At 41.7% G+C, this 115,343-nt stretch carries 101 protein-coding genes, 3 tRNA genes and 3 pseudogenes (1 of these 107 only partly in view); 56 read left to right on the top strand and 51 right to left on the bottom strand.

Annotated features, from left to right (window positions below):
• Positions 1 to 296: 296 nt before the first annotated feature.
• From rpoD to IEV36_RS05425, 6 genes are all read left to right on the top strand, one after another.
• Positions 297 to 2,183 (top strand): RNA polymerase sigma factor RpoD, encoded by a 1,887-nt coding sequence (gene rpoD / locus IEV36_RS05450; protein WP_004775191.1) that lies wholly within the window; start codon positions 297 to 299, stop codon positions 2,181 to 2,183.
• A 129-nt stretch (positions 2,184 to 2,312) separates the two neighbouring features.
• Positions 2,313 to 2,600, top strand: a complete 288-nt coding sequence (locus IEV36_RS05445; RefSeq protein WP_004775193.1) for a YbeD family protein — start codon at positions 2,313 to 2,315, stop codon at positions 2,598 to 2,600.
• 148 nt (positions 2,601 to 2,748) lie between these two features.
• Positions 2,749 to 3,402 carry a lipoyl(octanoyl) transferase LipB gene (gene lipB, locus IEV36_RS05440; RefSeq protein WP_005259213.1) on the top strand — a complete coding sequence of 218 codons (654 nt, stop codon included), beginning with the start codon at positions 2,749 to 2,751 and terminating at the stop codon, positions 3,400 to 3,402.
• A gap of 81 nt (positions 3,403 to 3,483) precedes the next feature.
• Positions 3,484 to 4,017, top strand: a complete 534-nt coding sequence (locus IEV36_RS05435) for a hypothetical protein (RefSeq protein ID WP_004775197.1) — start codon at positions 3,484 to 3,486, stop codon at positions 4,015 to 4,017.
• 1 nt (position 4,018) lies between these two features.
• Complete coding sequence (locus tag IEV36_RS05430; RefSeq protein ID WP_005259214.1) at positions 4,019 to 5,203, top strand: iron-containing alcohol dehydrogenase; 1,185 nt, start codon at positions 4,019 to 4,021, stop codon at positions 5,201 to 5,203.
• 256 nt (positions 5,204 to 5,459) lie between these two features.
• On the top strand, positions 5,460 to 6,857 hold the full coding sequence (locus IEV36_RS05425; RefSeq protein WP_004775199.1) for an APC family permease: 1,398 nt from the start codon (positions 5,460 to 5,462) through the stop codon (positions 6,855 to 6,857).
• 59 nt (positions 6,858 to 6,916) lie between these two features.
• On the opposite strand, the gene IEV36_RS05420 is transcribed toward IEV36_RS05425, so the two are convergent.
• Positions 6,917 to 7,471 carry a flavodoxin family protein gene (locus IEV36_RS05420; protein ID WP_005259215.1) on the bottom strand — a complete coding sequence of 185 codons (555 nt, stop codon included), beginning with the start codon at positions 7,469 to 7,471 and terminating at the stop codon, positions 6,917 to 6,919.
• 117 nt (positions 7,472 to 7,588) lie between these two features.
• Between IEV36_RS05420 and IEV36_RS05415 the strand changes: the two genes are divergently transcribed.
• Positions 7,589 to 7,972, top strand: a complete 384-nt coding sequence (locus IEV36_RS05415) for a winged helix-turn-helix transcriptional regulator (RefSeq protein ID WP_005259219.1) — start codon at positions 7,589 to 7,591, stop codon at positions 7,970 to 7,972.
• A 17-nt stretch (positions 7,973 to 7,989) separates the two neighbouring features.
• Positions 7,990 to 8,370, top strand: a complete 381-nt coding sequence (locus IEV36_RS05410) for a VOC family protein (RefSeq protein ID WP_005259221.1) — start codon at positions 7,990 to 7,992, stop codon at positions 8,368 to 8,370.
• Between the two features lie 9 nt (positions 8,371 to 8,379).
• Here the strand turns inward: IEV36_RS05410 and IEV36_RS05405 are convergent, their stop codons facing one another.
• From IEV36_RS05405 to rplU, 7 genes are all read right to left on the bottom strand, one after another.
• Complete coding sequence (locus IEV36_RS05405) at positions 8,380 to 8,850, bottom strand: tRNA (cytidine(34)-2'-O)-methyltransferase (protein ID WP_004669235.1); 471 nt, start codon at positions 8,848 to 8,850, stop codon at positions 8,380 to 8,382.
• Positions 8,851 to 8,915: 65 nt separating this feature from the next.
• Positions 8,916 to 10,307 (bottom strand): siroheme synthase CysG, encoded by a 1,392-nt coding sequence (cysG, locus tag IEV36_RS05400; RefSeq protein ID WP_005259223.1) that lies wholly within the window; start codon positions 10,305 to 10,307, stop codon positions 8,916 to 8,918.
• A 67-nt stretch (positions 10,308 to 10,374) separates the two neighbouring features.
• A complete protein-coding gene (gene serS / locus IEV36_RS05395; protein ID WP_005259226.1) occupies positions 10,375 to 11,646 on the bottom strand; it encodes a serine--tRNA ligase in 1,272 nt (423 codons plus the stop codon).
• A gap of 108 nt (positions 11,647 to 11,754) precedes the next feature.
• Positions 11,755 to 12,519, bottom strand: a complete 765-nt coding sequence (locus IEV36_RS05390; protein ID WP_032863965.1) for an RsiV family protein — start codon at positions 12,517 to 12,519, stop codon at positions 11,755 to 11,757.
• Between the two features lie 124 nt (positions 12,520 to 12,643).
• Positions 12,644 to 13,348, bottom strand: coding sequence for an outer membrane lipoprotein periplasmic chaperone LolA (lolA, locus tag IEV36_RS05385; protein WP_005259230.1), 705 nt, complete (start codon positions 13,346 to 13,348; stop codon positions 12,644 to 12,646).
• 277 nt (positions 13,349 to 13,625) lie between these two features.
• Entirely contained in the window at positions 13,626 to 13,880 is a 255-nt protein-coding gene (rpmA, locus tag IEV36_RS05375) for a 50S ribosomal protein L27 (RefSeq protein ID WP_004640422.1), read from the bottom strand.
• A gap of 18 nt (positions 13,881 to 13,898) precedes the next feature.
• Positions 13,899 to 14,210, bottom strand: a complete 312-nt coding sequence (gene rplU, locus IEV36_RS05370; RefSeq protein ID WP_004652230.1) for a 50S ribosomal protein L21 — start codon at positions 14,208 to 14,210, stop codon at positions 13,899 to 13,901.
• A gap of 448 nt (positions 14,211 to 14,658) precedes the next feature.
• Here rplU and sdsA point away from each other — a divergent pair, with 448 nt between their 5' ends.
• From sdsA to IEV36_RS05330, 8 genes are all read left to right on the top strand, one after another.
• Complete coding sequence (gene sdsA, locus IEV36_RS05365) at positions 14,659 to 15,636, top strand: All-trans-nonaprenyl-diphosphate synthase (RefSeq protein ID WP_004775209.1); 978 nt, start codon at positions 14,659 to 14,661, stop codon at positions 15,634 to 15,636.
• A 14-nt stretch (positions 15,637 to 15,650) separates the two neighbouring features.
• Positions 15,651 to 17,699: a site-specific recombinase gene (locus tag IEV36_RS05360; protein WP_005259232.1), complete on the top strand. Its 2,049-nt coding sequence runs from the start codon at positions 15,651 to 15,653 to the stop codon at positions 17,697 to 17,699.
• A 496-nt stretch (positions 17,700 to 18,195) separates the two neighbouring features.
• The gene (locus tag IEV36_RS05355; RefSeq protein ID WP_005259234.1) at positions 18,196 to 18,846 is read left to right on the top strand and encodes a phosphatase PAP2 family protein; all 651 of its coding nucleotides are present in this window, start codon (positions 18,196 to 18,198) and stop codon (positions 18,844 to 18,846) included.
• Positions 18,833 to 20,086, top strand: coding sequence for an efflux RND transporter periplasmic adaptor subunit (locus IEV36_RS05350; protein WP_005259236.1), 1,254 nt, complete (start codon positions 18,833 to 18,835; stop codon positions 20,084 to 20,086). The genes IEV36_RS05355 and IEV36_RS05350 overlap by 14 nt, the downstream gene beginning before the upstream one ends.
• Positions 20,087 to 20,098: 12 nt before the next feature.
• A complete protein-coding gene (locus IEV36_RS05345) occupies positions 20,099 to 23,272 on the top strand; it encodes an efflux RND transporter permease subunit (protein WP_005259238.1) in 3,174 nt (1,057 codons plus the stop codon).
• Between the two features lie 5 nt (positions 23,273 to 23,277).
• Entirely contained in the window at positions 23,278 to 24,738 is a 1,461-nt protein-coding gene (gene adeK, locus IEV36_RS05340; protein ID WP_004775217.1) for a multidrug efflux RND transporter AdeIJK outer membrane channel subunit AdeK, read from the top strand.
• 108 nt (positions 24,739 to 24,846) lie between these two features.
• On the top strand, positions 24,847 to 25,197 hold the full coding sequence (locus tag IEV36_RS05335) for a YbjQ family protein (RefSeq protein ID WP_004775220.1): 351 nt from the start codon (positions 24,847 to 24,849) through the stop codon (positions 25,195 to 25,197).
• Positions 25,198 to 25,205: 8 nt separating this feature from the next.
• Positions 25,206 to 25,640: a YbjQ family protein gene (locus tag IEV36_RS05330; RefSeq protein WP_005259241.1), complete on the top strand. Its 435-nt coding sequence runs from the start codon at positions 25,206 to 25,208 to the stop codon at positions 25,638 to 25,640.
• A gap of 111 nt (positions 25,641 to 25,751) precedes the next feature.
• On the opposite strand, the gene IEV36_RS05325 is transcribed toward IEV36_RS05330, so the two are convergent.
• The 6 genes from IEV36_RS05325 to IEV36_RS05300 all read right to left on the bottom strand — a co-directional run bounded on the left by IEV36_RS05325 (position 25,752) and on the right by IEV36_RS05300 (position 31,020).
• Positions 25,752 to 27,380 carry an OFA family MFS transporter gene (locus tag IEV36_RS05325; RefSeq protein WP_005259242.1) on the bottom strand — a complete coding sequence of 543 codons (1,629 nt, stop codon included), beginning with the start codon at positions 27,378 to 27,380 and terminating at the stop codon, positions 25,752 to 25,754.
• Between the two features lie 234 nt (positions 27,381 to 27,614).
• Positions 27,615 to 28,322 (bottom strand): Dph6-related ATP pyrophosphatase, encoded by a 708-nt coding sequence (locus tag IEV36_RS05320; RefSeq protein WP_005259243.1) that lies wholly within the window; start codon positions 28,320 to 28,322, stop codon positions 27,615 to 27,617.
• 56 nt (positions 28,323 to 28,378) lie between these two features.
• A complete protein-coding gene (locus IEV36_RS05315) occupies positions 28,379 to 28,711 on the bottom strand; it encodes a hypothetical protein (RefSeq protein ID WP_005259248.1) in 333 nt (110 codons plus the stop codon).
• A gap of 33 nt (positions 28,712 to 28,744) precedes the next feature.
• On the bottom strand, positions 28,745 to 29,551 hold the full coding sequence (locus tag IEV36_RS05310) for an SDR family NAD(P)-dependent oxidoreductase (RefSeq protein WP_005259249.1): 807 nt from the start codon (positions 29,549 to 29,551) through the stop codon (positions 28,745 to 28,747).
• Positions 29,552 to 29,564: 13 nt separating this feature from the next.
• Positions 29,565 to 30,227, bottom strand: a complete 663-nt coding sequence (locus tag IEV36_RS05305) for a hypothetical protein (protein ID WP_004775229.1) — start codon at positions 30,225 to 30,227, stop codon at positions 29,565 to 29,567.
• A gap of 112 nt (positions 30,228 to 30,339) precedes the next feature.
• Positions 30,340 to 31,020, bottom strand: coding sequence for a hypothetical protein (locus IEV36_RS05300; RefSeq protein ID WP_005259250.1), 681 nt, complete (start codon positions 31,018 to 31,020; stop codon positions 30,340 to 30,342).
• A 371-nt stretch (positions 31,021 to 31,391) separates the two neighbouring features.
• Here IEV36_RS05300 and IEV36_RS05295 point away from each other — a divergent pair, with 371 nt between their 5' ends.
• The 3 genes from IEV36_RS05295 to IEV36_RS05285 all read left to right on the top strand — a co-directional run bounded on the left by IEV36_RS05295 (position 31,392) and on the right by IEV36_RS05285 (position 36,246).
• Entirely contained in the window at positions 31,392 to 34,292 is a 2,901-nt protein-coding gene (locus IEV36_RS05295) for a valine--tRNA ligase (protein ID WP_005259251.1), read from the top strand.
• Positions 34,293 to 34,360: 68 nt separating this feature from the next.
• Positions 34,361 to 35,326: a RipA family octameric membrane protein gene (locus IEV36_RS05290; RefSeq protein WP_005259252.1), complete on the top strand. Its 966-nt coding sequence runs from the start codon at positions 34,361 to 34,363 to the stop codon at positions 35,324 to 35,326.
• Positions 35,323 to 36,246, top strand: coding sequence for a 5'-nucleotidase (locus IEV36_RS05285; RefSeq protein WP_005259253.1), 924 nt, complete (start codon positions 35,323 to 35,325; stop codon positions 36,244 to 36,246). Before IEV36_RS05290 ends, IEV36_RS05285 begins: the two co-directional genes overlap by 4 nt.
• A gap of 110 nt (positions 36,247 to 36,356) precedes the next feature.
• Here IEV36_RS05285 and IEV36_RS05280 read toward each other — a convergent pair whose 3' ends face one another.
• The 3 genes from IEV36_RS05280 to IEV36_RS05270 all read right to left on the bottom strand — a co-directional run bounded on the left by IEV36_RS05280 (position 36,357) and on the right by IEV36_RS05270 (position 39,787).
• The gene (locus IEV36_RS05280) at positions 36,357 to 37,376 is read right to left on the bottom strand and encodes a coiled-coil domain-containing protein (protein ID WP_005259254.1); all 1,020 of its coding nucleotides are present in this window, start codon (positions 37,374 to 37,376) and stop codon (positions 36,357 to 36,359) included.
• Positions 37,377 to 37,504: 128 nt separating this feature from the next.
• Positions 37,505 to 38,290 carry a 3-hydroxybutyrate dehydrogenase gene (locus tag IEV36_RS05275; RefSeq protein WP_005259255.1) on the bottom strand — a complete coding sequence of 262 codons (786 nt, stop codon included), beginning with the start codon at positions 38,288 to 38,290 and terminating at the stop codon, positions 37,505 to 37,507.
• 72 nt (positions 38,291 to 38,362) lie between these two features.
• On the bottom strand, positions 38,363 to 39,787 hold the full coding sequence (locus IEV36_RS05270) for a GntP family permease (protein WP_005259257.1): 1,425 nt from the start codon (positions 39,785 to 39,787) through the stop codon (positions 38,363 to 38,365).
• 499 nt (positions 39,788 to 40,286) lie between these two features.
• On the opposite strand from IEV36_RS05270, the gene IEV36_RS05265 reads away from it, so the two are divergent.
• From IEV36_RS05265 to IEV36_RS05215, 11 genes are all read left to right on the top strand, one after another.
• Complete coding sequence (locus IEV36_RS05265; RefSeq protein WP_004775239.1) at positions 40,287 to 41,171, top strand: LysR family transcriptional regulator; 885 nt, start codon at positions 40,287 to 40,289, stop codon at positions 41,169 to 41,171.
• A 179-nt stretch (positions 41,172 to 41,350) separates the two neighbouring features.
• Complete coding sequence (locus IEV36_RS05260; RefSeq protein WP_005259259.1) at positions 41,351 to 42,055, top strand: CoA transferase subunit A; 705 nt, start codon at positions 41,351 to 41,353, stop codon at positions 42,053 to 42,055.
• Positions 42,056 to 42,057: 2 nt separating this feature from the next.
• A complete protein-coding gene (locus IEV36_RS05255; protein WP_004775243.1) occupies positions 42,058 to 42,699 on the top strand; it encodes a CoA transferase subunit B in 642 nt (213 codons plus the stop codon).
• Between the two features lie 131 nt (positions 42,700 to 42,830).
• Positions 42,831 to 44,240 (top strand): short-chain fatty acid transporter, encoded by a 1,410-nt coding sequence (locus tag IEV36_RS05250; RefSeq protein ID WP_005259261.1) that lies wholly within the window; start codon positions 42,831 to 42,833, stop codon positions 44,238 to 44,240.
• A 356-nt stretch (positions 44,241 to 44,596) separates the two neighbouring features.
• A complete protein-coding gene (locus IEV36_RS05245) occupies positions 44,597 to 45,784 on the top strand; it encodes an ammonium transporter (RefSeq protein ID WP_005259262.1) in 1,188 nt (395 codons plus the stop codon).
• 447 nt (positions 45,785 to 46,231) lie between these two features.
• Positions 46,232 to 47,176 (top strand): transporter substrate-binding domain-containing protein, encoded by a 945-nt coding sequence (locus IEV36_RS05240; protein WP_005259265.1) that lies wholly within the window; start codon positions 46,232 to 46,234, stop codon positions 47,174 to 47,176.
• Between the two features lie 76 nt (positions 47,177 to 47,252).
• The gene (locus IEV36_RS05235; RefSeq protein WP_005259266.1) at positions 47,253 to 47,996 is read left to right on the top strand and encodes an amino acid ABC transporter permease; all 744 of its coding nucleotides are present in this window, start codon (positions 47,253 to 47,255) and stop codon (positions 47,994 to 47,996) included.
• A 1-nt stretch (position 47,997) separates the two neighbouring features.
• Positions 47,998 to 48,681 (top strand): ABC transporter permease subunit, encoded by a 684-nt coding sequence (locus tag IEV36_RS05230; RefSeq protein ID WP_005259268.1) that lies wholly within the window; start codon positions 47,998 to 48,000, stop codon positions 48,679 to 48,681.
• A 14-nt stretch (positions 48,682 to 48,695) separates the two neighbouring features.
• A complete protein-coding gene (locus tag IEV36_RS05225) occupies positions 48,696 to 49,421 on the top strand; it encodes an amino acid ABC transporter ATP-binding protein (RefSeq protein WP_171067072.1) in 726 nt (241 codons plus the stop codon).
• A gap of 226 nt (positions 49,422 to 49,647) precedes the next feature.
• Entirely contained in the window at positions 49,648 to 50,343 is a 696-nt protein-coding gene (locus IEV36_RS05220) for a phosphatase PAP2 family protein (protein ID WP_005259270.1), read from the top strand.
• Between the two features lie 82 nt (positions 50,344 to 50,425).
• Positions 50,426 to 51,241, top strand: coding sequence for a BUD32 family EKC/KEOPS complex subunit (locus IEV36_RS05215; RefSeq protein WP_005259272.1), 816 nt, complete (start codon positions 50,426 to 50,428; stop codon positions 51,239 to 51,241).
• Positions 51,242 to 51,259: 18 nt separating this feature from the next.
• Here the strand turns inward: IEV36_RS05215 and IEV36_RS05210 are convergent, their stop codons facing one another.
• The 6 genes from IEV36_RS05210 to IEV36_RS05185 all read right to left on the bottom strand — a co-directional run bounded on the left by IEV36_RS05210 (position 51,260) and on the right by IEV36_RS05185 (position 58,216).
• Positions 51,260 to 52,612, bottom strand: coding sequence for an ATP-binding protein (locus IEV36_RS05210; RefSeq protein WP_005259273.1), 1,353 nt, complete (start codon positions 52,610 to 52,612; stop codon positions 51,260 to 51,262).
• A gap of 4 nt (positions 52,613 to 52,616) precedes the next feature.
• Positions 52,617 to 53,294 (bottom strand): DNA-binding response regulator PmrA, encoded by a 678-nt coding sequence (locus IEV36_RS05205; protein WP_005259275.1) that lies wholly within the window; start codon positions 53,292 to 53,294, stop codon positions 52,617 to 52,619.
• Between the two features lie 14 nt (positions 53,295 to 53,308).
• Positions 53,309 to 54,946 carry a phosphoethanolamine transferase gene (locus IEV36_RS05200; RefSeq protein WP_005259278.1) on the bottom strand — a complete coding sequence of 546 codons (1,638 nt, stop codon included), beginning with the start codon at positions 54,944 to 54,946 and terminating at the stop codon, positions 53,309 to 53,311.
• A gap of 188 nt (positions 54,947 to 55,134) precedes the next feature.
• Complete coding sequence (locus tag IEV36_RS05195; RefSeq protein WP_005259279.1) at positions 55,135 to 56,421, bottom strand: DcaP family trimeric outer membrane transporter; 1,287 nt, start codon at positions 56,419 to 56,421, stop codon at positions 55,135 to 55,137.
• Positions 56,422 to 56,694: 273 nt separating this feature from the next.
• On the bottom strand, positions 56,695 to 56,886 hold the full coding sequence (locus IEV36_RS05190; RefSeq protein WP_032811053.1) for a hypothetical protein: 192 nt from the start codon (positions 56,884 to 56,886) through the stop codon (positions 56,695 to 56,697).
• 73 nt (positions 56,887 to 56,959) lie between these two features.
• Positions 56,960 to 58,216, bottom strand: a complete 1,257-nt coding sequence (locus IEV36_RS05185) for an MFS transporter (protein ID WP_005259281.1) — start codon at positions 58,214 to 58,216, stop codon at positions 56,960 to 56,962.
• Positions 58,217 to 58,359: 143 nt separating this feature from the next.
• Here IEV36_RS05185 and IEV36_RS05180 point away from each other — a divergent pair, with 143 nt between their 5' ends.
• The 4 genes from IEV36_RS05180 (at position 58,360) to IEV36_RS05165 (ending at position 61,476) form a co-directional block, all read left to right on the top strand.
• The gene (locus IEV36_RS05180; protein WP_005259283.1) at positions 58,360 to 58,986 is read left to right on the top strand and encodes a lysophospholipid acyltransferase family protein; all 627 of its coding nucleotides are present in this window, start codon (positions 58,360 to 58,362) and stop codon (positions 58,984 to 58,986) included.
• 63 nt (positions 58,987 to 59,049) lie between these two features.
• Positions 59,050 to 59,967 carry a patatin-like phospholipase family protein gene (locus IEV36_RS05175; protein ID WP_032863967.1) on the top strand — a complete coding sequence of 306 codons (918 nt, stop codon included), beginning with the start codon at positions 59,050 to 59,052 and terminating at the stop codon, positions 59,965 to 59,967.
• A 180-nt stretch (positions 59,968 to 60,147) separates the two neighbouring features.
• Positions 60,148 to 60,606 carry an NfeD family protein gene (locus IEV36_RS05170; RefSeq protein ID WP_005259288.1) on the top strand — a complete coding sequence of 153 codons (459 nt, stop codon included), beginning with the start codon at positions 60,148 to 60,150 and terminating at the stop codon, positions 60,604 to 60,606.
• An 18-nt stretch (positions 60,607 to 60,624) separates the two neighbouring features.
• Positions 60,625 to 61,476: an SPFH domain-containing protein gene (locus IEV36_RS05165; protein WP_005259289.1), complete on the top strand. Its 852-nt coding sequence runs from the start codon at positions 60,625 to 60,627 to the stop codon at positions 61,474 to 61,476.
• Between the two features lie 50 nt (positions 61,477 to 61,526).
• Here IEV36_RS05165 and IEV36_RS05160 read toward each other — a convergent pair whose 3' ends face one another.
• The 3 genes from IEV36_RS05160 to prpF all read right to left on the bottom strand — a co-directional run bounded on the left by IEV36_RS05160 (position 61,527) and on the right by prpF (position 64,309).
• Positions 61,527 to 61,895 (bottom strand): MmcQ/YjbR family DNA-binding protein, encoded by a 369-nt coding sequence (locus IEV36_RS05160; RefSeq protein ID WP_005259291.1) that lies wholly within the window; start codon positions 61,893 to 61,895, stop codon positions 61,527 to 61,529.
• 148 nt (positions 61,896 to 62,043) lie between these two features.
• On the bottom strand, positions 62,044 to 62,961 hold the full coding sequence (locus tag IEV36_RS05155; protein ID WP_005259293.1) for a polyprenyl synthetase family protein: 918 nt from the start codon (positions 62,959 to 62,961) through the stop codon (positions 62,044 to 62,046).
• Positions 62,962 to 63,121: 160 nt separating this feature from the next.
• Positions 63,122 to 64,309 carry a 2-methylaconitate cis-trans isomerase PrpF gene (gene prpF, locus IEV36_RS05150; RefSeq protein WP_005259295.1) on the bottom strand — a complete coding sequence of 396 codons (1,188 nt, stop codon included), beginning with the start codon at positions 64,307 to 64,309 and terminating at the stop codon, positions 63,122 to 63,124.
• A 370-nt stretch (positions 64,310 to 64,679) separates the two neighbouring features.
• Here prpF and IEV36_RS05145 point away from each other — a divergent pair, with 370 nt between their 5' ends.
• Together IEV36_RS05145 and IEV36_RS05140 are read left to right on the top strand one after the other, a co-directional pair.
• Positions 64,680 to 66,038: an amino acid permease gene (locus IEV36_RS05145; protein WP_004775279.1), complete on the top strand. Its 1,359-nt coding sequence runs from the start codon at positions 64,680 to 64,682 to the stop codon at positions 66,036 to 66,038.
• 69 nt (positions 66,039 to 66,107) lie between these two features.
• Positions 66,108 to 66,180, top strand: a tRNA-Arg gene (locus tag IEV36_RS05140).
• An 8-nt stretch (positions 66,181 to 66,188) separates the two neighbouring features.
• Here IEV36_RS05140 and IEV36_RS05135 read toward each other — a convergent pair.
• A complete protein-coding gene (locus IEV36_RS05135; RefSeq protein WP_004775281.1) occupies positions 66,189 to 67,175 on the bottom strand; it encodes a DUF6607 family protein in 987 nt (328 codons plus the stop codon).
• A 152-nt stretch (positions 67,176 to 67,327) separates the two neighbouring features.
• Here IEV36_RS05135 and IEV36_RS05130 point away from each other — a divergent pair, with 152 nt between their 5' ends.
• Both IEV36_RS05130 and IEV36_RS05125 read left to right on the top strand, forming a co-directional pair.
• Positions 67,328 to 69,385: a TonB-dependent receptor plug domain-containing protein gene (locus tag IEV36_RS05130; RefSeq protein ID WP_005259296.1), complete on the top strand. Its 2,058-nt coding sequence runs from the start codon at positions 67,328 to 67,330 to the stop codon at positions 69,383 to 69,385.
• A 20-nt stretch (positions 69,386 to 69,405) separates the two neighbouring features.
• Entirely contained in the window at positions 69,406 to 70,632 is a 1,227-nt protein-coding gene (locus tag IEV36_RS05125; protein WP_004775285.1) for an HmuY family protein, read from the top strand.
• A 51-nt stretch (positions 70,633 to 70,683) separates the two neighbouring features.
• Here the strand turns inward: IEV36_RS05125 and IEV36_RS05120 are convergent, their stop codons facing one another.
• From IEV36_RS05120 to IEV36_RS05110, 3 genes and pseudogenes are all read right to left on the bottom strand, one after another.
• On the bottom strand, positions 70,684 to 71,244 hold the full coding sequence (locus IEV36_RS05120; RefSeq protein ID WP_004775287.1) for a phosphatase PAP2 family protein: 561 nt from the start codon (positions 71,242 to 71,244) through the stop codon (positions 70,684 to 70,686).
• A gap of 109 nt (positions 71,245 to 71,353) precedes the next feature.
• Positions 71,354 to 71,948: pseudogene (locus IEV36_RS05115) on the bottom strand (porin); the annotation flags it as partial.
• Between the two features lie 200 nt (positions 71,949 to 72,148).
• Entirely contained in the window at positions 72,149 to 73,486 is a 1,338-nt protein-coding gene (locus IEV36_RS05110; protein ID WP_004775289.1) for a CitMHS family transporter, read from the bottom strand.
• Between the two features lie 807 nt (positions 73,487 to 74,293).
• On the opposite strand from IEV36_RS05110, the gene IEV36_RS05105 reads away from it, so the two are divergent.
• The 3 genes from IEV36_RS05105 to IEV36_RS05095 all read left to right on the top strand — a co-directional run bounded on the left by IEV36_RS05105 (position 74,294) and on the right by IEV36_RS05095 (position 79,094).
• Positions 74,294 to 75,754, top strand: a complete 1,461-nt coding sequence (locus IEV36_RS05105) for a coniferyl aldehyde dehydrogenase (RefSeq protein WP_005259299.1) — start codon at positions 74,294 to 74,296, stop codon at positions 75,752 to 75,754.
• A gap of 525 nt (positions 75,755 to 76,279) precedes the next feature.
• The gene (locus tag IEV36_RS05100; RefSeq protein WP_005259301.1) at positions 76,280 to 77,611 is read left to right on the top strand and encodes an outer membrane protein transport protein; all 1,332 of its coding nucleotides are present in this window, start codon (positions 76,280 to 76,282) and stop codon (positions 77,609 to 77,611) included.
• A gap of 253 nt (positions 77,612 to 77,864) precedes the next feature.
• The gene (locus tag IEV36_RS05095) at positions 77,865 to 79,094 is read left to right on the top strand and encodes an OmpP1/FadL family transporter (protein WP_005259303.1); all 1,230 of its coding nucleotides are present in this window, start codon (positions 77,865 to 77,867) and stop codon (positions 79,092 to 79,094) included.
• Between the two features lie 75 nt (positions 79,095 to 79,169).
• Here the strand turns inward: IEV36_RS05095 and thrH are convergent, their stop codons facing one another.
• Positions 79,170 to 79,787: a bifunctional phosphoserine phosphatase/homoserine phosphotransferase ThrH gene (thrH, locus tag IEV36_RS05090; RefSeq protein ID WP_004652299.1), complete on the bottom strand. Its 618-nt coding sequence runs from the start codon at positions 79,785 to 79,787 to the stop codon at positions 79,170 to 79,172.
• A 208-nt stretch (positions 79,788 to 79,995) separates the two neighbouring features.
• On the opposite strand from thrH, the gene IEV36_RS05085 reads away from it, so the two are divergent.
• Positions 79,996 to 80,616: a phosphoadenosine phosphosulfate reductase domain-containing protein gene (locus IEV36_RS05085; RefSeq protein ID WP_005259304.1), complete on the top strand. Its 621-nt coding sequence runs from the start codon at positions 79,996 to 79,998 to the stop codon at positions 80,614 to 80,616.
• Positions 80,617 to 80,797: 181 nt separating this feature from the next.
• On the top strand, positions 80,798 to 82,186 hold the full coding sequence (locus IEV36_RS05080; RefSeq protein ID WP_004775297.1) for a WS/DGAT/MGAT family O-acyltransferase: 1,389 nt from the start codon (positions 80,798 to 80,800) through the stop codon (positions 82,184 to 82,186).
• 35 nt (positions 82,187 to 82,221) lie between these two features.
• Here IEV36_RS05080 and IEV36_RS18775 read toward each other — a convergent pair whose 3' ends face one another.
• The 6 genes from IEV36_RS18775 to IEV36_RS05055 all read right to left on the bottom strand — a co-directional run bounded on the left by IEV36_RS18775 (position 82,222) and on the right by IEV36_RS05055 (position 86,990).
• Positions 82,222 to 82,395 (bottom strand): PA1571 family protein, encoded by a 174-nt coding sequence (locus tag IEV36_RS18775; RefSeq protein ID WP_004775299.1) that lies wholly within the window; start codon positions 82,393 to 82,395, stop codon positions 82,222 to 82,224.
• Positions 82,396 to 82,530: 135 nt separating this feature from the next.
• Positions 82,531 to 83,985, bottom strand: a complete 1,455-nt coding sequence (gene rng / locus IEV36_RS05075) for a ribonuclease G (protein WP_004775302.1) — start codon at positions 83,983 to 83,985, stop codon at positions 82,531 to 82,533.
• Positions 83,986 to 84,048: 63 nt separating this feature from the next.
• Positions 84,049 to 84,609 (bottom strand): Maf-like protein, encoded by a 561-nt coding sequence (locus tag IEV36_RS05070; protein WP_005259307.1) that lies wholly within the window; start codon positions 84,607 to 84,609, stop codon positions 84,049 to 84,051.
• Positions 84,597 to 85,088, bottom strand: a complete 492-nt coding sequence (gene mreD / locus IEV36_RS05065) for a rod shape-determining protein MreD (RefSeq protein WP_005259310.1) — start codon at positions 85,086 to 85,088, stop codon at positions 84,597 to 84,599. The genes IEV36_RS05070 and mreD overlap by 13 nt, the downstream gene beginning before the upstream one ends.
• A complete protein-coding gene (mreC, locus tag IEV36_RS05060; protein WP_004775307.1) occupies positions 85,075 to 85,932 on the bottom strand; it encodes a rod shape-determining protein MreC in 858 nt (285 codons plus the stop codon). Before mreC ends, mreD begins: the two co-directional genes overlap by 14 nt.
• Positions 85,933 to 85,949: 17 nt before the next feature.
• Positions 85,950 to 86,990 (bottom strand): rod shape-determining protein, encoded by a 1,041-nt coding sequence (locus IEV36_RS05055; RefSeq protein WP_004775309.1) that lies wholly within the window; start codon positions 86,988 to 86,990, stop codon positions 85,950 to 85,952.
• A 133-nt stretch (positions 86,991 to 87,123) separates the two neighbouring features.
• Here IEV36_RS05055 and gatC point away from each other — a divergent pair, with 133 nt between their 5' ends.
• From gatC to gatB, 3 genes are read left to right on the top strand one after another with little or no spacing between them, the layout of a single operon-like run.
• Positions 87,124 to 87,441 (top strand): Asp-tRNA(Asn)/Glu-tRNA(Gln) amidotransferase subunit GatC, encoded by a 318-nt coding sequence (gatC, locus tag IEV36_RS05050; protein ID WP_004652310.1) that lies wholly within the window; start codon positions 87,124 to 87,126, stop codon positions 87,439 to 87,441.
• Between the two features lie 53 nt (positions 87,442 to 87,494).
• Positions 87,495 to 88,973: an Asp-tRNA(Asn)/Glu-tRNA(Gln) amidotransferase subunit GatA gene (gene gatA, locus IEV36_RS05045; protein WP_005259311.1), complete on the top strand. Its 1,479-nt coding sequence runs from the start codon at positions 87,495 to 87,497 to the stop codon at positions 88,971 to 88,973.
• The gene (gene gatB, locus IEV36_RS05040) at positions 88,973 to 90,442 is read left to right on the top strand and encodes an Asp-tRNA(Asn)/Glu-tRNA(Gln) amidotransferase subunit GatB (RefSeq protein WP_005259312.1); all 1,470 of its coding nucleotides are present in this window, start codon (positions 88,973 to 88,975) and stop codon (positions 90,440 to 90,442) included. The genes gatA and gatB overlap by 1 nt, the downstream gene beginning before the upstream one ends.
• Positions 90,443 to 90,486: 44 nt before the next feature.
• Here the strand turns inward: gatB and IEV36_RS05035 are convergent, their stop codons facing one another.
• The gene (locus IEV36_RS05035; protein WP_005259313.1) at positions 90,487 to 91,107 is read right to left on the bottom strand and encodes a TetR/AcrR family transcriptional regulator; all 621 of its coding nucleotides are present in this window, start codon (positions 91,105 to 91,107) and stop codon (positions 90,487 to 90,489) included.
• A gap of 111 nt (positions 91,108 to 91,218) precedes the next feature.
• Between IEV36_RS05035 and IEV36_RS05030 the strand changes: the two genes are divergently transcribed.
• Together IEV36_RS05030 and IEV36_RS05025 are read left to right on the top strand one after the other, a co-directional pair.
• Positions 91,219 to 92,085, top strand: coding sequence for a metal-dependent hydrolase (locus IEV36_RS05030; RefSeq protein ID WP_005259314.1), 867 nt, complete (start codon positions 91,219 to 91,221; stop codon positions 92,083 to 92,085).
• A 143-nt stretch (positions 92,086 to 92,228) separates the two neighbouring features.
• Positions 92,229 to 92,711, top strand: a pseudogene (locus IEV36_RS05025) (hypothetical protein).
• A gap of 51 nt (positions 92,712 to 92,762) precedes the next feature.
• Here IEV36_RS05025 and IEV36_RS05020 read toward each other — a convergent pair.
• Positions 92,763 to 93,278, bottom strand: coding sequence for a hypothetical protein (locus IEV36_RS05020; RefSeq protein ID WP_005259318.1), 516 nt, complete (start codon positions 93,276 to 93,278; stop codon positions 92,763 to 92,765).
• Positions 93,279 to 93,431: 153 nt separating this feature from the next.
• Positions 93,432 to 94,202, bottom strand: coding sequence for a hypothetical protein (locus IEV36_RS05015; RefSeq protein WP_005259319.1), 771 nt, complete (start codon positions 94,200 to 94,202; stop codon positions 93,432 to 93,434).
• A gap of 129 nt (positions 94,203 to 94,331) precedes the next feature.
• On the opposite strand from IEV36_RS05015, the gene IEV36_RS05010 reads away from it, so the two are divergent.
• Positions 94,332 to 95,081 (top strand): DUF4850 domain-containing protein, encoded by a 750-nt coding sequence (locus IEV36_RS05010; RefSeq protein ID WP_005259320.1) that lies wholly within the window; start codon positions 94,332 to 94,334, stop codon positions 95,079 to 95,081.
• A gap of 13 nt (positions 95,082 to 95,094) precedes the next feature.
• Here the strand turns inward: IEV36_RS05010 and IEV36_RS05005 are convergent, their stop codons facing one another.
• On the bottom strand, positions 95,095 to 95,994 hold the full coding sequence (locus tag IEV36_RS05005) for a LysR family transcriptional regulator (protein WP_005259321.1): 900 nt from the start codon (positions 95,992 to 95,994) through the stop codon (positions 95,095 to 95,097).
• Positions 95,995 to 96,094: 100 nt separating this feature from the next.
• On the opposite strand from IEV36_RS05005, the gene IEV36_RS05000 reads away from it, so the two are divergent.
• Together IEV36_RS05000 and IEV36_RS04995 are read left to right on the top strand one after the other, a co-directional pair.
• Positions 96,095 to 96,667, top strand: a complete 573-nt coding sequence (locus IEV36_RS05000; RefSeq protein WP_005259322.1) for a chromate transporter — start codon at positions 96,095 to 96,097, stop codon at positions 96,665 to 96,667.
• Complete coding sequence (locus tag IEV36_RS04995) at positions 96,664 to 97,179, top strand: chromate transporter (RefSeq protein WP_004775328.1); 516 nt, start codon at positions 96,664 to 96,666, stop codon at positions 97,177 to 97,179. The genes IEV36_RS05000 and IEV36_RS04995 overlap by 4 nt, the downstream gene beginning before the upstream one ends.
• A gap of 48 nt (positions 97,180 to 97,227) precedes the next feature.
• Here the strand turns inward: IEV36_RS04995 and IEV36_RS04990 are convergent, their stop codons facing one another.
• From IEV36_RS04990 to IEV36_RS04965, 6 genes and pseudogenes are all read right to left on the bottom strand, one after another.
• On the bottom strand, positions 97,228 to 99,279 hold the full coding sequence (locus IEV36_RS04990) for a M13 family metallopeptidase (RefSeq protein WP_005259323.1): 2,052 nt from the start codon (positions 99,277 to 99,279) through the stop codon (positions 97,228 to 97,230).
• A 215-nt stretch (positions 99,280 to 99,494) separates the two neighbouring features.
• Complete coding sequence (gene sbmA / locus IEV36_RS04985) at positions 99,495 to 100,688, bottom strand: peptide antibiotic transporter SbmA (RefSeq protein WP_005259325.1); 1,194 nt, start codon at positions 100,686 to 100,688, stop codon at positions 99,495 to 99,497.
• Between the two features lie 228 nt (positions 100,689 to 100,916).
• Complete coding sequence (locus IEV36_RS04980) at positions 100,917 to 101,897, bottom strand: patatin-like phospholipase family protein (protein WP_032864104.1); 981 nt, start codon at positions 101,895 to 101,897, stop codon at positions 100,917 to 100,919.
• 159 nt (positions 101,898 to 102,056) lie between these two features.
• Positions 102,057 to 103,538 carry an alanine/glycine:cation symporter family protein gene (locus IEV36_RS04975; protein ID WP_004775334.1) on the bottom strand — a complete coding sequence of 494 codons (1,482 nt, stop codon included), beginning with the start codon at positions 103,536 to 103,538 and terminating at the stop codon, positions 102,057 to 102,059.
• 94 nt (positions 103,539 to 103,632) lie between these two features.
• Positions 103,633 to 104,868: a sodium/glutamate symporter gene (gltS, locus tag IEV36_RS04970; RefSeq protein ID WP_004775335.1), complete on the bottom strand. Its 1,236-nt coding sequence runs from the start codon at positions 104,866 to 104,868 to the stop codon at positions 103,633 to 103,635.
• 236 nt (positions 104,869 to 105,104) lie between these two features.
• Positions 105,105 to 105,536: pseudogene (locus IEV36_RS04965) on the bottom strand (hypothetical protein); the annotation flags it as partial.
• 425 nt (positions 105,537 to 105,961) lie between these two features.
• Here IEV36_RS04965 and IEV36_RS04960 point away from each other — a divergent pair.
• Positions 105,962 to 106,666 carry a nitroreductase gene (locus tag IEV36_RS04960; RefSeq protein ID WP_005259341.1) on the top strand — a complete coding sequence of 235 codons (705 nt, stop codon included), beginning with the start codon at positions 105,962 to 105,964 and terminating at the stop codon, positions 106,664 to 106,666.
• A gap of 26 nt (positions 106,667 to 106,692) precedes the next feature.
• Here IEV36_RS04960 and IEV36_RS04955 read toward each other — a convergent pair whose 3' ends face one another.
• Positions 106,693 to 107,907, bottom strand: coding sequence for a multidrug effflux MFS transporter (locus IEV36_RS04955; protein ID WP_032811056.1), 1,215 nt, complete (start codon positions 107,905 to 107,907; stop codon positions 106,693 to 106,695).
• A gap of 143 nt (positions 107,908 to 108,050) precedes the next feature.
• Here IEV36_RS04955 and yccS point away from each other — a divergent pair, with 143 nt between their 5' ends.
• The 4 genes from yccS (at position 108,051) to IEV36_RS04935 (ending at position 114,504) form a co-directional block, all read left to right on the top strand.
• Entirely contained in the window at positions 108,051 to 110,225 is a 2,175-nt protein-coding gene (gene yccS, locus IEV36_RS04950) for a YccS family putative transporter (protein WP_004775341.1), read from the top strand.
• A 78-nt stretch (positions 110,226 to 110,303) separates the two neighbouring features.
• Complete coding sequence (locus IEV36_RS04945) at positions 110,304 to 110,888, top strand: YcxB family protein (RefSeq protein WP_005259343.1); 585 nt, start codon at positions 110,304 to 110,306, stop codon at positions 110,886 to 110,888.
• Positions 110,889 to 111,047: 159 nt separating this feature from the next.
• Complete coding sequence (locus IEV36_RS04940) at positions 111,048 to 113,591, top strand: PepSY domain-containing protein (protein WP_005259345.1); 2,544 nt, start codon at positions 111,048 to 111,050, stop codon at positions 113,589 to 113,591.
• Between the two features lie 127 nt (positions 113,592 to 113,718).
• The gene (locus tag IEV36_RS04935; protein ID WP_005259347.1) at positions 113,719 to 114,504 is read left to right on the top strand and encodes a YdcF family protein; all 786 of its coding nucleotides are present in this window, start codon (positions 113,719 to 113,721) and stop codon (positions 114,502 to 114,504) included.
• A 20-nt stretch (positions 114,505 to 114,524) separates the two neighbouring features.
• Here IEV36_RS04935 and IEV36_RS04930 read toward each other — a convergent pair whose 3' ends face one another.
• The 3 genes from IEV36_RS04930 to IEV36_RS04920 all read right to left on the bottom strand — a co-directional run.
• On the bottom strand, positions 114,525 to 115,007 hold the full coding sequence (locus tag IEV36_RS04930; RefSeq protein ID WP_004775348.1) for a DUF2750 domain-containing protein: 483 nt from the start codon (positions 115,005 to 115,007) through the stop codon (positions 114,525 to 114,527).
• 89 nt (positions 115,008 to 115,096) lie between these two features.
• Positions 115,097 to 115,172: transfer RNA gene (locus IEV36_RS04925), tRNA-Val, on the bottom strand.
• 140 nt (positions 115,173 to 115,312) lie between these two features.
• Positions 115,313 to 115,343 (bottom strand) — tRNA-Asp (locus IEV36_RS04920) (it continues 46 nt past the right edge of the window).

Below are 115,343 nucleotides of genomic sequence, written 5' to 3'. Positions count from 1 at the left end.
CTTGGCCCACCTTGTCAAGTTTTATTTGTTTTTTTTACCATAAAACCGTGTTTTGTACTTTTTTTCGGCAGTTTTTTTGTGTATTTATAATTCAGGGACATCAACAATGAAAAAAGTTCTTTAAACAGGAATTACGCTTGAAAAATTATGACTTAACCCCATATTCAATGAACAAACGTGAAATCAAATCTATTTTTTATTTAGAGCAAACGGATCAAATCCAAAACATTCATCGTGAATTGTGCTATCATGCACGGTTTTTCACCGCCACAGATTCAACAAAAGAGTAAGCAAAGATGAGCGATATGAATTCCCCTACTTCGCAAGTAGCGGCTCTGATTAGCCGAGGCAAAGAGCAAGGTTATTTAACTTACGCTGAGGTTAACGATCATCTACCAGACTCAATTACGGAAAGTGAGCAGATTGAAGACATCATCCAGATGCTTCAAGACGTTGGTATTCCAGTGCATGAACGTGCGCCAGAAACTGATGACACCATGTTTGGTGAATCAACCGAAGCTGCTGACGAAGTTGCCGAAGAAGAAGCTGCTGCCGTATTAGCATCGGTTGAAAGTGAGCCTGGTCGTACCACTGACCCTGTACGTATGTATATGCGTGAAATGGGTACAGTTGAACTTCTTACACGTGAAGGCGAAATTAGCATTGCAAAACGCATCGAAGAAGGTATTCGTGACGTTTTACATTCGATTGCTTACTGGCCAAATGCTGTTGAAGTTGTTTTACAAGAATATAATGATTTTTTAACTGGCGAACGTCGTCTTGCCGATATTCTTTCTGGCTATTTAGATCCGGAAACTGACGAAGAAATTCCAGAAGTTCTAGAAGAAGCTGAGATTGAAGAAGAAGATGAAGAGAAAGATTCTTCTAAAGCCAAAGACGTCAAACTTGATGATGATGACGAAGAAGAAGAATCTGAAGGTGATGATGACTCTGAAGGTGATTCAGGTCCAGACCCAGAAGTTGCTAAAGTTCGTTTCTCAGAATTAGAAGCGGCTTGGAACGAAACAAAAACAGTTGTGGCAAAACACGGTCGTAACAGTGAAGAAGCGAAAGCGGCACTCGAAGCGCTTGCTGCTGTGTTCATGATGTTCAAATTTACGCCACGTCTGTTTGAAATCATTTCAGAAATGATTCGTGGTACACATGAACAAATCCGTTCAAATGAACGTGAAATCATGCGTTATGCAGTACGTCGTGGCCGTATGGACCGTAACCAGTTCCGTACCACCTTCCCTGAGCAAGAATCGAATCCTGCATGGTTAGACGAACAAATTGCAAAAGCACCTGCTGAAACCAAAGCACATTTGGAAAAAGTACGTCCAGACGTATTGGCATTCCAGCAAAAGATTGCCGATATCGAGAAAGACCTTGGCTTAAACGTTAAAGACATCAAAGAGATTTCTAAACGTATGGCTGTGGGCGAAGCGAAAGCACGCCGTGCCAAAAAAGAAATGGTTGAGGCCAACTTGCGTTTGGTAATTTCGATTGCGAAAAAATACACCAACCGTGGTTTACAATTCCTCGATCTTATTCAGGAAGGTAACATCGGTTTGATGAAAGCCGTAGACAAGTTTGAATATCGTCGTGGTTATAAATTCTCGACTTATGCAACTTGGTGGATTCGTCAGGCGATTACCCGTTCGATTGCGGATCAGGCACGTACCATTCGTATTCCAGTACACATGATTGAAACGATCAACAAAATCAACCGTGTGTCTCGTCAGCTACTTCAAGAAATGGGCCGTGAGCCTACACCTGAAGAATTAGGTGAACGTCTGGAAATGGACGAAGTTAAGGTTCGTAAAGTACTTAAAATCGCAAAAGAACCGATTTCGATGGAAACACCGATCGGTGATGATGAAGATTCGCATCTTGGTGACTTCATTGAGGACTCAAACATCACTTCTCCAGTAGATGCTGCGACCTCGGAAGGCTTGAAAGAAGCGACGCGTGAAGTGCTTGAAAACTTGACTGAACGTGAAGCGAAAGTATTGAAAATGCGTTTTGGTATCGATATGCCAACCGATCATACTTTAGAAGAAGTAGGTAAACAGTTTGACGTTACACGTGAACGTATTCGTCAGATTGAAGCGAAAGCATTACGTAAGCTTCGCCACCCTTCTCGTTCTGAACACTTACGTTCATTCTTGGAAAACGACTAATCTTTGGGACATCTTGAGTGAGGGCTAAAGCCCTTATTCAAGACTTGAAGTTCAATACTTCATCCCCATCTATGTATTAGATCAAAAGCGCCTGCACTGATGCAGGCGTTTCAAATTAAGAGGTTGCTCATGTTAGACCGCACTCCTTCTCGTGAATTACAAGAACATCTTTGGGTCTTCCCAATGGACTATCCAATCAAATTGATTGGTAATGCAGGGGATGAACTTCGAGTCGCTGTTGTTGATATTTTGCAGAAGCACTTCCCTGAATTTGATGGCAACTCAGTAAAAGTTCAGCCTTCACGTACAGGTAAATACCACTCTTTAACAGCCCAATTACGCTTTGAAGAGCTGGAACAAGTTCATGCGTTATATGCTGATCTTGCAGCCTGTCCTTTAATCAAGACAGCGCTTTAATAGAGAAATCCAAAATGCGAAAGTGTTTTGGATTTTTTTTGCGTAAAAATAATATCCTTCCTGTTGATAAATCGCTATTTATCTTCTCAAAATCATTACATAATTACGCCACTAACCCATTAAAATTTGCAAAGGAAATTCTGTTGTAATGAGTGCTGTAAAACCAAGTTTAATCATTCGTTGTTTCAATGATCTACAAGATTACACGACTCGTTTTGAAGCCATGAAGGACTTCACAACCCATCGTGATGAAAACACCCCTGATGAAGTCTGGTTATTACAACATCAGGATGTTTTGACCCAAGGTCAAGCAGGTAAAGCCGAACACATCCTCATGCACAGTAATCTGCCAATTGTTCATACAGATCGTGGTGGTCAAGTCACTTGGCATGGCAAAGGCCAACTGGTGGCCTATTTCCTTCTGGATCTAAATCGCTTGAAATGGCATGTCCGTACTTTGGTGAGTTTTGCTGAACAAGCCATGATTGACCTGCTCAAACAGTACAATATCGATGCCTACGCCAAACCCGATGCACCTGGAGTGTATGTAGATGGACGAAAAATCGGTTCATTAGGCTTTAAGATTCGTCGTGGTCGTAGCTATCATGGTCTTGCGCTCAATATTGACTGTGACTTAACAGGCTTTCAAACCATTAACCCATGTGGCTATGCAGGTTTAGAAATGGTGCGCCTGCAAGACTTACTTGAAGATTATCCAAGCTTTGAACAGCTCTGTGATACTTTCATTGCTTATTTAAAAAATACCGACTTCTTTAATGACCTTGTAGTCAAATCTGAATAATTTACTTTTCAATCCTGATAAAATAAATTAGAGTAAAAGCTCTAAATTAGCTTTTGCATAATTTTAATAAGGGATGAGCAAGTGATTTCAACCAAAGCAGTGAAGCCCACTTTGCAATTTGCCTATGTCAAACTCATGATGGATGTCGTGGGTCGTGGCCTCGTAATGGCAAGCCAAGTGGATCGTGAAGTACAAGAGGAAGTGTCCAAGTTTCCTGTTGGTTTTATCCTTTCAATGAATGTTTTTCCAAATGGGCCTGCATTCATTGCTCGAGTGACCGAAGAAAAACAATTAGAGCTTCTGCCAAACTACAAAGGCAAGCCAGATTTAACCATTACTTTCAAGCATCTGACCCATGCCTTTCTGGTATTTTCATTCCAGGAAAGTACAGCTCAAGCCTTTGCCAATGACCGTATGATCGCTGATGGTGATGTCTCCAGCGCCATTCGTCTGGTGCGTTGCCTGAATAAAATGGAAGCCTTGATCCTACCAAAATTGATCGCTTCACTTGCTGTGAAACGCTACCCTGCTGAATTGACATTAAAAGAAAAATTCGCAGGTGCAAAAAATATTTATCTTAAAGTCGCAAAATCATATCTGAAACGGAGCGCATAACATGGCTAAGCCTTATTACGAGTTTTTCTGTCCTGTAAAAGTCATTGCTGGTAACGCTGCGTTAGAGCACATCCCTTTTGAATTAGCGACTTTAGGCGCAAAACGCCCAATGATCATTACCGATAAAGGCGTGCGTGCCAATGGTTTACTCAGCCCAATCGAAGCTGCTTTCAGCACAACTGATGCAGTCATTGGTGCGATTTTTGATGATGTGCCACCCGATTCAAGTCTGGAAGTGGTTCGCCTAGCTGCTGAACTATATCGCAAGCAAAAATGTGATGCGATCATTGCGATTGGTGGAGGTTCCGTCATTGATACCTCTAAAGCAACCAACATCTTGGTGTCTGAAGGCGGCGATGACCTATTGCAATATTCAGGTGCGCACAACCTACCAAAACCACTCAAACCATTCTTCGTGATTCCAACCACTTCTGGTACCGGTTCAGAAGTAACCATGGTCGCTGTTGTTTCTGATACGCAACGCAATGTAAAACTGGCTTTTGCCTCTTACTATTTGATGCCACATGCTGCGATTCTGGATCCACGCATGACCCAGACCTTGCCACCGCATTTGACAGCTATGACAGGTATGGATGCACTGACACACTGTGTTGAAGCTTATACCTGTTTGGCAGCCAATCCGCTTAGTGATGCCTATGCAAGCGCAGGGATTAAAAAGATCAGCGAAAACCTGTTTAAAGTTTTAGACAATCCAAGCGATGCACAAGGTCGTCTAGAACTTGCTCAAGCATCAACAATGGCTGGGATCGCCTTCTCAAATTCAATGGTCGGTTTAGTCCATTCACTGGGTCATGCACTTGGTGCCGTTGCTCATCTGCCGCATGGATTGTGCATGAACTTATTCTTGCCATACGTGCTCGAATATAACAAAGAGATCAATGGCGACAAGATTGGCGAATTACTGCTTCCACTTGCAGGTGCGGATATTTATGCACAAACACCAGCTAATCTCCGTGCAGATAAAGCCATTGCGACGGTTCTTGCAATGCGTGACCGCTTATTTAGTCTAACCAAGTTACCACGTACCTTACGTGAAACAGGTAAAGTTACCGAAGCACAACTAGATGAAGTGGCTGAAAAAGCATTGAATGATGGCTCAATCATTTACAATCCCAAAGAAGCAAACCTGCAAGATATTCGTGCAATCCTGCAAAAAGCATGGTAATACATTGAATTAAATAATTTTAATTGAAATAAAGCCTCAATTTTGAGGCTTTATTTTATTTCAGTGAATCTTTATTCATCTTTTTGTTTACCTTTTTGGCAAAAAAGTTGCTAAAAAAAGTGTAAAAGTACTGCCAATTTATAGCGTTTTACGATAGATTGGCGCACTTCGTTTTTTCTGTAGGGGGGATCATTTCGTCTCAAATGATCCTTAAACCATAGCTGATCCTTGATCAACGATTATGAGGATAACGCCGTTGACAAATATCTCTGGGACTCCATCGGTAGCTAAGCTGCAAAAGACACTCGGTCTTTGGCACATTATCATTATTGGTTTAGCTTACATCCAACCCATGACTTTGTTTGACACTTTCGGATTGGTTTCGGAAGAAAGTCATCACCATGTTCCGACCTCCTATATTGTTGCCCTGATTGCAATCTTATTTACTTCAATCAGTTATGGTCACATGATTCGTCGATACCCATCATCAGGATCGGCTTATACCTATGCACAAAAATCAATTCATCCCAATGTAGGTTTCATGGTGGGTTGGTCATCTTGGCTGGATTATTTACTTTCGCCGATGGTCAATATTATCTTGGCGGTGATTTATCTAGAAGCCTTGTTCCCAACGGTGAATCATTGGGTCTGGGTGGTTGTGCTCACCGCATTTATGACAGGGATCAACTTACGTGGTGCCCGTTTTGTCGCCAACTTTAATAGCTGGATTGTACTGGTACAGTTGATTGTGATTGCGACATTTACCTATCTGGTTTATGACAAATTGCAAATGGGGATCAATGCGGATGGCGCGATTACGGCTGAAACCCGCTATCAGTTATGGAGTATGGAACCCTTCTGGAATGAACTAACCTCGGTTGGTGCATTAATTACAGGTGCAACCCTACTCTGCTTCTCATTTACAGGTTTTGACTCTCTCAGCTCTTTGGCAGAAGAAACCAAAGATACAGAAAAAACCTTACCGAAAGCGATTTTCCTGACTGCATTATTTGCTGGTGTTATTTTCATTATTAGCACTTACTTCATGCAGATTTACTTCCCGAATGATCCTAAGTCGTATTTCACCAATATTGCTGAAACTCAACCTGAGATTCTGCTTTTGGTCGGCGGTTCATTATTCCAGTCTTACGTACTTGCTTTTGCAATTGTAACGGTCATGGCATCAGGGATTTCTGCACATGCAGGCGTTTCTCGCTTAATGTACGTGATGGGTCGAGACGGCGTGATTAACAAGAAGATTTTCGGTCATATTAGCCCGAAGACTTTTACACCGTCGTATAACATTATCATTGTCGGTTTAGTCGCATTGACTGCGGGCTTTATGGATCTGGATATTGTTATTTCAATGATTAGTTTTGGTGCACTGACAGCATTTACCTTTGTAAACCTGTCTGTTATTTCTCGATATGCATTACGAGATGGCCGAACTAAAAACCTGAAAGACATTATCAGCTTTGTGATTATTCCTTTGCTCGGCTTTATCAGCATCTTTGCAATGTGGCTTGAAATTGAAGAGTCGGCACTGAAATTCGGTTTATGGTGGGCAATGTTTGGTATTTTATACTTGGGTTATAAAACCAAAGGCTTTAAATACAACGCACCACAACATAATGAATTTGATGACAAGCACTAATCTTCATCTGATTTAAAATAAAAAAGGCGCTCAATGCGCCTTTTTTATTATCTTTCATTTTAACCATGCAACTTTTCAACAATTGCTTTCACACGTTGAGCGTAAAGCTTCGCAGTCTCTAAATCACCTATTGGAATCTCATCGACACTGGCATCTGACGGTGACTGAACCAACAAACCAACTGAACCACCCAAATTATTAATATCCTCGCGTTTAGCCGCTTTGGTATTGGCTGGTAATAAACCCAAGCTCACCCAAATGCCACCGTGCTGTGACGCCAAGGTTTGCAACTGGATTAAGGTGACTTGCTTATCACCATTCAAACTCGCACTGTTGGTAAAGCCCGCAAAAACCTTATCTTGCCAGCCGCGGGTAAACCAGATTTTAGAAGAAGCATCAGCAAATTTCTTAAACTGCCACGGCGTTGCTGCCATATAAGTTGGTGCACCAAAAACAATACCTTGTGCGTCATTAAGCGTTTGCCAGTCTTGTTCAGTAATCTCACCATTCTGATCAATTTCAATCAGAGAGGCATCAATTGCACCAGCAAAGGTTTCAGCAATCACTTTGGTATGACCATAGCCAGAGAAATATACAACCGCAATTTTTGTCATGGATTTATCCAGAATTTTTAAAAAGTTCGATTTAATGATATATTTTAGAAACTAGGTGTCAATTAGTTACCATTTGGTAACTAGGGATATTCAGTTGAAAAAATTGAGGGTTTTAAAATGAATCAAGCATTAAAATATGATATTTATCAACAACATTGTCCTGCACGTTTATTTTTCGAAAAAATTGCAGATAAATGGGTTTTAATGATTATCAATGTGCTTGCCCGAGAGACTCAGCACTTCAATTTACTGAAAAAAAGTATTCAAGGCATTTCACCGAAAGTATTGTCTCAGAAGCTGAAAATGCTGGAACGTGATGGCTTTATTCAACGGCAAGTCCAGAATACCGCACCGATTCGGGTTGATTACTCACTCACGCCACTCGGCTTAGAAGTTGCAGAAATGGCGTATCAATTAAAAGATTGGGCTGAAAGTAATATCGAACAGGTCATCTACGCTCAACAACATTTTGATTCGATACAAGAACAAGAAATCGAATAACACAATGAGGTACGAATATGTATCCACAACCTTTAATTGCAGTTGCAGATGTTGAGAAAACCAGTCAGTGGTACCAAACAGTACTTGGCTTAGAAAGTGGTCATGGCGGCAAAGAATATGAACAGTTACTGTTTGAACAATGTATGGTGTTGCAGTTGCATCAATGGCAAGCACATGAGCATCCACATATTGGTGATCCCAAGCGACTGATTGGCAACGGCGTTTTATTATGGTTTGAAAGCAATCGATTTGATGAGATTGTACAAAAACTACAAACCCATCAAGTCGAAATTTTAGAAGGCCCTAAATACAATCCCAATGCACATCATCGGGAGATCTGGTTTAGAGATCTCAATGGTTACACGCTGGTAGTTGCAAGCCCTTATGGTGATCTCTAAGCTGCGAAATTAGAGCTGTTTAAAACCTTGTTGTCTCCATGCCTCATAGACAATCACGGCTGTCGCATTGGAAAGATTCAAGCTTCTTGAGTTTTCCGCCATTGGCAAACGAATCCACTGCTCTTGCGGAAACATCAGGCGTACCTGTTCAGGTAAACCACGGGTTTCAGGCCCCATCAATAAGGCAACTGGACGATTCAGATCGACGGTATGCGGTGTCGCACTGCCTTTAGTCGTCAATGGGAAGACATGCTCCACCCCCTTCGCTTTTAAGTCAGCCAGACAAAGCTCGATATTGTCCCAAATTTGCATTCTTGCCCATTCGTGGTAGTCCAAACCTGCACGTTTCAACTTTTTATCATCCAGCTCAAAACCTAAAGGTTTGACCAAATGTAGTTGCGCACCAGTATTGGCACATAGACGAATGATATTACCTGTATTCGCTGGAATCTCAGGCTCGTATAGGACGACATGAATCACAAATTTTCTCTACTTTAAAATCTCCCCTAGCCCCTCTTTTTTAAAGAGGGGGACTCATCCCTTTTTTAAAGGGAGGTTGGGAGGGATTGCCATTTTAACTGTTCACGTAGACTGACCACTTCACCAATAATGGTTAAAGTTGGCGCTACGATCTGATGTTCAGATACCTTAGTCGCAATATCCGCCAATGTACCCACCACTACTTTTTGCTCAGGTGTGGTGCCTTTTGAAATTAAAGCCACTGGCATAGTTGGACGCTGACCATGTGCAATTAATTGCTCACAAATGCGCTCCAAACCGACCAACCCCATATATAGAACTAGGGTTTGGTTTTCATAGACCAGTTCATTCCACGGCAGCTCAGGCGAGCCTTCTTTTAAATGCCCGGTCAAGAACCGTACACTTTGCGCATAATCACGATGGGTGAGTGGAATGCCTGCATACGCAGAACAGCCAGAAGCTGCGGTAATACCGGGAACGACCTGAAAAGTCACATTGGCTTCAACCAGTTCCTGAATCTCTTCACCACCACGACCAAAAATAAACGGATCACCGCCTTTTAAACGACAAACACGTTTACCTTGCTGTGCATATTCCACCAATAAAGCATTGATGCCATCTTGTGGAACCGAATGATTAGAGCGAGCTTTACCGACATAAATTTTTTCAGCATCGCGGCGGCATAAGTCCAAAATGGGCGCAGATACGAGACGGTCGTAAATCACCACATCCGCTTGCTGCATTAAACGCAATGCTTTTAAAGTCAAAAGCTCAGGATCGCCCGGTCCCGCGCCGACCAAATATACCTCACCTTTTGGTGCCGTCCATTCAGTCAAAGCTTGCTGAATCAGATCATTGGCAACATCAAGATTGTCATTAAAGACCTGCTCTTTCAGTGGGCTGGCGTACAGGTTTTCCCAAAAAATACGACGTTCATCTGGATTGGCAATTTTGGCTTTGACTTGCTTACGCCATTGACCAGAGAACTCAGCCAGTTTGCCCATGCCATGCGGCACAATGGTTTCAATCTGGGTGCGTAACTGTCTCGATAAAACAGGCGATGCGCCGTTGGAAGCGACCGAAATCACCAAAGGAGAACGATCAATAATCGCTGGCACCATGAATCGACAATGTGGAATATCATCGACACTATTCACCAGCAGATTACGCTGTTCACACTGTTCAAATACGCTTTTATTAACGTCAGGCTGATCTGTTGCCGCAATCACTAAGCGATAAGCTGTTGTCAGAACATTTTCAGAGAAAGGCAATTGAATATATTGCCCTGTCGATTGCTCAACAAGCTGATGTAATTCAGGAATGATGTCAGGTGCAATCACATCAACAATTGCACCTGCTTTGACCAACAAGTTTGCTTTGCGGTAGGCAATATGCCCACCACCCACAATCAGACAACGTTGCTGTTGCAACTTTAAAGAGATTGGGAAAATTTCCACGTGACGCCTCTATATTTTCAATCTGATTGAGCTAAAGCAAAAACTATGCACAAAATCGATGCAAAGTTTAGTCGATGTAGCTAACACCGCCCATATATGGACGTAAAACTTCTGGAATCTCGATTGAACCATCAGCACGCTGATAGTTTTCCATCACTGCAAGCAAGGTACGACCAACTGCCAAGCCAGAACCATTTAAAGTATGCACCAATTCGATCTTCTTCTGATCAACACGGTAGCGCGCTTTCATACGACGTGCTTGGAAATCACCCATATTTGAGCAGCTTGAGATTTCACGATAGGTATCTTGGCTCGGTACCCATACTTCTAAGTCATAAGTTTTAACCGCGCCGAAGCCCATGTCACCACCACAAAGCAAAATCTTGCGATATGGTAAACCTAGTGCCTGCAAAATGCCCTCTGCATGTGCAGTTAAGTCTTCAAGTGCCTGCATAGAGTGCTCTGGTTTTACGATTTGCACCATTTCAACTTTGTCGAATTGGTGTTGACGAATTAAACCACGCGTATCACGGCCATAAGAACCCGCTTCACTACGGAAACATGGCGTATGTGCAGAATATTTCAGCGGCAAACGATCCGCATCGATAATTTCATCACGTACAAAGTTGGTGATTGGTACTTCCGCAGTCGGAATCAGGTAATACTCTTTTTCACCCTGAAGCTTAAATAAGTCTTCTTCAAACTTTGGTAATTGACCTGTGCCACGTAGCGTATCAGCGTTAACTAAATACGGTACATAGGCTTCGGTATAACCATTTTTAAGGGTATGGGTATCGAGCATGAATTGAGTCAAAGCACGTTGTAAACGCGCCAAAGGCCCTTTCAATACGCTAAAACGTGAACCTGTCAATTTGGTCGCTGTTTCAAACTCAAGACCACCCATCATTTCACCAAGATCGGTATGGTCTTTGATCTCAAAATCAAATTGACGTGGTGTGCCCCACTTCAAGATTTCAAGGTTATCGCTCTCGTCTTTACCAAATGGAACAGACTCATCTGGCAAGTTTGGAATTGCGAGAGATTTTTGCTCAAGTTCAGCTTGTAACTCAGCCAAAGCAACTTCAGCAGCTTTGATTTCATCACCAATGGCAGCCATACGCGCCATAATTTCAGAAGCATCCCCACCCGATTTTTTGATTTGACCAACCTGTTTAGCACCAGCATTACGCTCTGCTTGTAAGTTTTCAGCTTTGGATTGCAAATCTTTACGGCGAGCTTCTAAATCAGCCCATTCTTGCACATTTAACTGAATACCACGTTTTGCCAAAGCAGCATTGACTGCTTCGATATTATTTCTAAGTAATTTTGGGTCGATCATAATCAATCATGAATAGAGGAAAAAACTGGCTATAGTGTAAGGCTTAAACCTAAAAAAATACAGCGCTTGTGCAGCCTCTAGACACGATATGTAGAGGCTGCACTCAAACTAGCCCGCATCTTTTGGCAAGCTCGGCAAGTATTCTGCTTTCACAAACTCTTTGGCAGCATAATATGGCAAGGTCAATTCACTCATTCCCTCAGCATAAGAAGCTAGCTCATACAGTGGGTAAACAAAGACAATTCCGTTCACGCCATAGTAATAGTTATCACTAACCTGCAATTGTTCTTTCTTGATGTTATGTTCTTCTAGCCAGTTCTGATTTGCGGCATACAGTTCATCACGCAGCTTGGTATTCATATCAGGTTTAAGCAGCTCATTCACCGTGATATGTTTTTTATTGGTCAAATCAAAGTTCACAAACTCCTGATGTGACATGCCATGTGCTGCTCCTGCTGAATAAGAGTAGCTTTGAATCGCAAATGTCGCCAGATTATAGTTCTGACTTACAAAACGCACATAAGTACTGCTCTCATTCTGTGCCGCCTCATCCGCAGGCGCCTTAACAGGTTGATCCGTCAGGTTTGCAAATGCATTCGGTTCAGCTTTTTTCATGCGATTTACAAAATATTCATCAATCCATTTCTGATTGGTTTCAACTGTTTGCAAGTCATAACTGGTACAGCCGTCTTCCAGACAGACTTTTTGCTTTGGAAGTTTGACCGGTACTACTTTTGCATGAATCAATGGAATATCCACTTTTTCTGTCGTCGCTTTCTGCTCTTGTTTAGGTTGACAGCCAGCCAATGCAACAACGGTCAGAATAGGGAGAATTGGAACAAGTTTTGATAATTGTGAAGTATTCATCGTTATGCAAGTCTCAGATGTTTTCCTTCACTATACAAAGCCTTGCTGTCAGAAGAAATTAAGAAATGTATCTAGCTTTCCTTTACATAAAAAAAGCCGCAACATGTGCGGCTTTTCTCGGTATCAGTGATTACTGATCAATAATATCTGTACCCTTAGGCGGTGTGAAATTAAACACCGAGGCTGGAATTGGCTGATTCACTTTAATATTGCTGAAACGCACATAAGTCGTTTGACCTAAAGAATCTTGCAATACCATCAAGTTCGGCGCTTTATTGGCACCAAAACTAATGGTTAAGCTCTGGAATGCACCATCTTCCTGTTTTGGATATAAGGTGTAATACAGTTTGCTACGATCAGGCTGAGTCACACGATAAGACTGCATAATCTGGTTGGTATTGCCCGATAACAACAATGCAGGTGTGTTTGCAATTTGGTCATCCAGACTTTGACGTACAGCTTGCTGTAAATCAGGATCGTAAATCCATACCACTTTACCTGTGGTCACAATGGTTTGTTTTGCAGGGCTGGTGGTTTCCCAATAAAACTTTCCTGGACGTTCAACTTTCATCGTTCCTTTAAAGGTCTGATTCATATGTTGAGCGGTTAAGCCTTTTTTTTGTGTGGCTTTATTACCGTTGCTGTTTGCAACTTTTGTATTTTGTTCAAAATCTGCGGTGAAACGTTGCAAGCCAGATAACTGTTGAACCAGACTGTTTGTTGCTTGCTGAGCCGATGCCGCGACAGGTGCAGCAAATACCTGACTACTCACAACAGGAGCAAGTGTGATTGCACTTAACGTTGCAGCATAAGCCATTTTTTTTACGAAATTCATAAAAAGAACCTTCTATCAGATTTCTACTGTTATGCCGACATCTTACTGTTTTTGATCATTAAAAAAATGAAGAAAAGCACGGGTTTTGTGTAGTTCGTGTCGCAAAGTTCTGCATTATGTATGAAGTTGCGACCTTTATGTAGAGATTGTAAGGATCAAAAAGCAACTTTTTTACTTATTTTCTTGTTTCAGCCCCCAGCCTAACTGAACTTTAATATTTCCCATAAATCGCCCATAAAAAACCCGCTAAAAGCGGGTTCTTCTGAACTATTAAAACTTAAGCTTCAACAGTTACATAGCGACGGCCAAATTGACCTTTCACTTCAAATTTTACTACGCCGTCAGCAGTAGCAAATAAAGTATGGTCACGGCCCATACCAACATTTGCACCAGCGTGGAACTCAGTACCACGTTGACGAACGATGATGTTACCAGCAGTTACAGTTTGACCACCGTAAACTTTAACACCCAACATCTTAGGATTCGAATCACGACCGTTCTTCGTCGATCCACCGGCTTTTTTAGTTGCCATGTCTATTTACTCCTCGTGTTAGCCTGCGATACCAGTAATTTTCAACTCGGTAAACCATTGACGGTGACCTTGTTGCTTACGGTAGTGTTTACGACGACGCATTTTGATGATGCGGATTTTGTCGTGACGACCATGGCCAACTACTTCTGCAGTTACTTTTGCGCCAGCTACAACTGGAGCACCGATTTGAATGTTGTCACCGTTAACAACCATTAATACGTCATCAAACGTAATAGTCGCGCCAGTTTCAGCTTTCAATAATTCTACTTTAAGGGTTTCACCCTCAACAACACGGTGCTGTTTACCACCGCTTTGGATTACTGCGTACATAATGTACTCCAACTTGCCCGTGTCGTCGTGCCGATAAAGGGACATATCGATCTTAAGACGAACGCCACTGGGGTTATACAAGGGGACAAATTTTAAGTGAAAATTGCTCAAACAACAAGTTATTTTGCATAAATGCCCACATATTGATAACTTGCTTGGATTTTTAAGTAAAATCAATTAGATTGATGGCGGACTTTTTTGATTGATTCCCATCAAAATTTGAAATACATTTTTTAAAACAAATTATGACAATAACAAACTGTGTTTTGTACCGTCGTGAGTAAAGTAATGGCACTTGGTGGGAACAGCCCTATTTCTGTCTAATTTAAGATCAAAGAGTTCATGATCGTGTTTTAAATAGCGGATTACACAGTCTATATAACAGTTTAGTCATAGATTAATTGCTACACTTGGCAGCATTACCCATCTATACGAGGTTTTTCTTCATATGGTTATCGATTTTAAGCAAGACATTCTCTCCCCTGTTGCGACAGATTTTGCTGCGATGGATCACCTGATCAATGAAGGAATTAGCTCTAAAGTCGGATTGGTCATGTCAGTCAGTAAACATGTTGTTGAAGCTGGCGGCAAACGCATGCGTCCAATTATGTGTTTACTTGCAGCTCGCGCCTGTGGTTTAGCCAATATGCAACAAGCACAGCATCTGGCTGCAGTAATTGAAATGCTACATACCGCAACTTTGGTGCATGATGATGTGGTAGATGAGTCAAGCCTGCGCCGTGGTCGCCCAACCGCTAATGCGACCTGGAATAATCAGACTGCCGTTTTAGTGGGTGACTTCCTGATCGCACGCGCGTTTGATCTACTGGTCGATTTAAATAACATTACCCTACTCAAAGATTTCTCAACAGGTACTTGCGAAATTGCTGAAGGTGAGGTGCTACAACTTCAATCCCAGCATCAACCAGAGACCACTGAAGAAACTTATTTAAGAATTATTCACGGAAAAACATCACGTTTGTTCGAACTTGCGACCGAAGGTGCAGCAATTTTGGCAGGTACTGAAGAATACCGTGAACCATTACGCCGCTTCGCAGGTCATTTTGGCAATGCCTTTCAAATCATCGATGATATTTTGGATTACACCTCTGATGCAGAAACATTAGGTAAAAATATCGGTGATGATTTAATGGAAGGTAAACCGACTTTACCGTTAATTTCAGCATTAGCTCATTCAACAGGTGATGATCATGCGATTATTCGTCGCAGTATCGCAACGGGTGGTGTTGAGCAACTGGACAAAGTGATTGAGATTGTTCATCACTCTGGTGGCCTGGAATATTGTCAAAAACGTGCTCAGCAAGAAACAGATGCTGCTTTAGAGGCATTGAAGGCGCTACCAGATAATGAATATCGCCAAGCACTGATCAATTTGACGCTCATGGCTTTACATCGACTACAATAATTTTCTGACTGCTTATGCATTTAACTTTATCTGATCTTTTTTTAAAAATGCAGGAACAGCTTGACCAACCTCAAGCTGTTCTTGACGAAAATCTCCTGATTGAACTGGTCAATCGTATCCGTCCAGAAAATCCAAATAATGCGGATGAAGTCAAACAACGTATTCATGCACTGATCAAAATATTATTACTCACCCCGACTTCAGCAATTCTGCTACAAAACTTTTTACTCAAACTGATCAGCCAGTACAAACAGATCAGTTTATATGCCGATAGCGGCATTCTTTCACTAGACGGTTTCTGGAATCAGCTAGGGCAACGTTTAGGCGCACACTTCCTTCCCTTAGTCGAAGATGGACAACAGCTTAAAACCTTGGTGGGTAAAGTTTTCCATCAGGAAAATGATAGTGAATGGCTTGATCTGATTGATGATCAGGACTGGATTAGCTTATTTAATCTACTGGCTGAGAGTCAAAGCAATACCATTGCAAAGCAAATTTCAAAAAATGAACTGATCAAAGCCATTACTGTTTTGTCTTATCGAATTAGTGGAATTGGCCTATATCCTGAGTTTATTAATGCTCAGCCCGATATTATCGAATATGAATCGCCTTTTCTGGTACAAAACCGCGACATCATTGAGTTTATTGAAAAATATAAAAAACAGATCGAAGATCAGGATGCAGTTGTGGTTTTACCGCCACCCGATGCATCACAAGCCTTTGTGATGCTGGACCAATGTCGTGAGGTGGTGTTAAAAATACGTCGTGCGACCAAGCGAATTGGGGTCAGTATCAGTTTGACCTATCTCCTGTCCTTACTTGAACAATCGCTTGATCGAATTGAACTTCTACTGACCCTGTTGGCCAGCAAAACTGAAGCACGTTATACCGCACTTGGCGAATTGATTATCGATTTGACCAAAGCCCACTATGAAGGCAAAAGTGTCCGTCATTTATTAAGCTCAACCAGTGAACTCATTGCCTTACAGGTGACTGAAAATGCCAGTAAAACCGGTGAACACTATGTAAGTACAGACAAAGCAGGCTTCTTTGGCATGTACAAAGCAGCGGCTGGGGCTGGCGTGATTATCGCCACCATGGCAACGCTTAAAATTTTGACTGCTCGCTTGGTTCTTGCGCCTTTAATGCAAGCCTTCCTGTTCAGTATGAATTACTCACTGGGCTTTTTACTGATTCATGTGTTGCACTTTACGGTTGCAACCAAACAGCCAGCCATGACAGCTGCCGCACTTGCCACCACGGTACAGCAACAAAAAGGCAGTAAAACCGCCCAAATTGCTGAATTGGCGGCATTGATTATTAATATTATCCGAACCCAGTTCATCGCGATCTTGGGTAATATTTCAATTGCGATTCCAACGGCTGCACTGATTACCTTTTTATGGCAATACAATCTGGGTGAGCCGCTACTTAACCATGCCAAATCGGCAAAGCTTTTGCACAGTCTCAACCCCTTCACTTCTTTAGCAGTGCCTCATGCGGCGATTGCAGGTGTATGTCTATTTTTATCAGGTCTGATCGCAGGCTATTTTGATAATCTGGCAGTCTACCGTAAAGTAGGGCCACGTCTACGACAGCACCCACGTCTAAAACGCTGGATGGGACAAAAACGCTTAGATAAATTTGCCAGCTATATTGAAACCAATTTGGGTGCCTTGGCGGGTAATTTCCTATTCGGGATTATGCTTGGAAGTATGGGAACGATCGGGTTTATCCTCGGCTTACCTTTGGATATCCGCCATATTGCCTTTGCTTCGGCGAACTTTATTCAGGGTTTGATGACCATTGGTAATCCAGATATCGGTCTGATTATCGTGTCATTCCTCGGTGTCATGCTGATTGGTTTAACCAACTTATTTGTCAGCTTTACCTTAACCATTATTGTTGCCTTGCGCGCACGCCGTGTTCGTTTTGCGCAATGGACGCCACTGGCTAAATTAGTGTTGACTCACTTCCTGACTCGACCAAGTGATTTTTTCTGGCCGCCGAAGCAACCTGTTGAAGTGGAAGAACAGCCTAAAAATACCTCATCATCCCATTAACTTTGTACAGAAAAGTAAGCAAACTACAAGTCTAACATTTGAACTATTTTTGGATATAATCAAGCCGCCAAAAATAGTTTTAATAGGCTGATTTCCCCCAACCTTGATTGCTAAACAAGAGATTATTGCTCAGCTCTAATATCACTTTTTCTTTTGGATGAGATGATGCGGATCTGAACTGGATTTTTTAGTTAAACTTAAGTTTGGTAGAAAGAAGACTGCCCTTTTATGGCCTATTTTTTAAAGATGTAATGTCAGAATTTATGAGTTTTGATATGGTCAAAAAATAGAGAAAGGACTGTCAAATGCCGAATAACCACTTAAAACCCAAAATGAGATATACATCAAATTTTGTTATGTTTTTTTACTGAACCTTAAAAAAACATCAAAATGAAATTATCATAAAATTTCAAGACTTGACCAAAAGTGTACTCGCGAGTACACTTTCCAACACTCAACAACCCTGAATAATGGTTAAGCAAATAATGAGTAGCGCATGCCGTACCTATTGCTTTGTATTGGTTGCTTTTTTTTAGGATTCGGTGCGATTGGACTAATGAATTCCAACGCATCAACTTTAGACCTTTTTAGTGTTCAAGCTTTTTTTGAGCACCGTTCATTTACGCTTAACCATGTGACAATTCTGCTTTCCCGTCTGGGTGGCATGCCTTTTCTATTATTTTTAACGACATTTTTGTGTATTTACCAAATCTGGATTAAAAATTATAGAAATGTGACATTCATCGCTTTAAGTGTGAGCGGCAGTATTGTGATTGGTTGGCTTCTGAAATGGAGCATTGATCGGCCGAGACCAATGGAGTTTTATCACTTGGTTCAAAGTTATGGCGCATCCTTCCCAAGTGCCCATAGCGTTTATGCTGCAACCCTTGCGAGTTTAGCCATGTTGTTATGTCGACAACATAAATATCGCACCAGTGTCATTTTAGTATCTACTTTGTGGTTTATTTTCATGGGGATATCTAGAGTTTACGCGGGGGTTCACTACCCGACCGACGTTCTTGCCGGTTGGGGAATTGGGTTGATTTGGACTGCATTGCTTTGGTTTGGGCTGTATCAAAGCACTTTCAGCAACAATTTGTTTTTAGATAAAAAATCTAAATTGAGGTGGAATAATGATGTCGGCTAAGCTTTGGGCTCCTGCCCTAACTGCTTGCGCATTAGCAACAAGCATTGCGCTTGTTGGTTGTAGCAAAGATCCTAAAGATGCACAGCAAGCTGCTGCTGCTCAAAAAATGCCACCTCCAGAAGTTGGTGTCATTGTTGCTCAACCACAAAGCGTTGAACAGAATGTCGAACTGTCAGGTCGAACCTCTGCTTATCAAGTTTCAGAAGTTCGTCCGCAAACAGGCGGCGTTATTTTAAAACGATTATTTGCTGAAGGTAGCTACGTTCAGGCTGGTCAAGCACTCTATCAAATTGATGCAAACACCAACCGTGCGACTGCAGACAATGCACGTGCGGCTTTATTACGTCAACAAGCGAACTTAAATGCTTTACGCGTAAAAGAAGGCCGTTATCGTCAACTTGTAGGAACCAATGCGGTTTCTAAACAAGAATATGACGATATCAATGCTCAGGTAAAATTGGCCGAAGCAGATGTAGCAGCGTCTCAAGCAGCATTGAAAAATGCTGAGATTACTTTGGGCTACTCAACTGTTCGTGCACCAATTTCTGGTCAGTCTAGCCGTTCTTCGGTGACACCAGGTGCATTGGTAACTGCAAATCAGGCCGATCCATTGGTAACGATTCAACAGCTTGATCCAATCTATGTTGATATCAATCAATCAAGTGCTGAGTTATTACGTCTTCGTCAACAACTGAGCAAAGGCAGCTTGAATAATAGTAACAATACCCGTGTCAAAATCACGCTTGAAGATGGGTCTGAATACCCTGTAGAAGGCCAGTTGGCATTCTCTGATGCAAGTGTGAATCCAGATACAGGTACTGTGACTTTACGTGCAGTCTTCTCGAATCCAAACCATTTATTATTACCAGGTATGTATGCAACTGCCAAGATTTCGCAAGGGATTTTGCCAAATGCTTACCTGATTCCACAAGCAGCGGTATCTCGTTTACCAACAGGACAAGCAATTGCAATGGTTGTAAATGCTAAAGGTGCGATTGAAACCCGTCCGATCACAACTGCTGGTGTGAAAGGTCAGGACTGGATTGTGACAAATGGCCTACAGGCTGGTGATAAAGTTGTTGTTGATGGTGTCGCTAAGGTCAAAGAAGGACAGGAAGTGTCTGTAAAACCTTATCAACCAAAAGCAGCTGAAGGTCAAAATGCAGCGCCAAAAGCAGCTGAACAACAAAAGCAAGCCAACTCACCAAAAGCTGAACAAAAAGCAACTTCAGAAGCTTAAGGGGTAGATTGCATGGCTCAATTCTTTATCCATCGCCCAATTTTCGCTTGGGTGATTGCACTGGTCATTATGTTGGCGGGTATTATCACGCTTACAAAAATGCCAGTTGCACAATATCCGACAATTGCCCCCCCCACGGTAACGATCTCTGCGACTTATCCTGGGGCTTCTGCTCAAACTGTTGAAAATACCGTTACCCAGATCATTGAACAACAAATGAATGGTCTTGATGGTTTACGTTACATTTCATCGAACAGTGCGGGTAATGGTCAAGCATCAATTAACTTGAACTTCGAACAAGGTATCGATCCTGATATCGCACAGGTTCAGGTTCAAAATAAACTGCAATCTGCAACAGCGCTTTTACCTGAAGACGTACAACGTCAGGGTGTAAAAGTCACCAAGTCTGGTGCCAGCTTCTTGCAGGTGATTGCATTCTATTCTCCAGATAACACGCTTTCTGCATCTGACATTAAAGACTATGTAAACTCAAACATTTCTGAACCGCTTAGCCGTGTTGCAGGTGTGGGTGAACTTCAAGTTTTTGGTGGCTCATATGCGATGCGTATCTGGTTAGATCCAGCCAAACTAACGAGCTTCAACCTGACACCAACTGATGTTGCAACCGCAATTCGTGCACAAAACTCGCAAGTTGCAGTCGGTCAGCTCGGTGGTGCGCCATCAACAGCTGGTCAAGTTCTGAATGCGACAGTGAATGCACAAAGCATGTTGCAAACACCTGAGCAATTCAAAAACATCTTCCTGAAAAATGCATCAGATGGTGCACAGGTTCGTTTAGGTGATGTTGCGCGTGTAGAACTGGGTTCAGATAACTATCAATTTGATTCGAAGTTCAACGGTAGCCCTGCGGGTGGTGTTGCAATCAAACTTGCAACAGGTGCCAACGCACTTGATACCGCAGCAGCTGTTGAAAAACGTTTATCTGAGTTACGTCATAACTATCCAGCTGGTCTAAAAGACAAGCTTGCTTATGACACGACACCATTTATTCGTCTGTCAATTGAGAGTGTTGTACATACACTGATTGAAGCAGTGGTCTTGGTATTCATCGTCATGTTCCTGTTCTTGCAGAACTGGCGCGCAACGATTATTCCAACACTGGCTGTACCTGTAGTTGTACTCGGTACATTTGCAGTCATTAATATTTTCGGTTTCTCGATTAACACCTTGACCATGTTCGCCATGGTACTTGCCATCGGTCTTCTGGTGGATGATGCCATCGTTGTGGTCGAGAACGTTGAACGGGTAATGCAAGAAGAACATCTGGAACCTATTCCTGCGACTGAAAAGTCAATGAGTCAGATTTCTGGTGCTCTGGTGGGTATTACCAGTGTATTAACAGCGGTATTCGTACCAATGGCATTCTTTAGTGGTACGACTGGGGTAATTTACCGTCAGTTCTCTATCACGTTGGTTACGGCGATGATCCTTTCCTTGATCGTAGCATTGACCTTTACCCCTGCCCTGTGTGCGACCCTGTTAAAGCAACATGATCCAAACAAAGAAGAAAGCAATAACATTTTTGCGCGTTTCTTCCGTTGGTTTAACCGTAGCTTCGAAAAAGTTGCAGAGAAATACCAAGGTGGTGTCAATCGCATGACACACCACAAGTTATTCTCTGGGGTACTTTATATTGCGGTAATCGCAGCTTTGGTCGGCATCTACAAAATGTTGCCATCTTCATTCTTGCCAGAAGAAGACCAAGGTGTGGTCATGACTTTAGTTCAGTTACCACCGAGCGCAAGCTTGGAACGTACAGATAAAGTCATTGATACCATGACGGGCTACTTCCTGAATAAAGAAAAAGACAGTGTAGATTCAATCTTTACCGTTGCTGGTTTCTCATTCACGGGGGTGGGTCAAAACGCGGGTCTTGCCTTTATTAAGTTAAAAGACTGGAGCGAGCGTACATCGCCTGAATCACAGATCGGTGCCATTATTCAACGTGGTATGGCATTGAACATGATTGTGAAAGATGCATCGTACATCATGCCATTACAGTTACCTGCAATGCCTGAATTGGGTGTCGCGTCTGGTTTCGATATCCAGCTGAAAGATGTAAGCGGTCAAGGCCATGAGAAACTGATTGCTGCACGTAATGCAGTATTAGGTATGGCATCACAAGACAAACGTCTTGCAGGTGTGCGTCCAAATGGTCAAGAAGATACACCACAGTACCAAATCACGATTGATCAAGCACAAGCTGGTGCAATGGGTATCAGCCTTGCAGATATTAACACGACCATGAGCATGGCTTGGGGTGGTTCATATATCAATGACTTCGTTGACCGTGGTCGTGTGAAGAAAGTTTATGTTCAGGGTGAAGCGAATACTCGCATGATGCCTGAAGATTTGAACAAGTGGTATGTACGTAATAACAAAGGTGAAATGGTTCCATTCTCTGGTTTTGCCAAGGGTGAATGGACTTATGGTTCTCCTCGTCTAGAGCGTTATAACGGCGTATCATCGGTGAATATCCAAGGTACACCTGCACCGGGCGTCAGCTCTGGTGATGCAATGATCGCCATGGAAGAAATCATTGGTAAGTTACCGTCAATGGGCTTAACAGGTTTCGACTATGAATGGAGTGGTTTATCTTTAGAAGAACGTGATTCTGGTAGCCAGACAGCGCCATTATTGGTTCTTTCATTATTGATCGTATTCCTGTGTCTTGCTGCCTTATATGAAAGCTGGTCAGTACCTGTGTCTGTGTTACTGGTTGTACCATTAGGTATTGTCGGTGCATTCACATTGACTTGGTTAGGTATGATTATTAAAGGAGATCCAAACTTATCCTTTAACATCTACTTCCAGGTTGCGATTGTTGCGGTAATTGGTCTTTCAGCGAAGAACGCCATTCTGATCGTAGAGTTCGCCAAAGAATTGCAAGAACAAGGTGAAGACCTGTTTGAAGCAACCTTACATGCGGCGAAAATGCGTTTGCGTCCAATCATCATGACGACCCTTGCTTTTGGTTTTGGTGTATTGCCATTAGCCCTTGCAAGCGGTGCGGGTGCTGGTAGCCAACACTCGGTTGGTTATGGTGTACTGGGTGGTGTAATTTCTTCAACACTTTTAGGTATCTTCTTCATCCCTGTATTCTTCGTGTGGATTCGTAGTATCTTTAAGTACAAACCTAAAACTTTAAATACTCAGGAGCATTGATCGTGATGCAAACTGTATGGTCTATTTCCAGTCGTGGCATTGCAATCTCTGCACTCGCGCTATCTTTGGCTGCCTGCCAAAGCATGCGCGGGCCAGAGCCTGTTGTAAGCTCAGATGTTCCTGAAAGCTTCGCCTCTTATGGCAATGCTTCTGGAAAATCAATCGCTGAACAAGGTTACAAAGATTTCTTTGCTGACCAGCGCTTACTTCAAGTGATTGATATGGCGCTTGCCAATAACCGTGATTTACGTACTGCTACTTTGAATATCCAAAAAGCTCAGCAGCAATACCAGATCTCGGAAAACAACCAGTTGCCAACTATTGGGGCAAGTGGTAGTGCTGTTCGTCAGGTCACCCCTACCCGTGATCCAAACAACCCGTATTCAACCTATCAGGTTGGCTTAGGTCTGACTTCTTATGAGCTAGACTTCTGGGGTCGTGTACGCAGCCTGAAAGATGCAGCACTAGATAGCTATCTCGCGACACAAAGTTCACGTGATGCAACGCAAATCAGCTTAATTGGTCAAGTCACTCAGGCTTGGTTAACTTACTCATTTGCAAGTGCACAACTTAAACTTGCGGATCAGACGCTAAAAGCACAACAAGATTCGTTTAACCTGAACAAAAAACGTTTTGATGTCGGTATTGATAGTGAAATTCCTGTGCGTCAGGCACAGATTTCAGTTGAAACAGCACGTAATGATGTTGCCAACTACAAAACCCAGATTGCTCAGGCACAAAACTTGTTGAACTTACTGGTGGGCCAGCAGGTTCCTCAGAATCTGTTACCGCAACAGCAAGTTGCACGTATCACCAAACAAGGTGTATTAAGCGCTGGTTTACCAAGTGACCTACTGAACAACCGTCCAGATGTCAAAGCATCTGAATACCAGTTAAGTGCTGCGGGTGCGAATATTGGTGCTGCGAAAGCACAACTGTTCCCAACCATTAGCCTCACTGGTTCTGCGGGTTATGCATCGACTGACTTGAGTGATTTATTCAAATCAGCCAATGGTCTCTGGTCAATTGGCCCAAGTCTGAATATTCCAATCTTCGACTGGGGTACACGTAAGGCCAATATCAAAATCTCTGAAACAGATCAGAAAATTGCACTGTCTAACTATGAAAAGTCAGTACAGTCAGCTTTCCGTGAAGTGAATGATGCATTGGCTACACGTGCTAACATTGGTGATCGTTTAACCGCTCAACGCCGTTTGGTTGATGCGACCAATACGACCTATAAACTTTCAAATGCCCGCTTCCGTGCTGGTATTGATAGTTACCTGACTGTGTTAGATGCTCAGCGTTCTGCTTACTCAGCGGAACAAGGTTTGTTGTTATTACAACAAGCTGACCTGAACAATCAGGTTGAACTTTACAAAACGCTTGGTGGCGGCTTAAAAGCATCGACCAGCGAGACTGTAACGCATCAACCTTCAAGCTCAGAACAGCACTACGCAAAATAATTTGATTTTGCAGACAAAAAAGCTCACTTCGGTGAGCTTTTTTATTGCAACAATTGCGAATATTTCTTATCTTCAAAGACTGAAATATTGATGATTTAGAAAAATACTATGTTACTGAGCAGTTTAGAATCTGTACCTGGCCATGAAATTTTACGTCAACTTGATGTGGTTTATGGCAGCACCGTCCGCAGTAAGCATGTCGGACGAGACCTGATGGCTGGTTTAAAAAATATCGTCGGTGGTGAACTGACAGGCTATACCGAGCTACTAGAAGAATCACGCCAAGAAGCGACCCAACGTATGATTGATAAGGCACAAGCTTTAGGTGCCAATGCCATTGTCGGAATTCGTTTCTCGACATCGAATATTGCTCAAGGTGCATCTGAATTATTTGTTTATGGAACGGCGGTCGTGGTTCAGCCTGTTGCACCTAAACTCCCAGATCCATTCGGTGCATAGGCAATCGTATGGAAGGATTAATTTTTCAGATTGTTCTTTTTCTGATTCTCTTTGCTGTGGGTTGGGGCTTTGGTCGCCATATCGAGCAAAAACACTTACGTGAACTGGATGAAAAAGAACGACAGTTCGCCCATATTCGGATTGATACCAATCGCTTTGTACAAACCACAGCATCTGGACAAATGATCAGCAGTAATGTGGTGATCTCTCATGATTATTTTAAATATGTACTGGCATCCATTCGAAACTTTTTTGGTGGTCGTCTGGTCAGCTATGAAAGTGTCGTTGAGCGTGCACGCCGTGAAGCAGTAATCCGACTCAAGCAGGAAGCACATACCATGGGTGCCAAACAAATTATGGGAGTTCGCCTTAGTACCACAGAATTAGGGATGCAAGGTGGCATGGTTGAAGTGTTTGCTTATGGTACAGCCATCATAGAATAAGCCATGCTCTTCTGGAGGTTTGCTTCAGTCGCCTATTTGAGAATTATCGTAGTACCCACGCATAAAAAATGCCTCGAATCATGAGGCATTTTTATCACTTCGATTTTCAGGTTAATGAAATAAAACGATCGCCTTTTGTAAAGTAAACCAAATGCCTGCCAGCAAAGGTAGGCCAACAACCAGCCAAGCCAGTACCACAGTAATTGTCTTGGAAGGTGTATGTGCTACATCATGATTCAGACTTAAATCTTGCGGTAATTTCTCATGTGCCAAAGCCTTCTCAGCAGCCAATTCAGCCTCTGTCATGTATTTATCGTCATCAACTGGTTTGACCATTAAATTGAGTACAAATCCAATGGCTAGCATAGCCGCCAAAATATACATCGTCGTATCATACGATTGCGCTTGAGCTACGCCATGGGCCAGTTGATAATCTCGAATATTGGTAATGAGTAAAGTTCCCAATACACCAGCCACAGACCACGCTGTTAGCAAACGCCCATGAATTGCCCCGACCATTTGTGTACCAAAAATATCCGCCAGATAAGCAGGTACTGTGGCAAATCCTCCGCCATACATTGACAGAATGACGCAGAAAGCTAAAACGAATAAAGGTAAATTTTCCGCATGAGCCAGTTGTGGAATCGAAACGTATAATAAGAAGCCTAAGGCTAGAAAAATGAAATAGGTATTTTTACGACCAATAAAATCCGATGCAGATGCCCAGAAGAAACGTCCACCAATATTAAACAATGACAGCAAACCAGTGAAACCCGCGGCAAAGGTTGCAATCTGCATTTTTTGTTCTGTGTTTAATTCATTGATACCGATCTCTAAACCGATCAGACGCCCACCAAACACTTCCTGCAACAACGGAGAAGCCATCGCTAAAATGCCAATACCCGCCGAAACATTTAAGCACAGTACGCCCCAAATCAGCCAAAACTGCTTGGTTTTCCATGCCTTATTTAAATGTACATGACGACTGGTGACCAAAGCATTCGCCTGAGTTGCTACTGGCTGCCAACCACTCGGTTTCCAATTTGAAGGCGGAATCCGATAACCGAATGCGCCTCCCATCATAAAAACAAAATAAATAGCGGCCAATACCAGAAAGGTTTGCCATACCCCCACAGAAATATCGGTCGCGAAGAATTTCATCAACTGATCCGCGAGCGGCGCACCAATCATGGCACCGCCACCAAAGCCCATAATGGCAAGACCTGTTGCTAAACCTCGACGATCTGGGAACCACTTAATCAGGGTAGATACAGGTGAAATATAACCCAGCCCAAGCCCGATCCCTCCTATTCCACCGCCCAGCCACAATAGCCACAACTGATGCGTATATACACCTAGCGCAGCCAAGATCAAGCCACCCGCCCAACAAAATGCGGCAACCACACCCGCCTTACGCGGTCCTGCATGTTCAAGCCAGCCACCAAACAAAAATGCGGATGAACCTAAAAATACAAAAAATAAGGTGTACATGATGCTTAGCGTAGACACGCTCCAGTCACAGGTCGTGGTGAACAGTTGTTCAAGCAAACCTATATCTTTACATTCAATCGGCGCATCTATTCCCAGAGCTTTGGACAAGGGTAACCAGAATACGGAAAAACCATATGCCATACCAATACTGAGATGAATTGCCAGTGCGGCAGGTGGTAGCAGCCAACGATTATAGCCCGCGTGGGCAATCGTACGTTCCTTGGCTAAAAGTGAAAGTTGTCGTTCCATGTACAGTCTCCATGCCTTCACGGTTAAACAGAGGCAAGCTTTTTTAGTTTTCGTTCTGGCAGCGGCTAAAGCTTATTCTTAAGCTCTGTACGATGTCGTTATGTTTGGGTAAAGATCAACCTACCGATTGTGCATAACATCTATGATTTTGATCAAACAGCTTTTACCAATAAAAAATAAAGAAATAATTTAATAATTTTAAAAAATCCTGTGTCATGCACAGGATTCTTTGCTCTACTCTGCAAAAATTGCTTGCCAATAGTGATAGGTTTTCTCTTCGCCATTCTCTAGCTTGAACTCATACGACATCTGACGGGTTTCAGCAATTTCACATTCAACAGGATGTTTGAATAAACCACCCGCATAAGCAAAGCTATGATATTCGCCATTTTCACCACAGACATCCACGCCCGCTGGCATACGCTCAATCAAAGCTGCATCAATATCCTGCCCGATAAAGGATTCATCAAGTTTGCTGGCATCCGTCACAATGATTTTGGTTTTAATACCTGAATCTAAAAAATCCTGCATTACCTCAGCCGAATTAAGATTCCATATCGGCTCAACCACTTCAATGCCTAAAGGATGCAAACGATCTTCACGATATTGACGTACATCGCTCAAGTAAATATCGCCAAAGATAAAATGTTCAACGCCTTGTGCTTTAAAGTGATTGGCAGCATCCAGCATGCGTTGTTCATATACAGGAAGGTTCTTTGGTAAAAACACAGCATAGAGCGGAATACCAATACTTTCAGCCTGCTTTTCTAGCAGCCGATGTGGAATCGCATGCATCGAAGATAACTCGGTTTCTTCATTCACGGTGGTCAATAAGGCGATGACCTCAAACTCATTTTGCTGTAAGACCTTATACAAGGCCAAAGAAGAGTCTTTACCACCGCTCCAGTTAAAAACAGCTTTTTTACGGCAATCTTCTGTCATTTCACTCTACCTTTCGCGTCTAACCGTCAGACCCGATTCTTCATTATTTCAGGCAACTACATAATACTTGTGACATATAAAAGCAACAATAAAGTTAAGCCGGCAAACACCCACATCACATGAGGCAAAATTTTTGGTTTCTTTTTAATCATAACTGGCAAGGCAACCAGACTAGCTAAAAAACTGATAAGTGCAGTTAACATAAAAATGAAGATTGCGGCATAGCCACTCCCCCCTTCAAAATCCGCCATATTAAACGTGAATAACCAGCTCAATCCTCCACCCATAACAATGCTGGCTGGTAATGCAAGTACCACATAGCCGACAATAGAGGCAATGGATACTCGAGAACCAGATACTGAATCGGACAAATTTTGGCTATCCTGCATTGCGGTTCCCTTTTAAAGCCACCATTTCCACACTCATTTCACTTTCATTTTGCGAATCATTTTATAGAGCAAGCTTGGCGATAAACGAGAAACCAGCACGCCCAGTTGTTCTTTTTTCCCACCAACCACAATGTACTCATCCCCTGCCATCAATGACTCCACCACACGCTCGGCAAATACATCGGCATCTAAACCATTTTCAATTGCTTCGTCTTGATGGCCTTGCGGTTTACCTTCGCCATTTAATGCATTGAATGAGACATTGGTTTTTACAAAACCCGGAAAGACTACTGAAACTTCTACACCATCATTCGATACTTCAGCACGCAAGCTATTGGCCCACATGTGAATAGCTGCTTTGGCTGCTGAATAAGTCGCGCGATATTGCGTACCGAGTAAGCCTGCAACACTGGATACAAACACCACACGGCCTGATTTTTGTTTCAGGAAAGTCGGCAATACCGTCTTGGTAAAGAACACTTGCGAAAAGTAATCAACTTCCATAATGGCGCGTTCAGTATGCATAGTCGTATCCTGAATCAAGGCACGCTGACTCAACCCTGCATTATTAATCAGCCAGTCAATCCGCCCTTTACTTGCCAGAACCTGTTCATGCGCATGGCGTACCTGAGCTTCATCGGTAATATCAGCAGCAATTGAAAGATGCTGTTCTGGCTTGAGTAAACCCACGCGTACCGCTTCCAGCTCATCGTAACGACGTGAAGTCAAAACCACCTGTGCACCTTGTAGTGCACATTCACGTGCCAGTGCTTTGCCTAAACCCGAAGAGGCACCCGTAATCCAGACCACTTTATTTTCAAGACTTTTCAGTTTTGCCATTTTTATATCCTGCCTATGCTGAATGGCGCATAAATTTGAGGAAGTAATCCACATATGTTGCAGCCAGTTGCTGATCAATCTGGGTACTTAATTTTTCCAAACGTTTATATCCCAGATGCGTAGTCATATTGATCACGCCATTTAAGGTTTTATCGACCACAAAATTGAACTTTAAACATTTTTTCGGTTCACGAATCAAGTGATCCACACCCGTATCAATTACTTCGGTGAGTAATTTAAGCGAATTTGAAATTTCATTGTGATCGCCATTGGCCAGTTTCTGGCTAGAGGCCTTGACCTGCTCTGCCAACGGTTGCTTGACAGGATAAGTCATATAAATGGTTTCATCTTCGATCTGTAAGGTTTTTGAAAGATATTCAACCAGAGGAATTAAACGATCATTGCCAAAAAATGAAATCGACCACGGCATATATTTACGAATCGCTTCCAGAATTTGCTGAATCACTTTTTCGGATTCACCTGTTTGCGAATATTGTTTATTTTCTTGTAATAGAACGATAAAAACCTGCTCAACGACTTCACAAGCCATTTCGGATAAGACACTCCCTAAAGCGCTAGCCTGACTTTCTTTATTTCCTTGTAATAATTGCGTTCGAATATGCGCAAACCTTGCGTAAGTGTCCGCATGAATATTTAAAAAAACGGCGGTGTTCATTCTAATAACCCTAATTGTTAGATTCCATAAAAAAGAGCTTGTTAAACAAGCCCTTTTATCAAATCTATTTTTCTATCATTTTTGGCGTTGTACCCGCCGAATTTATCACACTCTATTCTGTATCAACATGCATAAATGCTAAAAAATGGTTCACACAATCAGTTGCAGCATTGCTATCAACCTGATTGCTCATTTTTTCCAGACGTTTATAACTGAGATGGGCGGTCATATTAATCACGCCATTCAGGGTTTTATCCACCACCATATTAAAGTTGAGGCATTTTTTCGGTTCGCGGATCAAATTGGTCACCCCCAAATCGACAATCTGGATCAGGGTCTGGAAGACATCTACCATGTCGCTGATTTCATTATTCTTGAGTCTTGTCACCAAAGCATGTGCCTGTTGTACCAAGTGTCGATCGATCGGATAAGACACATAGACCTGCTCATCGTGATACTTGATCATATTGGAAAAATAATTAGCAAAGGGACATAAGCGTTCATTGCCAAATAAAGCAATCGACCAAGGCATATATTTACGTACAGCACCAATGATTTGCTGGATGACTTTTTCAGATTCAGCCGTATATTTTTGCGTGATCTGGGTCGGCTGGCGATTCTGGATGAGTAAGACTGAAAAAACTTGCTCAACAATATCACAGGCAATTTCAGACAGGACTTCACCCAGCATTCGTGCCTGACTTTCCGTTGTCCCCGCATTCAGTTGCTGGCGAATCGTTTCAAACTGTCCATGCGTAACTTCATTAATCTTCAATAGAATTGAATAACTCATGACCATCATCCCTTTTTAGTTTTCGCATTTTTATATTGTTGTTTTATGCATCAATATCTTTTAGTTATGTGATGCATTGCACATAAATTTAATCTTATTTGTTTAAAAATCCAACGCCTTTCATCGGTTTTATGAGAAAAAATCAAAGCTTATAAGTGCCTTATCAGGATTCAGCCCATCTTGCATCAATTAGGGGCATCATCCGTAAAAAAGCCGAATTCCTCCTCAAATAACAACTGGAATAAACCGTAATTGATACATTATTTGAGCGGCTTTACTGAATCAGCGATGACCTGCTGAAAGACCTACAGAAGCGAGGATTTTTTGCTACAATAGATGCAATTTTTTATTCAATTTTAATCTTCTGTACTATGACTGACGCTCAATCTGCTCAAAATATTGCAACCACTTACGATCCAACCGAGATCGAAAAGAAGTGGTATCAAATCTGGGAACAACAAGGTTACTTCAAGCCATCAGGTCAAGGTGAATCATTCTGTATCATGATTCCGCCGCCGAACGTCACGGGTAGCTTGCACATGGGTCATGGCTTTAACAATGCCATCATGGATGCCCTCACCCGCTACAACCGTATGATGGGTAAAAATACCCTATGGCAACCTGGTACTGACCACGCAGGTATTGCAACGCAGATGGTGGTAGAACGTCAGTTGGGCGCGCAAAACATCAGCCGTCATGACTTGGGCCGTGAAAAGTTCATCGAAAAAATCTGGGAATGGAAAGAACAATCAGGCGGTACGATTACGCGTCAGATTCGTCGTCTAGGCTCGTCTGTAGACTGGTCACGCGAACGTTTCACGATGGACGAAGGTTTATCGAATGCGGTGAAAGAAGTTTTCGTAAAACTGCATGAAGATGGCTTAATCTACCGTGGTAAACGTCTGGTTAACTGGGACCCAAAACTACAAACGGCCCTGTCTGACCTCGAAGTTGAGTCTGATAAAGAAGAAGCAGGTTCGTTGTGGCACTTCAAATATTTCTTTGAAGACAAGTCACTCCGTACCCACGATGGTAAAGATCACATCGTTGTGGCAACCACACGTCCTGAAACATTATTGGGTGATACTGCCGTTGCGGTTGCACTGGATGATGAACGCTATTCACATCTTGTGGGTCAGAACATTATCCTGCCAATTACAGGCCGTGCCGTTCCAATCGTTAAAGATGAATATGTTGATAAAGAATTTGGTACTGGCTGTGTAAAAATCACGCCTGCACACGACTTCAATGACTATGAAGTGGGTAAGCGTTGTGAATTGCCAATCATCAATATCTTCAATAAAAATGCAGAAGTTTTGGCTGAGTTTGAATACATTGCCAAAGCAGGCGAACAGATTTCTAAAACGATTGCTGCACCAGCAGACTATATCGGCTTAGAACGTTTTGAAGCGCGTAAGAAACTGGTTGAACAAGCAGAAGCTGAAGGTTGGTTAGATCAGATCCAGCCTTATACCTTGAAGCCACCTCGCGGTGACCGTTCTGGTGTGATCATTGAGCCATTATTAACTGACCAATGGTATGTGAAAATTGCGCCATTGGCAGAGCCTGCAATCGAAGCCGTAAAAGATGGGCGCATCAAGTTCGTTCCAGAGCAGTACAGCAACATGTACATGGCATGGATGAACAACATTCAGGACTGGTGTATTTCACGTCAGTTGTGGTGGGGTCACCGTATTCCAGCTTGGTACGATGCTGAAGGCAATGTATATGTAGGTCGTGACGAAGCTGAAGTTCGTGCCAAAAATAACATCCCAGCAAATACTGCTCTAAACCAGGATGAAGATGTATTGGATACATGGTTCTCATCTGCCCTCTGGACATTCTCAACCTTAGGTTGGACGGGTGATGCAGAGAAAGATGCTGCCAATGATTTCCTCAAAACCTTCCACCCGACTGATGTGTTGGTGACTGGTTTTGACATCATCTTCTTCTGGGTTGCGCGTATGATTATGATGACCCTGCACTTCATGAAAAATGAAGATGGTTCATCACAGATTCCATTCAAGACTGTTTACGTTCACGGCTTGGTACGTGATGGTGAAGGTCAGAAGATGTCTAAGTCTAAAGGTAACGTGCTTGACCCACTCGACCTGATTGACGGTATCGATCTTGAAAGCCTTGTTGCAAAACGTACCACAGGTTTGATGAATCCGAAACAAGCAGCGAAGATTGAGAAATCAACGCGTAAAGAATTCCCGGAAGGTATTCAGGCTTACGGTACAGATGCAGTTCGTTTCACCTTCTGTGCGCTTGCTAACACGGGTCGTGACATCAAGTTCGATATGAAGCGTGTTGAAGGTTACCGTAACTTCTGTAACAAGATCTGGAACGCGACCCGTTTCGTGTTGATGAATGTTGAAGGTCAAACTGTTGGTCAAGAAGCACGTCCTGATCTATGGGAACTGCCTGAACAATGGATCATGAGCCGTCTGCAAAAAGCAGAAGCTGCGGTGCACCAAGCATTCGCGACCTATCGTTTAGACCTTGCTGCACAAGCAATCTATGACTTTATCTGGAATGAATACTGTGACTGGTACGTTGAGTTAACCAAACCGGTTCTGAACGATGCCAATGTCTCAGAAGAGCGTAAAGCCGAAGTTCGCCGTGTATTACTTGCAGTAATGGAAGCATCTTTACGTTTGGCTCATCCATTGATGCCGTATTTGACTGAAGAAATCTGGCAAACGCTTGCGCCGATGTTAGGCAAAGGCGGCGCAACGATTATGACTGCGCAATACCCTGTTCCTGATCAAGCAAAAGTGAATGATCAAGCTGAAGCAGATATGCAGTGGTTACAAGGCCTGATTGGTGCGGTACGTAATATCCGTGGTGAAATGGGCTTAGGTAATGCACGTTTATTGCCAGTATTGTTGCAAAACACTTCTGATGCTGAACATGAGCAAATCACGCGTATCGAAGCGTTATTTAAAGCATTGGCGAAAGTTGAAAGTATTACTTTCTTGGCACAAGGCGAAGAACCACCGCTTTCATCTTCAAGTGTTGTGGGCCATGCATCTGTATTTGTACCAATGAAAGGCTTGATTGATCCTAAAGCTGAATTGGGTCGTTTGCAGAAGGACTTGGATAAAGTTCAAAAGCAACATGATCAAATTGCCAATAAACTTTCAAACGAAGGTTTCGTAGCGAAAGCACCAGCAGCGGTTGTTGAAGGTGAAAAAGTGAAATTGGCTGAGTTTGCTGATCAGTTAGCGAAAATTAAGCAAAGTATGGAGCAAATTGCTGCTTTGTAAAGTATTGTAATCTTATAATTAATATGTAATATAAAGGGCTAATTATTTAGCCCTTTATATTTAAATGCATGAAAGATTTTTTCCAAGACTTTTTTACCAAAAATGTTAATAATAATGATAATAGAACTGTTAACAATAATATTGTAATTGAGGGTGAAAATAATCCATTTGAGAAATCTAAAGATGAAGAACATCTGAGCCGGTTAAAAAGTGTTTATGAAATTACTATAGCAACAAGAAACTTAGAAATTGGACAATTAGTTCAAAGAAATAATTTTTTTATGATATTTCAGGGTGTATTATTTGCATGCTTAATTTATTCAAGCAATACTGTCCCATACGTCCATCTAATTCTTTGCTCGGTAGGATTTTACGTTGCATACTCTCAGACTGCTGTTGCAGCTGGAGCTAAATATTGGCAAGAATTTTGGGAGAAAAAATTAGAAACTATAGAACAGCATCTCTTAACATTTTATAAAAAAGATGAAAAAAATATTGCTATAGATAATAATCTAACAGAGTTTTATCAACTTTTCTCTACCGAACAATCAGAAATAAATAATGATGTTATAAAACAATTAGATAGAAACATAAAAAATGATAGCTGTAGAGCTAAAATAAATAATTTCTGGCATTCAATCTTAAATCAAAAAATTATAAATTACTTTACTTTTTTAAAAGTAATTTATAGTAGAGAACTAATATTAAATAAACCTTCCGTAAGCAAAATTCCGATTCGCGTTGGGCGTTTTTTCATGATAACGTGGGGACTATTATTTATTTCTACGCTATGGCTCCCAAATAAATGGTTAGAAGATAAAAATTTGAATGAAAATTATTTACGAGGTTTTCCAACACACAAAGAATCAGCTAAGCAAGAAATATATTTCTCATCGACTAATTCACTTGGTAATACTGAAAACCCACTAAATATTCACATCAAAGACTTAGAAAAATTAAATGATAATCAACCCATTAATATTGAACTATCAATTAATGGTAAAAAAATTGAAGCTAAAGGAGTAATTCAATGAGTGGATATGATTTGGAACAAAAACTCGTTATCGGTTTAGCTTCAAGTGCCCTATTTAACTTAGAAGAATCCGATGAAGTATTTAGAACAAAAGGTGAACTTGTATACCGAGAATACCAGCATAAAAATGAAAATGTGATTCTAGACCTAGGCGTTGCATTCCCTTTTATTCAACGCCTTCTAAGTTTAAATAGTATTTTTCCTAAAGATAAGCCATTTGTAGAAGTTATTTTACTTTCTAGAAATGACCCAAACACTGGTTTACGGGTTATGAACTCTATCGAGCATTATGGTTTAAATATAAAAAGAGCAATTTTTTTACAAGGTAGAACGCCTCATAAATATATTGATGCTCTGAATATTAGTTTATTTTTGTCTGCTAATGAGACTGATGTAAACCAAGCAATTACCGCTGGTTACCCCGCTGGCTTAATTCTAAAAGGCAATATCTTTGATATCGAACACGATGAAGAATTACGAATCGCTTTCGACTTTGATGGTGTCATAGCAGATGATTCCTCAGAACAAGTCTATAAAGAAAGTGGGCTTTCAGCATTTATTGAAAATGAAGAAAATTTAGCTAATCAACCTGCAAATATTGGTCCTTTACATAAATTATTGAAAGAACTTTCAACTTTACAAAAAGAAGAAATTAAATATCAGTCTCAAAATTCTGATTATAAAAGTAGATTAAGGCTTTCAATTGTTACAGCAAGAAATGCACCTGCCCATAAAAGGGTCATAAACTCTTTAAGAGCATGGGGAATAGATACAATAAACGAAGCATTTTTCTTAGGCGGCATTGAAAAACGTAGAGTTTTAGAAATATTAAATCCTCATATTTTCTTTGATGATCAAGTTACCCATTTAGAAAAAACAGCAGATATAGCATCGCTTCTGTTCACATTCCTTTCGGAATAGCTAACAAAAAACTTGATCTAGCTGATCAAAAAACGCCTACAACTGCTGACTCTTATTAATGATAGCAAAAAGTATCGTTACCCTGTCCTTGGCAAACAGGGTTCAATACATCAAAGCCCCCCATGCCCTAACAACATCTCCACCCCACTCACCTTTTTCATATGCTTTAAACGCTCTTTTTCCCACTTCAACTGCTGCTTTAACTCAGCACAATCCGCATCTATCGCTTTATACACATCACTAATATGCAGATGCTCAGCCTTTACTTTTTTCGCCAACTGAAAAGAATCTAAAATCTCTTCAATTTGACTTTCAAGCTGCTGACTTTGCGCATCCAAAGCCAATTTATAAAACTTTACTTGCTCTGCCGATAACTCTTTAGCCCCAACACCTTTATTCTGTTCAAGCTGTAATTGGAGTTTCAGTAAATAAAACAAATCCTGCTGTTCATAAGCCTGACTCGCCTGCTGGAATAACTCCGTTTTTTCCTCTTTCTTGGTTTCGTCTTGCTCTCGATCGGGATGAATCATGGCAGCAATTTTTAAATACACCGTTTTCAGCGACTGCGCAGCCATTTGCTCAGCTTGTTCACGTTTTTGCTGTTGTCGAAGTTGTTTGGCCTGTTCACGTGCCTGTTGCTGCTCGGCCGCATATTGCTCAAAATCATCTTGTTCTATTGCTGCACCCTTTTCAGAATTTTCATCTTGTTCAAATCTTATTGACTGTACTTTCTTATTCTTTTTAAGCGATTGCTGGGCATGTTGCTGATAAAAAGTATCAATCTGCTTGACCAGCGTTAACTGTTCATCCTTCAACATTTTGGAACGCTTTAACAACTGAGCAAGCTGGGCAATTTTTTCATCCAGTTGCTGTATATCGGCTTTGGAAAACTCATGCTGCTGCAACAAATTCCAAAGCTGATCTAATTGCTGAAACAGGATTTCATGCAGTTCACTGTATACAGGCATTAGCTTTTGCCGTGTGTGTTGTTGAATCTCGGCTTGGGCATTTTGCCATGTAGCAAGACTGATTTTTTGCTGTTCTATTTGATCAATCAGACGATTCAGCTTTTTCTGCTGTGCAGACGGTTCAGCCCTTTGTTTTAAACTGACTTTAAGATCAAAAGACATCACACATCCGCCTAAAAATAAAAAAGTGTAGCAATAATCAGACGGCGAAAGTAGCGCGCTCGAATATAATCAGCTATATAAAGAATAAAGCCGCCCAATGGAGCGGCTTATTCAATCAGATTAACGGATTACTGTGCGGTATAACCACCATCCATCACCACAGCCTGCCCTGTGATTCCTGCGCCTTTGCTGCTGGCAAGGAAAATCGCATAATCAGCAATTTCCTCCACGCTGAGTAAACGCTTCTGTGGCACCATCGCTAAAATTACATCTTCCAAAGCACTTTCCAGACTCACATTTCGGGTTTTTGCCAAGTCCGAAATTTGCCCACGTACCAACGGCGTATCGACATAACCTGGGCATAATGCATTCACGGTAATCCCGTCACGCGCACATTCCAAAGCTGCCACTTTGGTTAAGCCAATCACCCCATGCTTGGCACTGTTATAACCCGCCTTACCAGCAAAGCCAATCAAGCCATTGATCGAAGACATATTGATAATCCGACCATATTTTTGCGCTTTCATAATCGGAAACGCATGTTTAATCCCGATAAATGACCCTGTCAGCATCACCTGAACCAGTTTCTGATAAATATCAGTTGAGAAATCTTCAATTGCCGCAACATGCTGAAAACCCGCATTATTGATCAGGATATCCAGACGACCAAAGCTTTGCATGGTCAAATCAATTGCCGCTTTATACGCCTGCTCATCGGTCACATCACATGGAGCAGATAAGGCTTCAAAACCTTGCTGGTTTAACTGCTCAACCGCTTGCTGACATTTCTCGGCATTAACATCAGAAATCACTACTTTTGCGCCCTCCTGAGCAAATTTTTTCGCAATTTCTAAACCAATGCCACTGGCTGAACCGGTAATAAATGCCACTTTGGCTTCGAGTTGTTGAGTCACGGTACTACTCCTGTTCTTAATGATCTGTATTGCTCGCCAATCAATATGGGCAAGCTCAAATTAAAATTCGTCTTAGACAATATCGAACCATGTAAATGCAGCAATCACCACAAATACCGCTAAGGTCTTAATCACGGTCACTGCAAAAATATCTTTATAGGATTGTTTATGGGTTAGGCCTGTCACCGCGAGTAAGGTAATCACGGCACCATTATGTGGAAGCGTATCCATACCACCTGACGCCATCGCTACCACACGATGCATTACTTCGGGTGGAATGCCCGCAGCCACAATGGCAGCGTTATAGGTCTCTGCCATCGCACTCAGGGCAATACTCATCCCGCCAGAAGCCGAACCTGTAATCCCTGCCAGCACAGTCGTCGTTACCGCACCATTCACCAACGGATTAGTAAAGGTTGTACCAAGTGCATGACTGATCAAAGCAAAGCCCGGCAATGCCGCAATGATCGCACCGAAACCATATTCAGAAGCGGTATTCATCACTGCCAGCAATGACCCACCAATACTGGCATTTACACCTTCTTTAAAGTTGGTCACCACGCGCTGATAATCAAACAAGATCGCGGCAATAATTCCGACAATCAAAGCCAAACCAACTGCCCAGATTGCGCCTGTTTTTGCCACATCCACGCTGTAATTCGCTAAACCAATTGCGTTAAAATCAAAACCATTCGGATACCATTCTTTAATTGCCGTAGACAGATAACGGTTCATGACTGCAACCAGAATCAACGGAACAAAGGCCATACATTGACGTAATGCTGAACCATGCGTCGGCGTTGATGCCTCAACATCGGCAGTCGCTGACGTGACTTTATCCTCAGCAGCAAATCCCGCGTAACCCTCGCCTGCACGCGCCGCAGCTTTACGACGTGACTCCAGATAGAGTAGCCCCATACCCAAGACGAAGATCGCTCCAATCACACCGAGAAACGGCGCTGCATAAATATTGGTGCCAAAAAATGTGGTTGGAATCACGTTCTGAATTTGTGGTGTACCCGGCAGTGCATCCATGGTGAATGTAAATGCGCCTAAGGCAATCGTGCCCGGAATTAAACGTTTTGGAATATTGGCCTGTTGAAACAACTGATTGGCAAATGGATAAATCGCAAATACGGCGACAAATAGGCTAACACCGCTATACGTCAGAATTGCACCGAGTAAAACTACAGTTAAAATGGCTTTTTTAGCACCAATCCAGTTCACAATGGTACGGGCAATGGACTCGGCAATCCCCGACATTTCCACCACTTTGCCAAAGATCGCGCCCAGTAAGAACACCAGAAAATAATCTTTGATAAAATTGACCATTTTCGGCATAAAAACGCCTGAATAAAACGGCAGCACATTGGCGGGGTTAATCAGAAAAACCGCCAACAACGCGCACAACGGCGCCATCAAAATCACGGAAAAGCCACGATAGGCGGTGTACATCAACAAGCCTAAAGACAGCAGAATGACAAATAAGTCCCACATATTCTTTTACTCCATTTTCAAGAATATATGTCAGGGTCAACCAAATATTTTTTTTATACTGTGGTGGTTATCCTAACCATAAAAATTTTAATACTGCCTACTGCAGCACATAAATCACAACAAAGACGCGCACTAAAAACGTATTTTAAAATAGCATTAAAATCATAAAAAACAACATCATTAAAACAAAATAAATAATTTAAATTATGATTAAAAATCAATAATATAATAAAATACACTGTAATAAATTTAATTGATTAATAAAACAAATTAACTATTCAAAAATACTCATCAATCCCATAAAAGTATATTTAGATCTTTATTTTAAAATTCATTTTTCGATATTTAGAGAGAATTAAGCAATAATCTGACGACGACTTATTTTAAATAAACAGCTTGCTATGTAATACCAAATTAACAAAAATGCCAGTCACAAGGTGCGGTTTTTTTTATAAATTACACCATATAAATCAAAAACTTTCCGCATAGGTCTTCCACCATGACTTTAAAGCAACTCAAGGCATTTCTGGCTTTGACCCGTACTCTGAATTATGCAAATGCCTCTGCTGAATTGCATCTCAGCCAGTCTGCTTTAAGTTTGAGTATCAAATCACTGGAAGAAGAACTGGGTGGCAAACTGTTTAAACGCAACACGCGTCGCGTTGAACTGACACAGGAAGGCAAATCGCTGATTCCTTATGCCAAGAAATTACTGGCAAATTGGGAAGATATGGAAAAGGACGTTAAACAACGTTTTAAACTGAATCGCGGCACACTCAATATTGCTTCGATGCCCTTTGTCACGCATGCGATTTTGCCGCAGGTGATCCATAGCTTTTTAGCCAAACATCCCAATATCAGCTTTTCCATTCATGATATTCCCAATGAAAAAGTCCTAGAAAATGTACAGGATGGTATTTTTGAAATTGGCATTTGCTTTGAACCACCACGCAATGATCAACTGGAATTTAAGCCGTTATTTGAAGAAGACTTTCTTGCCTTGCTCCCCAAAACACATCCACTGGCAAGTGCAGATTCAATCAGTTGGAAACAACTGTGTGCCAATCCTTTTGTAACTTTACAGCACCCCTCGATTGTGCGGCACCTGATTGAAGAAAACTGTCTTAAAAACCATCTGACTTTGGATTTAAAAGTCGAATGCCATCAGATCAGTTCCCTCTCCAGCTTTGTTGCACTTGATATGGGGGTTAGTGCCATTCCGCGCCATTTTCAAAACTTTATCGACAAGGAACATAATGTCTTGATTGAGATTGAAGATGGAAAATTGCCTCAGGCAATCGGCATTGTCTATAAAAAGGATTTCGAGCTTTCCAATATTTCAGCCGAGTTTCTCGAAATCCTCTTACAGCATGATTTTGGCTAAGCCTCTCTGTAACTTGGCGAAGACAGTTTAATCTCGGTATCTCATTTGATTTTGAACAAGATCGATCGATTTCGTTTTATTAATGAGTTTCCCTCATTAATCCTTTAAAAATTTAAACTTCTGTAAATAAGTCCCGAATGCTAAAACTAATAAAAACCAGGGAATTTACAGGTGAAAAAATGAATAAAGTCTATTCAACGGCTGCACTGGCATTACAAGATGTCGTGAAAGATCAACAGACCTTTGCAGTTGGCGGTTTTGGTTTATGCGGTATTCCTGAGGCTTTGATTCAGGCCCTGAAAGAAAGTGGTGTGACAGGTCTCACCTGTATTTCCAATAATGCAGGCATTGATGATTTTGGCTTAGGTGTATTGCTCAAGACCCGACAAATTAAAAAAATGATTTCTTCTTATGTGGGTGAAAATAAAGAATTCGAACGCCAATATCTAAACGGCGAACTGGAAGTTGAACTCACCCCACAAGGGACATTGGCCGAAAAATTACGTGCTGGTGGTGCAGGTATTCCTGCCTTTTATACCGCAACAGGTGCAGGCACTTTAGTGGCTGAAGGTAAGGAACAACGCGAATTTAATGGTCGTACTTACATCCTTGAACCATCACTGACCGCAGATGTAGCACTGGTCAAAGCCTATAAGGCAGATAAAGCGGGCAATCTGGTGTTCCGTAAAACCGCACAAAACTTCAATCCTGAATGTGCGATGGCAGGAAAGATCACCATTGCCGAAGTGGAACAGATTGTTGAAATCGGCGAACTTGATCCAGATGAAATCCATTTAGCAGGGATCTATGTTAATCGTGTGGTGCTGAATGCCACACCAGAAAAACGGATCGAACAAAAAACGCTTAAAGCACAGGACGCATAATCATGGCATGGACACGTGAACAAATGGCACAACGTGCCGCACAAGAATTACAAGATGGTTTCTACGTCAATCTCGGCATTGGCCTTCCCACACTGGTTGCCAATTACATTCCAGAGGATATCGATGTCTGGTTGCAATCAGAAAACGGTTTGCTTGGGATTGGTGAATTTCCAACAGAACAGCAACTTGATCCTGATTTAATTAATGCAGGTAAACAAACCGTTACAGCTCGTGCAGGCGCTGCATTTTTCTCAAGCAGTGAATCCTTCGCCATGATTCGTGGTGGACATGTCAATATCGCGATTCTGGGTGCAATGGAAGTCTCTGAACAGGGCGACTTGGCCAACTGGATGATTCCGGGCAAGAAAGTCAAAGGTATGGGCGGTGCCATGGATCTGGTCGCAGGCGTACAGCGCGTGGTGGTCTTGATGGAACACAATGCCAAAGATGGGACTGCCAAAATCGTTAAACAATGCAGCTTGCCATTAACAGGCCAAAAAGTGGTGCATCGTATTATTACCGACTTGGGTGTTCTGGATGTTGTTGCAGAAGGCATCAAACTGGTAGAACTGGCACCTGATGTGACTGAACAGCAAATTCAGGATGCAACGGGCGTCGAGCTGTTGATTGAAGCCAAAGTCTAATCACACACTCTCTTTTTATTTTTAATAGAAGTGATGCTTTTCCGAGCATCACTTTTAGCCGTTTTTAGGCAGCAAAAATTCATTTAGGACAAATGGATTTCATAACACAACATCAAAGATGGATGCTTAAGATGAGTAAACAACCTGCCCTATTGGAACGTTTCGCGTTACGTATCAGTAACTGGTCAGAGAAATGGTTTCCTGACTCTTATATTTTTGCCTTACTTGGCGTCATTATTGTTTCATTCGCTGCGATCTGTATCGGTGCCCCCGTACAGGATGTTGCCAGTTCATTTGGGAATGGCTTCTGGAGTCTAATCCCTTTTACCTTGCAAATGACCATGTTGATCATTGTCGGTTATGTGGTTTCTGTTTCTGCACCTGTGAAAAAACTGATTCAGATGATGGCACGTATTCCCCATTCGGGACGTAGTGCCATTGTGTTGGTTGCCACCACAAGTCTGCTCATTTCATTGGTCAATTGGGCGGTCAGTACCATTTTGACCGCTTTACTGGTGATCGCGCTAGCAAAGCGTAAAGAACTCAATATGGATTATCGCGCTGCCGCTGCTGCTGCGATTATTGGCATGGGTGCAACGTGGGCATTGGGAATCAGTTCATCTGCCGCTCAATTACAGGCCAATAAAGCTAGTCTGCCAGAATCAATCTATAACCTGACAGGTGTGATTCCATTTACTGAAACCATTTTCCTGTGGCAGTCTTTGGTGATGACCTTGATCTTGGTGCTTGTCTCCATTGCGATTGCCTATTGGTCTGCACCAAAAGGTGACAATGTGAAGACCATGCAGGATTTTGAGCTGAGTTTTGATGAAGAGGAAAAAACTGAAGTTAAATCGACTCGACCAGGCGACTGGCTAGAGAACTCACCCTTATTAACTATTATTGTAGTGGCATTAGGCTTGATCTGGATGTTTATCGAGTTTTCCAAGACCAATCCGATCATTGCCATTTCCAGCCTCAATACCTATAACTTTGTATTTTTAATGCTGGGACTTGCCTTACACCGCACACCGCGTAACTTCCTGAACGCTGTCAGTCAGGCTGTCCCGGCTGTGTCAGGGATTCTGATTCAGTTCCCACTCTACGGCAGTATCGCTTTTATTATGACGCAAGCCTTGAACGGCGAAGACCTATCGTTATCGCACTACATTGCAGAGTTCTTTGTCTCGATTGCCTCGAAAGAAACTTTTGCCATTGTGATGGGCATTTATTCTGCGGTACTGGGTTTCTTTGTCCCATCAGGCGGTGGTAAATGGATTATTGAAGCGCCTTATGTGATGCAGGCGGCCAATGATCTACAAGTACATTTAGGTTGGTCGGTACAGATCTATAATGCTGCGGAAGCTTTGCCCAACCTGATCAATCCATTCTTTATGTTGCCAATGCTAGGGATTTTAAAACTCAAGGCCAAAGATGTGATTGGTTTTACCGTCACACAACTGATTGTTCATCTACCTCTGGTTCTGTTCTTATTATGGATTTTAGGTAGAACCTTAACTTACACCCCACCTGTAATGTAAACACACTATCTTTTTCTTCCTCAGGTTTCATTCACCTTGATCAGAATGAAATCTGCGGATGTCTTAATGAGCCTTCTAACGCGCGTTGTTCTAAAACAAAGCTAAGCTAAGCTAAATTCTGATGGTGGTTTCAATCCACGCCAAAAAACTGTGCTATTTTTAAGCAAATTGCACCACTATTCACCAAAATTACAAATTAATTTCTAAATTGGTGCACTTTTTGCATTATCTATTTCATCAAATTGGGTTGTTTCACTACAGCCTGAATTTTTAGATTTACTAAATCCTTTTTGGTGCAAAAAATGAATCAAATATATGCGCCAGAATCGAATTTAGCACTTTTTTTGAGCACCACTATGCAAAACGTAGATCTATTTTTCTTACTGCTCGGTGCAGTACTGGTATTGGCAATGCATGCTGGCTTTGCGTTTCTGGAACTCGGCACAGTACGCCATAAAAACCAGGTCAATGCCTTAAGTAAAATCCTAACCGATTTCGCTATTTCAGCAATTGCCTATTTCTTTGTCGGCTACTGGATTGCCTATGGTCAAAACTTCTTCCATGCAGGCAGCACGTTAGCCTCGGATCATGGCTATAACCTGATGCGCTGTTTCTTCTTGCTGACCTTTGCTGCTGCGATTCCTGCGATTATCTCAGGCGGGATTGCAGAACGTGCCAAGATGCGCTCGCAAGCCATCGCAACCTTGCTTTTGGTGGCACTGATCTATCCTTTCTTTGAAGGAATGATCTGGAATGGCAATTATGGTTTGCAAAAGTGGCTCGAGAACTCATTTGGTGCAAGTTTCCATGATTTTGCAGGTTCCGTTGTGGTACATGCCATGGGTGGCTGGATTGCCTTGGCTGCCGTGATTTTGCTGGGTGCACGTCATGGTCGCTATAAAAATGATGGTCGTGTCAGCGCACACCCGCCTTCATCAATTCCATTCCTTGCTTTAGGTTCATGGATTTTGATTGTGGGCTGGTTTGGCTTTAACGTGATGAGCGCTCAACGGGTTGAGGCGATTTCAGGTCTGGTTGCGATTAACTCACTCATGGCAATGGTAGGTGGAACGCTTGCAGCAAACTTTATGGGTAAAAATGACCCAGGCTTCTTGCATAATGGTCCATTAGCGGGCCTCGTCGCAATTTGTGCAGGCTCCGACATTGTGCACCCTATTGGTGCGTTATTGATTGGCGGAACCGCTGGTGCACTATTTGTTTACCTTTTTACCTATACCCAAAACAAACTAAAAGTAGACGATGTACTGGGTGTCTGGCCTTTACACGGCGTATGCGGTGCCTTTGGTGGCATTGCCGCGGGAATCTTTGGGCAACAAGCGCTGGGCGGTCTCGGTGGCGTTTCCATTATTTCACAAATTATTGGTACCAGCTTGGGGATTATCGTTGCACTCACTGGCGGTTTCCTTGTCTATGGCCTGTTAAAAGCGACACTTGGGCTGCGTCTTTCTCAGGAAGATGAATATCGTGGTGCAGATCTTTCAATTCATAAAATTTCAGCGAACTCAGAAGAATCCATGTTTTAATTTTTAATCTATTTCAAAGCGGCTGATCAAGCCGCTTTTTTTATGAGCACTCAGCAATCTCATTTCAGTTTGCTTGATCTTATTCCGTTCTTGTCTTGCCATGCCGCAACTTTAACAATGATCCAGCTTGCTTAAGATATTCATTCAAATCACTGCTTCTGTTCACTCAACCTGAAAAATAAGGGTCAAAGTCATGGCATACATTATGCTTTATGTTTCTTGCAACTTTTAATCGGATTTTTCCTTTAAAAAATTGCTTAATTCATCAACAGTTACCATTAACAAAACGGTAAAGAATATCGCTTGAGCAAACGTATTAACTTTTATTAAGATGAAAAATAATGTATTTTTTATGTTTAGAAAGAAAACATTATTTTTCATAACAATGAACGGTTAAACCGCAACAATTACGAATGCGATCATAACGATACAAAAGGAGTTTTGTATATGAAACATAAACGCACCATGACCTCCCTACTTTGTGCAAGCGCGCTGATGTTGGGATTAAGTGCCTGTAGTGACAATAAGGCCCCTGCTGCTGGTGAAAAAGCGGCTGATGGTAATGCCTCATCTTCAGGCACATTAAACAAGATCAAAAGCTCTGGTACGATTGTACTTGGTTATCGTGATTCCTCGATTCCTTTTTCTTACATTGCTTCCAATCCAAATCAGCCAGTCGGTTATGCGCATGACCTGCAACTAAAAGTAGTTGAGGCCGTTAAGCAAAAGCTCAACATGCCAGACCTGAAAATCCGCTATAACCTTGTGACCAGCCAGAACCGTATTCCACTGGTATCGAATGGTACGGTCGATCTGGAATGTGGTTCGACCACCAACAATAAAGAACGTCAGCAACAGGTTGATTTCTCGGTAGGTTTCTTTGAGGTTGGTTCAAGACTGCTGACCGCAAAAAATTCTGGAGTTAAAGATTTTTCAGATTTAAAAGGCAAAAAGCTGGTCACAACGGCGGGAACCACCTCTGAACGCTATATCCGTCAACATCAGCAAGAACTCGGTATTGGCGAAATCATTTCTGCCAAAGATCACGCTGAGTCCTTCCTGATGCTACAAAATGGCCGTGCTGTTGCATTTATGATGGATGATATTTTGCTTGCAGGTGAAAAATCTAAAGCCAAAGACCCAAATCAGTGGGAAATTGTGGGCACAGCGCCAATCCATGAAATCTATGGTTGTATGCTCCGTAAAGGTGACACTGGCTTTAAACAGGTTGTTGATGATGCCATTAAAGCTACTTATGCTTCTGGTGAAATCAATAACATGTATAAGAAATGGTTCCAGCAACCGATTCCACCAAAAAATATTAACCTAGACTTTGCGATGTCTGATCAGCTCAAAGCTCTGATTGCCAATCCACATGATCGGGATGAGTAATTCCCCTCTATAACAAGCATATTATTGCAGAACCGGGGAACAGAGGATGTTCTCCCGTTTCTTCTCAGGAGTTATTATGAATTATAGCTGGAACTGGGGAGTTTTGTGGCAATCGACAGGTATTGGAGACACCACTTACCTGAACTGGATTATAACGGGCCTGGGATGGCTGATCGTGATTGCTATTGTTGCATGGACTATTGCCATGCTGCTGGGCAGTGTCCTCGGGATTATGCGCACGCTTCCAAATAAAACAGCCAGAGCCATTGGCACAGCTTATGTGACCTTGTTCCGGAATGTACCGTTACTGGTTCAGTTATTTATCTGGTTTTATGTGGTTCCCAACTTTCTCCCTGCACCAATCAAAAACTGGTGGATGAATGATCTTGGCGCCAATACCACTGCACTGATTTCGGCCAGTATTGGACTCGGACTCTTTACCGCAGCGCGTGTATGTGAACAGGTACGCACAGGTATTGAAGCTTTACCGACTGGGCAAATTAATGCGGGTTATGCCATGGGATTTTCCACGGTGCAACTGTACCGTTACGTCATTCTGCCACAGTCTTTTCGTACCATTTTACCGCCCTTAAGTTCAGAACTAACCAACTGTGTGAAAAATACGTCGGTTGCCTCTTTGGTCGGCGTTGCTGAAATCATTTCACAGATGAAAACCATCAGTGAATACACCCAGAATACGATCGAAATTTACACCTATGTCACCGTGATTTTTATTGTCATCAATATCTGTCTCATCTTTGCCATGAACCTGCTGGAAAAGCGTCTGCGCATTCCTGGTTTAATATCAGGAGGAAAATAGCATGGAATGGTTAACTTCTTTTCTCAGTGATTTACAGCAGTCAGGGCCTGCGCTGTGGCATGGCTTCAGCATTACCTTAAAGGTCGTGGTTGTGGCAACAATCGGGGGGATTGCGATTGGTACCCTCCTCGCCTTGATGCGTCTGTCTTCGATCAGAGTCCTGAATGTGATTGCACAGGCCTATGTCAACCTGTTCCGTTCCATTCCCCTGCTGCTGGTTCTGATGTGGTTTTATTTTGCTGTACCATTTATTTATACCGCATCAACAGGCCAATATCTGACCATTGATACCGCACTGGTTTCCAGTATCGTCGCGTTTATGTTGTTTGAAGCCGCTTACTTTTCTGAAATTGTGCGTGCTGGTATCCAGTCTATTCCAAAGGGTCAGGCTGCTGCCGCATCCGCACTGGGCATGAGTTATGGACAGTCGATGCGTCTGATTATTCTGCCGCAGGCGTTTAGGAAAATGATGCCGCTATTACTTCAGCAGACCATCATCCTGTTTCAGGATTCCACAATGGTCTATGCCATTGGTCTGCTCGACTTTTTCAGAACAAACTATGTTCGTGGAGATTTAATGTCCTTGCTCACTCAATATATTCTATTTGCAGGACTTGTGTACTTTACCATCAGCGCCATTGCGACATTCGCAGTTAAACGTTTACAAAGGAGGTTACGTGTATGAGCGACAATAAAGTAATGATAGACCTCCAAAATGTCAGTAAGTGGTACGACCAGTTTCAGGTACTGACCGATTGCACCACCCAGATCAGTCAAGGTGAAGTGGTCGTAGTTTGTGGTCCGTCTGGTTCAGGAAAGTCCACCTTGATTAAAACCGTGAATGGATTAGAGCCATTTCAACAAGGTAAGATCTTTGTCGATAGCGTACCTGTTCATGAGCCTAAAACTGATATGACCAAACTACGTAGTCGTGTGGGTATGGTTTTCCAGCATTTTGAACTGTTTCCTCATCTCAGCATTACCGAGAACCTGACCATCGCCCAGATCAAGGTATTAGGACGTTCAGAAGCGGAGGCCAATAAAAAAGGACTGGCTTATCTGGATCGTGTTGGACTGAGTGCCCATGCCAATAAATACCCGGCCCAGCTTTCAGGCGGGCAACAGCAACGGGTTGCGATTGCACGTGCGTTGAGTATGGACCCGATTGCCATGCTGTTTGATGAACCCACCTCTGCCCTTGATCCTGAAATGATCAATGAAGTACTGGATGTCATGGTCGGATTGGCCAAAGAAGGCATGACCATGATGTGTGTGACCCATGAAATGGGCTTTGCCCGTCAGGTGGCGAACCGAATTATCTTTATGGATCAAGGTAAAATTGTTGAAGACTGCTCCAAAGATGAATTCTTTGGTACACCACGTGGGGAACGTGCGCAGCAGTTTCTCAATAAAATTTTACATTAACAGATTGATCAAACGATATATAAAGCAGCCTTTAAGGCTGCTTTATGCTGAAATAAAAGCGCTATTTCCTTTGAACAATAAGATCAAAACATTAACCTGTATATAAGGTTTAAACTGCTTTCCTCTCTCACATTTATCCCAACATTTTTTTATATATCTTTAAGAGCAAATTAAGCTTTTAGGAATTAAATACCAAGATCATATTCCCACCATAACAGCCTGCTCCATGATCTTGAGAACACCTTTTTTCATCTTGACGAGCTTTTTACTTTTTATCAGTTTTTTTATTTTACTGTTTGTATTCCCGGTAGGTGGAGCAATTGACTTACACTTAATTCAGCCTTGGGTCAGCCTACATGGAACCTTCCCTTATAAGAATGATTGGTTTCTCGAAAAGCTTAATCATACTTACGTCAAACAACTTCTAACGGCTGTGTATGTCGCTTTCTTCTTTTTATGGTGTGCATCGTTTAAAGTCGAAAAACTGAAACCTCAACGCTGGCAATATGGTTATATGTTTTGGGTCAGTATGCTATGCACCTGCATTGTAGGGTTGCTGAAAGCGCATTCTTCCCAAGCCTGCCCTTGGTATATGACCCATGAAACTGCAACGGGTTTCATTTGGGATTTTTCTGCAACCGCTGGACATTGTTTCCCTGGTGGACATGCCAGTACGGGCTTTGCCCTAATAACGGGTTACTTTGTCTATCGTCTTGATCAAAAACAGAGAGCATGGTTCTATCTTTTTGCTGGAATGCTCATTGGTTTCGCCATGGGCTGGGCACAAATGATGCGCGGTGCACATTTCCTCAGTCATAATCTTTGGACAGCATGGGTCTGCGTTGCAATTAATTTAGTATGTTATACATTCACTTATAAACGTCATCAACAAATAGCAAAGCGCGTTTCAGTACCGTTATAGGTATCTGATGTGGTAAAGTGAATGACAGTGCTCATAGAGCGAGTACCGAATTTTGCCCACATTAGGATATTTTTGCTGTCGTATGTCTGACTTTCAAATATTTTTAGAATCTACTTTTGCTTCTCAACAAGACTCTATTCAATCTTATGAACTAGGCTTACGCAAAGTATGGTTAAAAAAGGCCTCTGAACGTCACGGACTATGGCTCTACACGCCACTGAAATGGCTTGCCAAAATCTTTAATCTCGGTGCGATTACTCCTGTTCCAAACCAAGGTGGCTCTAAGGCCATTCAATGCGAGTTCAAACGCATTCAGCAGCTCAAAGCTTTGGGTATTTCCACTCCAAATGTGTTGGCAGTTTCAAAAAAAGGTATTCTGTTAGAAGACGTTGGCTCACAACGCCAGAGTCCTGTCAGTCAGTTGGATCAGAAGCTAGGCAGCCTTAAAGGTCATCCTGAAGCGAGATATGCCTTATTTGATCAAGCCATTCAGGCCATCAGTCATATTCATCATCAACAAGGTTATTTAAGCGAAGCTTTTGCGCGCAATATTCTGGTTGATCAACAGAACCAGTTTACCTTTATTGACTTTGAAACCGATCCGAGAGATGTACTCAGTCTGCATGACTGCTTTGTACGCGACTGGTTATTGTTTATTTTTTCAACGGCTTATCATTTTGAATTTGAACAGCTTGAACAGGCCAGCCAGCAACTTTATCAAGCCTTACTGGCGGAACCACAAGTCTATAAAGACATTTGCAAAGTAGGCAAACGCTTAAACTGGGTACTACGCTTTAATGTCAGCAAAGTCGGCAATGATGGTAAGCGTATCCAGAAATGTGTCCTGTTTCTACGTTATTTGCGCGAACAGGCCGAGACAGCAACCGCAGCAAACTAAAGCGTTATACGTCCAATATTATAAGCTTGCTTTGTCTTCATGATGTGCAAGCTTTTTCGGCAATTTAACCAATACTGATAATCCACCCAGCTCAATACTTCTCGATAAGGTCAGTACCCCACCTAAGCGTTGGGTCGCTTTATCGACAATAGACAAACCTAGTCCACTGCCCACTTCTAAATGATGATGCACACGGTAGAAGCGCTTCAAGACCTTGTCATATTGTTCAGGATCGATCCCTGCACCGCTGTCTTCGATCTGGATATAAGCAAAATCATCAGAATCGCTATACACCGAAATATTGATAATACCTTGTTCTGGCGTGTACTTAATCGCATTGTCAATCAGGTTGAAAATAATCGAATGTACCGTCGATTCAAGGCTTTGCATTTCAATTAAATCATTACGTTCAAACCCTAGATCGATTTCTTTTTGCATGGCCAGATTCACCAGTTGCTCCACACAATTTAACGCCACATCATTCAGGCGAAAATTGGTATTTGGTTCAATCAGACTCAGTGCCACATCCTGTTTAGCCAAAGCCAGAAGCTGGGTCACCAGATGTTGAATCCGTGCCAGACCTTTACTCAGATTCTGCAAAGATTCATGTTCAGGAAGCTGGCTAATCAAGATACGGGTTTGTAAATTCAATGCTGTGACAGGCGTCCTGAGCTCATGTGCAGCATCGGCGATGAACTGTTTCTGTTCTGTTTGAGCATGCTGAATACGCTCAAACAAACGGTTCATTTCTTCAATGGTCGGTAATAATTCTTGTGGGTAATCTTTGACATCAATCGGTGATAAGCCATCGGAATCCCGCTGAGTCAGTTCTTCCTTAAATTCATCCAGAGGTTTCAGACTGAGACTGATGATAAACGCCAGTACAATAATCGCCACAGGGAGCAACAGAATATAAGGAATAAACATACTGCCCGCCAATTCCCATGCAAAAACCTTTCGCACTTGTTCTTGCTGGCTGACCTGAATCTGGTAATCTTTTAAAGGAACCACATAAACACGCCACTTGCCTTGAGACGTCGTCTGGGTATAGAAACCCGCCTGTTTGACAGGTGGAACCAGTAAATGGGTTTGATGCCATAAATGGGTCTGATCTTTATAGGCCCAAATATCAATCAATAAATCTTCTTCATGATAAGTACGGTGCAATTCGACACGACTTGCAACTGGGGTTAACGGCTGAGAGGTAGAATGCTCAGCCATGTATTGCATTTGCGTATCTAAAATTTCATCAACTTCATGCAATGAGATTTTATAAGCCGCCAAAATCAGAAAACAACCTAACACCACGCTAAAGATGGAGGTTCCCCAGATGAGTCTTTTCTTTAGCGAATAATGTTGGCTTTTTTGCATCGTATTATGATTGCCCCAAACGGTAACCTAAACCACGAATGGTTCGAATGAAGTCCTTACCCAGTTTGGCCCGCAAGTGATGGACATACACCTCAATGGTATTACTGGTAACTTCGCTGTCGAAATCATACAACTTATCTTCTAAATTTGCTTTAGAGAAAATTTTATTTGGGTGGGATACCATCGGAATCAGAATCGCCCATTCCCGATTAGATAGCTCGATTTGCTGACCTTTGAAGGTTGCTAGATGCTGTTCTACATCCAAGATCAGTTCACCACTTTTTAACAGTTGCGACTGACTTTTCAGTTGCGCTGTTTCAACACTACCACGGCGTAATAAAGCATTGATACGGGCTAACAGCTCATCAAATTCATAGGGTTTAATCAAGTAATCATCCGCACCCTGATTCAAACCATCCACGCGGTTTTGTAGCTGATCTCTGGCTGAAATAATCAGGACAGGTAATGAACTGCGTTGACGAATCTGTTTCAGGATTTGCATCCCATCCATAAGGGGCAGACCTAAATCCAAAAGCACCAGATCAAAAGATTGCTTGGTTAACAAAGCCAATCCATCGACCCCGTTATTGACCCATTCCACGTCAAACTGATGATATCGCAGTAAGGTCAATGTTGACTCTGCAATCATAAAATCATCTTCTATCATCAAGATCTTGGCCATGATTTCATTTCACCTTATGGGTTAGCACATGTTTCTAACATGTCATCTTTAGCATTAATTACTTTGGTTTTTACATCAAGCAAACTTAACAAGGTCGGGAACAGATTATCTTGGCTCAGTTTATTCTTAGTTTGTTGCGCCAGACAGCTCATCTGTTTATGCGCCTGTTGTTGCCATGCGGTTGAGAACCACATCAACATTGGTACATGCGTCTGCTGAGTCGGTGCAATTGCATAAGGCGCACCATGCAAATACATACCGCTCTCACCTGTCGATTCACCATGATCAGATAGATACCACAAACCTGTTTGATATTGGGATGTATTTTTCAAGGTTTCGATCAATGAATCTAGAACATAATCGGTATAAAGCAAAGTATTATCATAACTATTAATCAATGCTTCCTGAGTACATCCCTGAATCGCATTGGTATCGCATGTTGGCTTAAATACACGGAACGCTGGTGGAATACGTTTATAGTAGGCAGGGCCATGACTGCCCATTTGATGCAATACAATCAAACGTGGTTGAGTATCATCTTTCGGAATAGCAGCTAAATACGCTTTTAGGCTATCAATCAGAATATCATCCAGACATTCGCCATCCTTACACCATTTCTGCTGAATCGGCTCAGGAATTTTAAACTGTTCAACACGGTCACATGCACCCTTACAACCTGAATTATTATCAATCCATGTCACCTGATAACCAGCACGTTTTGCAATATCAAGCAAACCTTCACGGTGACTGGCTAACTGCTCATCATAATCTTCTCGTTGCATACCTGAAAACATACACGGTACCGATACAGCAGTTGCTGTACCACATGAACTGACTTGTGAGAAATTGATAATATTCTGTTTGGCTAACTTCGGATTGGTCTCTTTGGCATAACCATTTAAAGAGAAGTTTTCCGCACGAGCCGTTTCACCCACCACCAAGACCATCAGTTTAGGTAAACCTTTTGCAACCTGAGTGCGTTGCGCATCTTCACCATACTTAACTAAAGGTAAATTCTGTTTAGGTGATTTCTTTTTATAATATGAAACTGTCGAGGCAATCATATTTTGAGGCGAAATCATGCCTTTTATATCGCGGTTTTCACGAAAAATGGCTGCAAAATCCACATAGAAAATAAATAATAGTCCGCCAACTAAAGCCAAGGAAGTAACAGAAGCAATCAGCTTTTTAAATAATTGTCGGGTGACTGATTCAGATTTGATTTTGGTCATCAAAATTACCAGAATCGGGACTAGAATCATCCCCACCATCCAGATCAACAAACGCCAAGACCACGTATCCCGAGCCTCAGCAAAGTTGGTTTGCATCAGGTTTTGAATCTGGTCTGAGGTAATCCAGACACCCAGGGTATCTACAGCATAAGCAGCAAAACCACCAATAAAAACCAAAACGATAGCAAGCAGTTTTGCAGTCCATTTCCAGCTCAATAGTTGGAAAATAAAAGCATATAAAGCAGTAATCACACCAACAGAAGCTGCTACAAAAAGTCCCGCCTTAATCCCTGTATATGGTGTTAAGGCCAACATCTTTTCATAAAATGCGATGTTCAGGAAAACACCTAGCCAAATTGCAAGTAATATATTAAAAGTAAGTAATGAAATCGGCTTGGTTTTGAGTCTTTGCAGCAACATAGGCATCTTGTTCTAAAAATAAATTTCTTAGTGTTGTAAAGATAAAAATAAAAACTTAAAAATGACTTAAATAATAGAATGTCCTGAGGAAAGCTCGCCTCATCGTCTTATTTTATTTAGTTAATTTAAAAATAAAAAGTCGAGGTTAATGTAAACCTCGACTCATTAAAACATAAACCGTTGAAAAATTAGAAGCTATATTTAGCCATTAGACCAACGCGGTTATCTTTATAAGACTGACCAGCAAACGTTTCACGCTTACCATTGACATATTCGACACCTAAATCAATTGGTTTAGCTGGTGTATAAATAAAGTTGATCCACGCTTGTTGAACTTTTTCATTTGCAGAAGCATTTAATCTTGCAAAGTCAGTACCGTCATCAGCGAATTGAGCACCATATGCTAGAGTAGAACGTAAGTTAGGTAGAACCTTATACGTTCCGCCCACTTGTACTGCTACAAATTCATTTTGCTCGATAGAATTCCCATCCACTGCGTAAGGAGTGTTACTGCCATATAAATAACTATTATCACCAACAACATATGATGCATCAGCAAAAAGTTTTAAAGGATCAGATACTTTAAAATCAGTACCAACAGCTACGCCCCAACCAGTTTTATCATCATTAGCAAGCTGTGATTTATACTTTTCGACTAAAACACGCGCTGAAGCTGAACCTTTACCTTCTGCATAGCCTTGAGTAATTTTAGCCGTTAATGCTGGTAGGCTATACTTAATACTATCGCCTGTTACCGAAGTAGTGCTATCACCTTTTTCAGCAGAAACAAATAGTTGTGTAGTCGGACCTAACTTGTAGTTATAGCGTACTTGCGGAACACGTTTAGTACCACCACCAATGTTTGTCGAGAAGTCGATCATTTCTGGTGCATGATTAGACAAGAAGTTTGAAGTTGTTTGACCAAATAACCAGTTGTTATATGTTAAATAAGCATGACGAATACGTAATCCATCATTCGTACCCGCAAAGTCAACTTCGATTTTACCACCTACTTTGTCGTCTCCTACAGGCGTATTAAAATCTAAACCAAGGCGTGTCGTTTTAGCAGTCGCACGTAATTTATCATGCGTTTTGCCGTCTGACTTACTTACATCACCAAAGTCGTTATCTGCACCTTCGATAATGTAGTTAGCATCACCACGAACGAAACCATATAGGTTCACATCAGCGCCAGTTTTAGATTTAAATCCTGCTAACGGTGAAACTGGTGCAGCAACTGGTTGCGCCTTAACTTCAGCGAGTTGAACTTGCTGTTGTTGCTGTACTTGCTGTTGTTGTTGCTGTACTTGGCTTTGTTGTTGAATTAAAGCTTTTAAAGCCTCAACTTCTTTACGAAGCTGTTGAATTTCCGCTTTGTCGGAAGTCGCAGCATGTGCCCCACTCATCATTAAAGCTGTAACTGTAAGAGCTAAACTTTTAACAACTAAAGATTTACGATTAAGGAATAGATCCATCAAAAACTCCAAAAAATATATTTTATGTTGCCTATCCATGCCAAGTTGATTTACGCCATTAAATTAAGGGGCTAAAAAATCAACTCTCCTCCACTTTGGTTACATTAATTTTATTACCGCAACCAAAACCAATTTCAACGTTATGCAAGACCAAAACCAATAACCAAAGACATAAAAAACATACTTTGACTTACAGATTTTTACCTTAACTTCATGTTGTAACGAATCCTACACAACTCTCTTATCTTATAGAATGATTAAATCGTTATTTCATTATTCTTTTTTAGACTTTAGGCTAATATCCAATCGACTTGAACATTTTTCTACCCATTTTAATTGATTCACATGATTTTTCTTGTTAACACAATCCATTTTTACTCCAGTTAGCTTCCATTTGCTACCCAAACAAGATGGCACAATTAATAGAGCATTTAAATAGCTAAAAACATACATTTTTAAAAACATAGACAAAGGTAGTAGATAATGACTAGATCACTCCTTAATCGATATTAAATTTCTTTATTTCATTTAGTTAACATTATTTTTCTTGTAATTTTGCATGTTTCCAGAGAGAAATAGGGAGCAAAGTAACCGTGCCAATAATGACAATAGCGATCAAATAATGGAAATAACCGAACACATCTCCAATCATTCCACTGACTAAATACAGCAAGCCACTGACAGTCGCCATGATCGAAACCTGAAAAGTGAAATCGGTTGCTGCAAATTGCTTACGACTATATTGCATCACCAGTGTCAACATCACCACCAAAAGCATGGCAGAGCAAGCATCTTCAAATGCATTGACGGCGTATAACCAGATCGGTGCAATTTGAGTTTGGGATTCATAAGCTTGAGCAATCACAGCATAAGCGATCAAACTGGTTATTTTTAAAATAGAGAAAACAATCAAACTCGCTGTTCTGGAAAAATGTTTGAGCAACAATCCAGCAATCCCCGCGCCTACAAGCGCAGCGACCGCACCAAGCATGGTGATGTAGACGCCTATTTGGGTGAAGTTCAATCCCATATCTACCATCAGTGGCTTTAATAAAGGACCTGAAAGGCCATCAGTAACTTTGAAACTGATCAAGACCAGTAACCATGCTTTTAGTTCTTTTGAGGATTGAAAATAGTTTAAATAGGCCTTAATTGCCTGTATCAATGGAACAGAAGATGTCTGCGTTCTTGTAGTTGAGTTTGCATGAGTAGGCTCTCGATAGAGCAACACAGGTAAAGTATTGAGAAACACCAATAAGGCTAAAGCCAGAAAGGTTTTTTGCCACTGTAACCAGTCCAGACACCAGAGCACTGCCCCGCCACCCACAATAAAACCTAGACGTGAACCAATCACCTGAAAAGTATTGCCCCAATGCTGCTGATCTGTTTTGAGCAAATTGACCGCCAAGCCATCGGTTGCAATGTCTTGGGTTGCGCCAGTGAAGTTCATTAAGAAAAGTAAGACAAAGAAAATAAGCAGATAACTGGGTTGATCCAGTGCCTGAATTGGGAAAAAGGATAAAATAATCAGAATGATTACACTGAATAATTGTGTAGGAATAATCCAGCTACGGTAGTGGCCTAATCGAGATAATGCCAGACGATCAACATAGGCAGCCCAAAAAATCTTAATCGACCACGGCAACATCAGTAAACCAAAGCCGCCAATATGTGCCAATGATACGCCTTGCGCTCTTAAGATTACAGGCAATGCATGGGTCATAAATCCCACGGGTAAGCCCTGTGCCCAATACAAAGAAAACAATAAAATGTAAACCTGTCGAAGATTAGGCATTTTGAGTTTCCAGAGCGAGGCAATAACGGGCCTTAAGTATCCAATCCTTTCATTCTTCTGGCAATAAAATCTTATTTTTTGCCAATGCAGTCGCTGTCATCAGCGTTTAACATGAATAGAGTTGTCATTATTTATATTCATGTATGCCACAACATTTTCCAGATTTGCCTCCACTGGTTCCACAACGTGGAACAGCCTATAGCCGTGCATTGTGTAAAAAACTGTTCCTTGCACAAGGCTGGACTGTAGTAGGAGAAATTCCTAACTTACCTAAAGCAGTGGCTATCATTTCTCCACATACCTCAAATATTGACGGCTGGTATGGCTTTCTGGCGATTGGTGGGTTGGGATTGAAAATTACCGTACTGGGTAAAGATACCTTATTCAAGCCCCCACTCCAGCCGCTATTAAACTGGGCGGGACTGATTCCCGTTCGACGTGACAGTGCGCATGGCCTGACTGAACAAGTAGTTGCCAGCATTCAACAGCATGACAAAATCTGGGTCGGTATGGCGCCTGAAGGAACACGTAAAAAAGCCGAAAAAATGAAAAGTGGTTTTTATCACATTGCACATGCAGCAGGCATTCCAATCGTAATGTTTGCTTTTGATTATGACCATAAAACCATTTATTGTTTGGGGGCATTTACTCCGACTGGTCATTATCAGCAAGACCTTGATCAGATCATGCAACGTTACGTTGGGCACTTCTCGCCCAAAAATCCAGATTGGCTGGCTGAACCCTTACAAAAACTTGTGAAAAAAAACTAGAAAATTAAGGGCAAATCTGCTCTGATGTGCGCATCTTTTTTGTACATTTTATCTGCATTTGTTATGAACATTGCTCGACTGTCTTGCTTGGCTGTTTTTGGTCTTGCTTTATTTGGTTGTGATCAAATCACAAAGAAAACACCGCCTACATCAGCAATTCAGGCACGTGAACCTGTGGTTGCCATTGCATTAGGTGGTGGCGGTGCCAAAGGCTTTGCACACATTGGTGTCATTAAGGTTTTAGAATCACATGGCATCAAACCTAAAATCGTGACTGGCACCAGTGCAGGCAGCTTTGTCGGTAGTATCTATGCCAGCGGTCAAACACCTTATCAAATGCAGAACCTTGCCTTAAAACTGCAAGAATCTGATTTGCGTGATCTCACCATTAATAGTCAAGGCATTATTCTCGGTCAGAAACTACAGAATTATGTAAATAGCCAAGTCGGCAATAAACCGATTGAACAATTCCCGATTCGTTTTGCCGCAGTCGCCACCCGTTTAGACAGTGGCAAAAAAGCCGAGTTTATTAAAGGTAATGCTGGTCAGGCAGTACGTGCATCGTGCAGTATTCCCAATGTGTTTGTGCCTGCGGTTATTGGCAAGACCAAATATGTGGATGGTGGTTTAGTCAGCCCAATTCCTGTAAAAACCGCAAAGGATATGGGTGCTGATATTGTAATTGCCGTGGATATTTCTGCACGTCCCGTCGGTGGTAAGCCACTCAGCATGTGGGGCTTGTTAGACCAGACCATCAATATCATGGGCCAACAAAGTATTAATGAAGAACTGAATCAGGCAACGATTGTGATTCAACCGAAAGTGGGCCATCTGGGCGTGCTTGATCTTAAATCGAGTAATGAAGCTATTTTAGAAGGTGAAAAAGCAGCTCAAGCCAAAATCACGGCGATTCAAAATGCGATTACTGCATTTAAAAAATCTCCTGCTGCCTTAAAGCCAGCACCACGACCAAAATTCTAAAACCCTGCCAAAAAGGCTGTTGAAAGCTATTAAACTTGCAATATGTGCAAGATCTTTAATCATCAACAGCCGCAATGCCTAAAAAAACAATCTTTTCATATTCATAAAGATAATCATCTGTTACAGTGCTAAGGTGAATGTTTTTTCACCTCTACTCCGTTTAGTTATGCGAGCAAATCTATGGAATTTGTAGTTGAACCTTGGCACTGGTTTGTATTAGGGATTTTACTGATTCTTTCAGAATTGATTTTGCCTGCTTTTGCTGCATTGTGGTTTGGCATAGCAGCAGTCATGGTGTGTATTTTACTGTGGCTTTTCCCGATGATGGGTTTTACCACCCAAGTGATTACTTGGGGTATTTTATCTATTTTATGTACGATTCTTTGGTTCAAATTTATCAAACCGCTTTCGATTGATAAAACCAAAGCAGGTCTCCCTCGCGAAGCAACCATTGGTCAAGTCGGTATGGTGATCCAGACTGGTCTTGAACATGGACAAATTATTGTGCGCTTTCCGATACCTGTTTTAGGTTCTGATGAATGGCATTGCCGTTGTACTGATCCAGTACAGGTCGGTGATCGCGTTCGGGTGGTTGATATTTTGGGTAATGATTTAGTCGTTCAACCTCATACGTCATAAACACAAAGAGGGTTTTCAATGTCTGTCGGTATTATTATTGTTTTAGCTTTTGCCGCTTTTGTAGCTGTAACCATTTTTAAAGGGGTTCGTATTGTTCCCCAAGGTTATAAATGGATTGTGCAACGTTTAGGTAAATACCATACCACGTTGAGTCCAGGTCTAAACTTCGTGATTCCTTATGTGGACGAAGTGGCTTATAAAATTACCACCAAAGATATTGTTTTGGATATTCCTTCACAAGAAGTAATTACCCGTGACAATGCTGTGTTGGTGATGAATGCCGTAGCGTATATCAATCTTACTACACCAGAAAAGGCGGTGTACGGGATTGAGAATTATACTTGGGCAATTCAAAATCTTGTTCAGACTTCACTTCGTTCTATCGTGGGTGAAATGGATCTGGATGATGCGCTTTCTTCTCGTGACCACATCAAGGCGAAATTAAAAGCTGCCATTTCTGATGATATTTCAGATTGGGGCATTACCCTGAAAACTGTTGAAATTCAGGATATTCAACCTTCACATACCATGCAGGCTGCTATGGAAGCGCAAGCAGCTGCTGAACGTCAACGTCGTGCGACTGTAACCAAAGCTGATGGTGAAAAACAGGCGGCAATTCTGGAAGCAGATGGTCGTCTGGAAGCGTCTCGTCGTGATGCAGAAGCACAGGTTGTTCTTGCCGAGTCTTCACAACGTGCCATTGAAATGGTGACTACTGCTGTCGGTGATAAAGAAATCCCTGTTGCTTACTTACTCGGTGAGCAATACGTTAAAGCAATGCAGGATTTATCTAAATCTGGCAATGCAAAAACAGTGGTTCTCCCTGCCGATGTACTCAATGCCATTCGTGGAATTATGGGCAAACACTAAACCCACTTTCCAATAAGAATAAAGCAGCGTTTTTTCGCTGCTTTATTTGTTTAAGCTTCCCCGATCAGCTTTCGGGTCTTAACTGGAAGTTTCTTGATAATGAGATCATAGGAATCCTGAATGAGATCCTGTACCAGATCAGGCGTGATCTCTGGACTACTGGCAATCGAAATCCAGTGTTTCTTATTCATGTGATAGCCCGCTGAAATTGAAGAATAGAGTTCCTGATATTCCAGACTTTTCTCAGGCTTACATTTCACCGTTACAATTAATTTTCCTGCATTAAAACCAATATACATAAACATTTTATCGAAGACTTTGAACACCTCAAAATCAGGGCCAAAAGGTTGCGCCTGGATTGAAAATGCCAGATTTTGTGCATATTGCAGAGCGCATTGTTCGAGCTGGTTCTGATTCATGACATCTTCCCTTTTACGCGATCTTCATCATTGTTTTGCTTTATTCTAAAACTGTTTTTAAATCATGATTATCTATATTCTCTAAAAATAAAGACCATACAAGATGGTCTTTTATAACATTAATTATCTAAGAAAAACTGTCTGGATTTTAACTTTTACGTGCCAGCAAAAACTTTGAAATATCGACGAGTTCTTTGGCATCTTCACCAAAATACGCTAAGGCTTCAAAGGCTTGATCATGCAGGCGTTGCGCATAAGCTTGTGCCTGTTCCAGTCCCATCAAGGCAGGATAGGTCGACTTCTGCACTTGCTCATCTTTACCCGCTGTTTTGCCCAAAGTTTCTGTGCTGGCGGTAATATCCAGAATGTCGTCTTGCACCTGAAAAGCCAAACCAATGCTTTGACCAAATTGACGTAATTTAGGAATCGCCTGATCCGTGCCAGTAAAGATGGTTACAGCCCCCATCATGATCGCCGCTTGAATCAATGCACCCGTTTTATTACGGTGAATATTTTCCAATTCTGCCTGATCAACTTGCTTACCCGCACCTTCAGCTTGTAAATCAAGAACTTGTCCGCACACCATTTTTGAACTGGCGGTTGCTAAGATTTGTACCTGCTTCAAGACAATCGCAGCCTCAGTCCCCTGTCCTTGTTCGTCGAATAAACGACTTCCCAAGATTTCAAAGGCCATCGACTGTAAAATATCACCAGCCAGCAATGCTGTATCTTCACCAAAGGCCACATGGCAAGTCGGCTGTCCACGACGCAGTAAATCATTGTCCATACAAGGCAAATCATCATGGGCCAATGAATAACAATGGATCAGTTCAACCGCAACTGCTGCACGGCGGGCTGCTGCAAAATTTTGATTCGGTTGTAATGAAGCTGCTGCATAACATAATGCTGGACGAACACGCTTTCCACCGAGCATAACCGCATGATGAACAGCTGCTTTTAAAGGTTCTGGAATAGAAAATGCAGCCAATGCTGTCAATAAATCCTGTTGAATACGTTGTTGAGCTTGTTTTAAAACATCCGCATTAACTTGAGAAATAGATGACACAATTGCCTCGGGAAATCTTAATGGAAGGAAAATGACAAAACTTGCCAGAATGGCGACATCATAACACTATTTATTTGAAGAAATTGCATTTGTATTTTTAATCCATTCCAAATAATAAAGCCTTCAAATGAAGGCCTTATCGCATCATTCCAAGCAGTGCTTAGAAAGTATCCCCAGGTACACGCACCCAGCCTTCCATCAATACACGTGCGCTACGGCTCATAATGGCTTTTTTCACAGACCATTTTCCATCAATCAATTCGGCTTGAGCGCCCACACGCAATGTGCCCGATGGATGTCCAAAACGAACGGCTTCACGTTCGCCCCCCCCCGCAGCCAAATTCACAAGCGTCCCCGGAATTGCTGCCGCAGTACCAATTGCCACAGCAGCGGTTCCCATCATGGCATGATGTAACTTGCCCATCGACAAGGCACGAACCAATAAATCCACATCACCGTTCTCAACCGCTTTACCACTCGATGAGGTATAAGTTTTTGGTTTGGATACAAAAGCAATTTTAGGGGTATGTTGACGTGCTGCTGCTTCTGAAATGTCTTTGATCAAGCCCATGTGTACCGCACCATACGCACGGATTTTCTCAAAACGTGCTAAAGCAGCCGCATCCCCGTTAATGTGATCTTGTAATTCTGTCCCTTGATAACCGATGTCTTCGGCATTGAGGAAAATCGTTGGAATTCCTGCATTAATAAATGTCGCCTCAAAAGTACCGATCTCAGGAACAACCAATTGATCCACAACGTTTCCTGTCGGGAACATATCGCCGCCTTCTTCACCATCATCAGCAGGATCTAAGAATTCAATTTGAACTTCTGCTGCGGGAAAGGTCACGCCATCTAGCTCAAAATCACCTGTTTCCTGAACCTGACCGTTAGTCATAGGGACATGTGCAATAATGGTTTTTTGAATATTCTTCTGCCAGATTCGTACTGTACAAATCCCATTTTCAGGAATACGTTCGGCATCAACCAATCCATTTGAAATCGCAAATGATCCTACAGCTGCGGTTAGGTTGCCGCAGTTGCCGCTCCAGTCAACAAATGGCTGATCAATCGATACTTGTCCAAATAAATAATCCACATCATGTTCGGGCTCTGAACTTTTAGCCAGAATCACAGTTTTACTGGTACTTGAGGTTGCACCGCCCATTCCGTCAATCTGCTTACCGTAAGGATCTGGGCTTCCAATGACGCGTAAAAGAAGTTGATCACGTGCCTTGCCTGCTACTTGTGCCGCTTCGGGTAAATCATCCAGTTTGAAAAATACCCCTTTACTTGTGCCACCACGCATATAGGTTGCAGCGACTTTAATTTGCGGTACTGAGCTCATGTCAATTCTTCCTTTTATCATGTTCTTGGTGCAGCGGGTTATTCGTCTAAAGCTACTGCACGGCAGTCAAAAATACCATACGACCAATGGTGCCTGAGTTAGTCGTCATGCATAAAATCTGTGCATTATATTGAGTATTTTTCATCACTTGCACAATGGCAAAAATGCGAATCCATCCGTCGGGAAAAACAAGAATATGATTTAGCTGTACAAATATAAAGCAAATTTCATTTAAATATTCACTTAAATATAGGATTTTAAATAACTTTTAAAAACAACTTTCCAGTCATGGCAATGCTGTACTTTTACTAGGCGAAAATCGATCAATCTATTAGAATAATCCAGTTAATTCCTCGTCGAGCTCAGTCCTTTGAACAACGATTCTTCTCAACTTCAGCGTGGACTAAAAAACCGCCATATCCAACTCATCGCGATGGGTGGGGCTATTGGTACGGGCTTATTTTTAGGTTCTGCGCAAATTATCCAGTCTGCTGGACCATCTATTATTTTGGGGTATGCGATTGGCGGCTTGATTGTTTTTCTAATCATGCGTCATTTAGGTGAAATGATTGTTGAAGAACCTGTTGCAGGTTCATTTAGCCATTTTGCTTATAAGTATTGGGGTAAATTTCCAGGCTTTATAACGGGCTGGAACTATTGGGTGCTCTACATCCTTGTGGCAATGACTGAGCTAACGGCAGTAGGTAAATATATTAATTACTGGTGGCCGCAAATTCCCGCTTGGCAGTCTGTATTATTCTTCTTTGTCGTGATTACGGCAGTCAACCTGACCAATGTTAAATTCTATGGTGAATCAGAGTTCTGGTTAGCGATCATCAAGGTGACGGCTGTAGTTGCCATGATCTTGTTTGGTTTATTCCTTCTCTTCACTGCTGATGCAAACTCAACAGCTTCATTTAGCAACCTTTGGTCGCAGGGCGGCTTTTTTCCGCATGGCTTTGAAGGCTTGTTCTATATGCTGGCTTTCTTGATGTTTGCCTTTGGCGGAATTGAGCTGATTGGTATGGCCGCAGCAGAAGCAAAGGATCCGAAGACCACTATTCCTAAAGCGATTAACCAAGTGGTCATTCGTATTTTGGTATTCTATGTCGGTTCGCTTGCCATTCTCTTATCACTTGTGCCTTGGAACCAGCTCGATCTTGGTGGTTTGGATAAGAGTCCATTCGTGATGATTTTCAGTCAAATGGGAATTGGTTGGGCAGCACATTTACTGAACTTTATTATCCTGACAGCGGCATTATCTGTATATAACAGCGGTATGTATGCCAATAGTCGTATGGTATTTGGTTTAGCTCAACAAGGTAATGCGCCGAAAATCTTTACCAAAACCAATAAGCAAGGTGTCCCTGTTCCAGCGGTACTGCTCTCTGCATTCCTGATCTTTGGCTGTGTGTTACTCAACTATTTTGTACCAGAAGATGCCTTAGGTCATTTGATGTATGTTGTTGTTGGCGCGCTGGTTTTAAACTGGGCCATGATCAGCTTGACGCATTTAAAATATCGTCGTCATATCAAAACAGCACAAATCAAAACATCGTACCCAGCGTTATGGTCTCCGTTCAGTAACTATCTGGTTTTGGCGTTTATTGGCGTTGTGCTGTATATCATGTGGCAGCAAGGCTTTAAAGAATCAGTGCTTATGATTCCGATCTGGATCGTCGCCATGTTTATTTTTTATAAATTTTTAAATCGTAAAACTGAGAATTAACAGTTGATCGGTTTCCTCAAAAAGTGATTGCTTCTGCAATCACTTTTTTGTTTATAATCATAAAATTATGCGCTCATAGCTTAACTGGATAGAGCAGTTGCCTCCTAAGCGACCGACGTGGGTTCGAGTCCCGCTGAGCGCATAGCCTTTTTAATTAATCTTGCCTTCCACAAGCTGCTGGTTAAGTAAGGTTTTTGCCTGAGTTTGCAGTTGTTCTGCTTTTACAGTTTTTCCTGCTACCGACTTTGCCTGATCATTAAAATAACTAAAATGAGATTTCTCATTTTTTCCTGCAAATTTTAATGCCACGATTTGATTCTGGTTAAATGCATTCGCCCATGCATCTCGGACTGCGCTCCAGTAAGTCGCATTCTTCTTCCAGTAATCATAAGCAGCCTTGAAATCATAGCCTTCAACTTTGTTGTACTGGTTAACTCCTAGCTCACGAGCAAGTGCTGTATTGGTTTTGGTATCAAATTTAATATTGTCTTGCTCATGTACCCACCCTGTTGCAGTGAAGGCATGACGATTGATCCCAATAATCACGTCATAATCATTACGCGTGGTATGCTCACGGCGTGGTAACGGGCGATAAGTTTCATTCGATACCCACTCCACTGCACCATTGTCTTTGGTCCACGCACCCAAGCCTGCATAACGAGGGGAATCATCGACTTGCCATACCGTTTGCAGCCATTTGCCTTTGCTCTGCTCTGGCTTTAAATCAATACTTTTCCAGCGATAATCCCCAATATAACTCCACATTTTGGTCGGTTCATATTCCCAGTCCTGACGCCAGTGCTTCACCACATGCCCCTCTGCAACCAGAATATGCTGTAACGACACTTTATTCGGGGTATTTTCTAAAACCACAACAGTTTCATAACCACTCGATAAGTCATCTTTTTTAACTTTATAGTCTGGTTTGAGTGAATAAAGCTCTTCAAAGCGAAAATCTACTTTGTATTCCCCTGCCATTTTCAGGATGGCCTGACGTGCTTGTTCTTGTGTCAGATTTTCATGCAAAGATTGCTGTTGTAAAGCATCCGCCAATTTTACTGGCTGTTGTGCAGCATTCACACTACTGATCCCCATCATCAGTGCAGTTACAAAAACATAAGACAACTTAAGCTTCATATAAAAAATCTCAACTCGACGCTAAATTACTGAATCAATTAAATAAAGCAACTTTCCCTAGTTCAGTCGCTTGTATCTTTTTGAAATAAACCTGTAAAGCATTGTAAATTATTGTGAGAATGATTACCATTTAATTTATGGAATAATTTTCATTGCGATCAACTATTGTGAATATACTCTCTCCTAAATTCTGTTCTAAACCTAAAGTTTTATTTGCTTCTCTTTTAGCAGCAGGTTTGATTTCTCCTTCTGTGTATGCAGCCGAGCAATCAACTTATGCAGTTACTAAAACACCTGTGCATGTTCTCGATACCATTGTGGTAACCGGCACACGTTCAGAAAAAAAATTAATTGATAGTCCGATTCGAACTGAAATTATTGATGAAGAAGAATTAAGAAGAACCAATGCCATTACCTTAAAAGATGCTTTGGAAAATATTCCAGGCATCTTGTTAAGAGAAATTCATGGCAAATCAGGTTATGAAATTTCATTACAAGGTCTGAGTAGCGATCAGGTGCTGATTCTGATTGATGGCTTACCACTTGCTGCCAGTACCAGTTCTACTGTTGATTTAGATCAATATTTAATTGGTGGCATTGAACATATTGAAGTTATTAAAGGTGCAGCTTCGGCACAATATGGCTCATCTGCAATGGGTGGTGTGATCAATATCATCACTAAAAAAGTTCAAGACGGTGTTGCCATTTCAGGACAAGTCGATATTGGATCTTATGGCAAACAAAATGCAGATGGCAAAAATACATCGATCAATAATCACCATCAGAAAATCAGTATTGAAGCGGCAAATGCCACTTTAAAAGGTCGCATCATCGCAGATCAGTTTAGTAGCGATGGCTTTGCCGTTAACCCGAACGATTATCCTCAACAAGGTGATGAGCAAAAGCGTCAGCAATATGCATTTTATGGTGCATGGCAGCCTTCAGACCAATTTATGCTGTGGGCAGATTTCAATGAATATAAAGAAAAAGATCACCAGCGAAGTCTAAATTTCGTTCCGCCATTTTATTTAAAACAATACAAACTTGAAGATATTGAACGCCAACGTTTCAGTGCGGGTTCACAGTTTAATTTTATCAAAAATAGCAAAATCGATTTAAAAGCTGTCCATGAAACCTATGACTCAACTTCTACCCAAACTTTAGATGGATACCTTTCTGCTTTACGACACTCAAATCAGGAAAATAATCATTTCAGCTCGCAACTGACATTCCCCAAATGGAACAAGCAAAACTGGCAGTTGGGCTATGACTGGCATGAAGAAAAGTTAGAGCAAAGCAATAACGGTAAATTTGAGATGCAAGGCGGTTCGGTAAAGCGGGATCGTCATGAGTTTTATGTCCAAAATGACTTTAATCTCGTACAAAACCTTGATGCTGTGATCGGCTGGCGTTTCCAGAATGATGATGATTTTGGCGATCACAATGCCTTTAAACTCAGTACTAAATATCGTTTTTACGACCAGAATGATCTGCTCGCCGATCTACGCCTGAGTTATGGCCAAGGCTATCGCGTACCTAATTTAAAAGAACGTTTTTATTCTTTTGATCATAGTCACTTAGGCTATATCGTCATTGGCAATCCCAACTTAAAACCAGAGTCATCAGACAGTTATCAATTGGGATTAAGTCTGGTTCAAAATGATCGTTGGAATGCAGATATCAACCTGTTCTGGAATGATATTCAAGACCTGATCCAAACTGATTTTGATAATGCCACGACAGTAAATGGCATCACTCAATACAGCTACAGCAACGTCGCCAAGGCGGAGACCAAAGGAATTGAAACATCTGCCAAATGGAAGCTGACACCTTACTTCTCGGTGAATGGTGCGTATACCTATACCGAAGCAAAAGATAAAACCACCAATACCCTATTAACACGCCGCCCGAAACATATTGCCCGTTTAGGTGCCGATTATGCCTTGAATGATCAACTTGATTTGACCTTACGCGGCCGTTACCAAAGCGATGAATATGGCGATAGTGCCAATCAGCAACAGTCACCAAGCTGGGTAACCTTCGACTCGCAAGTGGGTTATCGCATCAACAGATACATCAGTGCTTTTGCGGGTATCGACAATATTTTCAATGAACAACGTGATTTTTCTAGCGCAGTAGATTATCGCCCGATTGCCGGTCGATATACCTACATGGGGCTTCGCTTTAACTGGAACAGCAATCTGAAATAATCTTCATAGGATCAATACCAATGTCTCATCTTAATTTAGCCAAGTTATTTGCTTTAAGCACCTTAAGCACCCTTCTGATCGCTTGTGGCGGTGGTGGTGGATCATCAGATAACAGTGGAACCAGCAATCCGCCTGCGACCAATACAGATCTATTTACAGTAAAAGGTAAACAATGGAGCATTACACCTAGTGCAAATAGCGCTTATTGTTATGATATCGACACGCAAGCTGAAATTTCATGTACGACAACCGATTGGGATCTCAAATTTGCGATGGGCACACGTACCCCACTCTTATTTACCAACAGTGGTGTAAGCGGTTCAGGCAATGGCGGTGCACTTTATTCACCATTTGATGCAACATGGGCAAATCTATCCAAAGAACTGGATGCAACACAAGGCGGCAGTTTACCAGCTCAAGCCTGGAGCGTAGATGCTTATAGCAATGCATTCATGGACACGTCATCGGGCAGCAATAGCTTCTTTGAATATGATCTCTTCGGTGATCATCGTATGTCACCAAACTTTAAAACATTCTTGGTCACGACCGATTCAAGCGCTGCAACAGCAATTGGAAGCTATGAGAAACCTGTGTTTGCAGTGCAAATTTATAATTATTATCAAGGCACCACCTCAGGTTATATTTCAATTCGTTATATCAATACGCAACTTCCTCATGACGTAAAAACCCTAACAATTGATGCGACTCAAGGCTGGAACTATGTTGACCTGATCACAGGCACCACCAGCAAAAATACAACTGGACAATGGCAACTCGCATTTAATCGCTACAATGTTCAACTCAATCAAGGTATAGGCAGTATGGTTGCCTCACAACCAGCTGGATTCTATTCTGCGGACGGCAAACCAATAATTGATAAGTTTAAAGATAGTAATGCTTATGTCTCTACAGAAGCTGATTTAAAAGCAGCTGCTTCTACAACCAATATCAAATGGGGTTCTAACAGTATTACCTCCATTTTGAATCCAACCTTTAAGGGAACATACCCTCAAAAACTCAGTTATGGCTGGTATAACTATTATCCAACCTTAAGTGCAGCTCAAGCAGATGGTCTACAAGCAGCCCATATGCTAAAAGCGAATCCTGAGGGTGCAACAATCATTCGAGGAAATAAAGGCAACAGCTACGCTCGTCTACATCTCACAGATGTCAAATATGCAGACCCTAGCAACGCCTCAAGTGCCACCACATGGACCTTTGAACTGGATATCCAGCCAGCTAAATAAGTCATAAAAAACGGAGCATCTGCTCCGTTTTTCTTTAGGTATATCTCAAAACTAGTCGATCACACGGATTGGTCGGATTCTTCTTAGTCTTAACGTCATTTCTTTTAAAACATAGTTGGTTGCAACAACCAATATAAATCCAATGATGAATGAACCAACGATATCGAAAGGAAAATGTACACCCACAAAAACTCTGGATACACCCACCACCAGACTCAGTACCAAGCCCAATATTCCAATCTTTTTAAATCCAGCCAATAAATAAGAAAAGGCAATAATCACGATGGTTAAGGTATGCTGACTTGGAAAAGAGGATGAAGCGCCATGACCAATCAATTTGTCGCCCAAATGCAACTGGAATGGTCGAGGATGATGATAAAAGAATTCGATGAGGTCACTTATAACCAGTGAAAACAGAACAATAAATAAGGTTTTTGCAAACAGAAGACCGTACGTTTTCCACTGGATCACGACTAATAGAACCAGAAAACTGATAAAAACCGTATTCAGATCTTCCGCTAGAAAAATTGCGATCTTATCTAAAACAGCATAATCCTTAGCAAAAGTATTGATACTGTTAAACAAAGCAATATTTGAGTCTTTAAAAATCATTTTCCGTTGCTATCCATACTATCCATGACAGATTTATAGTCCCACCATACAGGACTAAAATGTAAAAAATATGAATTTTTATTGTTTATTCTGCACAAATTTACAAACGCTACTCAACCACAGGTTGCTTATCTTTAGTATTTGCCTGCTCAAAAGTTGAATATCCACCATAACCATAGACTTTCACTTGTTTATTGAACGAATAATCCGTACCAACAAGTATTTGCTTGGCATCGAAATCAGCCGCACCATTTTTAAAAATGGTTGAGTTCTAGCTATATTGAGCCTTGACTGCCCATTTTGACTGATTTGGCAACTTATACTCAGCACCAATTAACCAGCCTTGCGAATCATCGATATCAACTGCTGCTTCATCATTCCCTTTTTTATCAGTCACTTTAGAAGTTTGATATAAGGTTTTTAATGCCAAATTCCCGTGATATCGGCTTTATTACTGATATAGTTATTAAAACTATCGACTGGACTGGATAAATCTTTTAGCGGGGTATCTCATATTTACCTACTTTCACTGTACCTAAACGGTTGTCTTTCAAACCAATAAAATGTTTACGCTGCGACCAGTCTATTTTATCGCCATCTGCATAAAAGGCCCATTCTGCTAAATAAACAGCACTTCAATGTTCGGTTAATTTTTCTTCGCATTTAATCCCAACAAATGAACTATTGCTGTTCACTTTGCATACATACATTTCGGTTTTTTGGCGCTGCAAGTCTCATCATTGTGCCGAATAAATTTTCATCCCCAATGTTATCTTCCTAACTATCTCAAAAAATTAAAAGAAACCTATTTCACTATATTCCAAGCAAAAAATAAATAAACAGGGATTCAAATCAAATGATGTGCTTTTATATTTTCGACATAAAAGCACATGAATAATCAGAATTACAGATTATAAAGTGGAAAAACACCAAATATCAAAGCACTACCCATGAGTACGCAACAGGTAATAAATGCCCATTTCAAGGTAAATTTCTGGTGATCGGCTAATTCAACAGAGGCTAAACCACACAATAAGTAGGTTGAAGGAACCAATGGTGATAATAAATGGATCGGCTGGCCAATAATCGAAGCGCGCGCAATTTCAACAGGTGCAATTCCATAATGTGATGCAGCTTCAGCCAAAATTGGTAAAACACCGAAATAGAAGGCATCGTTCGACATGAAGAATGTTAAAGGCATGCTCAGAACACCCGTGATTGGTGCCAGATAAGGCCCTAAGCTTGGTGGAATAACAGCAACGAAGCCCTTAGACATCGCTTCAACCATGCCCGTGCCCGATAGAATACCTGTGAAAACACCCGCAGCAAAGATCACGCCCACAACGGCCAATACGCTATCCGCATGCATGGCAATCCGTTTTTTCTGCATATTGACGCATGGATAGTTCACCACCAATGCAATACAGAAGCCCAGCATAAACAGGATCGACATTGGTAAAATCCCTTTCACCAAAGAAGCCATTAATACCAGCGTAAGAATACCGTTAAACCAGCGTAAATGAGGACGTTGCGCTTCTGGATCTTTCGAAATAGAAATATCGTCAGCATGGCTGATATCAACCAGTTCAATCACGCCTAGACGTTTACGCTCATATTTACCGTATAGATAAGCAAGGAAGAATAACCATGCAGCAGCAATCACCATCGAAGGAATCATTGGAATAAAGACTTCACTTGCGTCGACCTGCAGAGCACTCGCGGCACGCGCTGTTGGGCCTCCCCACGGCGTAAGGTTCATCACACCACTACAGAGCAACATTAAACAGGTCATGATCAGTGGATTCATCCCGACACGTTTGTATAACGGCATCATTGCGGCCACACAGATCATATACGTGGTTGAACCATCACCATCCAGAGAAACAAGCAGGGTTAAAAAGACAGTGCCTAGCGTAATCTTTAATGGATCACCTTTAACTTTCTTTAAAATCCATCTAACCGACGGGTCAAATAAGCCCGAGTCAATCATTAAAGCAAAATATAGAATGGCGAAAAGTAACATCACGCCTGTTGGAGCAAGCTTCTTAATACCATCCAACATGGTATTGCCAAGCTCAGCCAACTGGATATGGCTCAGACTTTCAAAATAGAAACCTAAGCCCCAGGCAATAATAGCGAAGATAAAAGGGATTAAAATTAATGCAACCAATGCACTGAGACGTTTTGACATGATCAAATACATGAAACACATGATCATGCTGATACCTAAAAAAGTCAGCATTTAAAGCAATCCTTAGCCTGATAAGTTTTTTTTATGGGTAAACACCTTACCCGAATTAAGGACAGATTCTATGCGATTTAACTTTAAGCAATTCATTTAATTTTATTATATACCCACCCCATCCATTCACATGAAAAATGATTTAAATTACAGCTCAAACCAATAGCGGTATAATATTTTGATTATTAATAATTATTTATATTTTCAGCCCAACTTAACTGAGTAAAATAAAATCATATCAGGAGATTTCTATCATTATATATTAACACATAATGTTCCATTGTGGTGCAATAATCGATTAAAAAATAACACAACCCTAAATAATGAAAATAAAAATAAATATCATTTATCTCTCTAAAATCTCATTTAGTACAAAATACACTCAACTCTTTTTCTTATAATTCTGTGATAGATTACAACAATAATTATTTTAGGCCAATATATAAATTTTCATATTTTGAGAATATAACCCTATGTTTAAAGCAGATAATTCCACTTTTATTCACTCAATATTCATTTAATGAAATATCCAGTAAATTTTGATGATTTAAGATATAAAATCCAAATCACCAAAGATGCATATTGATCGCCATCTCTCTTTCGAAAACAGCACACCCCTCTCCGTTATCCAGCAAAATAAAAGCCAAAAACGAGAGATGAACCTCATGTTTACGCTTTTTTCACCTTATTCCTTGCATGTTGAGGCATAATGTCAGCAAATTATTTTTTGTTGACTGGATTTAAGGTCGACCATCAATCTTATTCATCATTAAGTCTCTTCTATTAATAAACATGAACGGAGCAACAATGACACTTTCATCTATACAACAATTCAATGATGCTGCATCCGAACATATGCATTCTATCTTTAGTCAACAGCGTACTGCTTTCGACGCAAATCCTTATCCAGATTTAGAACATCGTCGTACTAAAATATTTCAAATTAAAAAACAAATAATTCGTTATCAAGATGTGATTGCGACGGCAATTAATACAGATTTCAGTTCCAGATCTGTTGATGAATCCAAGCTGCTGGATTTACTTGGCTCAGTACTAGAGGCAGAACATGCAATTCGTCATTTAAGACGTTGGATGCGCCCGAGCAAACGTAGCACCGAGTTATTATTTTTATCTAATCGTCTTCGTGTGCAATACCAGCCTAAAGGTGTGGTCGGGATTATTGTGCCTTGGAACTTCCCTGTTTATCTCGCCTTAGGCCCCTTGATTGCAGCCATTGCTGCGGGCAATCGCGTGATGATCAAGTTGCCTGAAGTCACCCCAGCAACCAATGCAGTGGTTAAACGTATGCTGGCTGAGGTTTTCACTGAAGATGAAGTTGCTGTTTTTGGTGAAGAAATTGTCAATCCTGCACAATTTACATCTTTGCCTTTCAATCATATTGTGTTTACCGGGTCACCTGCGATTGGTCGGGTGGTGATGCGCGCTGCTGCAGACAATCTAACGCCTGTAACACTTGAATTGGGTGGTAAATCACCTGCCCTGATTAGTCGTAGCTATCCTTTAGCTGATGCGGCAAAACGAGTTTTACATGGTAAAGCCACCAACTGCGGGCAAATCTGTGTTGCGCCAGACTATGCTTTAGTCCCAAAAGAACAAGTTGATGCATTCGTCACAGAATGCCAATCTAGCTTCACCAACATGTATGGAGCGAACATCAGTAACAATTCAAACTACACCTCCATTGTGAATGATCGTCATCTCAAGCGTTTATTAGAAATACTAGATGACGCCAAAGCTAAAGGCGCCCAAATTATTGCTTGTGGTGAATACGATCGCGATAAAGATGCGCGTCGTATGCCTGTCCATCTGGTACTCAATTGCACACCAGATATGCGTATTTTAAAAGAAGAATTATTTGGGCCTGTACTGCCTGTTGTCCCTTACGATAGTTTAGATGAAGCCATTCGATATATTCGAGAAGGTGAACGACCACTGGCTTTATATTGTTTTAGCCATGATGTGAGCGAGCGAGAGTACATCTTAAAACAAACTCACTCTGGGGGTGTCACCATCAATGACTGGGGCTGGCATGTGGTCAATCATGATGCGCCTTTCGGCGGTATTGGTAACTCAGGCATGGGGACTTATCACGGCGAAGAAGGCTTCCGAGAACTTTCACATGCTAAAACAGTCTTTGCCCGTCACCGCTTCTTTCCGACCCAACTGTTCTATCCGCCCTATGGCACATGGGTACAAAAACTGGCGTTACGTTTCTTCTTGAAGCAAGGCGATCCGAATATCAAATAAGTAAAACGCAGTACAAGCACGGTATATTGAAAAGCATCTCGTGATGGGGTGCTTTTTATCTCCCCTTCTTCTTTTACCTTCAAGTAAAATTGATGAGATAGGAGATGTATAGTCGCTCTAGTTCTTAGAATAAAATCATTCAAATGTGGTGAATTGACTTAAAAAACACCTAAAACATAAATTATGAAGAAATAAATCCTATTTTTTACAAAAAATCTTTGACCAAATAAAAAACTTTTTTTTCAAAATTGCAAAAAGAAATGATTATTATTTTAGAGTAATAATTTATATTTATCATTATTTTACAAATAAAAAAACATATGTATATAAATTTTTTAAGATTTATTTTTGTCCACTTTCATCTTTTCGTTAATACTGCTTAGTTCATTTAGAACATTTACTCTTATTTTAATTATGGTATTTTTGTTACATGAAGTTATAGCCAATCACAATAGATAACTTTTTTGTTGTCAGATCATAGCTTCTTAACACTAAAGAATCTTGAAGTTCAAGGAAAGATTTACAATGAAATTAAAACATCTTAGCACTGCCATGATCTTAGCAACGCTACCTGCAACTGGAGTTTTTGCAGCAGCGTTGGACCGTTCAGGTCAATCTATTTCTGCTTTTTTACAGCCGGGTAACTATTTTGAAGCGGGTATCTCTGTCCTAGACCCAACAGTGAAAGGTCAGGAAGCTGGTACATCAGCAACTACTCGTAAAATTGGCGATATGGGTGATGATTACTATTTCCCTAGCGCAGCATTAAAACTTCAACTCACTGATAAATTCTCTTTCGGTCTTCTGTATGACCAACCATTTGGTGCTGATGCAAAATATACTGGCGATAATGTTTTTGTTGCATCACCAAATGATCGCGTATTAAGTTCACTGCCTGTCACAACATCATCAATTGGTGGAGCAACAACTGGAAATACTTCTGTTGAGGTTGATTCACAGAACATTTCTATGATTTTCGGTTTCCAACCAACTCAAAATTTTAATATTTACGGTGGTGGTGTATACCAAACAATCAAAGGAAATGTGCATTTACGCGGTTCAGCTTATAGCGTGTTCAACGGTTATGATGCCACTATTAAAGAAGATGGTGCTGTAGGTTGGTTAGCAGGTGCTGCTTATCAAATTCCAGAAATTGCACTTAAAGCATCTATTACTTATCGCTCTGAAATTGACCATAAGTTTAATGCAAATGAAAATTTAAGTTTAGCGGCGCCGTTAGCTAATGCAGCTCCAGCATTAGGTGGTCTTGTTCCACCAGCATTATTACCAGCTATTTCTCAAGCAATTGGCGGCTTTGCAGCAGCAAACTCAGCTGAAGGCCAAAGTAAAATTACAACACCACAATCTGTTAACCTTGATTTCCAAACAGGTATCATGGCAAATACGGTTGCATTTGCAAATGTTCGCTGGGTGAACTGGAAAGACTTCTCAATCACTCCTTACAAATTTGGTAAAGCAGCTGAAGCAGTTGGACCATTAGTAAATCGTCCAAATGGTTTTTCTCTAGTTGAATATGCTGATGACCAATGGTCTGTAAACGCTGGTGTTGGTCGCAAACTGAGCGAGCAATGGGCAGGTAACGTTTCTGTAGGTTGGGATTCTGGTGCAGGTAACCCTGTTACGACACTTGGTCCAACTGAAGGCTACTGGAACGTGGGTCTAGGCTTACAATACAGCCCTACTCCTGCGACATTTATTGCGGGCGGCGTAAAATACTTCTGGTTAGGCGATGCTAAAGCACAAACTGGTGCTCAAGCGGGCGGCAATGACTATGTAGCTAAGTTTGAAGACAACAATGCAATCGCATATGGTTTAAAAATTGGTTATAAATTCTAATCCAATAATTTAAATCAAAAGGTCATCTCAAGATGGCCTTTTTTTATACAATTTTAATAAATAAAATCAAAATAATAGATAAACTCCCCTGCTCATTTATCACACGCAATCCACCTATATAAAACTTAAATGCTCAAGTATTTTTGGTGACCTTACCAGTTCATTTATGGACATTTGTAAAATATTTAAGCCTCTAAAAATTATGATACTTTTCGCGCCATTCTGTTACAAAGTGATTTGAGAGAACATATTAATGAAGCTGAATGCTATTCAAACGGCTCTTCTACTTAGCTTAGTTCCAACAACGACAACATTTGCCGCAGCACTGGATCGCTCAGGCCAATCAATTGCAGCGTTCCTACAACCAGACAATTATTTTGAAGCGGGTATTACGATTCTTGATCCAAATGTATCAGGTAAAGACATATCACAAAACAATACAGGCAATATGGCGAACCATTACTACTCGCCAAATGCTGCTTTAAAAATTCAGGCAACGGATCATTTTTCAATTGGTTTGATTTATGACCAGCCTTATGGTGCCGATGCAGAATATACAGGCCATAGTAACTTTATCGAAAGCCGCCCTGTTCCTTTCAAAGGTGGTACATCTGTTACGGTTGATACTGAAAACTTAAACCTGTTATTTGGTTACCAACCGAACCAGAACTGGAACCTGTATGCAGGTGCGGTTTATCAAACCTTAGACAGTACGGTGTTATTACGTGGCCAAAGTTATAGCGCATATAGCGGTTATGATTTCAAAACAGGTCGGGACGAAGCAGTTGGCTGGTTAGCAGGTGTGGCATATCAAATCCCTGAAATTGCACTCAAGGCTTCTTTAACTTATCGCGCCAAGATCAAGCATGAAATGAATGCTTATGAAACCCATAGTGTAGCAGGCATGACGGGTAATCCCGCTTTTGATGCTGTTTTAAATAAAATTAATAACTCAGAAGGTGTGACAGAAATTACGACACCTCAATCGGTTAACCTCGATTTCCAAACAGGCATTATGGAAAATACAGTTGCGTTTGCCAATCTACGTTGGGTGAACTGGAAAGACTTTGCCATTCGTCCTTATAAATTTGGTGCTGCTTCGACTTTACCCCCAATCATCGCATCAACAGGTAAAAAAGACGGTTTCGATCTAGTCGCTTATACCGAAGATCAATACTCAATTACTGCGGGTGTAGGTCGTAAAATCAATGATCAATGGGCAGGTAATCTATCTGTGGGTTGGGACTCTGGTGCTGGTAACCCTGTCACCACTTTAGGCCCAACTGAAGGTTACTGGAATGTCGGCGTGGGTGTGCAATATAGCCCTACCCCTGCAACCTTTATTGCGGGTGGTGTGAAATACTTCTGGCTCGGTGATGCAAAAGCGCAATCAGGTTCTCAATTTAATACACCAGGTTATGTGGCTGAATTTGAGAATAATGATGCAATCGCATATGGCTTAAAAATTGGCTATAAGTTCTAAGCAATCTCCCCTAACCCCTCTTTCAAAAAGAGGGGGAAACACCCTCCTTTTCTAAAGGAGGGTTGGGAGGATTCATTATTCTGGAATATCACGTTGTGATACTGAACGAATCGCCTGTTTTAATGCTTCATAGCCATGCAATGGTGGGAACTGTGGAAACTCGGCAATTACATTGGCTGGTGCATCGAACAAGAAACCATGATCGGCTTCACCCAGCATGGTGGTATCGTTATAAGAATCGCCTGCTGCAATAACACGGAAGTTCAAACCATGCAATGCTTTTACCGCCTGACGCTTTTGATCTGGCTGACGTAATTTATACGCGGTAATCATGCCATTTTCATCTGTCTCAAGTTTATGACAGAAAATCGTTGGCCATCCCAATTGTTTCATGAGTGGATGAGCAAATTCATAGAAAGTATCAGATAGAATGATCAGTTGAAAATGTGTACGCACCCATTCCACAAACTCTTTCGCACCTTCAAAAGGCCCCATATCTGCAATCACGGCCTGAATATCATTTAAGCCCAAACCATGCTGTTTTAAGATATTCAAACGTTGAGTCATCAACACATCGTAATCGGGAATATCACGTGTCGTTGCCTCAAGTTCTTTAATCCCTGTTTTTTTTGCAAAGTTAATCCAGATTTCTGGAACTAAAACCCCTTCAAGATCTAGGCATACGATTTCCATGCTTATTCAACTATCCTATGTGTTAAAAATTGCGCTAGTTTAACATGGAGATGTGCTCAACAATTGCCCTTTTTTCATGGTCTAACCATAGATTTTTTGAATAAGAATTTCCTTGGCGAACATATCCGATCAGACATAATTGCATTACTATATGAGGCAGTATGTCGTGTAAACGACGAAGACCGATGAGCATAAAAGGCAACGTGTTATGACTTTAAATTTGGATCAAATCAATACAGAATTTGGCAATGATGCTGAAAAACTAATTGAATGGGCATTAAGCTTAAATGAAAAGGCCATTGTGACAACGAATTTCCGTCCATTTGAAGCTGTCATTTTGCATATGTTGACCCGCGTCAAACCTGATATTCAGGTGGTCTGGATGGATAATGGTTACAATACCGAAACCACCTATAAGTATGTGGATGAAATTACCAAGTTACTGAACTTGAACCTTCTTACCTACTTACCAAAACGTTCACGTGCACATCGTGAAGCACTGGAAGGGCCTGTTCCAGCACTCGATGATCCAAAACACGAAGCATTTACTGCGGAAGTAAAATTAGAGCCGTTTGAACGTGCAATCCGTGAAACTGCTCCTAAAGTCTGGTTTACCGCTTTACGTGCTACAGATACCGCTGTACGTGCAGAAATGGATCCTGTCAGCATTAATCCAGATGGCCTGATCAAGGTTGCCCCATTATTAAAATGGACTTCAAAAGACCTTTGGGAATATATGCAAAAACATAATTTACCAGACAACGAAGATTACTTTGATCCGACAAAAGGTGAAGAGCATCGCGAATGTGGTTTACACTTAAATCACTGATTTCAGCGCTGCATTAAAATAAAACCACTGATTCATCAGTGGTTTTATTTTTCCTGACTCGTCTGTACAAAGTCATATTTTAACCAGAACAAACAGTATATACTTCGCAGAACGGTTCAATAATACTAATAAGAGCTCAAAGAGTATCTTATAAAAAATGCGATGAGAGGCTAGATCTGCTATGCGCCCACTACACCCCATTGATTTTATTTTTCTCTCGCTAGAGAAAAGACAACAGCCTATGCATGTAGGTGGCTTGTTTTTATTCGAGCTTCCAGAGAATGCTTCACCTACATTTGTGCATGATCTAGTTAACGAAATTCGTCAATCTAAAAGTATTCCTGTCCCGCCATTCAACAATCAGTTGAATGGTTTGTTCTGGGGTGAAGATAGCGAGTTTGATATCGACCATCATTTCCGTCATATCGCTTTGCCTAATCCTGGACGTATTCGTGAACTTCTGGTGTATATCTCTCAACAGCATAGTTCCTTGATTGATCGGGCCAAACCACTCTGGACATGTGACATTATCGAGGGTATTGAAGGCAACCGTTTTGCCATGTATTTCAAAATCCATCATGCGATGGTAGACGGCGTTGCAGGAATGCGCCTGATTGAAAAATCACTTTCTCATGATCCAAATGAAAAGCATGTTGTGCCGTTATGGTGTGTAGAAGGCAAAAGAACTAAACGTTTAAAAGCACCTAAGCCACCGACGGTGAGCAAAATTAAAGGCGTGATGGAAGGCATTAAATCCCAGCTTGAAGTAGCTCCAAAGGTCATGCAGGAGCTGTCACAAACCATTTTTAAAGAGATGGGTAGAAATCCAGACTATGTATCGACCTTTCAGGCACCGCCATCTATCCTGAATCAACGCGTGAGTTCTTCACGTCGCTTTGCTGCACAATCTTTTGAACTGGAACGTTTCCGTCGTATTGCCAAATCTTTGGGTGTGACCCTGAATGATGTGATTTTGGCAGTCTGCTCGGGCGCATTACGTGAATATCTACTCAGTCACAATAGCTTGCCTAAAAAGCCACTGATTGCGATGGTGCCTGCGTCTTTACGTACGGATGATTCTGATGTTAGTAACCGTATTACCATGATTCTGGCAAATCTTGCGACTCATATCGAAGACCCGATTGAGCGTTTGGAAATTATTCGTCGTAGCGTACAGAACTCAAAACAACGCTTTAGTCGTATGACCGCCAACGAAATCTTGAACTATAGCGCGGTGGTGTATGGCCCTGCTGGTTTAAACATTGCATCTGGCATGTTGCCTAAGCGTCAAGCGTTTAACCTTGTGATTTCAAATGTACCCGGCCCGCGTGAGCCATTGTATTGGAATGGTGCCAAACTAGATGCACTCTATCCTGCATCAATTGTGATGGATGGTCAGGCGCTGAATATCACCATGACAAGTTACTTGGACAAGCTGGAAGTCGGTTTGATTGCATGTCGCAATGCACTACCGAAAATGCAGAATTTACTGACTCATTTAGAAGAAGAAATTCAACGTTTTGAACAAGCGATTCAAGACTTGCCTCAACCGCAGAAAGCGGCGAATTAAATCCCAGAATAAATTAAGGGGCTTTCGTTAGCCCCTTACTTTTTAATTGTGCGGCAACGCTGCAAAAGCTGATGGCAGGCTGAACGAATCATCGCAGTGGTGATCTGAACTTCTTTACCTTGACTGTCTACCATATAGCATGTGTTTACAGGGTTACTGTCTAAAACATGTTTGAAACCGTGGTTCACTAATCTTTCACTCACATTCATAATTATATACCTCATATTATTTGCTAAGGTACCCAAAAGTACCTATGGCTCATTCTATGGTTCTAGTATTTAAAATTCATGATAGAAAGTAAAATTTCAGTTGTAACAAGGCTTAAGCGAAATCTTGTTACAACTTTAGGTTAAAATGATATCGTATTGCTCTTGCGTATACAGATTTTCCACCTGGAATTTAATCACACGATTAATAAAATGTTCTAAATCCGCGACAGCTGGGGCTTCTGCTGTTAATAGCCGATCAATGACCGCTGGGTGGGCAACGACAGTAAAGCCACCCTTGGAATCAAATGCGCGGGCATAACGTAAGATTTCTCGAAATATCTCGTAACATACTGTCTCTGCCGTCTTCACATAACCCCGTCCTTGGCAGGTTGGGCACGATTCACAAAGCAAATGTTCCAAAGATTCGCGTGTACGTTTACGCGTCATTTCCACTAAACCAAGCTCGGAAACCTGCGTAATTTTAGTCTTGGCATGATCGCGCTCAAGCATGCGTTCAAACTGACGCATCACTTCCTCTCGATGCTCAGCTTCTTGCATGTCGATAAAATCAATAATGATAATGCCACCCAGATTGCGCAGACGAAGTTGTCTTGCAATCACTTGTGTGGCTTCCATATTGGTTTTAAATACCGTGTCTTCTAAGCTACGCCCGCCGACATAAGAACCAGTGTTCACATCAATGGTGGTCATGGCCTCGGTCTGGTCTATCATCAGATAACCACCAGACTTGAGTGCTACACGGGTTTGTAGTGCTTTTTGAATATCTTCTTCGACGTTATATAAATCAAATAACGGCTTCTCGCCCGGATAATGAATCAAACGGTTTTGAATGGTCGGCACAAACTCATCCACAAACTCACTCAGTTTGCCGTGAATTTCCCGTGAATCGACATAAATTTTTGCCGTTTCATCACTCGCCAAATCACGCACGATGCGTTGCGGTAAAGGTAACTCTTCAAAAATCAGTTCAGCCGTCGCTGCTTCTTTTTGTTTACGCTGGATAAATTCCCATAATTTGCTGAGATAGCACATGTCTTGCGCAATCGCAGCTTCATCCACCCCTTCTGCGGCAGTACGTACAATCACACTGCCCGGCAAATGATGCTCAGCCTGAATACCTTCAATAATGCCACGTAAGCGGTCACGCTCTTCTTCAGATTCGATACGCTGAGACACACCAATGTGATTACCATAAGGCATCAACACCAGATAACGCGAAGGAATGGAAAGATCGGTACTTAAACGGGCACCTTTGGTTCCCAGCATGTCTTTCATGACCTGAACCGTCAGCATTTGCCCGGGATGTAATAACTCAAAGACATTTGGCGTAGGTTGCGAACGCGACCACACCATATCGTTAATATGCAAAAAAGCGGTTCGAGACAAACCAATATCAACAAAGGCCGCTTGCATACCCGGAAGTACACGCACAACTTTACCTTTGTAGATATTACCCACTAACCCACGTTTAACAGTACGCTCAACGAATAGTTCATTGACCGTACCATTTTCAATCAATGCCACACGACATTCCATCGGCGTGACGTTAATCAGCAACTCTTCTGCCATAACAAACTCAAAACTTTATAAAAATTCTTATATCCGAAAGTGTTATCCCCAGTATTCCAATACTTAGGCTTTAACTCTTTCTAATAACTGTGCTGTCTCGTATAGAGGCAAACCCACTACATTACTGTAGCTGCCCCGAATTTGAGGAATATATTGTGCAGCAATTCCCTGTATCGCATAGGCGCCAGCTTTTCCTATCGGCTCGCCAGTCGCCCAGTATTTTTCCATTTCTGCGTGACTCAGTTGCTGAAACTCAACTTGAGTGCGTACAGCAGTGCTGAGCATCTGTGCAGAAGTTGCAACACATAGACCAGAATAGACATCGTGCCATTGTCCAGAAAGTGCTGACCAGATTTCAAAGGCATGCTGCTTTGACTCTGGTTTTCCAATAATCTTGCCAGCAAAACTTAAACTGGTATCCGCCGCAATCACGATTGCATCAGGGAATTGAGCTAAAACAACTTGAGCTTTGGCTCTGGCCAGACGCTCAACATAGTGTTCAACAGCTTCCCCTTCTTGCACAGCCTCATCAACATCTGGGCTGTAGATTTCAAAATCTAGCCCCAGTTGCGTTAAGAGCTCCTGCCGACGAGGCGAGCTTGATGCAAGAATTATATGCGCCATTTATGTAAACAATAATAAACCAAGGGCCATGCTAACACACCTGTCACCACAGGTTGCCAATGACGAGCAATCGAAAAGTGAGTTCCCGCAATGGTCTGGCTAATCCACAGGAAGGTAATATGCGCAACAATGGCAATCACCGCAATCACCCATGAGTTCCCAAACGTCAGAATGCGACGCTCACGAATCAAATAACGTGTCGCAAAGGCAATCAGTACGAAACTCAGCGCATTTAAGCCAAAAGGCGCATCGAGTAATAGGTCGACAAAAAGCCCCATACCAAAGGCAAACCAGACTCCACACCAGACAGGCTGATATAGAATCCAGAACAGCATGATCATCAACATCATCGACGGTCGCCATCCAGAAGCCTCATAAGGCATCGGATAGACCATCAACACTGAGCCAATAACAATGGACAGGATGATCATCAACAATGGATCTTTACGTTTCTCATAGTTCAGTTTAGCGATCGGCATAAGGTTGCTCCTGCGCTAAAGATTCAGAGAATAATACGACCACATGATGACCACTTGCCAGTTGGGCAGCTGGAGCCACGTCAATTTCAGCAAATTCACCCGACGTATGCCGACTGACTTTTGATACCGTACCCACTAAGTAACCTGCTGGAAAATGTTCACCGAGTCCAGAACTAAATACCTTATCCCCAACCTGAATATTGGCGCTGGTCGGAACATATTCCATTTTGAGTTGTCCCAAATCACCTGTACCCGTGACAATGGCACGCATTCCCGTACGTTCTAAACGCACTGACAATGAATGTTCCTTATCAGATAGCAGCATAATCCGTGAACTATGTGGATAGACATTAATAATCTGCCCCATAATACCCTTATCATCCAGCACAGTTTGACCTGTTCTTAAATGATCCACGGAACCACGGTTAATGATAATAATATGTCGCAATGGGTCGGCATCTGTTCCAATCACTTCAGCAATCTGCATACGGCCATCAATAATTAATGGCGTATCCAACAGCCCTCTTAGACGGTTATTTTCCGCAGAAAGTTCTGATAGCTTTTGTAGACGGACTTGTGCCTGAAGAAGTTCAGCCTGCATGGCCGTATTTTCACGACGCAATTGGGCTTCAGATTTGGTTTGTTGGTTAAGCCATTCTCGCGACAGTACAGGATAGCTTGCCAGCGCATAAATAGGATTATACGCGGCATACAAGACATCCCTTGCTGGTTGAATTACATAGGGCATGCGCCAATCAAAGAAAAGCACCACCAAACATGTAATGACCGCAATGACAAATGAGCGAAAAGATGGCGGTTGTCTTGAAAAAAGATTCGGTTGCACCGCCTAGTCCTTATGATTTAACCAACGAAAAGCATGTCATGGTTTGGATTGTCAAAGAACTCTAAGACTTTACCGCCACCACGAGTGACGCAAGTTAAAGGATCATCCGCAACAATCACAGGCAAACCTGTTTCTTGAGCAAGCAATTTATCGAGGTTACGTAGTAATGCACCACCACCTGTCAAGACAATACCACGCTCTGCAATATCAGAAGATAATTCAGGTGGGGTTTGTTCAAGTGCAGATTTCACCGCACTCACGATGCTTTGTAATGGATCAGCAATGGCTTGAGTGATTTCATCAGAAGTCACGGTAATCGCGCGAGGTACACCCTCTGCCAGATTACGTCCGCGAACTTCGATTTCGAGGGTTTTGCCATCAGCAACAGCCATACCCACTTCTTTCTTGATCACTTCAGCTGTGGTTTCCCCGATCACACAACCGTGCGCTTTACGAACGTAGTTGATGATCTGTTCATCAAATACATCACCACCGATACGTAATGAATCTGCGTATACACAACCTTGTAATGAAATGATTGCGATTTCAGTCGTACCACCGCCCACATCTACAACCATCGAACCACAAGCTTGCTCAACTGGCATACCTGCGCCAATTGCAGCCGCCATCGGCTCTTCGATCAAGCGGACATCACGTGCGCCTGCATTGAATACAGCCTCACGAATTGCACGACGCTCAACCAAGGTTGATTTACATGGTACACACACCACAACACGTGGCGCTGGTGGGAATAAACGCTTCTCATGCACTTTGCCAATAAACTGATTCAACATGGTCTCAGTTACTTCAAAGTCAGCAATGACACCGTCTTTCATTGGACGAATCGCTGAAATATTCGCTGGTGTACGGCCTAACATTTGTTTAGCATCTAGACCTACAGCGGCAACAATTTTTTGCGAACCACTGTGACGAATTGCCACAACAGTTGGTTCATTTAATATAATGCCACGGCCTGGTGCATAAATAAGTGTATTTGCAGTACCTAAATCAATGGCTAAATCCGGCGAAAACAAGCCAATTAGTCGTTTTAGAATCACGGGGGCGTTCTCAATTAAACTTTGTGTGAATACAAGGTGGCAACTTTAACTAAATGTGATGATTTGAACAAGTCAATCGCTTATTATAACGCACGATATTTTGAAATTTTTTAATACTGAATTAGGTAAAGTTATGTCTACATCATCAGATGCTCAGCAGACAACAGACTTAAATGCGCAAACGGTATCGCAAATTGCACACCTTGCCCGTTTATCTCTCAATGACACGCAATCTGCTGAATATGCTCAAAGTTTAAATAAAATCCTTGGCATGATGGAAAGCTTGAAAGGCATTAATACCGATGATGTTGAGCCTTTAAAGAGCCCATTTGACAACCCGCAACCTTTACGCGCTGACGTTGTGACTGAAAGCAACCATCGTGATGAATATCAAGCGGTCGCACCTGCTACAGAAGCAGGTTTATACCTCGTACCTCGCGTAATTGAATAAGTTTTATTCGATTAGTCAATATTTTATATTTAGAATGTAAAGAAATTTTTCATATGACAGATTTACATCGCTTATCAATCCGTGAACTCTCTGAAGGCTTAAAAACAGCCCAATTTTCATCACGCGAATTGACTGAACATTATTTAAAGCGTATTGCCCACATTGACCCAAAAGTAAAAAGTTATGTGACGGTAACCGCAGAACAGGCACTTGCTGAAGCAGATGCCGCAGATGCTGCACTTAAGTCAGGCAATGCACACGCGTTGGCAGGTATTCCACTTGCACATAAAGATATTTTTTGTACCCAAGGCATTAAAACCACTGCTGGTTCAAAAATGCTGGATAATTTCATTTCACCTTACGATGCAACGGTTGTTGCAAAAGCGAAAGCTGCGGGTCTCGTGACTTTAGGTAAGGTGAACATGGATGAATTCGCAATGGGTTCAACCTCTGAAAATTCTTATGTCGGCGCAACCTCGAATCCGTGGGCACTGGATCACGTTCCGGGTGGCTCATCGGGTGGTTCTGCAGCAGCAGTTGCGGCTGATCTCGCACCGATTGCGACAGGTACAGATACAGGCGGCTCAATTCGTCAACCTGCTTCATTCTGTGGCTTAACCGGCTTAAAACCGACTTATGGTCGTGTATCTCGCTTCGGTATGATTGCGTATGCTTCATCTCTCGATCAAGGCGGCCCAATGGCGCGCTCGGCGGAAGACTGTGCATACTTGATGAATGTGATTGCGGGTCACGATGCCAAAGACTCTACTTCGATCAATAAAGAAGTGGATGATTATGTTGCCAACCTAAACGGCACGGCGGTGAAAGGTTTACGCATTGGTATTCCAAAACAGTACTTCAATGTTGCTGGTTTAGATGCAGATGTGAAAGCACGCGTTGAAGAGTCATTGAAAAAGCTTGAAGAGATGGGCGCAATCTTGGTTGAGATTGATCTCAATATGACTGAAGCCTATGTACCAACTTACTACTTGATCGCTCCTGCAGAAGCATCTTCAAACTTGTCACGTTTTGACGGCGTTCGTTATGGCTACCGTTGTGAAAATCCTGTGGACTTGATGGACTTGTACAAACGTTCACGTTCAGAAGGTTTTGGTGCAGAAGTACAACGTCGTATCCTGATCGGGACTTATGCCCTTTCTGCGGGTTATTACGATGCTTACTACGTCAAAGCACAAAAAGTACGTCGTTTGATCCAGCAAGATTTCTTGAAAGCATTTGAAAATGTTGACGTGATTGCTGCACCATCTGCTCCAACCACTGCCTACAAAATCGGTGCCAACCTCAGCCCGACTGAAATGTATTTAGGTGATATCTATACGCTTGCTGTGAATTTGGCAGGCCTACCAGCCATCAACGCACCTGTTGGTTTTGATAAAGACAGCTTGCCTGTAGGCTTACAGTTGATTGGTAACTACTGGTCAGAATCACAATTGCTTTCGATTGTGCATCAATATCAACAAAACACAGACTGGCATACCAAACGTGCGGCAATTGCTGAGGAGAATGCATAATGACTGAAGCTCAAAAGTTAAAGTTAATTGACGGTTGGGAAGTCGTTATCGGGATCGAGATCCACACGCAGTTGGCGACCAAGTCTAAAATCTTCTCAGGTTCATCGACTGAATTTGGTCAAGACCCAAATACACAAGCCAGCCTTGTTGATCTAGCAATGCCGGGTGTTTTACCTGTATTGAATGCTGAAGTGGTTGATCTTGCGATTCGCTTCGGTTTGGGTATCGATGCCTATATCGATCAAGCCTCTGTGTTTGCACGTAAGAACTACTTTTACCCAGATTCGCCAAAAGGCTACCAGATCAGCCAGATGGACAATCCGATTGTGGGCTTGGGTCATATCGACATCCAGCTTGAAGATGGCACTTTGAAGCGTATTGGCGTGACTCGTGCCCATCTTGAAGAAGATGCCGGTAAATCGATTCATGATCAGTTCGAAGGCATGTCGGGCATCGACTTAAACCGTGCTGGTACACCATTGCTAGAAATCGTATCTGAGCCAGATATGCGTTCGGTTGAAGAAGCGGTTGCTTATATCAAATCGATTCACACCTTGGTGCGTTGGTTAGGTATTTCTGACGGTAACATGGCAGAAGGTTCATTCCGTGCTGACTGTAACGTGTCGTTGCGTCGTCCGGGTCAACCGTTCGGTACGCGTTGCGAGTTGAAAAACCTCAACTCATTCCGATTCATTGAACAAGCAATCAATGTTGAAATTGAACGCCAAATGGAAATCTTGGAATACGGCGGTGAGATCGATCAGGAAACGCGTTTGTTCGACCCGAACAAGATGGAAACCCGTTCAATGCGTTCGAAAGAAGAAGCGAACGACTATCGCTACTTCCCAGATCCAGACTTATTACCAGTAATCATTGCCGATGAGCAAATCGAAGCGGCACGCGCTGCCCTTCCAGAATTGCCTAAAGCACGCCGTGCACGCTTTATCGCTGACTTTGGTGTGACTGAGTACGATGCACACGTATTGACGCTGTCACGCGAAATGGCGGACTTCTACGAAGCGGTTGTGGCTGCTGCTGGCGGTGCGAAACAAGGTAAAGTCTCTGCAAACTGGGTAATGGGTGAATTCTCAGGTGCTCTAAACAAAGCAGGCCTAGAATTGGCTGACTCTCCTGTTTCTGCTGAGCAGTTGGGTGGCATGATTGCACGTATTATCGATAACACCATCAGCGGTAAAATCGCGAAGCAAGTGTTTGGCTTTATGTGGGAAGCAGAAGGTAAATCTGCGGATGACATCATTGCTGAAAAAGGCTTGAAGCAAGAAACTGATACAGGCGCGATTGAAGCGATCATCAAAGAAGTTCTTGCAGCCAACGAAAAAATGGTTGAAGAATACAAGTCTGGTAAAGAGAAAGCCTTTAACGGTCTTGTCGGTCAAGTGATGAAAGCCTCTAAGGGTAAAGCTAACCCTGCTCAAGTGAATGAATTAATGAAGAAATTGATTGGTTAAAATAATCTAATTTCAAAAGAAAACCCGCTTTAGAGCGGGTTTTTTTATATCTTTAACTTATTGCGATCATCATCAATATAGGACATCGTAATATCAATTAAGCAATCAATTAACTCTTCAAAGCTAAAGCCTGTATTTTGAGATGAAAAGAAGTTCATCGTGAGCGCAACACTTGAGTTAATTAAAATATAAACCATCAATTTCAGATTTTTTATTCTCAAAACCTCTGGATGTTTTACCGCATATTCAATCGCTAACGTATTGATTGCCTTCACTGCTTTTACATGACTGGCTTCGGTACTATATTTGCTCGAAACACTGAGCCAATAGAAATATTTATTCTCATCTTTCGCTAAAAATTCACCAATGTGCAAAAAAATGGATCTGATCGCTTCTGGAATTTCCATTTCTTGAATTCTGGGGATGACTTCGTAAATCACTTTAGCCAGCTCAGCAATAAAATGTTGTTGCATCTCGACAAACAAGGCTTCTTTGTTTTTAAAATATTCATAAAAACTTCCAGAACCAACGCCTGCAATCTCACATACTTTCAGTACAGTTGTATGATCTAATCCATTATTTTTTACTAATATAAATCCTGCATCAACTATAGAACTATAAGTATTTTTTGATCGACTTTGCTTTGGTTTTCTTATAGTTACCATTATGAAAATCTCCTTATTAAATCCGTCTTTTTTCCGTACAAATTCATTGATAGATTCTATATACAAACTCAAGATTGTTCAAATTAACATCTATCTATAAGGGAAAAGAAAATGAATATAGCTTCACAATCTCTACAAAGAATCGTTCGTCGTAATGTGATTATTCCTTTTGATAAGAACAAAAAGTTTACTTTTTACTATGAAGAGAATTCGGTTGTGACCTCTCTTTTTGTTGTATTGTCAGCCATGTTTCCACCCGGTGAAATGTTTTTCATTGAGAGTGTGCGCAATGTTCGTGATCAAATTTCAGATGAGAAATTACTAGACGATATTCGAAATTTTATTGCGCAAGAAGCCTTTCATAGTCGGGAACATCAGTCTCTCAATGAGCATCTTATCCAGTCGGATTATCCTGAAGTTGTGGAGATAGAAGCTAAAACCAAAGCGAAATTAGATGAATTTCGCAGACTTCCTAAAGTTGAACAACTAGCTGCAACCGTGGTGATGGAACACTATACGGCAACCCTTGCACGATTATTATTAACTGATCCGTTAATTAAACAGAGAACGACGCAAGACAGTAGAAACCTATGGGAATGGCATGCGCTGGAAGAGTTAGAACATAAATCTGTGGCATTTGATGTGTTGAATGCCATAGGTGGCAATACGGCTAAAAATAGAAGGATTGCACTCAGTAGGGTTACCAGACTCCTCTCTCCTGTACTTTTTCATTACTGGATCAAAATATTAAGACGGAGTGATATTCAGTTTTCGCTTCGGGAGCTCAAAGATGGTTTATATCTAGGCTTTGGAGGAATTAATCGTGTAGGGATTATCACTAAAGCAATGGTTGAGATGCTGGATGTACGAGATAAAGATTTCAATCCCCTACACATGCAAACTGAGCAGCTCGAAGCAGAATATCGAGAAAAATTGTTTGGTGAAAATGGTATTTTAAAAAGTGCGTTTAAAAGCTGATTGATTTTAGAGTTAGAAAATCCTTAACGGTCTTGCTAGACAAGTAATGAAAACATCTAAGGGAAAGCCCTCTTTTTTAGAGTGGGTTTTCTTATTTTATAAGGTAAAATACCTGCACAATAATTTTTCAAATCAAAACTAACATGATCGTTAAATTTATGAAAAAGAGATTATTTCTTAGCACTTGTTTACTTTTAATCAGCAATTCTAATTTTGCACAAACACCTCAAGTTCCTAAAGCTGATACTGAGGCTATTTTTAAAGCAGCAGGCTTTTCAAAAACAAAATATGGTTGGGAAGGTAACTGCGATATAGGTGAAATCACTACATATAAAGACTTAAATGGTGATGGACTAAAAGATGCCATTATTTCAGATGCTGACTCAACATGTTATGGTCGAGAAATGGTTGGTTATCACATCATTTCCCAACAGAAAAAAGGGATATGAAAAATGATCGTCGAAAACCGAGGCACTCCAACTTTCTTAGACACAAAAGGTAAAGATGGTTGGCCAGATCTTATTAATAAAGGTTCTGGTTTTTGCTTTGCTGTATTCCGTTGGGATGGTCAAGAATATAAGGTTCACCGTTATGAATATGAAGGTAAAGCATGCTCATTACGATAAATGAAAATGCAATAAAATAAATCCCTCATGAACGAGGGATTTTATAACTTATTAACGTATCACACCCAACTTATTCCAGATATCTGGAGTTAAAAAAGTCGTCACTAATTTATTTAAATCAATATAACGTAACGTGCCTTGCAACTGCTGTCTGACCGCTGGATCTTTAACAATATCCTCACCCGCGCTTTGACCTAACTGCTGAAAAGCCTCTCCAACAGCCTTAACACCTTCCGCCTGAATCACGGCTTTAGTCTGCGTTGAACACTGCTCCACAATCACACGCTGTAACACCTGTGCCAGCTTCTGATCCAACTGGGTTTTCTGCTCAGGCGTAACATTACTAAATGCTTTTAAATCAGGATGTGCAGCCAAAGCACTATACGTCCATTGCAAAACTGTGGTTTTATCCGCTGCGGTGGTCGCTTTCACCAAACAGTCACTCAGTTGATCAACTGTTGGCCCTGCCATTGCCACTTGGGTTGTACCCAGCACAACCGCAGCCATGAACACAGAACGTCTCAAATGAGAAAATTTACGGCGGGCAGAAGTATAAACACGAGACATAAGTACAGTTCCAAATTGCAATCTTTCCCTTTGTACCATGTACAAGGCAAATCATCTGTTATGACGCTGTAAATTGCGTAAGCCCACGCCTTTAAAGCTTTGGCAAAGTGTAAAATGATCCTCTAAAACAATCCTATATTTCTGAATGCGCATTTATTCCATACCTGCATAATCCCATGATGCGGGTATATTCGGCTGCTTCGGTACTTTATTTAAATCAATATTGAGGTTGCGACTGCCTTTAAACGATTTCTCGCCCGAATCTGATGCCGGTGATACATCTAGGCTGTAACGATAACGGAATTGCCATAACATTGGTTTGATCGGACGGATATCCAGACTCAACCCATCTTCATCATGACAGTTGCCTTTGGAATTTTCATAATCCTGTTCCGAGAAACAGGCCCGAATCATACGATTAAAACTAAAAGGATAATTTTCAATAAAATGATGGGTTTTGCCTGAATCCTTTAATTCATAAAAACTGGCACGCTCAATCCCCGCCCCACCACCTGAATACATTTCAGAAAACGTATCAATCACTGCAACGGCATAGCGGTTCTGATCCATCGGGAACAGTTTAGGAAAAATATACTGTCCTGATCTTGCCATCTCCTCCGCAGGTGTTAATGGAATATGCCATTGCTTCAATAATTTAAAGCCAGAACTTGAGCGATTAAACTGGACAATATTTCCCTCAGATAATAACCATACATCTTGAGGAGGTATTTTTAAGCTCAGCCACTTTGCTTGCTGAGTACAAAGGTCTTTGACTTGGTCACAAAGTTGTTTTTGTTCTGACTGGCTCAGTTGTGCTTTTTTAAACTCCAGAATCTGTAATGGCGCAGCAAAAGTAGAGACACTCATGTAACTCAACACCGCAGTGAAAATGACTCGACTCAATCTATTGTTATTTTTAAACATGGCATTTCCTTAGGCTATTTTTATCGATTTATCCAATGATTTTACAATTGCTTGAGTTTGATCTGGTGATAAATCTTCATCATCCGAAATATGTTAATTTAAAGCGAAACTTAAAACACGCCATTAAAAATGAAAATATTCCTTACCACTTCTGCTTTTGTATTCTCAATCTTCGCTTCGGTGACACATGCTGAGATTCACGATTTCAAACCGAATTTTCCTCAATTCTCAAATACAGCACAACAACGTCAAACCCAAAACCAAATCTATGCACTGGGTGAAGTCTCCTTTGCCAATGACGTTCGTGTACCGTTCTATGGGATTACCGCGCCAAATCCTGTCGATGATGGTCTATTAAAAGATTTTAAAACCTGTACGGCAAAAAGTTGTCATTTCAATTTTAAATTAGCTGCCGATCAGGCCAAGCAACTTAAACTGGTTGCATTGCCTGAAATTGGTCTTGTACTTGTACCTAGTGACTGGCGCGATGTAGAAGCACATGCAGGAGCAAATGGTACAGGCTCAGCATTACTCATGAGTCCAAATCAGAAACAAGCCATTGAACTCTACGATTCATCTGTTTGTGTGGGCTGTGGTATGCCCAATGCCAGCCTTTATTTTCCAGACTTGCTAAAACAAAGTATTGAAAATGAATATGGCGGATATAAAGATCCAAAGAAATTAGTCAACCTTGTACATCCTTCCAAACAAGTGGCCTTCTTTAGTTATCAGATTCCAAAGCTGAATAACAAAACCCATGGTGTGGCTAAATATATCGATGATGGCGACTTTAACTTCAGGATCATTAAAGTAACGCTAGATAAATCCCAACAGCCTTTGGTTGGGACGATTTTAAATTTTTATCATTTTACCCATTAGCCTGAGATTATGTTTAAGCAGACTGGCTGGCTCTGAGCAGATTCAGGAAATGCTCGACCCGAACATTATTTTCTTTATTTCGAAAAATCGCATAAATGGGTGCAATACAGGGTTTTTTCGCCTCCAGACTGCGATAGACAATTTGCTTGTTCCAAAAATCCTGAATTGAAGCGGGCACAATGGAAATGCCGATCCCCGCAGCAATCAAATTAAGACTTGAAGTTAAGCGCGGTGCTTCCTGCACAATATTGGGATTAAAACCAGCCTGATAGCAATTCGCCAGAATATTATCAAACAGGTCCTGTCCAGCAATACGGCGATACAATACAAACTCATAAGGCTCAAGGTCTAGCAGACGAATAGGCCCCTCTTCAACGGCTAGAGGATGATTACTGGGTAATGCCACAATTAATGGTTCATCCAGCACATGCAGACTTTGCAATCCAATACGAATCGGCGCAGGCTTGCGTAAAAACACAATATCTAGCTCTTGATTAATCACTGCATCGGTTAAGGAGCTACTACTTTTTTCTTCCAGATGAATAGCGACAGCAGGAAACTTCTCTCTGAACTGACGCAATAAGGCAGGCAGAAATGTATGTAAACCTGCGGAGTTGGTAAAACCGATATTGATCTGTCCTTCCAGACCTTGGGCAATATTTTTTACCCGTTTCGGAATGGATTGGGCATGCGCCAGAATCGTGATGGCTTCCTGATATAAAGCCTTCCCCGCTTCGGTGACTTCAACCCCACGCGGCAAACGTTTGAGCAATGTTGTATCCAACTCCTCTTCCAGACTTTTGATTAGTCGGGTCAAAGGTGGCTGTTGCATGTGTAATCGAACAGCAGCTTTGGAAATATTACTTTCCTCAACCACAGCAACGAATGCGTTCAGTTTATGGATATCAATCATACATACCTTAAAAGTATATCTAACAGCAAAAATAGCATTTGTGAATATACCATAAATCTTTCATGCTATAGCTCATGAAGTTGAACAGAAAGGTTATCCAATGAAAGCCCAAGCCCTATCAATACAGAATGAGCCCATCACAACCGCTCCTGATTGTAAGGCATTATTCACGGGATTTATGAAGTTGGGATTGATGGGTTTTGGTGGGGTTTTACCCTTGGCTCATCGCATCATCGTTGAAGAACACAAATGGATAGATGAAGGCAAATTTACCGACTTGTTAGGCGTCTGCCAATTATTGCCCGGCGGCAACATCATCAATATGGCTGTTGCGATTGGCATGGAATTCGAAGGTGTTAAAGGCGCAATCAGCTCAGTGCTTGGATTGATCTCCGCACCAACCGCAATCGTACTGACTATCTATCAGGTGTATGAATATTTTCAGTATCTCCCAGCAGTCAAACATATGATTCAAGGTCTAGCGGCAGCGGCGGCAGGCTTACTGTTTGCAACAGGATTGAAGATGCTCAGACCGATCTTAAAAAGTTACCTGACCATCTTTACCATTGGATTGACCTTCGTCTTTATGATCTGGATCAAGCTCCCACTGGCACTGACTTTAGCCATTCTACTCGCAATTAACATGCTGGTTTTAGGAGTGAAAAAATCATGATCTTACTCACCCTTGCCATCGTTTTTACTCAACTTTCATTGCTGGCTTTTGGTGGTGGCAACGCCATTCTGCCCGAGATGCAGCATCAGGTTGTTACCGTCCATCAATGGCTCACTGCCGAGCAATTTAGCTCACTGTTTGCGATGGCCCAAGCGGCTCCAGGCCCGAATATGATGATCGTGCCTTTGGTGGGTTGGCATGTCGCAGGCCCAGCAGGACTACTGGTTACGTCACTAGCGAAGTTTGGTCCCTCATCTATCATTACCATTTATGCACTTAAATTCTGGGAACGTTTTAAAGCCAATCCACTACGCGCTCGTTTTGAAAAAGCCCTGAAACCGATTACTGTAGGTTTAGTGCTGGTCAGTGCATGGTTGATTGCAGATGCATCTGCACAAAACCTGCTGCTGGTGATGATCGTGATTGTCACTGCAATCCTCGGCATGTTTAAAAAGATTCATCCGCTCTGGGTGATGGCTGCGGGTGCTGGACTGGGAATCGCCTTCCTCTAACAAGCAATAAAAAACCTGCTTGATGCAGGTTTTTTATTGAATCTCGAATTACCAGATGCTGACCCGTTTTTCAGGCGCCAAATACATTTTGTCCCCTTCCTTAATCTTGAATGCATCATAGAACGGTGCTTGATTGACTAAAGCGCCATTGGCCCGAACTTTATCTGGCGAATGTGGATCTGTTTTTAAATATACAATCGCTTGAGCTTCTCGGGTCTTGGCACGCCAGACCTGTGCCCAACCCATGTAGAAACGCTGTTCACCAGTTCGACCTTCAATAACAGGTGCTGGCTTGCCTGCCAATGAAATTTGATAGGCTTTATAAGCAATTGATAGTCCAGAATTATCTGCAATATTTTCACCCAAAGTCAGTTCACCATTGACGTGATACCCCGCAATTGGTTCATAGGCATTGTACTGTGCCACCAAAGCCTGTGTTTTGGCTTTAAAGCGCTTGTGATCTTGGGCAGTCCACCAATTGCGCATATTGCCCAATTCATCAAACTGACTACCCTGATCATCAAAACCATGACTAATCTCATGTCCAATGACACTGCCGATGCCGCCATAATTCACCGCATCATCGGCATCGATATTAAAAAATGGCGGTTGTAAAATGGCGGCCGGGAATACGATTTCATTAGATGATGGATTGTAATAGGCATTCACCGTCTGTGGTGTCATAAACCATTCATCACGATCCACTGGCTTACCTAATTTATCTAAATCATCTTGATGCTCAAACTCGCTGGCACGAATCACGTTGCCAATGAGGTCACCATCTTTAATATCTAGCGCTGAGTAATCACGCCATTTCTTCGGATAACCGACTTTAATCGACAAACTGGATAATTTCTTTTTGGCCTGTACTTTGGTTTCAGGACTCATCCAGTCCAATTGGCTAATACTTTGATCATAAGCCTGTATCAGGTTCTGAACCAAAGCATCCATGCGTTGTTTTTTATCCGCAGAAAAATGCTTTTCCACATAGATTTTGCCTAGACCATCGCCCAATACCCCATTCACAGTTTGTACACCACGTTTCCAGCGCACTTCCTGTTCGGCAACATCACGTAAAGTCTTACCGTAGAAAGCAAAACTTTCATCGACAAAGGCTTTATTGAGATAAGGCGCAAAACTGCTGATGAGATTCCATTTAAAATAAGCCTTCCAAACGTTTAAAGGAGTTCGATCAATCACTGGATCAAGGGATTGAAAATAACTTAACTGGTTCACCTGAATGGTCTGGATTTTATCCTTCACCCCAACCGAGCTGAGATAAGTGTTCCAATCAAATGTCGACGTCAATTTTTTTAGATCTTTGGTTTTATAAATATTATAACGCTTGGATAAATCACGATTCTGAACATTGCTCCACTGAATCTTCGCCAATTCCGTTTCAAGCGTTAAGATTTCTTTTGCATGTTGAGCCGCTTGCTGATCACCTGACAATTGCAGCATACGTTCAATATGCTTGAGATATTTTGCACGCGTTTCTACAAATTTCTGATCATCTTTTAAATAGTAGTCACGATCAGGCAACCCCAGTCGACGTTGCACCAATCCCACAATCATCACATCAGAGCGCTTCATATCCTGTCCAATACTGATATCAAACGGCGTTCTGACGCCAATTCGAGAAAAATGCCCCATTAACTGGGCAAAACCTTTTTTACTTTGAAGTGCATCGACCCGTGCTAACTCTGGCTGCAAAGGTTGAATGCCCTTCGCTTCAATCGCTTTTTCATCCATAAAACTGGCATACAGACTGGCAATCTTTTGCTCTACGCTGCCTGCTGCCCATTTTTGTGCAGTCAAGTCTTCAACGATGCGATGTAATTGATTGGTTGATAATTCATGTAACTCATTGAATGCACCCCAACGTGCCTTATCCGCTGGAATCTCAGTTTGTTTCAGCCATGTTCCATTCACATAATCATAAAAATCATTATTTGCACTGCCATTCTGATCAATATACTGTTGATCAATGCCTGAGATTTTTTGAGTTGGGGCGGATTGAATAGCTTGAGCTGCCCAGACATTTATTGTTGTCGCAGTCAGCGCAACGGCCAAGGCACTTTTAAGCAATAAAGGTTTCATGATTTATCCTGTTTATTTAAGTTCTAAGCGATACAAGAGAAAAATGAGAGATCATTAATTTTATCAACAAACTATAGTGAAACACTTTTGCTGAATAAAGTCATTTTCCCTGCAATATATATTCACTTTTCACATAAAAACTAATACACAAAAAATCATCGCCCATAAAACAAGCCTTAGTGCTGAACTAAGGCTTTGCTATACAAATGACTGAACTAATCCAAGATTTTTTCAAAAGCTTTAAGACGTTTATGAATCGAAAGTAACTCTACAATTGTTTTCCAAGAAGTAATCAGATATTGAAAGGATTCTCGTACTTTATCGAAAATATTACCTATCTGGTTAATTAGACCCAAAGTCATCTTACCTGAAGCGATTGCTGGGAATAGAACCATCAAACTATAGAGAATATCGAGCTGTTTGTACCAAATTGCGACCAGATTGAAATAAGCATAATGAAAATAGAGACGGAAATAGTTTTTCCGTACACCTGTAAATAATTCTTTTAATGTCAGTGGATCAGCACGATCTGCATGATCCTCACCATATACCAACTCTTTACGATAAGCTGCTTCGACTTTCTGGTTATTGAATTGCAGTCCAGGTAATTTAACACCTACAACCATCAATAACACAGTACCAAAAATCGCCCATACTATCGCAGCCCAAACTAAAGAGTGGCTAATTTCCCCTACAACAGGAAGCTCTGGGACATGTTTTGAAAACTCAAATAATAAAGGTAAAAATGCAATTAAGACCATAACAGCTTTAATCAACTCTACCCCTAAATCTTCAAGTATCGTGGCAAAACGCATCGTGTCTTCCTGCACACGTTGAGCAGCACCTTCAATATGACGTAATTGTTCCCAATGAGCGGTATAATACTCATTCATGGCAGTCCGCCAACGAAATACATAATGGCTAGTAAAGAAAGAGTTCACAACCACTAAAGTCACAGCAACCATTGCTATATATAGGAATGTTAATGTTCCCATATAGAGTTCTTTAATGTCTCCACCACCATTCGCAAGCATTTTTTGAATCAGATCCCAAAATGGACCATACCAAGCATTGATTGCAACACTCACCTGCACGTCGAACCAGATATTAAACAGGATAAAGGCGGAACCCCAGATCGACCATTTTTGCCATTTATTATCTGACATCAAACGCCAGAACCCAGCAAATAGCGCTGTGGCAGCAAAGAACCAGCAATAAAACCAGATAAATGAAGGTGCCCAGAACCGACTTACACCTATCGGTAGTTCAGCATCAGCATAGCCTTTAGGAAAACCAAGATACTCTCCCCAACTATGCCCACCGGTATACCAGAGCAACATGTTGAGCGATAACCACACAATCACTGAAATAAAAAACAATCGTGGATTAGGAAAAAAAGACTTAAACATCGTGTTTAACAATCCTTGTTGTGCTGCAATTAACTTTAATGCGTCATCCTATGACTCAAAACTTAAAACTATCTGATAGAAAAGTTTTATGATTTGTAGTTATTTACTATTTTTCTGCGCTTTTTAATAGCATTTTGTAGAATATTTATAACTTATTCTTATAGAAAATTCATTTTAGTAAATGGACTCAAATACTTAAGCCCATGTATAAATATGAAGAATACCAAGTTATCGTGGTAGAGAACGGTTTTGCTGTACCGCCATATTTTGCTGATCGGTCTTTGAAAAATCCGTTTTACTTTGAATCGCCCATTGAATATCTGCCAGTTTTTCATTGGCTGCATCAATCCCTGCCTGCATGGTCGACTCTCGGCCTTTCACATCAAAAATATGCGCTTTCTCACGTAGATCGGGTTGAATCACAATATCTGCTTCTTTGAGCTCTTCTTCAGCCAGACGACCTTGCATGATATTGATATTCTGGTTAAACAAGCCCCATACATTGGTGGTTTCGGTATGGATCGGCTGAGCCAGAATGTCTACTGCAATCACCACATCTGCGCCCAATTCGCGTGCCACCTGCACGGGTACAGGACTGACTAGACCACCATCAACATATTCCACGTCATGAATCATGGTCGGCACAAACATACTTGGAATCGAAGCAGAAGCACGAACCGCCTGCCCTGTATTGCCATAGTTAAATACGGTTTTCGTACCATCTTTTAACTCTGTCGCGACCACATAGAGCGGGATTTTCAGCTTTTGTAAGGGCGTATTGTGAACTTGCTGATTGATATAGTCTTCAACCTTTTTTCCATCAAAAAAGCCTTTCAAACTCAAATTGACATCACGGACATCATTGGCTTTTAGCTTCAAGGCAATATCACGTAATTCAGCTGCACTTTTTCCACTGGCATAGATTGAACCCACAATACTACCCGCACTGGTTCCCACGATAAAATCAGGACGAATGCCTTGTTGTTCTAAAACTTCGATCACACCAATATGAGCATAGCCACGCGCCCCACCACTTCCAAGCACCAGTGCTACCACAGGGCGCTTTTGTTGCTGTTTAATATAGGTAAATGGTTGCGAAACAGCATGTGCTTGAGCATCTTCCACAGCAGGACTTATGTGAGCTGTCGTTTGACACCCCGCCAAGATCATCACTGAAAGCGCAAGCGTCCATAATTTAAGCTGTTTCATACGCAGTGTTGCCATATTGACTATTTTTCTGTGTCGGATTTTAGCGCCAGCACATTTGAAAAGATGTATCAATTTCTTTGCATTTGTCATAAAAACATCATAAAAAAAGTCCCTCGAAAGGGACTTTTTTCATTGATTCAATGTCTTATTAAAAGCAAATTACCAAATATCAGAACCGACTTTTTTCTTCAGTTCTGGATAGTTATCAATTTTGAATTCTGGCTCTTTAATGCCTTTCTTCAACTGTGAGGTATAGTCTTTCAATAAAGTACGTGCCATTGGTGTTAACAATAAGATCGCGATTAAGTTAATGGTTGCCATGATTCCCATGAACAAGTCAGCCATAGACCACACTAACGGAACGCTACCAATTGCACCAAAGTACACCATCACCAACACAAAAATTCGGAAGATGAACATGACTTTTGGATTGTTATTGATGAACTGCACATTACTTTCCGCATAAGCATAGTTACCTAACACGGCTGAATAACAGAACAAGAATAACAGAATCGCAAGGAAGTCACCGCCCCAGCTACCCACTTGAGACTCTAAAGCGCGTTGAGTTAATTCAACACCCACGAAGCCTGCATCATGGTAAACACCAGAAACAAGGATAATGATTGCAGTACTTGTACATACAATGAAGGTATCTACGAATACACCAAGCATTTGAACCAAACCTTGGTTCACAGGATGTTTGACATCAGAAGCTGCGGCAGCATTCGGAGCCGAACCCATACCTGCTTCGTTTGAGAACAAACCACGCTTGATCCCTTGCATCATTGCCATAGAAATCATGGCGCCGAAGAAACCACCCGCTGCGGCGTTGAACTGGAACGCTTCAGTGAAGATCAATTTGAAAATGCCAGGAAGAAGTTCGTAGTTGCTCAGTGCAATATATAAAGCAACGGCTAAATACAGACCTGCTTTTAATGGAACAAACATTTCAGCAAATTTAGCGATACGTTTAATACCACCAAAAATTGCGAGTGCCACTAAAACAACAAGTGCCAGACCAACCCATGAGATTTCAAGATCAACACCACCTAGGTGCGCAACAAGATTGGCTTTGTCCCAGCCCCATGCATGTGAAGAAGCGTTGGCAATCGCATTGATCTGAACTGAGTTGAATACAAAACCATAAGTAAAGATCAGCGCAAGTGCGAAGATCACACCAAAGGTTTTACTGCGTAAGCCTTGAGTAATATAGTAAGCTGGTCCACCCCGAAACTGCTTGCTATTACTGTCTCTAACTTTAAATAACTGAGCAAGCGAAGACTCAATAAAAGCTGAGCTCATACCCAATAATGCAGTAAACCACATCCAGAACACGGCGCCAGGTCCACCAATCGCAATCGCAATCGCAACACCCGCAATGTTACCTACACCAACACGGCTTGCTAAACCCGTTACAAATGCCTGAAAGGGTGTAAGTCCGTGTGAATCTTTCTCTTCACCTTTAGTACGACTGCCCTTCATCACCTTGATACTGTGAAAGAACATTCTAATCTGTACAGCTTTCGTCGCAACGGTATAGAAGATACCCACTGCAAGAAGGAAAACGACGAGGAAGTCCCATAAAGGATCATTGAAAAAACTTACCCAAGCCATCAGGGTGTCATTTAATTTTTCATTCATCACTTATTCGCTTTTAAATATTTTATGTACATCCGTACATATACGATAACAATGGATGAATCAAAAAAGCCCCGTTGGGGGCTTTTGATCCGACTTAGGCAAAGAATTTCAAAATTAATTGAATTACTGTTGCGTTAATTAAATCAACGAAGAACGCACCACAAAGCGGAACAATCAGGAACGCTTTATGAGATGGTCCATACATGTTGGTAATTGCCTGCATGTTTGCAACTGCTGTTGGTGTTGCCCCCATACCAAAACCACAGTGACCAGCTGCCAATACAGCGGCGTCGTAGTTTTTACCCATGACACGGAAGGTCACGAATGCTGCATACAATGCCATAGTAATGGTTTGCGCACCTAAAATTACGACGAGCGGCCCAGCAAGATCTGCCAACTGCCATAATTTAAGCGAAAGCAATGCCATTGCTAAATAAAGTGACAATGACGCGTTACCAAAAACATCAATCGCACGATCAAAGATATCAATCTTTAATACGCTTTCTAAGATATTACGTAAAATAACACCGCCACCGAGTGCCCAAACGAAAGTTGGTAACTCGAACCATGTCCCCTTACTAAAGCCAGTCATGAACTCTGCAAATGCAAGACACGCAGCAAACATACCTAAAGTGGTAATGGCATTATCAGCAGTGATTAAACGGACTTGATGTGGATTTTCAAATGGCGCCAGTTCGTCAGGATGCTGATCTAAATGCGTATCGCGGTTTTTGATTTCTGCTGGTGTCTGTGCTTGAGCAAGGCTATAACGGTTAATCAACAATTTAGCCAATGGACCACCGATAATACCACCGATAATCAGACCAAACGTTGCACTCGCCATACCTAACGCTAAGGCACCTTGAATCCCATGTTGAGTTTCAAGAATCTCACCCCATGCACCTGCTGTACCGTGACCACCTGTCAACGTGATTGAACCTGCAATCAGACCAACCAGCGGATCGATACCCAGCATCGTTGCCAAACTCATACCGACAGCGTTCTGAACCACGATAAATGATGCAACACAGACCAGGAAGATCACCAACCCGATACCGCCTTCTTTAAGCTTCATGAAATTGGCACTTAAACCAATAGAAGCAAAGAAGATCAACATAAAACTGGTTTGTAACTCGCTACTAAAGACAATGCTATAGCCCCAAAGCGAGTGCACAAGTAGCGAAACTACCGCAGCAACAAGACCACCTGCAACAGGCTCAGGAATGTTATAGCGTCTTAAAAAATCAATTTTATTAACGAGCAAACGCCCTAATAACAACACGATAACGGCTGAAATCAGGGTATAAAAACCATTAAAAGTAAATTCCATATCTTCTTCCGTTTATTTCACCAGTTCCTTCGATGGCTTGTCCCCACCTCAAAACTGCTAAAATAGTAACTCTCAAAATGAGTGAAAACTCAATCAACTTTATAAAAAGTATACAGTCCGATATAAGAACCTTTTACACATTATAGTGATTCAATTTTCACGGATGATTTTCATCTGCAGGATAGATGGCTTAGAAGTTATAGCAAGCCATTGCCCCTACACGATTATCTTTACCCTCGGTCGCTATTCTTTTCAGCGCCTTCCAGATCAACCTTATTGATGCGGTTAAAAATACCATCGCCGCCTTTTGATTGATACAAAGCTTTACCACGCAAGAAACCATAAAGCTTTACTTCTGCACCAGATGCAGCGCTAAAACCTAATGGAGATTTTTTAGGGGTGTTAGCCGTGACAACAGCAGGAGTATTTTGATTATTGGTGGTAACCCCTGTACTAGCAGGAGCTACGGCAACTTGAAGGGTATCATTTTGTTGTTTTGTTTGGGGAACATATTGCTGTAATAAAGCGCTTAATTCCTTCACTTCATCACGAAGTTGCTGAATCTGTTCTTGCTCTGAAGCAGCATGTGTACTGTTCATCATTAAGGTTGCAACAGTAATTGCCAGACCTTGCATTACGAACGGCTTACGGATGAGAGATAAACTCATGAGAAGCTCCTTGTATATAGTGTATATTTCAACAATTCCCACAGACATTGAACTGGATAAACTCAAGCTGTCTTTTAAATAGAAAATTCCCCCTCGCCGGATCAGCAAGGAAAGCCTAATCAATTTTAAAAAGGGCGTATTATGCATAAATTTCGAATATTGTGTGTACTTTTTATTTAAAGAGTTTTATTGATTTCATTGAGTATGCATAAATATTATTTCGATTTCATTATGTTACCAATAGAATTATTTTTCACACAAATCAGACAAAAGATAGAAAACTCACAACAATTAGTGTTAATCCACTAATTTATTTGCATATTTTTTACTCAAACCTATATTTATACTTGAAAAACTGGCAACAAAAAACATTTATTGATTTATAGTCTCCAGACATTAGAAAATCAAAATGTTGAGGAGTTTTCATGAACACGGAACAAGTCCGCCTTGTGGACGAGGCCATTACATCTCGTCACTCGGTACGTGCGTTTTTAGATACCCCTATTGATCCCCAAATCATTAAAGATATCTTGACGGTTGCCAGTCGTGCCCCTTCTGGCACCAATGTTCAGCCATGGAAAGTCTATGTGGTGACAGGGCAAAAACGCGCTGAAATGATTGACCGTGTTTGTGCAGCACAAATCGAACTTTTACAAAAACCTGAACTGGCTGCCCAATATCAGGAAACTTTTGCCTACTATCCTGAAACCTGGATTTCACCGTTTATTGATCGTCGTCGTGCCAATGGCTGGGGACTTTATGGCTTGCTCGGCATCCAGAAAGGCGAAAAAGAAAAAATGGCAGCGCAGCAATTGCGTAACTTTCAGCTATTTGATGCGCCTGTTGCCTTGTATTTTACCGTGAATAAAATAATGGGTATTGGTTCCAAAATGGATATTTCCATGATGCTCCAAAATGTCATGGTGGCTGCCAAGGCGCGTGGTCTGGATACTTGCCCACAAGCAGCATGGAATCATTTCCATCCCATCGTTTTAGATATTTTAGGTGCACCAGAAGACGAAGAACTGGTATGCACAATTGCTTTGGGTTATGCCGATCCTGACCATATTGTGAATACTTTCATTACGCCACGCGAGCCTGTTGAAAACTTCACCGTCTTTTTAGATTAAACCACTAGAAATGCAGCAGTAGTTCTTTAGCTAGAACGACTGCTTTGCAACTTACCCACTTTTAAAATCGCCAAGAAACCTGCGCTGGTAAATAACAGCATCATGATGCCCATATTCAGGGACGCTTTCCAGAGCAGGAAATTCAGGATAATCCCTGCCAATAGACCGCAAGCAAATTGCATACTGCCCATAATCGCACTGGCTGTGCCTGCACGCGCGCCTTGTTGAGACATTGCCAAAGCCATCGCATTCGGCCCCGTTAAACCGATGCCAGACACCACCAAGAACAAGCCAGACATAAGTAACCATAATGGCGCATGCACCATAAAGCCCGCCCCTAGCACAATCAACGCGCCAAAACACTGAATCGCACCACCCAGCTTTAAACGCTGAAAAATGCCCATACGGGTATTCAAGTGTTTATTAATAGAAGACATCAACATGATGCCTGCTGCATTTAAGGCAAAAGCATAAGAGAAATTTTGCTGAGATAAACCATACTGCCCCATGAAAACAGCTGAAGCAGAGCTGATATAACAGAATAAGGCAGCGCCTGTTAAACATCCCGCAAACATCGGCACACGGAAACTCTCATCCTTTAAGATCGCCCCATATAATGTTGTGACTTGATAGACCGATAATTTTAAACGGCGCTCAACGGGCAAAGATTCTTTAAAGAAGAAATGCACACAGAACCAGCAAATTACGCCAATAATGGCCAAGCTAATAAAGATTGCTTGCCACGGGAAAAAATTCAGAATCCACGCCCCAAACATCGGTGCAAGAATTGGGGCTAATCCCATCACAATCATCATACTGGAAAATGCTTGTGCAGATCCTTGCATGTCCAGACGGTCACGGATTGCAGCGCGTGCCATCACGACGCCTACACAGCCACCTAAAGCCTGAAAAATACGGGCTGCGATCAGGGCCCATTCATTGGTTGCAAACACACAAGCCAGACTGGCGATGGCATAAAGCGCCAAGCCAAAATAAAGAGGGATTTTACGTCCAATCCGGTCACTGACAGGACCATAAATCAACTGACCAATTGCCAAACCCAAGAAATAGGCAGGCAAGGTATTGGCAACCATTTGTGTACTTACCCCGAATTCATCTGCCATTTGAGGCAAAGCAGGTAAATACATATCAATGGATAACGGCCCTAACGCAGTTAACAAAGCAAGCAACATAATCCATGCTGTTGAATATTGACGTTGATTGGTTTGCTCGGCCTGCATACTGCCCCACTTTAACAAATTTTGGAATATTCTAAGCTTAGCATCCCCACCAGATTTGTGCATAATATTAACGTCTGCGAACACTTTATCCCTGTGAACAGTCACGATGAAAATTCAATTGTAGAATACAAGAAGGACAACCCTTGAATCCTTGGTTCGGACGTTTAAAACAAACAACCTATAACACCACGTTTATGTATAACGTGCGTATGTTAATTGCCTTTACAGGGACAGCTTTTGTTCCTTATTTATTAGATTATCAACTTGCAACGATTCCCTTAACATTAGGTGTCGTTGCTGCAGCGATTAGTGATATTGATGACCGCTTTTCTGTGCGCATCATGAATCTGATTTATACCTATATCGGATTTTTTATCACTGCTGCATCGGTTCAACTGTTATTCCCCTATCCTGTTGCTTTTGCAATCGGACTAATTGCCTCATGTATCGGCTGGATCTTACTCGGTTCACTCGGACGACGTTATGCCACGATTGCTTACGGCTGTCTGGTCACTTCCGTCTATACCATGTTGGGGGTGCATTTATTTGAGCAATGGTATGTTCAACCCGCCCTTTTAGTCGCAGGTGCGGCTTGGTATGGCTTACTCTCCACCATCAGCTTCCTACTTTTCCCTGTGCGGAAAGTTCGGGATCAGCTTTCGGCTTCCTATTCTGCGCTGGGGAGTTTCTTATTTGCCAAGTCCAACCTGTTTGATGTGGATATGACCCCATCCAGTTATCAACAAAGTATGATTGATATTGCCATGGAGAATGGCAAGCTGGTGGCGATCTTTAATGATCTGCGTATGTCACTGTTAACTCGTCTCAAAGGTGACCGTGGTCAAAAGGACACACGGCGTAGCCTGCAATATTATTTTGTAGCTCAAGATATTCATGAGCGTGCAGATTCTGCACATATTGATTATCAGAAACTAGCGAAAGTCTTCCAGCACAGCGATATTCTGTTCCGTTTCCAGCGCATCCTGTCGATTCAAGGTAAGGCCTGTCAGGATTTGTCTCAGTCGATCCTCAGTCGTACCCGTTATGTGCATAACAAACGCTTCAAGCATAGTTTTGAAAATTTAAGGATGTCGTTGGAAAAACTGCGCGAAGATGGACATTATGATCAGGTGCGGATTAATGCATTGTTTGCGCTATATCAGAACCTGAAATCAATTGATGCACAATTACAGAATCTGGAAACCGAACGAAATCTGCAAAAAATCAATGCACAGCATGCGGAAAGCCAGCTCAAAGACGATGATCTCAAAGGCTGGAATGACATTATTGTGCGTGTGAAACAACATCTGTCACCTGAGTCAGTGTTATTCCGCCATGCTGTCCGTTTATCGATTGTCCTGTTTATCGGCTATCTCTTTATCCAGATGACGGATATCGCCTATGGCTACTGGATTCTGTTAACCGCACTGTTTGTTTGCCAACCCAACTTTAACGCCACCAAACGCCGTTTGTATTTGCGAATTGTCGGCACCTTGGTCGGCATTATTGTCGGTCTTGCGATTATCTATTTTATCCCTTCGATTGAAGGACAACTGGTCATGCTGGTGCTGAGCGGTGTGCTATTTTTAGAATTGCGCAGTAAACAGTATGCACAAGCCACTGCCTTTATTACCATTTTAGCCTTAATCAACTTTAATCTGGATGGCTCAGCCTTTGCAGCTGGTTTTCCACGCTTGATTGATACGGTGATTGGTTGTGCTCTGGCTTGGTTTGGTGTCAGTTTTATCTGGCCAGACTGGAAATTCCGCAGACTGCCCCGCTCGATCCGACGTTCATTACAGGCGCAATGCAAATATCTTGCAGAAGTGGTCGAGCAATATCATCATGGCCGTAATAATGCCTTGAATTATCGTGTTGTCCGACGCGCTGCCCACAATACTGATGCAGAAGTGGCTTCGCTGATTTCAACCATTGCCACCGAACCGAATATTGATGTCAACCAAAAAAGTCTGGCCTTCGAGTTTCTATGTCTCAGCCATACTTTTTTAAGTTATATCGCGGCATTAGGGGCACACCGTGAAAAAATTCAGGATCAGGAAGTATTATCCCTACTTGATCAGGCACTGGATGATATTCAAGGTGCATTACTCAGAGATGAAGTCCCTGATTTATCAGCACAAAATATGATGCAAACCATTCGTGACCGTCTAAGCCGCAATGAAGAAAATGATCAAAACTCATTAATTATCTTGCAGCAACTGTCATTGATGCTAGGTGTACTGACCCGTTTAAGTATGCTGAAACAAAGCCTGAGTCATGAACCAAATGAAGACGGCACAGAGTACGCATCGCTCTAATCATTCGCCATTGGCATAATATCTTTGCATGCCAATAGGTGTTAAACTTAACCTAGTTCTAAACTCATTTTTTACACTATGACCGCCAAAACGCTATACGCCTATACGCTACAACCTGTTCCTTACGAAGTTTCTGAAGCTGAACAACGTCAAGCTCAACTTATGATTTGGCGTAGTACCAACAAATTCAGCCGCAAAGCATGGATGATTATGATTGCACTTGTTGTGCTTTCTTTAGTTGCAGCAGGACTTATTAAATATTACTCAACCTACTCTACCGTGATTTGCTGGGTAGTGATTGTGAGTGTGGTTCTTTTTTATTTGATCAAGAAATTTGGTCTGGAGTGGTACGTCAAACGTAAAATGACTGAATTCCCTGTTCAGGAAATTAAAGGTTTACGTTTAGGTGTACAACCGCATGGTATCGTGATGCGTCAAAAAGTTGGCCTGCAAGAAGGCACAGCGACAATTGGCTGGAAAGATATTTATGAATGGTATAGCTCACCAGACTTTATCCTTGTAAATTTCAAGGTAAAAACACCAAAAGGTGAAGAACAGCAAGGTGCTTATATTTTGCCAAAACGTATGGATTCAAAGAACTTTTCTTTCAATACCGTTCGTAAGCACTTAAATGAAACTGTAGGCGCGCCTAAATCGATTTAAGACACGGATGAACAAAAACCTCTCGCAATGAGAGGTTTTTTTATTACCCGTAAAATAAATGAGAATCAAAATCAATATTACCTGCAAAATCCACAATGTATTCTTATTCTTGAGTTATAATTTTTTACATGAATTCCACTCTATTTACATTTTTTGACCATGTTTAAAAAAGTTTTCTTCCAGATTCACTGGTTTTTAGGGATCACCGCGGGGCTTATACTCTCTTTAATGGGCGTAACGGGGGCGATTTACTCTTATGAACCACAAATTCTCAAATGGATTAATCAGGACAGCTATGTTGTTGAAGTGGCTCAATCCCCCAAATTAACACCTGCCCAGCTTTATCAACATTTCAACCAACAACAACCAGAAATCGAAATCAACAGTATTACAATCGCTTCTGATCCCGCCGCCTCTTCCACCGTGAATATCAAAAAAGAAGGTGCGCGTCGCGGCTATAACATGATGGTCAACCCATATACAGCGGAAGTCTTACCCGAGATTAAAGGTCGTGATACGTTGCAATTTATCCAACGTTTACACCGAAATTTAACTGCAGGTGAGTTTGGTGCACAAATTACGGGCGCTTCTACCCTGATGCTGATTTTCTTTGTATTGAGTGGTCTCTATTTACGCTTTCCAAAGAAACATACTTTTAAACAATGGTTCTTTATCAAATCCAAGTTAAAAGGCCGTAATTTTATCTGGGATTTACATGCCGTTGTCGGTACATGGGTGGTTATCTTCTATCTACTGTTTGCCTGCACAGGCTTATATTGGTCGTATGACTGGTGGCGTGCGGGTATGTTCAAAGTCATGGGCGTCGAACAACCACAACGTAACCAACAGCACAATGAACCTAGAAATAGAAAGCATAAAGAAGAAGGTTTATCGACCCAGCAGGTCAATACCATCCTGACCCAGACTTGGACAGGTGTGAATGCTCAAATTGGTCGTGAATATTCAACGTTGACCTTAAATATTCCAAAGCGTGATGATGCAAAAGTTGAAGTGTCTTTTGTGGATATCATCCCGCAACACGAGCGCGCACGAAATCAGGCCGTCTATAATTACCAAGATAAGCAGTTTGAAAAATTTGAACTGTATGAAGACAAAAAGCTCAATGAAAAAATCATGAGCAGCATGCTTCCTGTACACCGTGGTAGTTTCTTTGGATCGACTTATCAATTCATTGCGATGCTAGCATCACTGACCATGCCACTGTTTTTCGTAACTGGATGGATGTTGTACTTAAAGCGTCGCAAACAAAAGAAACTCACTCAAGCCGCCCGTCAATCACTTGGTACTCAACAGGTTGATCCAAATGCACAACCTTGGCTGATTACTTACGCGTCTCAGACAGGTGTCGCAGAGCAACTGGCGTGGCGTACAGCGACAAGCTTACAAGAAGCACAACAGCCAACCACCGTAAAACCGATTCAACAGCTTACTGAACAAGATCTACTACAGGCACCACAGGTTTTATTCGTGATCAGTACCTATGGTACTGGTGATGCACCAGACCTCGCCTCAAGTTTTAGCAAAAAGCTGATGCAGCAAAATCTTGATTTAAGTCACATGCAATATGCAGTGCTTGCGCTTGGCTCAAAAGAATATACAGAAAGTTATTGCAGCTTTGGCTATGCAGTTGATGCATGGTTAAAACAATCTAAGGCACAACCGTTCTTCGATCTCATCGAGGTAGATAACGCCAATGCCAATGATATTCAGCGCTGGAATGAAGCACTTTCAGTCGTAACCAAGCATGAATTACATGCCATGAATATTGAAAAAGTCTTTGATCAATGGACATTAAGCGAACGCACTTTACTCAACCCAAATAGTGTAGGCCAAGCGGCTTACAATATTGAACTGACCACAGCTTCGGATATGACGTGGCATGCGGGAGATATTGCCGAGATTCAGCCAGCAAATAGTCAAACAGAGATCCAAAACTTTTTGATTAAACACCAAATTGCAGCACAAACTGTTGTGCAATCTCTCAATCAGACTATTGAACAGGCACTTTGGGATAAAAATCTACGTGTTGAAGTTAAACCTTTCAATACTGTACAAGAATTATTAGCTCAGCTTCCAACATTACCAACGCGTGAATATTCAATTGCCAGTATTCCTGCCCAACAGCTATTAAGACTGGTGGTACGTCAAAACCGTGATGAAAATAATCAGCTCGGTTTAGGTTCTGGCTGGTTAACTGAACATGCGCCACTTAAACAACCGATTGCATTACGTATCCGCACCAATGAGTCGTTCCATTTAATCGATGATAACCGTCCAATTATCTGTATTGGTAATGGTACTGGTATCGCAGGTTTAATGAGCCTTTTACAGCAGCGTAACCGACAAAATTACACGGCCAACTGGCTCATTTTTGGTGAACGCCAACGCGAACATGATTTCTTCTATCAGGAAACGATTGAAGCGTGGAAAAACATGGGCACATTGCAACGACTTGATCTCGCTTTTTCAAGAGATCAGCAACAGCGTATCTATGTACAGGATGTTTTACGTAACAATGCAGAGGAACTGCTGAAGTGGGTTCAGCAAGGTGCCGTGATTTATGTCTGCGGTAGTATTGAAGGTATGGCCTCAGGTGTAGACCAAGCTTTAACGGATATTCTCGGTGAAGCAACGCTGGATGAATTACGACAAGCAGGTCGTTATCGCCGCGACGTTTACTAACGTTATTCTTTTCTAAAAAACGGGTGCCAGTCACTCGTTTTTTATTTTCCTAAGACAATCGGAGAGTTTGCCTTTCTTTTAATTTTGCATACACTTAGCACGGTTCAAATCGACTACGATTAAGATTATGCAAATAAGTTCATGGGTTCGTGTTTTTCTAGCCCTTATTGGTTCAGTTTTATTTTTAGATGGCGCTATTCTCATCGCATTTAAAAAGATTCATATTGGTACAGTACTCCCTCTCCTGCTTGGATTATTTTTCTGCCTATATTCTTACTTCTATTATCATATTGAGCGTTTCTTTTTCTACCACTTCCGTTTGCATTCAATCTGGCGTTTTGGCTGGCTCTGTTTTTGGGCATGGTTAATTAGCTTAGGCTATTTCTTTGATTATCTTGCTGACAATAATGCAAAAACACAACATGTTTTACCCGTAAAGGCCATTATTGTTTTGGGTAGCGGTATAGAAAATGGAGAACCGTCGGCGACGCTGGCAAAACGTTTAGACCGTGCGGCTCCTGTTGCCCTAGCTCAGCCAGATGCGAAACTGGTACTGACAGGCGGGATTGATTATGGTGAAACGGATAGCGAAGCCGTGGTGATGTCTCGTTATCTACACAAGCAATATAATATTCCTATGTCACAAATCATTCTGGAAGATAAAAGCACCAGTACTGAACTCAATCTGAAAAACAGTCAGGCTTTATTACAAGCCCAACACATCAATATCCAGCAACCAATTGCAATTGTGACCAGTGATTTCCACACTTTAAGAGCTGCCGCAATTGCCAAGAAACAAGGCTATCGAGATATTACCTTACTCGGTGCAACCACGCCTTTAGCCACACGCTATAATGCCTGGTTAAGAGAATATTTTGCTTATGCCAGTGGCTGGTTGCTGAATGAATATTGATTAAAGTTTTTCTGTTCAAATTATGATGAAGCTGAGTTATGCAAACGAATATCTCGAGGCAACGGAAGCTTTAACTCAGCAAACACATCCGGCCGTTGTAAGTAAATCTGGTATAAGAAATTCTTAATATCTAATAATAAAGCATCAGGGGTAACCAGCAGGTTATTCCCTTCAGGTGTTAAATCCAAAGATAAAATCGTATTATTTTCTTTTAGAAAGGGAATCATCTTCTCAATAAAAGCCAATAAGGGTACTTCCTGAATTTCGTATTGCGCCCAATTGTCTTTAATCAATAATTTCGCCAAGCTTTTATTTTGCCATACAGATAACGCATGTTGACCCGATGGTGTTGAACATAAAGCCCAACCGTCGTGATAGAGCGCAATCACGTGACGTTGCATAATAATATTTTGAATAAATTGACGATATGTATCTTTGAGCGAAGAATTAGCAGGTGTAGCTTGAGATTTCGACGCAGCCTTGCGTTGATAAGGATTTCTCATAAAGTACTTCATATTAGAATCATTATATTGACGCTAATCATAAAATAACTTTGTATTGATTACAATGATATGAGATTGGGGAGGAAATATGGTGGGCGCTGACGGGATCGAACCGCCGACATTCTGCTTGTAAGGCAGACGCTCTACCAACTGAGCTAAGCGCCCTGAGCGAGGATCAACAAAGCGAAGCTTTGTCTGAGCGCAAGAGAAAAATCTTTGATTTTTCTAATGGCATCTCGTATCAGAGATCAAGTATAGAAATACTTGTTTAAAACTAACATTCTCTTAAACCGATATCAAGAGAATGGCGCAGCGGACGGGGCTCGAACCCGCGAC

This window comes from Acinetobacter vivianii (assembly GCF_014635885.1).
Lineage (GTDB): Bacteria > Pseudomonadota > Gammaproteobacteria > Pseudomonadales > Moraxellaceae > Acinetobacter > Acinetobacter vivianii.
The sequence above is the reverse complement of the archived record's forward strand: the minus strand, read 5'-3'. Positions and strand labels throughout refer to the sequence as shown.

What these genes read in the sequence shown, in the direction of transcription:
- rpoD (WP_004775191.1), top strand. Translation starts at nt 297, where the DNA reads ATGAGCGATATGAATTCCCCTACTTCGCAAGTAGCGGCTCTGATTAGC.
- IEV36_RS05445 (WP_004775193.1), top strand. Translation starts at nt 2,313, where the DNA reads ATGTTAGACCGCACTCCTTCTCGTGAATTACAAGAACATCTTTGGGTC.
- lipB (WP_005259213.1), top strand. Translation starts at nt 2,749, where the DNA reads ATGAGTGCTGTAAAACCAAGTTTAATCATTCGTTGTTTCAATGATCTA.
- IEV36_RS05430 (WP_005259214.1), top strand. Translation starts at nt 4,019, where the DNA reads ATGGCTAAGCCTTATTACGAGTTTTTCTGTCCTGTAAAAGTCATTGCT.
- IEV36_RS05420 (WP_005259215.1), bottom strand. Translation starts at nt 7,471, where the DNA reads ATGACAAAAATTGCGGTTGTATATTTCTCTGGCTATGGTCATACCAAA.
- IEV36_RS05415 (WP_005259219.1), top strand. Translation starts at nt 7,589, where the DNA reads ATGAATCAAGCATTAAAATATGATATTTATCAACAACATTGTCCTGCA.
- IEV36_RS05410 (WP_005259221.1), top strand. Translation starts at nt 7,990, where the DNA reads ATGTATCCACAACCTTTAATTGCAGTTGCAGATGTTGAGAAAACCAGT.
- serS (WP_005259226.1), bottom strand. Translation starts at nt 11,646, where the DNA reads ATGATCGACCCAAAATTACTTAGAAATAATATCGAAGCAGTCAATGCT.
- lolA (WP_005259230.1), bottom strand. Translation starts at nt 13,348, where the DNA reads ATGAATTTCGTAAAAAAAATGGCTTATGCTGCAACGTTAAGTGCAATC.
- rpmA (WP_004640422.1), bottom strand. Translation starts at nt 13,880, where the DNA reads ATGGCAACTAAAAAAGCCGGTGGATCGACGAAGAACGGTCGTGATTCG.
- rplU (WP_004652230.1), bottom strand. Translation starts at nt 14,210, where the DNA reads ATGTACGCAGTAATCCAAAGCGGTGGTAAACAGCACCGTGTTGTTGAG.
- sdsA (WP_004775209.1), top strand. Translation starts at nt 14,659, where the DNA reads ATGGTTATCGATTTTAAGCAAGACATTCTCTCCCCTGTTGCGACAGAT.
- IEV36_RS05360 (WP_005259232.1), top strand. Translation starts at nt 15,651, where the DNA reads ATGCATTTAACTTTATCTGATCTTTTTTTAAAAATGCAGGAACAGCTT.
- IEV36_RS05355 (WP_005259234.1), top strand. Translation starts at nt 18,196, where the DNA reads ATGCCGTACCTATTGCTTTGTATTGGTTGCTTTTTTTTAGGATTCGGT.
- IEV36_RS05350 (WP_005259236.1), top strand. Translation starts at nt 18,833, where the DNA reads ATGATGTCGGCTAAGCTTTGGGCTCCTGCCCTAACTGCTTGCGCATTA.
- IEV36_RS05345 (WP_005259238.1), top strand. Translation starts at nt 20,099, where the DNA reads ATGGCTCAATTCTTTATCCATCGCCCAATTTTCGCTTGGGTGATTGCA.
- adeK (WP_004775217.1), top strand. Translation starts at nt 23,278, where the DNA reads ATGCAAACTGTATGGTCTATTTCCAGTCGTGGCATTGCAATCTCTGCA.
- IEV36_RS05335 (WP_004775220.1), top strand. Translation starts at nt 24,847, where the DNA reads ATGTTACTGAGCAGTTTAGAATCTGTACCTGGCCATGAAATTTTACGT.
- IEV36_RS05330 (WP_005259241.1), top strand. Translation starts at nt 25,206, where the DNA reads ATGGAAGGATTAATTTTTCAGATTGTTCTTTTTCTGATTCTCTTTGCT.
- IEV36_RS05325 (WP_005259242.1), bottom strand. Translation starts at nt 27,380, where the DNA reads ATGGAACGACAACTTTCACTTTTAGCCAAGGAACGTACGATTGCCCAC.
- IEV36_RS05320 (WP_005259243.1), bottom strand. Translation starts at nt 28,322, where the DNA reads ATGACAGAAGATTGCCGTAAAAAAGCTGTTTTTAACTGGAGCGGTGGT.
- IEV36_RS05315 (WP_005259248.1), bottom strand. Translation starts at nt 28,711, where the DNA reads ATGCAGGATAGCCAAAATTTGTCCGATTCAGTATCTGGTTCTCGAGTA.
- IEV36_RS05310 (WP_005259249.1), bottom strand. Translation starts at nt 29,551, where the DNA reads ATGGCAAAACTGAAAAGTCTTGAAAATAAAGTGGTCTGGATTACGGGT.
- IEV36_RS05305 (WP_004775229.1), bottom strand. Translation starts at nt 30,227, where the DNA reads ATGAACACCGCCGTTTTTTTAAATATTCATGCGGACACTTACGCAAGG.
- IEV36_RS05300 (WP_005259250.1), bottom strand. Translation starts at nt 31,020, where the DNA reads ATGAGTTATTCAATTCTATTGAAGATTAATGAAGTTACGCATGGACAG.
- IEV36_RS05295 (WP_005259251.1), top strand. Translation starts at nt 31,392, where the DNA reads ATGACTGACGCTCAATCTGCTCAAAATATTGCAACCACTTACGATCCA.
- IEV36_RS05290 (WP_005259252.1), top strand. Translation starts at nt 34,361, where the DNA reads ATGAAAGATTTTTTCCAAGACTTTTTTACCAAAAATGTTAATAATAAT.
- IEV36_RS05285 (WP_005259253.1), top strand. Translation starts at nt 35,323, where the DNA reads ATGAGTGGATATGATTTGGAACAAAAACTCGTTATCGGTTTAGCTTCA.
- IEV36_RS05280 (WP_005259254.1), bottom strand. Translation starts at nt 37,376, where the DNA reads ATGTCTTTTGATCTTAAAGTCAGTTTAAAACAAAGGGCTGAACCGTCT.
- IEV36_RS05270 (WP_005259257.1), bottom strand. Translation starts at nt 39,787, where the DNA reads ATGTGGGACTTATTTGTCATTCTGCTGTCTTTAGGCTTGTTGATGTAC.
- IEV36_RS05265 (WP_004775239.1), top strand. Translation starts at nt 40,287, where the DNA reads ATGACTTTAAAGCAACTCAAGGCATTTCTGGCTTTGACCCGTACTCTG.
- IEV36_RS05260 (WP_005259259.1), top strand. Translation starts at nt 41,351, where the DNA reads ATGAATAAAGTCTATTCAACGGCTGCACTGGCATTACAAGATGTCGTG.
- IEV36_RS05255 (WP_004775243.1), top strand. Translation starts at nt 42,058, where the DNA reads ATGGCATGGACACGTGAACAAATGGCACAACGTGCCGCACAAGAATTA.
- IEV36_RS05250 (WP_005259261.1), top strand. Translation starts at nt 42,831, where the DNA reads ATGAGTAAACAACCTGCCCTATTGGAACGTTTCGCGTTACGTATCAGT.
- IEV36_RS05245 (WP_005259262.1), top strand. Translation starts at nt 44,597, where the DNA reads ATGCAAAACGTAGATCTATTTTTCTTACTGCTCGGTGCAGTACTGGTA.
- IEV36_RS05240 (WP_005259265.1), top strand. Translation starts at nt 46,232, where the DNA reads ATGAAACATAAACGCACCATGACCTCCCTACTTTGTGCAAGCGCGCTG.
- IEV36_RS05235 (WP_005259266.1), top strand. Translation starts at nt 47,253, where the DNA reads ATGAATTATAGCTGGAACTGGGGAGTTTTGTGGCAATCGACAGGTATT.
- IEV36_RS05230 (WP_005259268.1), top strand. Translation starts at nt 47,998, where the DNA reads ATGGAATGGTTAACTTCTTTTCTCAGTGATTTACAGCAGTCAGGGCCT.
- IEV36_RS05225 (WP_171067072.1), top strand. Translation starts at nt 48,696, where the DNA reads ATGATAGACCTCCAAAATGTCAGTAAGTGGTACGACCAGTTTCAGGTA.
- IEV36_RS05220 (WP_005259270.1), top strand. Translation starts at nt 49,648, where the DNA reads ATGATCTTGAGAACACCTTTTTTCATCTTGACGAGCTTTTTACTTTTT.
- IEV36_RS05215 (WP_005259272.1), top strand. Translation starts at nt 50,426, where the DNA reads ATGTCTGACTTTCAAATATTTTTAGAATCTACTTTTGCTTCTCAACAA.
- IEV36_RS05210 (WP_005259273.1), bottom strand. Translation starts at nt 52,612, where the DNA reads ATGCAAAAAAGCCAACATTATTCGCTAAAGAAAAGACTCATCTGGGGA.
- IEV36_RS05205 (WP_005259275.1), bottom strand. Translation starts at nt 53,294, where the DNA reads ATGGCCAAGATCTTGATGATAGAAGATGATTTTATGATTGCAGAGTCA.
- IEV36_RS05200 (WP_005259278.1), bottom strand. Translation starts at nt 54,946, where the DNA reads ATGTTGCTGCAAAGACTCAAAACCAAGCCGATTTCATTACTTACTTTT.
- IEV36_RS05195 (WP_005259279.1), bottom strand. Translation starts at nt 56,421, where the DNA reads ATGGATCTATTCCTTAATCGTAAATCTTTAGTTGTTAAAAGTTTAGCT.
- IEV36_RS05190 (WP_032811053.1), bottom strand. Translation starts at nt 56,886, where the DNA reads ATGTTTTTAAAAATGTATGTTTTTAGCTATTTAAATGCTCTATTAATT.
- IEV36_RS05185 (WP_005259281.1), bottom strand. Translation starts at nt 58,216, where the DNA reads ATGCCTAATCTTCGACAGGTTTACATTTTATTGTTTTCTTTGTATTGG.
- IEV36_RS05180 (WP_005259283.1), top strand. Translation starts at nt 58,360, where the DNA reads ATGCCACAACATTTTCCAGATTTGCCTCCACTGGTTCCACAACGTGGA.
- IEV36_RS05175 (WP_032863967.1), top strand. Translation starts at nt 59,050, where the DNA reads ATGAACATTGCTCGACTGTCTTGCTTGGCTGTTTTTGGTCTTGCTTTA.
- IEV36_RS05170 (WP_005259288.1), top strand. Translation starts at nt 60,148, where the DNA reads ATGGAATTTGTAGTTGAACCTTGGCACTGGTTTGTATTAGGGATTTTA.
- IEV36_RS05165 (WP_005259289.1), top strand. Translation starts at nt 60,625, where the DNA reads ATGTCTGTCGGTATTATTATTGTTTTAGCTTTTGCCGCTTTTGTAGCT.
- IEV36_RS05160 (WP_005259291.1), bottom strand. Translation starts at nt 61,895, where the DNA reads ATGAATCAGAACCAGCTCGAACAATGCGCTCTGCAATATGCACAAAAT.
- prpF (WP_005259295.1), bottom strand. Translation starts at nt 64,309, where the DNA reads ATGAGCTCAGTACCGCAAATTAAAGTCGCTGCAACCTATATGCGTGGT.
- IEV36_RS05135 (WP_004775281.1), bottom strand. Translation starts at nt 67,175, where the DNA reads ATGAAGCTTAAGTTGTCTTATGTTTTTGTAACTGCACTGATGATGGGG.
- IEV36_RS05125 (WP_004775285.1), top strand. Translation starts at nt 69,406, where the DNA reads ATGTCTCATCTTAATTTAGCCAAGTTATTTGCTTTAAGCACCTTAAGC.
- IEV36_RS05120 (WP_004775287.1), bottom strand. Translation starts at nt 71,244, where the DNA reads ATGATTTTTAAAGACTCAAATATTGCTTTGTTTAACAGTATCAATACT.
- IEV36_RS05110 (WP_004775289.1), bottom strand. Translation starts at nt 73,486, where the DNA reads ATGCTGACTTTTTTAGGTATCAGCATGATCATGTGTTTCATGTATTTG.
- IEV36_RS05105 (WP_005259299.1), top strand. Translation starts at nt 74,294, where the DNA reads ATGACACTTTCATCTATACAACAATTCAATGATGCTGCATCCGAACAT.
- IEV36_RS05100 (WP_005259301.1), top strand. Translation starts at nt 76,280, where the DNA reads ATGAAATTAAAACATCTTAGCACTGCCATGATCTTAGCAACGCTACCT.
- IEV36_RS05095 (WP_005259303.1), top strand. Translation starts at nt 77,865, where the DNA reads ATGAAGCTGAATGCTATTCAAACGGCTCTTCTACTTAGCTTAGTTCCA.
- thrH (WP_004652299.1), bottom strand. Translation starts at nt 79,787, where the DNA reads ATGGAAATCGTATGCCTAGATCTTGAAGGGGTTTTAGTTCCAGAAATC.
- IEV36_RS05085 (WP_005259304.1), top strand. Translation starts at nt 79,996, where the DNA reads ATGACTTTAAATTTGGATCAAATCAATACAGAATTTGGCAATGATGCT.
- IEV36_RS05080 (WP_004775297.1), top strand. Translation starts at nt 80,798, where the DNA reads ATGCGCCCACTACACCCCATTGATTTTATTTTTCTCTCGCTAGAGAAA.
- IEV36_RS18775 (WP_004775299.1), bottom strand. Translation starts at nt 82,395, where the DNA reads ATGAATGTGAGTGAAAGATTAGTGAACCACGGTTTCAAACATGTTTTA.
- rng (WP_004775302.1), bottom strand. Translation starts at nt 83,985, where the DNA reads ATGGCAGAAGAGTTGCTGATTAACGTCACGCCGATGGAATGTCGTGTG.
- IEV36_RS05070 (WP_005259307.1), bottom strand. Translation starts at nt 84,609, where the DNA reads ATGGCGCATATAATTCTTGCATCAAGCTCGCCTCGTCGGCAGGAGCTC.
- mreD (WP_005259310.1), bottom strand. Translation starts at nt 85,088, where the DNA reads ATGCCGATCGCTAAACTGAACTATGAGAAACGTAAAGATCCATTGTTG.
- gatC (WP_004652310.1), top strand. Translation starts at nt 87,124, where the DNA reads ATGTCTACATCATCAGATGCTCAGCAGACAACAGACTTAAATGCGCAA.
- gatA (WP_005259311.1), top strand. Translation starts at nt 87,495, where the DNA reads ATGACAGATTTACATCGCTTATCAATCCGTGAACTCTCTGAAGGCTTA.
- gatB (WP_005259312.1), top strand. Translation starts at nt 88,973, where the DNA reads ATGACTGAAGCTCAAAAGTTAAAGTTAATTGACGGTTGGGAAGTCGTT.
- IEV36_RS05035 (WP_005259313.1), bottom strand. Translation starts at nt 91,107, where the DNA reads ATGGTAACTATAAGAAAACCAAAGCAAAGTCGATCAAAAAATACTTAT.
- IEV36_RS05030 (WP_005259314.1), top strand. Translation starts at nt 91,219, where the DNA reads ATGAATATAGCTTCACAATCTCTACAAAGAATCGTTCGTCGTAATGTG.
- IEV36_RS05020 (WP_005259318.1), bottom strand. Translation starts at nt 93,278, where the DNA reads ATGTCTCGTGTTTATACTTCTGCCCGCCGTAAATTTTCTCATTTGAGA.
- IEV36_RS05015 (WP_005259319.1), bottom strand. Translation starts at nt 94,202, where the DNA reads ATGTTTAAAAATAACAATAGATTGAGTCGAGTCATTTTCACTGCGGTG.
- IEV36_RS05010 (WP_005259320.1), top strand. Translation starts at nt 94,332, where the DNA reads ATGAAAATATTCCTTACCACTTCTGCTTTTGTATTCTCAATCTTCGCT.
- IEV36_RS05005 (WP_005259321.1), bottom strand. Translation starts at nt 95,994, where the DNA reads ATGATTGATATCCATAAACTGAACGCATTCGTTGCTGTGGTTGAGGAA.
- IEV36_RS05000 (WP_005259322.1), top strand. Translation starts at nt 96,095, where the DNA reads ATGAAAGCCCAAGCCCTATCAATACAGAATGAGCCCATCACAACCGCT.
- IEV36_RS04995 (WP_004775328.1), top strand. Translation starts at nt 96,664, where the DNA reads ATGATCTTACTCACCCTTGCCATCGTTTTTACTCAACTTTCATTGCTG.
- IEV36_RS04990 (WP_005259323.1), bottom strand. Translation starts at nt 99,279, where the DNA reads ATGAAACCTTTATTGCTTAAAAGTGCCTTGGCCGTTGCGCTGACTGCG.
- sbmA (WP_005259325.1), bottom strand. Translation starts at nt 100,688, where the DNA reads ATGTTTAAGTCTTTTTTTCCTAATCCACGATTGTTTTTTATTTCAGTG.
- IEV36_RS04980 (WP_032864104.1), bottom strand. Translation starts at nt 101,897, where the DNA reads ATGAAACAGCTTAAATTATGGACGCTTGCGCTTTCAGTGATGATCTTG.
- IEV36_RS04975 (WP_004775334.1), bottom strand. Translation starts at nt 103,538, where the DNA reads ATGAATGAAAAATTAAATGACACCCTGATGGCTTGGGTAAGTTTTTTC.
- gltS (WP_004775335.1), bottom strand. Translation starts at nt 104,868, where the DNA reads ATGGAATTTACTTTTAATGGTTTTTATACCCTGATTTCAGCCGTTATC.
- IEV36_RS04960 (WP_005259341.1), top strand. Translation starts at nt 105,962, where the DNA reads ATGAACACGGAACAAGTCCGCCTTGTGGACGAGGCCATTACATCTCGT.
- IEV36_RS04955 (WP_032811056.1), bottom strand. Translation starts at nt 107,907, where the DNA reads ATGCAGGCCGAGCAAACCAATCAACGTCAATATTCAACAGCATGGATT.
- IEV36_RS04945 (WP_005259343.1), top strand. Translation starts at nt 110,304, where the DNA reads ATGACCGCCAAAACGCTATACGCCTATACGCTACAACCTGTTCCTTAC.
- IEV36_RS04940 (WP_005259345.1), top strand. Translation starts at nt 111,048, where the DNA reads ATGTTTAAAAAAGTTTTCTTCCAGATTCACTGGTTTTTAGGGATCACC.
- IEV36_RS04935 (WP_005259347.1), top strand. Translation starts at nt 113,719, where the DNA reads ATGCAAATAAGTTCATGGGTTCGTGTTTTTCTAGCCCTTATTGGTTCA.
- IEV36_RS04930 (WP_004775348.1), bottom strand. Translation starts at nt 115,007, where the DNA reads ATGAGAAATCCTTATCAACGCAAGGCTGCGTCGAAATCTCAAGCTACA.